75 protein-coding genes and 1 tRNA gene are annotated in these 115343 nt (G+C 71.0%); 33 read left to right on the forward strand and 43 right to left on the reverse strand.

Annotated elements, in window-relative coordinates:
• The first annotated feature begins 1058 nt into the window (after nucleotides 1–1058).
• The gene (locus ABT170_RS08755; protein WP_351865268.1) at nucleotides 1059–4274 is read left to right on the forward strand and encodes an AfsR/SARP family transcriptional regulator; all 3216 of its coding nucleotides are present in this window, start codon (nucleotides 1059–1061) and stop codon (nucleotides 4272–4274) included.
• Between the two features lie 88 nt (nucleotides 4275–4362).
• Nucleotides 4363–5640, forward strand: coding sequence for a DUF1015 family protein (locus tag ABT170_RS08760; RefSeq protein WP_329942949.1), 1278 nt, complete (start codon nucleotides 4363–4365; stop codon nucleotides 5638–5640).
• A gap of 68 nt (nucleotides 5641–5708) precedes the next feature.
• On the opposite strand, the gene ABT170_RS08765 is transcribed toward ABT170_RS08760, so the two are convergent.
• From ABT170_RS08765 to ABT170_RS08785, 5 genes are all read right to left on the reverse strand, one after another.
• On the reverse strand, nucleotides 5709–7511 hold the full coding sequence (locus ABT170_RS08765; protein WP_351865271.1) for a fatty acyl-AMP ligase: 1803 nt from the start codon (nucleotides 7509–7511) through the stop codon (nucleotides 5709–5711).
• 65 nt (nucleotides 7512–7576) lie between these two features.
• Complete coding sequence (locus tag ABT170_RS08770) at nucleotides 7577–8983, reverse strand: condensation domain-containing protein (RefSeq protein ID WP_329942947.1); 1407 nt, start codon at nucleotides 8981–8983, stop codon at nucleotides 7577–7579.
• A complete protein-coding gene (locus ABT170_RS08775; protein WP_329942946.1) occupies nucleotides 8983–9285 on the reverse strand; it encodes an acyl carrier protein in 303 nt (100 codons plus the stop codon). The genes ABT170_RS08770 and ABT170_RS08775 overlap by 1 nt, the downstream gene beginning before the upstream one ends.
• A 91-nt stretch (nucleotides 9286–9376) precedes the next feature.
• Complete coding sequence (locus ABT170_RS08780) at nucleotides 9377–11086, reverse strand: acyl-CoA dehydrogenase family protein (RefSeq protein WP_329942945.1); 1710 nt, start codon at nucleotides 11084–11086, stop codon at nucleotides 9377–9379.
• Nucleotides 11083–12924, reverse strand: a complete 1842-nt coding sequence (locus ABT170_RS08785) for an acyl-CoA dehydrogenase family protein (protein WP_351865276.1) — start codon at nucleotides 12922–12924, stop codon at nucleotides 11083–11085. Before ABT170_RS08785 ends, ABT170_RS08780 begins: the two co-directional genes overlap by 4 nt.
• Before the next feature lie 188 nt (nucleotides 12925–13112).
• Here ABT170_RS08785 and sbnA point away from each other — a divergent pair, with 188 nt between their 5' ends.
• The 10 genes from sbnA to ABT170_RS08835 all read left to right on the forward strand — a co-directional run bounded on the left by sbnA (nucleotide 13113) and on the right by ABT170_RS08835 (nucleotide 36628).
• Complete coding sequence (gene sbnA / locus ABT170_RS08790; RefSeq protein WP_266922587.1) at nucleotides 13113–14096, forward strand: 2,3-diaminopropionate biosynthesis protein SbnA; 984 nt, start codon at nucleotides 13113–13115, stop codon at nucleotides 14094–14096.
• An 8-nt stretch (nucleotides 14097–14104) separates the two neighbouring features.
• Nucleotides 14105–15094 carry a 2,3-diaminopropionate biosynthesis protein SbnB gene (gene sbnB / locus ABT170_RS08795; RefSeq protein ID WP_329942943.1) on the forward strand — a complete coding sequence of 330 codons (990 nt, stop codon included), beginning with the start codon at nucleotides 14105–14107 and terminating at the stop codon, nucleotides 15092–15094.
• Nucleotides 15095–15160: 66 nt separating this feature from the next.
• Nucleotides 15161–15382, forward strand: a complete 222-nt coding sequence (locus ABT170_RS08800) for an MbtH family protein (RefSeq protein ID WP_329942942.1) — start codon at nucleotides 15161–15163, stop codon at nucleotides 15380–15382.
• A gap of 102 nt (nucleotides 15383–15484) precedes the next feature.
• Nucleotides 15485–20515, forward strand: coding sequence for a non-ribosomal peptide synthetase (locus ABT170_RS08805; protein ID WP_351865281.1), 5031 nt, complete (start codon nucleotides 15485–15487; stop codon nucleotides 20513–20515).
• Nucleotides 20512–31479 (forward strand): non-ribosomal peptide synthetase, encoded by a 10968-nt coding sequence (locus ABT170_RS08810; protein WP_351865284.1) that lies wholly within the window; start codon nucleotides 20512–20514, stop codon nucleotides 31477–31479. The genes ABT170_RS08805 and ABT170_RS08810 overlap by 4 nt, the downstream gene beginning before the upstream one ends.
• Nucleotides 31480–31529: 50 nt before the next feature.
• Complete coding sequence (locus ABT170_RS08815; protein ID WP_351865725.1) at nucleotides 31530–32519, forward strand: ornithine carbamoyltransferase; 990 nt, start codon at nucleotides 31530–31532, stop codon at nucleotides 32517–32519.
• Entirely contained in the window at nucleotides 32516–33901 is a 1386-nt protein-coding gene (locus tag ABT170_RS08820; RefSeq protein WP_351865287.1) for an MFS transporter, read from the forward strand. The genes ABT170_RS08815 and ABT170_RS08820 overlap by 4 nt, the downstream gene beginning before the upstream one ends.
• On the forward strand, nucleotides 33898–34839 hold the full coding sequence (locus ABT170_RS08825) for a TauD/TfdA family dioxygenase (protein ID WP_329942938.1): 942 nt from the start codon (nucleotides 33898–33900) through the stop codon (nucleotides 34837–34839). Before ABT170_RS08820 ends, ABT170_RS08825 begins: the two co-directional genes overlap by 4 nt.
• Nucleotides 34840–34845: 6 nt before the next feature.
• Nucleotides 34846–35643 carry a 4'-phosphopantetheinyl transferase family protein gene (locus tag ABT170_RS08830; RefSeq protein WP_329942937.1) on the forward strand — a complete coding sequence of 266 codons (798 nt, stop codon included), beginning with the start codon at nucleotides 34846–34848 and terminating at the stop codon, nucleotides 35641–35643.
• A gap of 16 nt (nucleotides 35644–35659) precedes the next feature.
• The gene (locus ABT170_RS08835) at nucleotides 35660–36628 is read left to right on the forward strand and encodes a TauD/TfdA family dioxygenase (protein WP_329942936.1); all 969 of its coding nucleotides are present in this window, start codon (nucleotides 35660–35662) and stop codon (nucleotides 36626–36628) included.
• Between the two features lie 93 nt (nucleotides 36629–36721).
• On the opposite strand, the gene ABT170_RS08840 is transcribed toward ABT170_RS08835, so the two are convergent.
• The 3 genes from ABT170_RS08840 to ABT170_RS08850 form a co-directional block, all read right to left on the reverse strand.
• Complete coding sequence (locus ABT170_RS08840; RefSeq protein ID WP_351865291.1) at nucleotides 36722–37390, reverse strand: class I SAM-dependent methyltransferase; 669 nt, start codon at nucleotides 37388–37390, stop codon at nucleotides 36722–36724.
• A 95-nt stretch (nucleotides 37391–37485) separates the two neighbouring features.
• On the reverse strand, nucleotides 37486–39981 hold the full coding sequence (locus ABT170_RS08845; protein ID WP_329942934.1) for an FtsX-like permease family protein: 2496 nt from the start codon (nucleotides 39979–39981) through the stop codon (nucleotides 37486–37488).
• Nucleotides 39975–40709 (reverse strand): ABC transporter ATP-binding protein, encoded by a 735-nt coding sequence (locus ABT170_RS08850; protein ID WP_266922575.1) that lies wholly within the window; start codon nucleotides 40707–40709, stop codon nucleotides 39975–39977. The genes ABT170_RS08845 and ABT170_RS08850 overlap by 7 nt, the downstream gene beginning before the upstream one ends.
• Before the next feature lie 243 nt (nucleotides 40710–40952).
• Here ABT170_RS08850 and ABT170_RS08855 point away from each other — a divergent pair, with 243 nt between their 5' ends.
• Nucleotides 40953–41717 carry a thioesterase II family protein gene (locus tag ABT170_RS08855; protein ID WP_329942933.1) on the forward strand — a complete coding sequence of 255 codons (765 nt, stop codon included), beginning with the start codon at nucleotides 40953–40955 and terminating at the stop codon, nucleotides 41715–41717.
• Here ABT170_RS08855 and ABT170_RS08860 read toward each other — a convergent pair.
• Nucleotides 41663–42355 carry a DedA family protein gene (locus ABT170_RS08860; RefSeq protein ID WP_329942932.1) on the reverse strand — a complete coding sequence of 231 codons (693 nt, stop codon included), beginning with the start codon at nucleotides 42353–42355 and terminating at the stop codon, nucleotides 41663–41665. The genes ABT170_RS08855 and ABT170_RS08860 overlap by 55 nt on opposite strands.
• Before the next feature lie 194 nt (nucleotides 42356–42549).
• On the opposite strand from ABT170_RS08860, the gene ABT170_RS08865 reads away from it, so the two are divergent.
• The 3 genes from ABT170_RS08865 (at nucleotide 42550) to ABT170_RS08875 (ending at nucleotide 48436) form a co-directional block, all read left to right on the forward strand.
• Entirely contained in the window at nucleotides 42550–43836 is a 1287-nt protein-coding gene (locus ABT170_RS08865; RefSeq protein ID WP_329942931.1) for a sensor histidine kinase, read from the forward strand.
• A complete protein-coding gene (locus ABT170_RS08870; RefSeq protein ID WP_329942930.1) occupies nucleotides 43836–44480 on the forward strand; it encodes a response regulator transcription factor in 645 nt (214 codons plus the stop codon). The genes ABT170_RS08865 and ABT170_RS08870 overlap by 1 nt, the downstream gene beginning before the upstream one ends.
• Nucleotides 44481–44929: 449 nt before the next feature.
• A complete protein-coding gene (locus ABT170_RS08875; protein ID WP_351865297.1) occupies nucleotides 44930–48436 on the forward strand; it encodes a M28 family peptidase in 3507 nt (1168 codons plus the stop codon).
• A gap of 232 nt (nucleotides 48437–48668) precedes the next feature.
• Here the strand turns inward: ABT170_RS08875 and ABT170_RS08880 are convergent, their stop codons facing one another.
• Nucleotides 48669–49673, reverse strand: coding sequence for a LuxR C-terminal-related transcriptional regulator (locus ABT170_RS08880; RefSeq protein ID WP_351865299.1), 1005 nt, complete (start codon nucleotides 49671–49673; stop codon nucleotides 48669–48671).
• Nucleotides 49674–49942: 269 nt separating this feature from the next.
• Between ABT170_RS08880 and ABT170_RS08885 the strand changes: the two genes are divergently transcribed.
• From ABT170_RS08885 to ABT170_RS08905, 5 genes are all read left to right on the forward strand, one after another.
• A complete protein-coding gene (locus ABT170_RS08885) occupies nucleotides 49943–50278 on the forward strand; it encodes a hypothetical protein (RefSeq protein ID WP_329942927.1) in 336 nt (111 codons plus the stop codon).
• Nucleotides 50279–50428: 150 nt separating this feature from the next.
• On the forward strand, nucleotides 50429–51373 hold the full coding sequence (locus ABT170_RS08890; RefSeq protein WP_329942926.1) for an ABC transporter ATP-binding protein: 945 nt from the start codon (nucleotides 50429–50431) through the stop codon (nucleotides 51371–51373).
• The gene (locus ABT170_RS08895) at nucleotides 51370–52338 is read left to right on the forward strand and encodes an ABC-2 membrane transporter-related protein (protein ID WP_351865303.1); all 969 of its coding nucleotides are present in this window, start codon (nucleotides 51370–51372) and stop codon (nucleotides 52336–52338) included. Before ABT170_RS08890 ends, ABT170_RS08895 begins: the two co-directional genes overlap by 4 nt.
• A gap of 46 nt (nucleotides 52339–52384) precedes the next feature.
• Nucleotides 52385–52789 carry a GntR family transcriptional regulator gene (locus tag ABT170_RS08900; protein WP_329943027.1) on the forward strand — a complete coding sequence of 135 codons (405 nt, stop codon included), beginning with the start codon at nucleotides 52385–52387 and terminating at the stop codon, nucleotides 52787–52789.
• 126 nt (nucleotides 52790–52915) lie between these two features.
• Complete coding sequence (locus ABT170_RS08905; protein WP_351865306.1) at nucleotides 52916–54286, forward strand: cryptochrome/photolyase family protein; 1371 nt, start codon at nucleotides 52916–52918, stop codon at nucleotides 54284–54286.
• 75 nt (nucleotides 54287–54361) lie between these two features.
• Here the strand turns inward: ABT170_RS08905 and ABT170_RS08910 are convergent, their stop codons facing one another.
• The 8 genes from ABT170_RS08910 to ABT170_RS08945 form a co-directional block, all read right to left on the reverse strand.
• The gene (locus ABT170_RS08910) at nucleotides 54362–57298 is read right to left on the reverse strand and encodes a tetratricopeptide repeat protein (RefSeq protein WP_351865309.1); all 2937 of its coding nucleotides are present in this window, start codon (nucleotides 57296–57298) and stop codon (nucleotides 54362–54364) included.
• Between the two features lie 2 nt (nucleotides 57299–57300).
• The gene (locus ABT170_RS08915) at nucleotides 57301–59148 is read right to left on the reverse strand and encodes an HSP90 family protein (RefSeq protein WP_329942922.1); all 1848 of its coding nucleotides are present in this window, start codon (nucleotides 59146–59148) and stop codon (nucleotides 57301–57303) included.
• Nucleotides 59149–59208: 60 nt separating this feature from the next.
• A complete protein-coding gene (locus tag ABT170_RS08920) occupies nucleotides 59209–60195 on the reverse strand; it encodes a hypothetical protein (RefSeq protein ID WP_351865312.1) in 987 nt (328 codons plus the stop codon).
• A 623-nt stretch (nucleotides 60196–60818) separates the two neighbouring features.
• Entirely contained in the window at nucleotides 60819–64280 is a 3462-nt protein-coding gene (locus ABT170_RS08925; RefSeq protein WP_351865315.1) for a DEAD/DEAH box helicase family protein, read from the reverse strand.
• Nucleotides 64281–64380: 100 nt separating this feature from the next.
• Nucleotides 64381–65583 carry a restriction endonuclease subunit S gene (locus ABT170_RS08930; RefSeq protein WP_351865318.1) on the reverse strand — a complete coding sequence of 401 codons (1203 nt, stop codon included), beginning with the start codon at nucleotides 65581–65583 and terminating at the stop codon, nucleotides 64381–64383.
• Nucleotides 65564–67099 carry a type I restriction-modification system subunit M gene (locus tag ABT170_RS08935; protein ID WP_351865321.1) on the reverse strand — a complete coding sequence of 512 codons (1536 nt, stop codon included), beginning with the start codon at nucleotides 67097–67099 and terminating at the stop codon, nucleotides 65564–65566. The genes ABT170_RS08930 and ABT170_RS08935 overlap by 20 nt, the downstream gene beginning before the upstream one ends.
• Nucleotides 67100–67221: 122 nt before the next feature.
• A complete protein-coding gene (locus tag ABT170_RS08940) occupies nucleotides 67222–67704 on the reverse strand; it encodes an NUDIX domain-containing protein (protein ID WP_351865324.1) in 483 nt (160 codons plus the stop codon).
• Nucleotides 67705–67714: 10 nt separating this feature from the next.
• On the reverse strand, nucleotides 67715–68935 hold the full coding sequence (locus tag ABT170_RS08945) for a helix-turn-helix domain-containing protein (RefSeq protein ID WP_351865326.1): 1221 nt from the start codon (nucleotides 68933–68935) through the stop codon (nucleotides 67715–67717).
• A gap of 191 nt (nucleotides 68936–69126) precedes the next feature.
• On the opposite strand from ABT170_RS08945, the gene ABT170_RS08950 reads away from it, so the two are divergent.
• From ABT170_RS08950 to ABT170_RS08980, 7 genes are all read left to right on the forward strand, one after another.
• Nucleotides 69127–70020 carry an aminoglycoside phosphotransferase family protein gene (locus ABT170_RS08950; protein WP_351865329.1) on the forward strand — a complete coding sequence of 298 codons (894 nt, stop codon included), beginning with the start codon at nucleotides 69127–69129 and terminating at the stop codon, nucleotides 70018–70020.
• 80 nt (nucleotides 70021–70100) lie between these two features.
• On the forward strand, nucleotides 70101–71351 hold the full coding sequence (locus tag ABT170_RS08955) for a methionine adenosyltransferase (protein ID WP_351865331.1): 1251 nt from the start codon (nucleotides 70101–70103) through the stop codon (nucleotides 71349–71351).
• Nucleotides 71351–72283: an aminoglycoside phosphotransferase family protein gene (locus tag ABT170_RS08960; RefSeq protein ID WP_351865334.1), complete on the forward strand. Its 933-nt coding sequence runs from the start codon at nucleotides 71351–71353 to the stop codon at nucleotides 72281–72283. The genes ABT170_RS08955 and ABT170_RS08960 overlap by 1 nt, the downstream gene beginning before the upstream one ends.
• On the forward strand, nucleotides 72280–72996 hold the full coding sequence (locus ABT170_RS08965) for a histidine phosphatase family protein (RefSeq protein WP_351865337.1): 717 nt from the start codon (nucleotides 72280–72282) through the stop codon (nucleotides 72994–72996). Before ABT170_RS08960 ends, ABT170_RS08965 begins: the two co-directional genes overlap by 4 nt.
• The gene (gene serS / locus ABT170_RS08970; RefSeq protein WP_351865339.1) at nucleotides 72989–74281 is read left to right on the forward strand and encodes a serine--tRNA ligase; all 1293 of its coding nucleotides are present in this window, start codon (nucleotides 72989–72991) and stop codon (nucleotides 74279–74281) included. Before ABT170_RS08965 ends, serS begins: the two co-directional genes overlap by 8 nt.
• The gene (locus ABT170_RS08975; RefSeq protein WP_351865342.1) at nucleotides 74282–75301 is read left to right on the forward strand and encodes a glycosyltransferase; all 1020 of its coding nucleotides are present in this window, start codon (nucleotides 74282–74284) and stop codon (nucleotides 75299–75301) included.
• A 329-nt stretch (nucleotides 75302–75630) separates the two neighbouring features.
• Nucleotides 75631–76305, forward strand: coding sequence for a hypothetical protein (locus ABT170_RS08980; protein WP_351865345.1), 675 nt, complete (start codon nucleotides 75631–75633; stop codon nucleotides 76303–76305).
• Between the two features lie 46 nt (nucleotides 76306–76351).
• On the opposite strand, the gene ABT170_RS08985 is transcribed toward ABT170_RS08980, so the two are convergent.
• From ABT170_RS08985 to ABT170_RS09005, 5 genes are all read right to left on the reverse strand, one after another.
• Nucleotides 76352–78061: a relaxase/mobilization nuclease domain-containing protein gene (locus ABT170_RS08985; protein WP_351865348.1), complete on the reverse strand. Its 1710-nt coding sequence runs from the start codon at nucleotides 78059–78061 to the stop codon at nucleotides 76352–76354.
• Nucleotides 78058–78618, reverse strand: a complete 561-nt coding sequence (locus ABT170_RS08990) for a MobC family plasmid mobilization relaxosome protein (RefSeq protein WP_266073187.1) — start codon at nucleotides 78616–78618, stop codon at nucleotides 78058–78060. The genes ABT170_RS08985 and ABT170_RS08990 overlap by 4 nt, the downstream gene beginning before the upstream one ends.
• 321 nt (nucleotides 78619–78939) lie before the next feature.
• Nucleotides 78940–79794, reverse strand: a complete 855-nt coding sequence (locus tag ABT170_RS08995; protein ID WP_266073185.1) for a DUF2637 domain-containing protein — start codon at nucleotides 79792–79794, stop codon at nucleotides 78940–78942.
• A 421-nt stretch (nucleotides 79795–80215) separates the two neighbouring features.
• Nucleotides 80216–81517: a DUF3631 domain-containing protein gene (locus ABT170_RS09000; RefSeq protein WP_351865352.1), complete on the reverse strand. Its 1302-nt coding sequence runs from the start codon at nucleotides 81515–81517 to the stop codon at nucleotides 80216–80218.
• A gap of 233 nt (nucleotides 81518–81750) precedes the next feature.
• On the reverse strand, nucleotides 81751–81981 hold the full coding sequence (locus ABT170_RS09005) for a hypothetical protein (protein WP_351865355.1): 231 nt from the start codon (nucleotides 81979–81981) through the stop codon (nucleotides 81751–81753).
• A gap of 94 nt (nucleotides 81982–82075) precedes the next feature.
• On the opposite strand from ABT170_RS09005, the gene ABT170_RS09010 reads away from it, so the two are divergent.
• Together ABT170_RS09010 and ABT170_RS09015 are read left to right on the forward strand one after the other, a co-directional pair.
• On the forward strand, nucleotides 82076–82777 hold the full coding sequence (locus tag ABT170_RS09010; protein ID WP_351865358.1) for a helix-turn-helix domain-containing protein: 702 nt from the start codon (nucleotides 82076–82078) through the stop codon (nucleotides 82775–82777).
• On the forward strand, nucleotides 82774–84417 hold the full coding sequence (locus ABT170_RS09015; protein WP_351865361.1) for a tyrosine-type recombinase/integrase: 1644 nt from the start codon (nucleotides 82774–82776) through the stop codon (nucleotides 84415–84417). Before ABT170_RS09010 ends, ABT170_RS09015 begins: the two co-directional genes overlap by 4 nt.
• Before the next feature lie 128 nt (nucleotides 84418–84545).
• Here ABT170_RS09015 and ABT170_RS09020 read toward each other — a convergent pair.
• The 11 genes from ABT170_RS09020 to ABT170_RS09070 form a co-directional block, all read right to left on the reverse strand.
• A tRNA-Thr gene (locus tag ABT170_RS09020) sits at nucleotides 84546–84619 on the reverse strand.
• Between the two features lie 119 nt (nucleotides 84620–84738).
• A complete protein-coding gene (locus ABT170_RS09025; RefSeq protein ID WP_351865364.1) occupies nucleotides 84739–86268 on the reverse strand; it encodes an alpha/beta hydrolase in 1530 nt (509 codons plus the stop codon).
• Nucleotides 86269–86429: 161 nt separating this feature from the next.
• Nucleotides 86430–87635 (reverse strand): DNA polymerase III subunit delta', encoded by a 1206-nt coding sequence (locus ABT170_RS09030; protein WP_329942919.1) that lies wholly within the window; start codon nucleotides 87633–87635, stop codon nucleotides 86430–86432.
• A 120-nt stretch (nucleotides 87636–87755) separates the two neighbouring features.
• Nucleotides 87756–91028: a dTMP kinase gene (tmk, locus tag ABT170_RS09035; RefSeq protein WP_351865367.1), complete on the reverse strand. Its 3273-nt coding sequence runs from the start codon at nucleotides 91026–91028 to the stop codon at nucleotides 87756–87758.
• 251 nt (nucleotides 91029–91279) lie between these two features.
• Complete coding sequence (gene topA, locus ABT170_RS09040; RefSeq protein WP_351865370.1) at nucleotides 91280–94189, reverse strand: type I DNA topoisomerase; 2910 nt, start codon at nucleotides 94187–94189, stop codon at nucleotides 91280–91282.
• A 281-nt stretch (nucleotides 94190–94470) separates the two neighbouring features.
• The gene (locus tag ABT170_RS09045; protein WP_329942916.1) at nucleotides 94471–94668 is read right to left on the reverse strand and encodes a hypothetical protein; all 198 of its coding nucleotides are present in this window, start codon (nucleotides 94666–94668) and stop codon (nucleotides 94471–94473) included.
• Nucleotides 94669–95306: 638 nt separating this feature from the next.
• On the reverse strand, nucleotides 95307–96833 hold the full coding sequence (locus tag ABT170_RS09050; protein ID WP_351865373.1) for a DUF7059 domain-containing protein: 1527 nt from the start codon (nucleotides 96831–96833) through the stop codon (nucleotides 95307–95309).
• Nucleotides 96834–96918: 85 nt separating this feature from the next.
• The gene (locus ABT170_RS09055; RefSeq protein WP_329942914.1) at nucleotides 96919–97539 is read right to left on the reverse strand and encodes a small secreted protein; all 621 of its coding nucleotides are present in this window, start codon (nucleotides 97537–97539) and stop codon (nucleotides 96919–96921) included.
• A gap of 477 nt (nucleotides 97540–98016) precedes the next feature.
• Nucleotides 98017–100449 (reverse strand): sodium-translocating pyrophosphatase, encoded by a 2433-nt coding sequence (locus tag ABT170_RS09060; protein WP_351865376.1) that lies wholly within the window; start codon nucleotides 100447–100449, stop codon nucleotides 98017–98019.
• A gap of 533 nt (nucleotides 100450–100982) precedes the next feature.
• Nucleotides 100983–101450, reverse strand: coding sequence for an ATP-binding protein (locus ABT170_RS09065; RefSeq protein WP_329942912.1), 468 nt, complete (start codon nucleotides 101448–101450; stop codon nucleotides 100983–100985).
• A gap of 196 nt (nucleotides 101451–101646) precedes the next feature.
• Nucleotides 101647–102000 carry an STAS domain-containing protein gene (locus tag ABT170_RS09070; RefSeq protein WP_003967428.1) on the reverse strand — a complete coding sequence of 118 codons (354 nt, stop codon included), beginning with the start codon at nucleotides 101998–102000 and terminating at the stop codon, nucleotides 101647–101649.
• Nucleotides 102001–102078: 78 nt separating this feature from the next.
• On the opposite strand from ABT170_RS09070, the gene ABT170_RS09075 reads away from it, so the two are divergent.
• Complete coding sequence (locus tag ABT170_RS09075) at nucleotides 102079–104580, forward strand: DEAD/DEAH box helicase (RefSeq protein WP_329942911.1); 2502 nt, start codon at nucleotides 102079–102081, stop codon at nucleotides 104578–104580.
• 237 nt (nucleotides 104581–104817) lie between these two features.
• Here ABT170_RS09075 and ABT170_RS09080 read toward each other — a convergent pair whose 3' ends face one another.
• From ABT170_RS09080 to ssd, 7 genes are all read right to left on the reverse strand, one after another.
• Nucleotides 104818–105480 carry an Rv3654c family TadE-like protein gene (locus ABT170_RS09080; protein WP_502970493.1) on the reverse strand — a complete coding sequence of 221 codons (663 nt, stop codon included), beginning with the start codon at nucleotides 105478–105480 and terminating at the stop codon, nucleotides 104818–104820.
• The gene (locus ABT170_RS09085) at nucleotides 105372–105776 is read right to left on the reverse strand and encodes a TadE family type IV pilus minor pilin (protein ID WP_351865381.1); all 405 of its coding nucleotides are present in this window, start codon (nucleotides 105774–105776) and stop codon (nucleotides 105372–105374) included. Before ABT170_RS09085 ends, ABT170_RS09080 begins: the two co-directional genes overlap by 109 nt.
• The gene (locus ABT170_RS09090) at nucleotides 105763–106029 is read right to left on the reverse strand and encodes a DUF4244 domain-containing protein (RefSeq protein WP_443034285.1); all 267 of its coding nucleotides are present in this window, start codon (nucleotides 106027–106029) and stop codon (nucleotides 105763–105765) included. Before ABT170_RS09090 ends, ABT170_RS09085 begins: the two co-directional genes overlap by 14 nt.
• Before the next feature lie 117 nt (nucleotides 106030–106146).
• The gene (locus ABT170_RS09095) at nucleotides 106147–106974 is read right to left on the reverse strand and encodes a type II secretion system F family protein (protein ID WP_351865384.1); all 828 of its coding nucleotides are present in this window, start codon (nucleotides 106972–106974) and stop codon (nucleotides 106147–106149) included.
• On the reverse strand, nucleotides 106971–107843 hold the full coding sequence (locus tag ABT170_RS09100) for a type II secretion system F family protein (protein ID WP_351865387.1): 873 nt from the start codon (nucleotides 107841–107843) through the stop codon (nucleotides 106971–106973). The genes ABT170_RS09095 and ABT170_RS09100 overlap by 4 nt, the downstream gene beginning before the upstream one ends.
• Nucleotides 107840–108988 carry a TadA family conjugal transfer-associated ATPase gene (locus ABT170_RS09105; RefSeq protein WP_329942906.1) on the reverse strand — a complete coding sequence of 383 codons (1149 nt, stop codon included), beginning with the start codon at nucleotides 108986–108988 and terminating at the stop codon, nucleotides 107840–107842. Before ABT170_RS09105 ends, ABT170_RS09100 begins: the two co-directional genes overlap by 4 nt.
• Nucleotides 108985–110067: a septum site-determining protein Ssd gene (gene ssd / locus ABT170_RS09110; RefSeq protein ID WP_351865390.1), complete on the reverse strand. Its 1083-nt coding sequence runs from the start codon at nucleotides 110065–110067 to the stop codon at nucleotides 108985–108987. The genes ABT170_RS09105 and ssd overlap by 4 nt, the downstream gene beginning before the upstream one ends.
• A 565-nt stretch (nucleotides 110068–110632) precedes the next feature.
• On the opposite strand from ssd, the gene ABT170_RS09115 reads away from it, so the two are divergent.
• The gene (locus ABT170_RS09115) at nucleotides 110633–111475 is read left to right on the forward strand and encodes an HAD family hydrolase (RefSeq protein ID WP_351865393.1); all 843 of its coding nucleotides are present in this window, start codon (nucleotides 110633–110635) and stop codon (nucleotides 111473–111475) included.
• A 374-nt stretch (nucleotides 111476–111849) separates the two neighbouring features.
• Here ABT170_RS09115 and ABT170_RS09120 read toward each other — a convergent pair whose 3' ends face one another.
• Nucleotides 111850–112674, reverse strand: coding sequence for a Fic family protein (locus ABT170_RS09120; protein ID WP_329942905.1), 825 nt, complete (start codon nucleotides 112672–112674; stop codon nucleotides 111850–111852).
• A 102-nt stretch (nucleotides 112675–112776) separates the two neighbouring features.
• On the opposite strand from ABT170_RS09120, the gene ABT170_RS09125 reads away from it, so the two are divergent.
• Nucleotides 112777–113772, forward strand: a complete 996-nt coding sequence (locus ABT170_RS09125; protein ID WP_329942904.1) for an ATP-binding protein — start codon at nucleotides 112777–112779, stop codon at nucleotides 113770–113772.
• Nucleotides 113773–113820: 48 nt separating this feature from the next.
• Here the strand turns inward: ABT170_RS09125 and ABT170_RS09130 are convergent, their stop codons facing one another.
• The gene (locus tag ABT170_RS09130; protein WP_351865397.1) at nucleotides 113821–115218 is read right to left on the reverse strand and encodes a polysaccharide deacetylase family protein; all 1398 of its coding nucleotides are present in this window, start codon (nucleotides 115216–115218) and stop codon (nucleotides 113821–113823) included.
• Nucleotides 115219–115343 lie beyond the last annotated feature (125 nt).

Here is a 115343-nt window from a genome sequence, read left to right on the forward strand (position 1 = left end):
GGGCCGTGTGGGGGGCGCGGGGCCGGGGGGGCGCCTCTTGCGGTGCGCGGGGGGGGGGGGCCCCCGCCCGGCTCACGGCCGACGCACCGGCCGCCGCCCCCGCCCCCAGGGCCGCGAGCCGTGCGGGCCCGCGCGTCATATACGTCCGGCAATTACCACCCGTCCCCACCGCTCCCCGGCGGACGGCCCTCGGACGGGGCGCCGGCCCGCATTGCCCTTTCCTCGGGGCTGTCCGGTAATCCCTGGCCGAAGCGGCCGGTTAATCCCATCAACGCCCTTTCATTTACGCGCCGTTGAGGACGGACAGCCGATCCGGCAAGCGCCCCGCAAGGACGCGTAAGGCCGCGATCCCTCTCGGCCGCCTCTCCACCGCTCTCCGATATCCGATCACATGAACACACTGCATCGATTCACCGGAAGATATCGGGTAAAGCAACCGAAACGGGCTGCGGATTATTGCATTCCGGGTAACGGTGCGCGACAGCCCGCCGATGTATGACCGGCCGCCCGCATAAGGGGATTCACAGGATTCCCCGCAGGATTGGCCCCCCTGACACGAAATCCGTGCGAGGCAGGTACGGTAACGATCTCGCCGGTTGTTCCCGGCGGCGGCGACGACCTCGTCGTACCTGATCAGAGCCCATGCAGACCTCGCCGGTCGACCGGTGGCGGCCGGCTGCCGCCGGAGAACCCCGGCGGCCCGCCCACCCGTCCGACACTCCCGTGCCAGAATTATGTCAAGAATCGCGACACGCATTGATCCGGGGAATCCGCATTGACTTTGTGCCCCGGGTAGTGATCATTGGAAACATGTCTACTGCTGCCCATTGTCCGCTTTCGACCAACGCCGCCCGGTCATCCGTGTGTTACCGGCCGACCGGCCATGAGGGCGGAACAACGGGATCGGCTCCCGGGCGACAGCCCGCCGACTCCCGGGCACAGCAGTGCACGAAGATCCCGGAGCCCGACCGTCCGCGTGTTCTTTTCAGCCACGTCATACAGGAACGGTTCATGGCGACCGCATGCCGTCGGGCATACGACCGGGATGGGAACATGCAGTGACGCACACGCTGTCCTTCAAACTGCTGGGGCCGCTGGAGATTTCGGCCAACGGCGAGACGATCCGGGTCAGCAGCGCACGTCAACGGGCCGTCCTGGCCACACTGCTGCTCTCGCCGGACCGCACCGTCTCGGTCGCGGCGCTGACGGAGGCGGTGTGGCAGGGCACCCCGCCGACCACCGCGCGTAACCAAATAGCCATTTGCATTACTACGCTTCGTAAAATCTTCCGGGAAAAGGCATCGGTCAAAGATCTCATCGAGACGCGGCACCCGGGCTACATTCTCCATTCGAGGAACAGCTATATCGATCTTCAGGACCTGAGCGAATCGGTCGCGCGGGCCCGTCTGACCTCGGCGCACGACGAACGCGTGGATGAGGCGACCGCGCTCTTCGAGCACTCGCTCGCCCTGTGGCGCGGCCCCGTCCTGGAAGGCCTGACGGGCGACCGGATCGACGACACGGTCACACAGTTGTCCGAATTCAGGCTGGACATCAACGAGGAGTACGCCGCGCTGCAACTGCGGCTCGGCGGGCACCACTCGGTCATCACCCGGCTCACCGCCCTCGTCAAGGAGCACCCCCTGCGCGAGCAGGCCAGGGCGCATCTCATGCACGCGCACCATCTGGCCGGGCGGCGGGCGGAGGCCCTCCAGGTGTACCGGGAGGGGCGCCGGGCCCTCGTCGACGAGCTGGGCATCGAGCCGGGGCCCGCGCTCCAGGAAGTGCACCAGCGGATCCTCCAGGACGCGAACGAACTGGAGGGGTTCACCTCCCAGCCCGCCCCGGCCGCCCGTCGCCCACCCGCCGCGTCCCACACGGCGCCGGCCTCCGCGCAGACCGCCGCGCGGACCTCCGCACCGGCCTCCGTTCCGTCCGCGCCCCTCGCCACCGCCCCGCCGCTCCGCCCGGCCCCGGGCCGGCAGTCCGCCGTGCCCGCCGCCGCCCCGCACCCCGCCGCCCCGGACCCCGTACCCGCTCCCGCCGGGCACACCCATGGGGTGGCCGTCGCCGTGCCCGCGCAACTCCCGCTCCCCGTCACCGCGTTCACCGGCCGGCTGCCGGAGATCGACGTGCTGGACGCGCTGCTGCCCGACGCGGGCGACCGCGGGCCCCTCTCGGTCGCGGTCATCTCCGGGGTGAGCGGCATCGGCAAGAGCGCGCTGGCCGCGCACTGGGCGAACCGGGTCGCCGAACGGTTCCCGGACGGCCAGCTCTTCATCGACGTACACGGCTATCACGAGTTCGACCAGCCGCTGTCGCCGATGTCCGTGCTCGACCAGTCGCTGCGCGGTCTCGGTGTGCCCAGCGCCCAGATCCCGGCCCATCTCCAGGAGCGGTCCGCGCTCTACCGCTCGCTCCTGAACAACCGCAAGCTGCTGATCATCCTGGACGACGTCCGCTCGTTCACCCAGATCCAGCCGCTGCTTCCCGGGCGCGGCCAGTGCTTCGTACTGATCACGAGCCGTGACCCGCTGGACGAACTGACCAGCGACTACGCGGCGGTACGGATCCACCTCAAGCTGATGACGCCGGACGAGGCCGACAGCATGCTCGCCACCGTCATCGGGGCCGAGCGGGTCGCCACCGATCCGGCCTCCGCGGCCCGGCTGGTCGATCTGTGCGGGCGGCTGCCGCTGGCCCTGCGCATCGCGGCGGGCCGGCTGGCCACCCGGCCCCACTGGTCGCTGCGCCAGCTGACCTCCCGGCTGGAGGACCGCTACCGCAGGCTGGACGTCCTGAGCCCGAACGACGGTGGTGTGCGGGCCGGATTCTGGCTCAGCTACCGGGAGTTGTCCCCGGACGCCGCGCGGCTCTACCGGCGGCTCGGGCTGCTGCCCGTGACCACGTTCGCCGCCTGGACGGCCGCGGCCGTCCTCGACGTGGACATCGACGAGGCCGAGGACCTGCTCGAACAACTCGTGGACGCCCAGCTGCTGGAGGTCTCCACCATCGTCCCGGGCGCGCCCGTCCGGTTCCGGTTCCAGGAGCTGCTGCGGCTGTTCGCCTGGGAGCGGGCGCACGCCGAGGACTCCGAGAGCGACCGGGAGGACACGGTCGAGCGGGCCTACGGCACCATGCTCACCCTGGCCGACGCCGCGCACAGACAGCTGTACGGCAAGGGCCATCTCGCCCCGCACCGGGCCCGGCTCGAAGTGACGCTCCCCGAGGGGACGGTCGCGGACCTGCTGGCCGACCCCCTGGAGTGGTTCGAGTCGGAGCGCACCTCCCTCGTCAGCATGGTCGCCCACGCCGCGCAGAGCGGGGCCTCCGCGCACGCCTGGGGGCTGACCGCGCGCACCATGCCGCTCTTCGAGATGCGCAACTACCTGGAGGACTGGCAGCAGACCGCGCAGACCGCCTTGGACGGCGCCCGCAGCGCGGGCGACGACCCGGGGGCCACGATCATGCTGCGCTCGCTCGGCACGCTGGCGATCTACCAGCGGCGCTACGCCGAGGCCGACTCCCTGCTCTCCTCGGCGATGGAGCTGCTGGAGCGGAGCGACGACCTCCATGAGCGGGCCATCGTGCTGCGCAACCTGGCGCTGTGCTCCCGTTTCAAGGGGGACCTCGACAACGCCGCCGGGCACTGCCGCGCGGCGCTCGACTACTTCGGCCGCACCGACGACCCGACCAGCCGCTCCCACGCGCTCGGGCTGCTCGCCCAGATCGAGCTGGAGCGCGGCGAGACGGATCTCGGCATCACGCTGTTGCGCGAGGCCATCCGGACGAGCGACGAGGCCGGTTCCGTACGCGGCAAGGCGCAGAACATCTACCGGCTGGCGGAGGCCTACCTCCGGGCGGGCGAACTGCCGCGTGTCGAGCGTGCCTGCCGTGAAGTCATCGCACTGACACGTGCACAGGGCGACCGGCTGGGCGAGGCGTACGCCCTGCGGGCCCTCGGCGAGGCGCAGTGGCGGCAGAATCGTTCCACCGAGGCGGAGGCCATTCTGCGCGAGGCGCTCACCGCCGCCGAGGACGTCGGGGACCGGTTCCTCCAGGCCCGGATCGAGACCGACCGGGCCTGTGCGGAGGCCGTCCGGGGCGAGCCCGCGGCGATCGCCCGGCTCCAGCACGCCCGGGACATCTTCCGCTTCCTGGCCGCCACCGCGTGGGAGGAACGCACCGCGCAGATCACGGACATGGTCGCCACCACCCGGCTCGGGGTCCGGGTCGACGCGGACGCCCTGGCCCAGCTGCTCGGCACCCGGTAGACGGGGCCGGCGGGCGGGCGGATTCCGGCCGCCCGCCGGTTTCCCGGCGTGAAATCGGATCGAAAAGGCGCCTTCCTACGATGCGCCAATGACATCCACGGGCCCTGCGGGCAACGGCCTGCAGCTCCATCCCTTCCGCGGTCTGCGCTACGTCCCCGAGCGGGTCGGCAGCCTCGCGGCCGTGACCTCGCCGCCGTACACGGCCGGGGCGGGCCCGGACGGGCCGCACCATCCGGACTCCGCCCATCCGCACAGCATCGTGCGGCTGATCCTGCCGCAGGGGGCCACCCCCGCCGCCCGCGCCGAGCGCGCCGCCGCCACCCTGCGCGGCTGGCTGTCGGGGGGCGTGCTCGCCCCGGACTCCGAGCCCGCGCTGTACGTGAGCGAGCAGCGCGGCGAGGACTTCGTGCAGCGCGGGCTGATCGGGGCACTGCGGCTCTCCGAGCCGGACGAGGGCATCGTCCTGCCGCACGAGGCGGTGATGCCGCACATCGTCGAGGACCGGGCCGGTCTGATGCGGGCGACGGCCGCGCATCTGGAGCCGCTGCTGCTCGCCTACCGGGGGGACGGCGGCCCGTACGGGGCCGGGGCCGTCGTCGAACGGACCGCGGCACGCCCCCCGCTGCTGACGACCGCCACCCCGGACGGGACCCGGCACCGGCTGTGGGCGGTCACGGACCCGGCCGAGCTGGCGGAGATCGACGCCGATCTCTCCGGCCGGCAGGCGCTGATCGCGGACGGGCACCACCGCTGGGCGACGTATCTGCGGCTGCGTGCCGAACGGCCCCGCCCGGACGCCTGGGACTTCGGGCTCGTCCTGCTGGTGGACACCGCCCGCCACCCCTTCCAGGTCCGTGCGATCCACCGGGTCCTGCGCCGGCTGCCGGTGGCCGAGGCGCTGGCGGCGGTCGAGGGCTCCTTCCGGGTCCGGCCGGTCGCGGCCCCCCTGCCCGCCGCCCTGGAGGTGCTGGCCGAGGCCGCCCGCTACGGCAACGCCTTCCTGCTCACCGGCGGCACGGACTTCCACCTCGTCGACCGGCCCGACCCGGACCTGCTCGCCCGTACGCTCCCCGAGGACCGGCCCCCCGCCTGGCGGGCGCTGGACGCCGCGGTCCTGCACGCCACCCTGCTCGACCATCTGTGGAGGATCCCGGACGGCCCGGCGGACATCGCCTACGTCCACGACGCCCGCGAGGCGGCCGAGCGTGCGCACCGGCTGGGCGGCACGGCGGTCCTGCTCCACCCGGTGCGCGAGGAGGTCGTCCGGCTGCTCGCCGGTGAGGGGGTCACGATGCCGCGCAAGTCGACATCGTTCGGACCGAAGCCGCCCACCGGTCTGGTGCTGCGGAGCCTCGAACAGCACTGATCGGCACGCACGCACGCGAAGGGCGGGCCCGGGTCGTCCGGGCCCGCCCTTCGCGTGGGTCAGCTCCCTCAGGCAGCCGCGCGGGCCTCCCGGGCCCCGGCGAGCAGCAGGCCGACCTGGTCGTTCACGTCCAGGTGGCGGCTCTCCAGCTCGCCGTTCAGGAAGGTGGCGCGGATCGCGGCACGCTGGATCTTGCCGCTCGTGGTGCGCAGGATGCCGCCGCGCCGGACCAGGACGACGGCCCCCGGCCGCACGCTGAACCCGCGCGCGATGTGGGCCTTGATCCGGCCGGCCAGCTCGGCGAGGCCGTCCTGGCCGATGCCGCCGCGGACCTCGTGGGCCACGACCAGCTGCTCCTCCACGCCGCCGTCGGGCTGCTGGACGGGGACGACGAAGGCCGCGCCGAACAGGCCGACCAGCTCGTCCTCCTCCACCCGGAGGAAGTGCTCGACGTCCTGCGGGTAGATGTTCCGGCCGCGCAGGATGATCAGTTCCTTGATGCGTCCGGTGACATAGATCTCGCCCTCGTGGACCGTCCCCAGGTCACCGCTCCTGACATATCCGCCGTCCCCGTCCGCGGTCTCCACCCGGAAGGTCTCGCGGGTGACGTCCTCGCGGCCCCAGTAGCCCTGGGCGACGCTCGGGCCACGCAGCCAGATCTCCCCGATCCGGCCCGGGGGCAGCACCTCGCGGGTGGCCGGGTCGACCACCCGTACGTCGTAGGCGGCGGCGGCACCGCAGCTGACGACGTCGCGGCCCGCCTCGGCGAGGCTCACCGGGTGGAACTCGTGGCGCTCCAGCCGCTCCTCGTCGATGTGGCTGACGGCCAGCTCGCGCGGGCCGGTGCCGGAGATGAACACCGTCGCCTCGGCCATGCCGTAGCACGGGGCCATGGTGTCGCTGCGGAAGCCCGCCGGGGCGAAGCGCTTGGCGAAGGCGGTCAGGGTGGAGGCCTGCACCGGTTCCGAGCCATTGGCGGCGAACCGCCAGCGCGACAGGTCCAGTTGGGACAGCTGCTCGTCGGTGACCTGGCGTACGCACAGCTCGTAGGCGAAGTTCGGCGCCGCCGACCAGGTGATGTCGTACGTGTCGATCATCCGGAGCCACCAGTGCGGCCGCTTCAGGAACGTGGTCGGGCTCATCAGCACGCAGGAGCCGCCCAGCAGCAGCGGAGGCAGCAGGATCGCGAGCAGCCCCATGTCGTGGTACTGCGGGATCCAGGAACCGAAACGGGTGGTGCGGTCCAGCCCGAACGCCTCGCTGAGGATCTGCGAATTGTGCAGCAGGTTCCCCTGGTTGACCATCACGCCCTTGGGGGTGGAGGTCGACCCGGAGGTGTACTGGAGCAGCGCAAGACTGTCGTGGTCCGCCTCCGGCATGCGCCAGGCGGACGCGTGGGCGTCGGTGAACGCGGGACCGTCCGTGACGGCGCAGTCGATGCCGGCGGCCGTGTCCGAGCCGGCCCAGTCCAGCACCGAGGGAGCCGCCGCCCCGCTGGTGAGGATGGCCGAGACGGCGGCGTTCTCGACGATGGAGTCCACCCGGCGCCGCTGGTGGCTGTACTGGCCAGGCAGCGAGGACGGGATGGCGACCATTCCGGCGTACAGGCAGCCGACGAACGCGGCGGCGAACTCCAGGCTCTCGGGGTACAGCAGCAGCACCCGGTCGCCCGGCGCGTACCGCGCCTGGAGCCAGCCGGCCACCTTGCGGGCCTCATGGTCCAGTCGCGCGTAGGACCAGGTCTCGGCGCCGTCCGGGGAGGACGGATCGCGGACGAAGATCACCGCGGGCTCGTCGGGCGTGGCCAGCGCGTTCTCGCGGATGCGTGCCGTGGCGCTCGGAGACCGCATGAGCTGGTGGTGCTGGGACATGGAACCCCCTGGATACGGAATGGGTCGGGAAGGGCGGTACGGGCGAAGGGGCGACGGGGACGCGGTCACCAGTCATCGGCCGCCCCCAGGGCCAGCAGCGCGTCCAGTTCGCCGGTGTCGACCAGGACGGGCTCCGACACGGGCCGGGCGATGTCCTCGACGGCGGCGGTGAGCAGATGGACGTAGTGGTCCAGGAGCTTTCCGACGGTGCCCTCGTCGAACAGATCCGTCGCGTACCGGAACACCGCCGTGAGGGAGGAGGCGCTCTGCCGCATCTCCACCGAGATGTCGAACTGGCCCTCCAGCTGCGGCACATCGACCAGGGAGACGCTCAGCCCGCCGTACTCCGTGCGCGTGCCCCGCGCCGCCGCCTCGGTGACCTGCTGGAGCAGTGGTTCCAGCCGGCTCGGCGCCACCATGGTGAAGGCCATGCGCACCGGCGGGTTCCGGCTGCCGTACCGGTCCTCCCCGGCGAGCAGGGCGTACGGGTAGCCGATGTGCTTCATCGCCGACATGACCTGGCGCTGCGCCTGGCGGGCCGCGTCCTCGAAGGTCGTGGTGGCCGTGAACCGGGCGGGCAGCACCAGGGTGTTGACCAGGTACCCGACGACCTGGCGCATGCCGGGGCCGCTGCGGGTGGTGGTCGGGCAGCCGATGAGGAAGTCGCTGCGGCCGGTGTAGCGGTGGACGAGGGTCTGGAAGACGCTCAGCAGCAGGGCGAATCCGGTGACGCCGGACCGTCTGGCGCTCTCGCGCAGCCGGGGCACCAGGGCGTCGGGGATGCGCAGTTCGCAGGTGGCCCCGTTGAACACACCGGGCCGGTCCTCGCCGCGCGGCCGGTCGGGCAGCAGCTCGGCGGCGGCGGCGCACGCGGTGAACTCCCGCCAGAACTCCTGGAGTCTCTCGCGGCGCGGCCCGGCCAGCAGCTCCTGTTCCTGGGTGACGTAGTCGTCGTACCCGCGCTTCAGCGGGGCCGGCGGCTCGGCGCCGTCCGCCGCGTAGGCGTCCAGCAGTTCCTGGAGCAGCAGCCACTGGGAGGTGGCGTCGGTGACGATGTGGTGGGTGGAGACCACCAGCACCGCGTCCTGCGGCGCCAGGCGCAGCAGCAGGGCCCGGCAGGTGCCCTCGCCCGTGAGGTCGAACGGGGTGTCCCCGAACTCCCGGACCGCCTTGACGATCCCGGTGTCGTCCAGGGCGGCCGGCGCGTCCCGCACCCGGAGGGTGACCGACTCCGCCGCCCCGACGAGCCGCCGGGGGCCCGCCGGGGTGTCCGCGAAGGTGGACCGCAGCACATCGTGCCGTTCCACCACGGAGCGCAGCGCCCGGCGGACCCGGTCCTCGTCGAGCGGCCCCCGGATCCGCAGGGCGGCCTGCACGTTGTACGCGGGGCTCTCGGGGGCCATCCAGTACAGGAACCAGAGCGCTTCCTGCCCGACCGACAGGGCTCGTGCCCCGCGTCCGGTCTCCGCCATCAGCGGGCGCCGAGCTGGGAGTGGATGTGGGCCGTGAGCGCGTCGATGGTGGGGTGGTCCCAGGCCAGGGTGGCCTCGACGAGGATGCCGTACTCGTCCTCGACGTCGCCGCACAGCGTGAGCGCGTAGACGGAGTCGAGGCCGATCTCGACGAGCAGGTCGTCGCGGGCGATGTCCTGCGGGGCGATGTCGAGGAAGTACGCGACCCGCTCGGTGAGCCAGGTGCGGACGGTCTCCACGGTCGCCGCGGCGCTGATGTCGTCGCTGACGCCGGTGGTGACGTCGGTGGTGAGGTCGGTCATGAGAAGGCTCCTTGAGATGTGCAGGGTGTGGAAGTTGGTCGGCAGAGGCTTTTGGTCCGGGTACGGATACGGGTTCGGGTACGCCCGGACGTCAGGCGCCTGCCAGCCGCGGACGGCCGAGGTCGAAGCCCTCATGGCTTTCCTCCCTGGAGATCAGTTCCTCGAAGAGCCGTCGCTCCGTCGAGTCGGACAGGGCGCCCACGTCGTGGCCGAGCCGGGCCGCGATCCGGTGCAGGGCACCGGTCAGCCAGTCGGTCCCGCGCAGGAACGCGTCGTCGCCGTGCTGGTTGTGCTGCCAGACGCCGAGGCAGGAAGCGGCCATGGCGAGCTGGGAGTAGCGGTCGGCCAGGGCGAATCCGGCCCGGCCGGCGACCACCGAGTGTTCGCTCGGCGGCAGGGCGAGGCAGCGCTCGCGCAGATCGGCGAGGTCCGCCGCCAGCAGGTCCACCAGGAGGACCGCCGCTTCGGGCAGCAGTGCCCGGGTGCCCGGGTGGGTGAGCATCGCGGTCAGATGGTCGGCTCCCCGGGAGGTCAGCTCCAGGGCCCCGTAGTCGATGTCGCCCAGCGGGGCGTCGAGCTCGAACAGTTCCTTGGGCGGGCGCGGGGCGCGCAGCCAGCTGGTCGCCGCCAGGCGGGGCAGCTGGGGCAGCATCGTGGCCTGGCAGACCGAGGCGTTGGCGTGCGCGAAGGTGATGGCGGGCAGGTCGCGGGCGAACTTCTGGAAGACGCCGTACGCGCCGTCGCGCAGATAGGAGTTGGCGCCGAGGACCGTGCCGAGCGCGTGCGAGGACCGGTGCAGCACCTTGGGCACGAGGTACTTGTTGGCCGCCGTCAGGACGCTGGTCTGGCCGGGCAGGACGTGCAGGGCGCGGCAGGCCACGGTGGACAGGCAGTCGCCGGCCAGCAGGTCGAGGAAGGCACCGGTCAGGGTGGCCCTGGCGTGCGGCAGATCGGCGACGCGGCGCCCGTACAGCCTGCGGTCGAGCGCGAAGCGGGTCACGGTGCGCAGCAGGGTGTCCGAGGTGCCGACCATCATGCCGGGCAGCACGGCGCGGGTGGTCTGGAACGCGCGCAGCACGGTCTCCATCGCCCCGCCGACCGGGCCGACCGGGGCGTCGGCGGGCACCGGGTAGTCGGTGAACTCGGCGCCGCCGATCAGGCATCCGCGCAGTCCCACGGTGGGGTAGCGGACATCGCGGTCGACGCGGTCGGCGGGACCGTGGGCGAGGTCCACGAAGAGGTGGGAGTGGCTGCGGTTGCCGGGGCCTTCGCCGGTGCGGGCGAGCAGCACGACGGCGTCGGCCCGGCCGAGGTTGTTGACGATCTGCTTGCGGCCGTTGATGAGGATGCGGTCGCCGCGGGTGGTGGCGGCGAGGTCGGTGCGGGTGAAGTCATTGCCGTGGGCCAGCTCGTTGTACCCGGCGGCGGTCTTGCCCCCGGCGAGCAGGATGTCGGCCATCCGGCGCTGCTGGGCCTCGCTGCCGGAGGTCCACATCGCGGAGCCCGAGATGTAGTTGGTGAAGCCGTAGCCGAGGGCCAGGGTGGGGTCGCGGCGGGAGACCGTACGCATCATGAGCATCAGGCGCTCGATGCCGACGAGGCGCCCGCCGAGGCGGCGGGGGACGAATTCGGCGTTGAACCCGAAGGCGTCCAGGGCCTTCTCGCCCTCGGGAAGGATCTCGGCGCGCTCGTCCGCTTCGAGTACGGCCCCGAATCCCAGCGGGTTGGCGGGGTCGTGGGCGTCCCCGAGGACCTTTTCGAGGTCGGCCGTGGTGCACGGGGTGGCGGGTATCGGGTTCATGACGTCTCCAGAAGGGGCTGTGCCGGGTGCGCGGGGGCGGTGGGCGCGGCCGGCCGGAAGGGCAGCAGCGAGAACATCTCCCCCGTCCGGTACTGGTCCAGGAGCGGCGGCATCAGCCGGTCGAGCACCGCCGTGGGGTCGGCCGCGCCCTCGCCCGCTCCGGGCAGCACGCCCGGGGCCAGGCGGCTCGCCAGCCGGCTCAGACAGGCCTCCAGCCACAGGCCGTCCCGCCAGAGCGCGCCGGTGGCCGCGGTGTCCCGGGCCACCGTGTCCCGGTTGCGCAGCCACACCTGGACGCAGGCCGCCGCGGCGGCGCACAGGGTGTAGCGGTGGGCCAGTGAGAAGGCCCCGGCCGGTACGTCGCGCGGGGTGGGGCGGTGGGCCGCCATCTGCCGGTGGGTCTCGTCGGTGGTCCTCAGGAGATCCTCGGCCAGCGCCAGGAGCGCCGGGGTGACCTCGCCGCCGACGGCCAGTTCCCGCAGTTCGGCGACGCCCGCGGGCAGGGAGGCGGCGATGCTGTTGCCGGTACGTGAGGTCAGGTCGAGCCGGGCCGGGTCGAAGTCGGGGACCGGGGTGGTCAGGGTCGCCGCGGTGGCCAGGCCCTCGGGGTCCGTGCGCTCGGCGCGGTAGCCCCGGGCGAGGGAGCCGAACTGGTTGATCAGGGCGTTCAGGTTGACCAGGGTGTTGCCGTCGAAGATGCCGACGATGCGGTGGTCGCGCTCCAGCTTCGCGAAGGCGCCGTGCGCGAACTCCTCGCTCAGGAAGGACCGGGCGCCCAGGAACTGGCCCATGGAGGAGATGAGTTCGTCCACGGTGCTCGGCACCAGGTACTTCACCGCACTCGATGTCACGCTCATCTCCTCGGTGAGCGCGTGGACCCCGCGCCCGGCGACGAGGGTGACCGCTTCCATGGCGAGCAGATCGGCGTAGGCCTCGGTGAGACTCCGGTGCGCCTGCGGGAGGTCGATGAGCCGCTTCCCGTACAGCTGGTGCTCCAGGCCGAACTCCGCCGCGATGCGCAGGGCCCGGTCGGCCGCGCCGAGGGACAGCGCGGCGCAGATGGTGCGGGTGATCTGGAGGCTGCGCAGGACGATCTCGATGCCCTGTCCCTCGGCGCCGATCAGTGCCCCGGCGGGGACCTCGGCGCCGTGGAAGGCGATACCGCTGATGTCCGCGCCCCGGATGCCGTGGGTCCTCGCGGCGGGCAGGGTGCTGTACGTGCCGGGGGCGAGCTCCGCCTTGTCGGCCAGCAGCAGGCTGTAGCCGCGGGTGCCGCCCCCGTCCGCGGTACGGGCGAGGACACAGACCAGCTGGGAGCGGGTGGCGTTGTTGATCAGCCACTTCTCCCCGTCGAGCCGGTAGCCGTCCGCCGTGGGCCGGGCGCTGAGACCGCCGGACAGCAGATCACTGCCGTGGTCGCGCTCGGTGAGGCCCCAGGAGACCACCGCGCCGTCCGACACCCGCCGTCCGAGCGCCCGCGCCTGGTCCGCGGTGCCTCCCACCCAGGTGCTGACCGAGCCCAGATAGGTCTTGGTGTGGGCGATCGCCACGGTCAGGTCGCGGCGGGCCACCACCCGGACGAGCTGGAGCAGGTCCTCGTAGCTCCGCAGCCGCCCGCCGTGCGCGGCCGGGACGTAGTACGCGGGCAGCCCCTGCTCGTCGAGCCGGCGCACCGCGTCCTCGGGGAAGCCCTCCACCGCGTCGAGTTCACGGAGCCGGCCCGCGAAGAAGGGGAGATCCCGGCGGTGCGGGTCGCCGAGGTCCCGGTCGAATCGGCCGGCCAGTTCGTACGGCGCATAGGGCGCCGGCCGGTCCGGTACAAGCTGAGGTTTCGTCACAACTCCACCTGAGTCAGAGAACGCGTGAATTCCGGAACGAGCCCAGTCTTGGGCACGTGGCGGAGCGCTGTCCCGGCCCCGGGCTGACAGGACCTTGCGGTGGCACTTCCCTGCCAGTGCAGAACCCGTAACCCCGTTTGAGCGGCGGCTACTGTCTCCCTTGCACGCCTACAGGTGAGAGGGAATCCATGCCGAAAAGATCGAATTCGGGGATTCTGGGTACGATCGGCAAGACACCCCTCGTGAAGCTGGAACGGATGTTTCCCGAGGGACAGTCAGAGGTCTTCGCCAAGATCGAGCGTTTCAACCCAGGTGGCAGTATAAAAGACCGAAGCGGCCTCAATATGATCGCCGAGGCGCTGCGCAGCGGCGAACTGACGCCGGGGCGTTCGGTCGTCGTGGAGTCGAGTTCGGGAAATCTGGCGGTCGGACTCGCCCAGATATGCAGGTACTACGGCCTGCGCTTCATCTGCGTGGTCGACGCCAAGACCACCGAACAGAATCTGGCCATCCTCAAGGCCTACCGGGCCGAGGTCGAGGTGGTCGACGAAAGGGACGCCGCTACCGGGGAGTTCCTGCCCGTCAGACTGCGCCGGGTACGCGAACTGCTGGACACCGTCCCGCACGCGTACTCGCCCAATCAGTATGCGAACCTGTTCAATCCGAAGGCCCACCAGAGCACGATGCACGAGATAGTCGAGGCCCTCGACGGGCGGCTCGACTACCTCTTCTGCTCGGTCAGCACCTTCGGCACCCTGCGCGGCTGCGCCGACTACATCCACCGGGCCGGGCTGCCGACCACGGTCGTCGCGGTGGACGCCGACGGCAGCGCGATCTTCGGCCGGACCCCGACCAGGCGGCTGATCCCGGGGCACGGCGCCTCCGTACGTCCGGCGCTGATGGACCCGGGAGCGGCCGACGAGGTGGTGCACGTCTCGGACCTCGACTGCGTCGTCCACTGCCGCCGGCTGGTGGCGCGGGAGGCGATCCTGGCCGGCGGATCGTCCGGGGCCGTGCTGGCCGCGATGGACCGGATGCTGCCGCGCATCCCGCCCGGCTCCGTTTCCGCGCTGATCTTCCCCGACGGGGGGGACCGCTATCTCAAGACCATCTATTCCGACGACTGGGTGCGGGAGAACTTCGGTGAAGTCTCGCATCTGTGGAAGGGTTGATCTGCCCCATGCTGGTAATCCGTCAATCCGATGTGGAAAAGCTCCTCAGCGGAAAGGAGCGGGAACACATCGAGACGGTCCGGGCGACCTATGAACTGCATGAGCAGGGCGCCACGGCAGTCCCGCACTCCATTTTCCTCCGCTTCCCCGACCAGCCCGCCAACCGGATCATCGGCCTCCCTTCGTACCGGGGCGGCGAGAATCCCGCGGCCGGAATGAAGTGGATTTCATCGTTCCCCGGGAACATCCATTCCGGCATCGCCCGCGCCAGTGCGGCGATGCTCCTCAACTCCCTGCGCACCGGTCACCCGGAGGCCCTTCTCGAAGGCTCTCTGATATCGGCCGCGCGCACGGCGGCCAGTGCCGCGCTCGCCGCCGAGATGCTGACCCGTGACCGGCGTCCGGGCGGGGTCTCGCTCATCGGCTGCGGTGTCATCAACCGGGAGATCCTGCGCTATCTCAAGGCCGCCATCGGCAGCCTTGAGGAAGTGACGGTCCACGACAGTTCCACGGCCCGCGCCGAGGAATTCGCCCGCGCCTGTGCGGAAATTCTCCCCGACGCCCGCATTTCTCTCGCCTCCAGCATCGACGAGGCACTGGCCGCCCATTCGCTGATCTCCTTCGCCACCTCGGCGGGCGAGCCCCACACCGATCTGACGGCCGCGGCGCCCGGCACGGTGGTCCTGCACATCTCGCTGCGCGACATCGACCCCGAGACGCTCGTCCAGGCGCACAACATCGTGGACGACGCGGACCATGTGTGCCGCGAGCGCACCTCGCTGCACCTCGCCGAGCGGATGACCGGGGGCCGCGCCTTCATCGACGCGTCCATCGGCCAGCTCATCGCGGGGACACGGACCTTCACCCCGTCGCCGAAGAAGGTCACCATCTATTCGCCGTTCGGGCTCGGGGTCCTCGACCTCGCCCTGGCCGTCGATGTGTACGAGAGCGCCCGCGCGCTCGGCCTGGGTGTGGAGATCACGGACTTCCTGTCCTGAACCCCGCCCGTACGGCCCGCGGTTGTCCGCACCAGCACCCACCCCACCACCTCACCGAGGAGAACCATGTCCAGCGAGCTGACCGACACCACCGTCTACCGCGTCGTCCTCAACACCGAGGAGCAGTACTCGATCTGGCGCGCCGGGCGCGAACTGCCCGCCGGCTGGAGCGCGGAGGGCACCGAGGGCACCCGCGAGGAGTGCCTCGCCCGCATCAACGACGTGTGGACCGACATGCGCCCGGCGAGCCTTCGCCGCCGTATGGAGAGCGGTAGCGCGGCCGCCTGATCAGCCGGCCCCCCGGGGCTGTCCCTCAAGCCCCGAGCGGGCCCCTCACCACCACCGAGTTCTGAGTCGCATTTGGCGCCAGGTCATTCGAAGGAGCACCTGTTGAACGCCGCACAGTTGCCGGGGACTTCCCTGAGCGGAACTGTCTCGCCCACCCTGCCCGTGCTCGTCGCACAGCAGGCTGCCCGTACGCCCGACGCGGCCGCCGTCCTCGACGGGGCCCGCACGCTGACCTACCGGGAGCTGGATCTCGCCGCCGACCGCACGGCGCGCTTTCTGCGCTCGGCGGGCGCGGGCCCCGGTTCGCTGGTCGGCGTGTGCCTGGGCCGGGGCATCGACCTGGTCGTCACCCTCCTGGGGGTGTGGCGGACAGGGGCCGGATATGTGCCCCTGGACCCCGGCCACCCCCAGGAGCGGCTGAGGTCCCTCCTCGTGCGGTGCGGCACCGAACTGGTGGTCACCGAGCCGGAACTGACCGGCCCGCTGTCCGCCGCGGGCGCCCGCGCGCTCACCCCGCAGGACATCCGCGACGGGGCCGGGAGCCCCGCGACGGCCGCCACCGGCACGGACGCCGATCCGCTCGGCGTGGCGTACACGATCTTCACCTCGGGGTCGACCGGGGAGCCCAAGGGCGTGCAGATCACCCATGCGGGCATCGCCAACCGGGTCACCTGGGCCGCCCGGACGCACCGGCTGTCCGCCGCCGACCGCGTCCTGTTCAAGACCTCCGTCGGCTTCGACGCGGCGGGCTGGGAGATCTTCGCCCCGCTGATCAGCGGCGGAAGCGTCGTGATCGCCCCGGACGGCACCGAGCGCGACGCCTCGGCGCTGCTGGCGGCGGTCGCCGACGGCGGCGTCACCGTCCTCCAGGTGGTGCCCTCCGTCCTGCGGCTCCTGGTCGAGGAGGACGGCTGGGCCGGCTGCTACGCGCTGCGCCTGCTCTTCTCGGCCGGTGAGCCGCTGCACGCCGAACTCGTCGAGCGGGTCCGCGGCCGGGCCGGACGCCGGCTCGCCGTCTGGAACACCTACGGGCCCACCGAGTGCTCCATCGACATCACCGCCCACCGCGTGGACCCGGAGCTGACCTCCGGCCCGGTGCCGATCGGCCGCGCCCTGAGCAATACCCGGGTCCTGGTCATGGGCCCCGACGGCACCCCGGTCCCCAAGGGCGTCACCGGAGAGCTGTACGCGGACGGCGTCGGCCTCGCCCAGGGCTACCTGGGCCGCCCCGACCTCACCGCGGAGCGGTTCGTCCCCAACCCGTACGGTGCACCCGGCTCGCGGCTCTACCGCACCGGGGACCTGGTCCGCTGGAACGCCGAGGGCTACCTGGAGTACCAGGGCCGCGCGGACGCCCAGCTCAAGGTGAACGGCGTACGCATCGAGCCCGGCGAGATCGAGGCCGCCCTCACCTCCCACCCGGACATCAGCGGCGCGGCCGTCGTGGCCTTCACCGCCGACGACGGCGGGAAGCGGCTCGGCGCGGCGCTCACCACCCGCACCCCGCTCGGCCCCTCCGAGCTGCGCGGGTTCCTGCGCGAGCGGCTGCCCGACAGCCATGTCCCCGCGCTCTTCCGCACCGTCGATGTCCTCCCGCTCACCCCCAACGGCAAGGTGGACCGCGCCGCGCTGGCCACCGCCATGGACGAGCAGGGCGCCGCGGCCGGGCAGGGCGGCTACATCGCCCCGCGCGACGCCGCCGAGGAGCGGGTCGCCGAGGTCTGGGCCGCGCTGCTGGGCCGGGAGAAGGTCGGCGCGCACGACGACTTCTTCGCGCTCGGCGGTACGTCGCTCCAGCTCACCCGGCTCGCGGCCAGGCTCCGCGCCTCCGGTGTCGCCATCTCGATGCGCGGCCTGTTCAGCGCCACCACCGTCGAGGCCCAGGCCAGACTGATCGGTGCCCCGTCCGACACCGCGGGACCGATTCCGTCCGTGTCGCGCTCCGGGGCCCTGCCGCTCTCCTCCGGGCAGCGCCGGCTCTGGTTCCTGGACCGGCTGAACCCCGGGAGCCGCGAGTGGGTCGCCCCGCTGATCCTGCGGCTGCCCGCCGACACCTCGGTGGACACGCTCCAGTCCGCGCTGACCGCGCTCGGCGCCCGCCACGAGGCGCTGCGCACCCGCTACCCGGACGAGGGCGGCGAGCCCCGCCAGGTGATCGGTGCGGCCGGGCCGGTGGAGCTCCGGGTCGTCGACACCACCCGGGACGGACTCGCGGCACGCTTCGAGGAGCAGTTCGCACGCGGTTTCGACCTGGCCACGGGCCCGCTGTGGCGGGTCCTGCTGGCCCGGGTGCCGGGCGAGGAGCACGTCCTGCTCGTCACCATGCACCACATCGCCTGCGACGGCTGGTCCACCGTCGTCCTGGAGCGCGAGCTGCGCGAGCTGTGCGACGCCCGGCTCTCGGGCCGGGAGGCCGTGCTGCCCGCGCCGGGTGTCCAGTACGCCGACTACGCGTCCTGGCAGAGCGCCCGGCAGACCGAGGAGTTCACCGCCGGGGAGCTGGCGCACTGGCGCACCGCGCTGGCGGGCATCGCCCCGCTGGAGCTGCCCACCGACCGGCCCCGGCCGGCCGAGCGCGACCCGCGCGGCGCGGTCGTCCCGGTCCGGGTGGAGCCGGAGCTGGCGGCCCGGGTGGAGGAGCTGGGCCGCAGGCACGGCGCCACCCCGTTCATGACGCTGCTCACGGCGTTCGCCTCGGTGCTGGCCCGGCAGAGCGGCCAGTGGGACGTGCCGGTCGGCACCCCGGTCGCGGGCCGGACCCGGTCCGAGCTGGCGAACACGGTCGGCTTCTTCCTCAACTCCCTCGTCGTGCGCTGCGAGCTGGCGGGCGACCTGTCCTTCGGCGAGGCGCTGGGCCGGGTCCGGACCGCGTCCGTGGCCGCGTTCGCCCACCAGGAGCTGCCCTTCGACCGGCTGGTCGAGGAGATGCAGCCCGAGCGCGACCTGTCCCGCACGCCGCTCTACCAGGTGGCCTTCGACATGCACAGCGAGGGCGTCACCAGCGTCGCCACCGACGCGGCGGACCTGCGGGCCTTCGCCGAGGCGTGGACGGTCGCCAAGACGGATCTCTCGGTCTTCATCGGGCGCTCGGCGGACGGCTCGCTGGAAGGGGTCTTCGAGTACGCCACCTCGCTCTTCGACGCGGCGACCGTCGTCCGTATCAAGGAGCAGTTCATCCGCTTCCTCACCGAGGTCACGGCCGACCCGGCCGCGAAGCTCTCCGCGGTGCCCCTGCTGACCGCCCCGGAGCGCGAGCGGCTGCTCGCCGAGGGGACCGGCGAGCGGGCCGACTTCGGATCCGCCACGGTGCTGCGGCGCTTCGAGGAGCAGGCCCGGCGCACCCCGGACGCGCCCGCCGTCGCGTTCGACGGCGGGACGGTGACGTACAGCCAGCTCGACGTCCGTGCCAACCAGATGGCGCACCATCTGCTCGCCTCGGGCGCCGGTCCGGAGTCGGTCGTCGGGGTCCTGCTGGACCGGGGACCGAACCTGCTCGCGGGGCTGCTCGGGGTGTGGAAGGCCGGTGCGGCCTATGTGCCGGCCGACCCCTCGTACCCGGCGGAGCGGATCGCCGCCATGCTGGACTCGGCGGGCGCCGCACTCGCGGTCACCGAGGAGGCGTACGCGGACCGCTTCGGCGCCGTCACCACCGTGCTGGTGGACCGCGACCGCCCCGCCCTGGACGAGCGTCCCCGGACCGCGCCGGAGCGCCGGGACGACGCCGACTCACTGGCGTACACCATCTTCACCTCGGGTTCGACCGGGCGCCCCAAGGGTGTCGGCGTCACCCACCGGGGACTCGCCAACCACGTCGGCTGGGCGGCCCGCGAGCTGGCCCCGCAGGGCGGGCGGGGGGCGCCGCTGTTCTCCTCGGTCGCCTTCGACCTGGTCGTCCCCAACCTGTGGGCACCGCTGGTCACCGGACAGCGCGTCCACACCGTTCCGCAGGACACCGACATCGCCGACCTCGGCGGTGTGCTCGCGGAGGCGGGACCGTACAGCTTCATCAAGCTGACCCCGGGACACCTCGACATCCTGGCCGAGCAGTTGACCGCCGAGCAGGCGAGCGCCCTGGCGCCCGTGCTGGTGGTCGCCGGTGAGGCGTTCACCCGCGCGACCCTGGACCGCTGGCGCGCCCTGGCACCGGCGACCCGGCTCATCAACGAGTACGGGCCCACCGAAGCCTCCGTGGGCACCTGCGTCCACCCGGTCCCGGAGAACGAGACCTCCGAGGTGCTGCCCATCGGCCACCCGCTGCCGAACATGACCATGTACGTCCTGGACGAGCACCTCGAACCCGTTCCGGTCGGGGTCCCCGGTGAACTGTACGTCGGTGGCACGGGCGTGGCCCGCGGCTATGCCGGCCGCCCCGACCTCACCGCCGAACGCTTCGTCCCCGACCCCTTCGGACCGGCCGGTGCCCGGCTCTACCGCACCGGCGACCTCACCCGTACGCGGGCCGACGGCGCCGTGGAGTTCCTGGGCCGACTCGACGATCAGGTAAAGATCCGTGGCTACCGCATCGAACCCGGCGAGATCCAGACCGTCGTGGCAGAGCACCCCTCGGTCCGTGACGCGGTCGTGGTGGCGCGTGAAACGCCGGCTGGTGAGCACCAGCTCCTCGCGTACTACGTCCCGGCCGACAGCTCCGAGGACCCCGCGGTGACCGCGGGGGACCTGGCCGCGCACTGCGCGGCCCGGCTGCCCGACTACATGCTCCCGCAGGCCTATCTGCCGCTGGCCGAGATCCCCCTCAACGCCAACGGCAAGACCGACCGCAAGCGGCTCCCGTCGCCCGAGGACACCGGGGCCGAGGGCGCCGCGGGGCGCGTCGAGCCGCGCACCGCCACCGAACAGCGGATCGCGGACATCTGGGCCGAACTCCTCGGGGTGCGGGTCGGCGTGGAGGACAGCTTCTTCCACTCCGGCGGCAACTCGATCCTGGCCATCCGGCTGATCTCACGCATCCAGGAGGAGTTCGACATCGACTTCAAGGTGCGCACGGTCTTCGAGGGCCCCACCGTGGCCCGGCTGGCCGCCGCCACCGAGAGCGCCATCCGTGCGGAGATCGCCGCACTTTCCCCAGCAGAGCTGACGAACGGCCAGGAACTGGCTAAGGAGTTCACCGCATGAGTACCGCCGCGATCACCCCCGCCGGTTTCGACGCGGACGGAGCGAGAGAGGAGCTGATACGTCAGCGGCTCGCCGGCCGCCGGAGCGGGCGCCGGAACACCATCCCCCGCACCGACCGGTCCGCCCCGCTGCGCCTGTCCCACGGCCAGGAGCAGATGTGGTTCCTCAGCCGCCTCGACCCGGACAGCACCCAGTACCTCGTCCCGCTGATCGTCCGCCTCACCGGTGAGCTGAACACCGCCGCGCTGGCGGAGGCCTGGCAGCGGCTGACCGACCGGCACGAGATCCTGCGCACCCGGTACGGCCTGGACGGCGAGGACCCCGTCCAGCTGATCTCGCCCGCCGAGCGGGTGACCCTGCCGCTGGACGACCTCTCCGCGCTCCCGGCCGATGAGCGCGAGGCCCGGGTCCAGTCGGTCATCACCGACGACCTGTTCGTCCCGATCGACCTCGCCCGGGACCTCCCGGTGCGCGCCCGGCTGATCCGCCTCGCGGACGACGAGCACGTGCTGGCCATCGTCTTCCACCACATCGCCTGCGACGCCTGGTCCACCGAGGTCATCGGCCGGGAACTGAGCACCCTGTACACCGCCCTGGCCGCCGGCACCGAGCCGGACCTGCCCCCCGTGGCCGTGCAGTACGCCGACTTCGCGGCCTGGCAGCGCACCGAGCTGTCCGGCGCCGCCCTTCAGGCGCAGCTCGACTACTGGAAGACCACCCTGGCCGGGCTCACCCCGATCGAGCTGCCCACCGACCGGCCGCGCCGGGCGGTCCGGGACGCGACGGGCGCCACGGTCGCCTTCACGGTGCCGGACTCCCTCGCGGACCGGCTGCGGGAGTTCGCCCAGCACCACGACGCCACCCCGTTCATGGTGGTGCTCACCGCCTTCCAGAGCCTGCTGGCCCGCTACACCGGCACCACCGACATCGCGGTCGGCACCGTGGTCTCCGGCCGCGGCCGGCCCGAGCTCCAGGGCATGGTGGGCTTCGGCATCAACAGCCTGGTCCTGCGCGGCAACTGGAGCGGCGACCCGTCGTTCCGGGAGCTGCTGGGCCGGACCAGGGACACGGTCCTGGGCGCCTTCGACCACCAGAGCACCCCGTTCGCCCAGCTGATCGACGTGATCCAGCCGGAACGCGATCTGTCGCGCACCCCGCTGTTCGACGTCGCCCTGACCATGCACGGCGAGCGCACCAGCGCGTTCACCCTGCCGGGGCTGCGGGCCGAGCCGTTCCGGGGCGAGGGCAACGCCGCCAAGTACGACCTCGATCTCCAGCTGCGGGAGGCCGCGGACGGCACCCTGCACGGTCATCTGGAGTACGCCGTCGAGCTGTTCGACCGCGAGAGTGCCGAGCGGCTGACCGCGCACCTGGTGCGCCTGCTGGACGCCGCCGTCACCTCGCCCGACACGGGCGTCGCCGAGCTGGGCTTCCTCGGGGAGAGCGAACTGGCCCTGCTCACCGCGGGCGCGGCCGTCTCCGGTGAGGTCACCGGCACCGTGCACCAGGTCTTCGAGGCACAGGCGCGCCGCACCCCGGACGCCGTCGCCGTCCACGTCGACGGCCATGACATGACGTACGCCGAACTGAACGCGCGGGCCAACCGTGTCGCCCACCACCTGCGGGGAATCGGTGTCGGCCCGGAGACGCTCGTCGGGGTCTGCCTGGAGCGCGGGCCCGACCTGCTGCCCGCGCTGCTCGGCGTGCTGAAGGCGGGCGGCGCGTATCTGCCGCTCGACCCCTCGGTGCCCGCCGACCGGATCGGCTTCATGCTGGAGGACGCCGCCGTCCCGGTCGTGGTGACCGAGAGCGCCCACCAGGAGATGCTGTCCGGCGTCCACACCGGTTCCCTGCTGGTGCTCGACCGCGACCGCGAGGCGCTGGCCGGGCAGCCGGACACCGACCCGGCACCGGCCGGCGACGCCGACGGCCTGATCTACGTCATCTACACCTCCGGGTCGACGGGCCGCCCCAAGGGCGTCTGCCTCACCCACGCCAATGTGCTGCGGCTGTTCACCGTGACGGCCGGGCGGACGCGCTTCCACGACACCGATGTGTGGACGCTGTTCCACTCGTACGCGTTCGACTTCTCCGTCTGGGAGATGTGGGGTGCGCTGCTGCACGGCGGCGCCGTGGTCGTCGTACCGAAGGACGTGGCACGCGATCCCGACAGGTTCCTCGACCTGCTGGTCGACCAGCGGGTGACGGTGCTCAACCAGACGCCCTCCGCGTTCCGTTCGCTGGTCGGCGCCGCCCGTGAGGGCGACCCGCGCATCGACCGGCTCGCCCTGCGCACCGTGGTGTTCGGCGGCGAGAAGCTGGAGGTCGCCGACCTGCGGCCGTGGGCGGACCGGCTGGGCCTGGCCGCCCCGACGCTCGTCAACATGTACGGGATCACCGAGACGACCGTGCACGTCACCCACCACGAGCTGGGCGCGGCGGACCTCGCGGGCGCCGGCAGCCCCGTCGGCGTCCCGCTGGACGACCTGTCGATCCGGATCCTGGACCGGCACGGCAACCCGGCACCGATCGGGGTCCCGGGCGAGATCCATGTCGCGGGACGCGGCATCGCCCGCGGCTACCTCGGCCGCCCCGGGCTGACGGCGGAGCGCTTCGTGCCCGACGAGTTCGGGGCGCCCGGCGACCGTCTGTACCGCAGCGGCGACGTGGCCCGCCGGCTCGCCGACGGCAGCCTGGAGTTCCTGGGCCGCAACGACGAGCAGGTCAAGATCCGCGGCTTCCGCATCGAACTGGGCGAGATCAACGCGGCGCTGGCCGCCCAGGACGGGGTCCTCGACGCCGTCGTCCTGGTCCGCGAGACCTCACCGGGCGACAAGCAGCTCGTCGCCTATGTCGTCCCGGCCGACCCGGCCGGCGCCGAACCCGCCGCCGGCCCCGACACCGACACCCTGCGCACCGCGCTCGCCCGTGACCTGCCCGACTACATGGTCCCGGCCGCCTTCGTCGTCCTGGAGCGCCTGCCGCTGACGGTCAACGGCAAGCTCGACACCAAGGCGCTGCCCGCGCCCGGCCCGGTGCGCGCGGCGGGCAAGGTCCACGCCGCCCCGCGCACCGCGCTGGAACACCGTGTCGCCGCCATCTGGCGGGACGTGCTCGGCGTGGACCCGATCGGCGTCCACGACAGCTTCTTCGACCTGGGCGGCCACTCGCTGCGCGCCATCAACCTCGCGGGGCACCTGCGCGAGGCGGGTCTCGACGTCTCCGTGCGGGACATCTTCGAGCACCGCACCGTGGCCCTGCTCGCCGAGCGGCTCACCGGCCGCCCCGAGGTGCGTACGGCCCGCGGTGTGCGGCCCTTCGCCCTGGTCACGGCCGAGGACCGGGAGCGGCTGCCCGAGGGCCTGGACGACGCGTACCCGATGTCCCAGGTGCAGATCGGCATGGTCGTCGAGATGCTGAGCGACACCGGCTGGCACCCGTACCACAACGTCACCTCGTTCCGGATCCGTGACGAGCGGCCCTTCGACGTCGCGGCGCTGCGGGCCTCGGTCCGCTCCGTGATCGACCGGCACGACGTCCTGCGCACCTCCTTCGACCTGAACTCCTACGCGGTGCCGATGCAGTTGGTGCACAGCGAGGTCGCGGTACCGGTGGCCGAGCGCGATCTGCGCGGGCTCACCGACGACGAAGTGCGTTCCTCGCTGCGCGAGTTCACCCGCCGGGAGCGGGCCGAGCTGATCGGGCTGGACACCCCGCCGCTGCTGCGCCTGATCGGCCACTCCCGCGACGACGGGAGCTGGTGGCTGACGATCACCGAGAACCACGCGATCCTGGACGGCTGGAGCCACCACTCGCTGCTCATGGAGATCGTCGAGGGCTACCGCACGGCCCGCGACGGCCGCGCCATCGAGACCCCGGCCGCCCCCGACGTACGGTTCGCGGACTTCATCGCGGCCGAGGTCGCCTCCCGCGAGGCCGGGGAGGACCGGGCGTACTGGAGCGGCATCGTCCAGAACTACCCGGCCTTCGCGCTTCCCGACGCCTGGTCCGGCGACGGCGAGGCCGGTGCCCCGTACCGCGTCAAGGTGCCCTTCCACGACCTGGAGGACCGGCTGCGGGCGCTGGCCTCGGCGGCGGGCGCGTCGCTGAAGAGCGTGCTGCACGCGGCACATCTGAAGGTGATGAGCTCGGTCACCGGGGACGAGCGGTTCTTCACCGGTCTGGTCTGCAACGCCCGGCCCGAGGCGCTCGGCGCCGACGGGGTCTACGGCATGCACCTGAACACGCTGCCGTTCGCGTTCGACGGCGCCACCGGCACCTGGCGCGAGCTGGTGGAGCGGGTCTTCGGCCGTGAGGTCGACCTGTGGCCGCACCGCGGCTTCCCGATGCCGGACATCCAGCGGGAGGCGGAGGACGGGCAGCGGCTGGTCTCCGTGCGCTTCAGCTACCACGACTTCGACCAGGTCGACCGCGAACAGGTCGACTACCTGGCGAGCATCGACGACAGCCCGACCGAATTCCCGCTGGGCGTCTCCGCGCGGCTGGGCCACCTCTTCCTGACCGGCGGCCGCAAGCACCTGAGCGAGGTCGCTCTCCACCGCCTGGCGGGCACGCTGCGCCAGGTCCTGGAAGCGATGGCCGCCGACCCGGAGGGCGACGCCACGGCCTCGTACCTGCCGGCGGCGGAGCGCGAGCGGCTGCTCGCCGAAGGGACCGGCGAGCGGGCCGACTTCGGATCCGCCACGGTGCTGCGGCGCTTCGAGGAGCAGGCGCTGCGCACCCCGGACGCCCCGGCCGTGGGCTTCGGCGGGGTGTCGCTGAGCTACGCGGAGCTGGACGCGCGGGCCAACCAGATGGCGCACCATCTGCTCGCCTCGGGCGCCGGTCCGGAGTCGGTCGTCGGGGTTCTGCTGGACCGGGGGCCGGAGCTGCTCGCGGGGCTGCTCGGGGTGTGGAAGGCCGGCGCGGCCTATGTGCCGGTCGACCCCTCGTACCCGGCGGAGCGGATCGCCGCGATGCTGGACTCGGCGGGCTCGGTGCTCGCGGTCACCGAGGAGGCGTACGCGGACCGCTTCGGCGCCGTCACCACCGTGCTGGTGGACCGCGACCGCCCCGCCCTGGACGCGCTGCCGTCCACCGCCCCGGAGCGTCACGAGGACGCCGACGCGCTCGCGTACACCATCTTCACCTCGGGTTCGACCGGGCGCCCCAAGGGTGTCGGCGTTCCCCACCGGGGACTCGCCAACCATGTCGGCTGGGCCGTGCGCGATCTGGCCTCGCGGGGCACGACGGGCGCGCCGCTGTTCTCCTCGGTCGCCTTCGACCTGGTCGTCCCCAACCTGTGGGCACCGCTGGTCACCGGGCAGCAGGTCCACACCGTTCCGCAGGACACCGACATCGCCGATCTGGGCGCGGTGCTCGCGGAGGCGGGGCCGTACAGCTTCATCAAGCTGACCCCCGGCCATCTGGACGTCCTGGCGGAGCAGTTGACCGCCGAGCAGGCGAGCGCCCTGGCGCCCGTGCTGGTGGTCGCCGGTGAGGCGTTCACCCGCGCGACCCTGGACCGCTGGCGCGCCCTGGCACCGGCGACCCGGCTCATCAACGAGTACGGGCCCACCGAGGCCTCCGTGGGCACCTGCGTCCACCCGGTCCCGGAGAACGAGACGGCCGAGGTGCTGCCCATCGGCCACCCGCTGCCGAACATGACCATGTACGTCCTGGACGCGGGGCTCTCCCCGGTGTCGGTCGGTGTGCCGGGTGAGCTGTACGTCGGTGGCACGGGTGTGGCCCGCGGCTATGCCGGCCGCCCCGACCTCACCGCCGAACGCTTCGTCCCCGACCCCTTCGGACCGGCCGGTGCCCGGCTCTACCGCACCGGCGACCTGGCCCGGACCCGGGCGGACGGCGCCGTGGAGTTCCTGGGACGGCTGGACGACCAGGTCAAGATCCGCGGCTACCGCATCGAACCCGGCGAGATCCAGACCGTCGTGGCCGAGCACCCCTCGGTCCGTGACGCGGTCGTCGTACCGCTGGCCTCGGACACGGGCGATCTGCGCCTGGTCGCCTACTACGTGCCGGTGGACGGTACGGAGGTGACCGCGGCGGACCTGGGCGCGCACTGCGAGGCCCGGCTGCCCGACTACATGCTCCCGCAGGCCTATGTGCCGCTGGCCGAGATCCCCCTCAACGCCAACGGCAAGACCGACAGGCGCGCGCTGCCGGCCCCCGGGGCGGACGAGCTCGACGGCGACTCCACCTATGTCGCCCCGCGCACCCTCACCGAGGCCCAGGTCGCCGCCATCTGGTGCACGGTCCTCGAACGGGACCGGGTCGGCGTCGAGGACGGCTTCTTCGACCTCGGCGGCCACTCGATCCGCGCGGTCGCGCTGGTCGGCGCGCTGCGGGCGGCCGGCTTCGACGTCGGCGTACGGGAGGTCTTCGAGTACCGCACGGTGGCACAGCTCAGCGAGTTCCTCACCGGGCGCCCGGCACCCGCCGAGGCGGCCCCGCCCGTGGAGCCCTTCGCGCTGCTGGCCGACGAGGACCGGGCCCGGCTGCCCGAGGGCGTCGTCGACGCGTACCCGATGTCCCAGGTGCAGCTCGGCATGCTCGTCGAGATGCTGGCCGACCAGGAGAAGCGCGCCTATCTCAATGTCGCCTCCTTCCGCATCACGGACGGCACGCCGTTCGACGGGGCCGCGCTGCGCCGGGCCCTGGACGTGGTGACCGGGCGGCACGAGATGCTGCGCACCTCCTTCCACCTCGACTCCTTCACCACCCCGCTCCAGCTGGTCGCCGCGCGCACCGTGGTCCCGCTGGCCGTCGAGGACCTGCGCGGCGCCGAGGACCGCGGGCAGCGGGTGGCGGACATCATGGCCGAGGAGCGCTCCATCCCCTTCGACCTGGCCACGGCCCCGCTGCTGCGGATGACCGCCCAGGTGGAGGACGAGGGCTCCTGGCGCCTCGTGGTCACCGTCTGCCACGCCATCACCGAGGGGTGGAGCCACCGGGCCCTGCTGATGGAGCTGCTCGACGTCTACCGCGAGCTGCGCGACGGGCTGGCCCCGGCCGCGTTCACCGCTCCCCCGGTGCGGTACGCCGACTTCATCGCGGCGGAGCTCGCCTCGCTGGAGTCCGCGGCGGACCGGGACTACTGGAAGCAGGTCATCGGCGGCTACGCGCCGTTCGCGCTGCCGCCCGTGTGGCAGGGCGACGCCTCGGCACCGCGCGAGAAGTACCGGGCCGCCGTGCCCGTGCACGACCTGGAGCCGCGACTGCGGGCCCTGGCCACCTCGGCCCAGGTCTCGTTCAAGAGCGTGCTGCTGGCCGCGCACCTGAAGGTGATGAGCATGGTCACCGAGGAGGACGCCTTCTTCAGCGGCCTGGTGTGCAGCGCGCGCCCCGAGTCGCCGGGCGCCGAGCGCGTCTACGGCATGTACCTCAACACCCTGCCCTTCGCCTTCGACCGGGCGAGCGGAAGCTGGAGCGACCTGGTGCGCCAGGTCTTCGCCCGGGAGGCGGAGGTCTGGGACCACCGCAGGTTCCCGATGCCGGTCATCCAGCGCGACGCCGACCTCGGCCGGCTGCTCCATGTGCGCTTCAGCTACCAGGACTTCGACCACGTCGACACCTCGCTCGTCGACGCGGAGGCGAGCAGCGGCGAGGGCGGCACCGAGTTCGCGCTCGCGGTCTCGGCGGTCTCCGGCCATCTGCTGCTGACCACGCACACCCACGCCCTGGGCCGTGAGCACGCCGACCGGCTCACGGGGCTGTACCGGCAGGTCCTGGAGGCGATGGCCGCCGATCCGCGCGGCAGCGCCGAGCAGACGTTCCTCCCGGCGGGCGAGCGGGAGTGGCTGGCCGAACAGAACGCCACCGGGCGGGAGTTCGGCGAGCTGACCGTGCTCCGGCGCTTCGAGGAGCAGGCGGCCCGGACCCCGGACGCCGTCGCCGTGCGCCACCGGGGCGAGGAGACCGGCTACGCGGAGCTGGACGCCCGCGCGAACCGCATCGCGCACCGGCTGCGCGCGGCGGGGATCGGCGCGGAGAGCACCGTCGGGGTGCTGCTGGACCGGAGCCCCGGACTGATCGCGACGCTGCTGGGCGTGTGGAAGGCGGGCGGCGCCTATGTGCCGATCGACCCGTCGTACCCGGCCGAGCGCATCGCGAGCATGTGCGAGAGCGCGGGAGCGGTCGCCGCGGTGACGGAGCCCTCGTACGCGGACGGTTTCCCCGCCGGTGTTCCGGTGCTGCTGCTCGACGAGCTGGAGCGGACGGACACCGACGTCCCGGCGGGCGCGCCGCCCGGCCGGGGCGAGGACCCGGACCGGCTGGCGTACGTCATCTTCACCTCCGGCTCCACGGGCCGGCCCAAGGGGGTCCAGATCCCGCACTGCGGGCTGGCCAACCATGTGGCCTGGGCGGCCGAGGACCTGGCCTCCCGGGGCACGGGCGGTGCGCCGCTGTTCTCCTCGGTCGCCTTCGACCTGGTCGTCCCCAACCTGTGGGGACCGCTGGTGACCGGGCAGGCCGTGCATGTGGTGGCGCAGGACACGGCTCCGGCCGAGCTGTCCGCGGCGCTGCTCGGCTCGGGCCCGTACAGCTTCATCAAGCTGACCCCCGGCCATCTGGACATCCTGACCGAGCAGCTCACCACCGAGCAGGTGGACCGGCTCAGCCAGGTGTACGTGGTGGCGGGCGAGGCCCTGCCCGGCGAGACGGCCAACCGTTCGCTGGAGGTGCTCGGCGAGGGCCGGATGATCAATGAGTACGGGCCGACGGAGGCGTCGGTCGGCTCCACGGTCCTCCCGGTGACGAGCCATGTCGCCCTCGACGTGGTGCCGATCGGCCGCCCGCTGCCGAACATGACGGTGCACGTGCTGGACGCGTCGATGCGGCCGGTGCCGGTGGGTGTGCTGGGCGAGCTGTATGTCGGCGGTACGGGTGTGGCGCGCGGTTACGCGGGCCGCCCGGACCTGACGGCGGAGCGCTTCGTGCCCGACCCCTTCGGGCCCGCCGGGGCGCGGCTGTACCGCACGGGCGACCGGGCGCGGCTGCTGGCCGACGGGAACGTGGAGTTCCTGGGCCGGCTGGACGACCAGGTCAAGATCCGCGGCTACCGGATCGAGCTGGGCGAGGTGCAGGCGGTCGTCACCGCGCACCCGGCCGTGCGCGACGCGGTGGTCACGGTGCACGAGCCCACCCCGGGCGACAAGCGCCTGGTGGCGTACTGCGTGCCGGTCGCGGGCCAGGAGCTGCCGAGCGCCTCGGTGCTGGCCGACGACTGCGCGCGGCACCTGCCGGAGTACATGGTCCCCGCGGCCTTCGTGGCGCTGGAGAGCATCCCGCTCAACGCCAACGGCAAGGTGGACCGGCGGGCGCTGGCCGCGCCGGACCGCTCCTCGATGCGCTCCGAGGACGCCTATGTGGCACCGCGGACCGCGACGGAACGGCTGCTCGCCAAGATCTGGTCCGAGGTGCTGGGCGTCGACCAGATCGGGGTGCACGACAAGTTCTTCGAACTGGGCGGGCACTCGATCCTGATGATCCAGGTGCTGGCCGCCGCCCGCCGCGAGGGGCTGGCCGTCTCGGTCTGGCGCATGTACCAGCACGGGACGCTGATCGACCTCGCCGCGGCGATCGACGAGGACACGGAGGCGGCCCGCCGCGCGGCGGAGCCGGAGCCGGAGCCCGTCGTCGCGGCGGAGGCGGCCCCCGCCGAGGTGGTGATGTCGGCGGAACTGCTCGCCACCCTGCTGGAGCAGGCCTCCGGCGGTGACCGGAGCCGGCTGGCCGAGGGCCCGCTCGCCCAGGTCGCGGCACTGCTGGAGGGGGCCGGGACGACGGGTCCGGACACGGCCGCCGCCCCCGCGGCCTTCCCGCTGGACGAGCTGCGCGCGCTGATGGCCGAGCACCAGGTGCCCGGCGTGAGCATCGCCGTACTCGGCGCCGACGGCTCCACCGAGCTGCACGGGGCCGGGGTGCTGTCCAACGGCGGCTCCGAACCGGTCACCCCGCACACACTGTTCCAGGTCGGTTCGATCAGCAAGCACGTCACGGCACTGGCCGCCCTGCGGCTGGTGGCCGAGGGCCGCATCGCCCTGGACGACCCGATCGAGAGGCACCTGACCTCCTGGCGGCTCCCGGACCTCGCCACCGCCCCCGGTGAGGTGACCATCCGTCATCTGCTGGGCCACACGGCGGGGCTGGCCAGGCACCGCAGCGTCGGGTTCCCGCCCGGCGAGGAGGTCCCCACGCTGCTGGACCTGCTGTCGGGCACCGGCCCGGTCACCACCCCGCAGGTCGGGCGGCAGCTCGTCCCCGGCTCCACGTTCCGCAAGAGCAGCACCCACTACTGGGTCCTCCAGCAGCTGCTGGAGGACGTCACGGGCGAGTCGTTCCAGCGGCTGATGGAGCGGCTGGTGTTCGGCCCGCTGGAGATGACGGGCAGCAGCTTCGACCAGGCGTTCCCGCTCACCGCCGGCCGGCCGGTGGCGCTCGGGCACCACGCCAGGGGCGTCGCGCTCGACGGCGGCTGGCGCAACCGCGCCCACCTCGCCGCCGCCGGGCTGTGGACGACCGCCGGGGACATCGCCGCGGTGGCCCGCCAGATGCGTGCCTCGCTGCTCGGCCTGCCGGGCGCGCTGCTGCCCGCGGAGGTCGCCGGTGAACTGCTCACCGGACACCCGGGGAGCTTCTACGGCCTCGGCACCATCGTCGACGACACCGGCGACGACGCCGAGTTCGGGCACGGCGGCGAACCCGCCGGCTACTGGAACCTCTCGCTCAGCCACCTCGGCAGCGGCGTCGGCCTGGTCGCCCTGACCAACTCCGACAGCGGCAAGGGCGTCGTCAAGCATCTGACCGCCACCCTCAGCCGACGCGAACAGCGCTTCGGCCGGGGCACGTTGATGGCCGACTGGGCCGCGGCCGGCACCGGCGACCAGGCACCCGGGAATCACCCGCTGCTGAGCCCGGTGATCACCGAGGAGGACCGCGCATGACCCGGCAGGCACACCCGACCCCGCGCCGGCAGACCGATCCGGAGGACACCGTGCAGGAATCGTCCGTACGCCACCTGATATCCATCAACGACCTCACCGACGAGGACCTGAACACCCTCGTCGAGGACGGCTGCGCGTTCGCCTCCGAGGGCGTCCGCGGCGAACGGCCGCTGGCCGACGAGGTGGTGGGCGTCTACTTCAGCAAGACGTCCACCCGGACCCGTACGGCGTTCTCCAGCGGAGCGCTGCGGCTGGGTGCCTCGCTGCTCACCTACGGGCCCGGCGACCTCCAGCTCAACACCGGGGAGACCAGCGAGGACACCGGGGCCGTGCTGTCCCGCATGCTCGATGTGCTGGTCGCCCGGACCGCGGGCGACCCGGCGGAGATGCGGGCCTGGGCCCGGCAGGACCGGATGTCCGTCATCAACGCGATGAGCGCCGACGAACACCCCACGCAGGCGCTCACCGACCTCACCACGCTGCGGATGACGTTCGGCGCCCTGACCGGGCTGCGCGTCCTGTACGTCGGCGAGGGCAACAACTCCGCCTCCGCCCTGGCCCTCGCGCTCACCCGCTTCGAGGGCACCGAGCTGGAGCTGCGCACCCCGCCCGGCTACGGGCTGGACCCGGCGATGCTCGCCCAGGCGGAGCGGAACGCCGCCGCCCGCGGCGCGAGCGTCCGCGAGCGCCACGACATGGCGGACCTGCCCGAGGGCTTCGACGCCATCTACACCACGCGCTGGCAGACCACGGGAACGGCGAAGGCCGATCCGGACTGGCGCAAGGTCTTCGCCCCCTTCCAGGTGACCGAGGACCTGTGGGAGACCAGCCCCAAGGCGGTCTTCCTGCACGACCTGCCCGCGCACCGGGGCGACGAGGTCACCGGAGCGGTGCTCGACGGGCCCCGGAGCATCGCCTTCGAACAGGCCGAGAACAAGATGCACAGCGCGATGGCGGTACTGAAGTGGTGCCGGGCGGGAGCCGCCGCGGCCGGCACGGGCACCTCCGCGGCCTCCACGGGCGCCGCGCGGCGCGGATGAGCATCACCGGCGAGGCGGCGCCGCCGGTGGCGGACGCGGCGGGAGACACCCCGGTCCCGCTGCGCCGCAACCGCGACTTCCTGCTGCTGTGGGGCGGCGCGGGGCTCACGCTCCTCGGTTCCCGCGCCTCCTCCGTGGCCTACCCGCTGCTGCTGCTCTGGTCGACCGGATCGGCGTCGGCGGCGGCCGTGGCGGGGTTCGCCGCGCAACTGCCGCAGCTGCTGATCCAGTTGCCGGCCGGCGCGCTGGTGGACCGCTGGGACCGCAAGCGGCTGATGGTCCTGTGCAGCGCGGGCTGCGCGCTGAGCGCGGCGAGCGTGGTCGCGGCGGTGGCCTGCGGGCGGGTGTGGCTGCCGCATCTGGCGGGCGCCGCGTTCGTCGAGGGCACCCTGATGGTCTGCTACCGGCTGGCCGAACGGGCCGGGGTGCGCCATGTGGTGCCGGCCTCGCAGCTGACGGCGGCACTCGCCGGGAACGAGGCGCGGGGGCGGGCCGCCGGACTCGTCGGGCAGCCCGCCGGAAGCGTGGCGTTCGCGGCGGTGCGGTGGTCGCCGTTCCTGCTCGCGGGGGTGGCGCACCTGCTCTCGCTGGCCGCCGTCCTGCTGATCAGGAAGCCGTTCCAGCGGAAGGCGGAGCCCGCCCGGCGGCGCAGGCTCGGCCCGGAGATCGCCGAAGGGGTGCGGTGGCTGTGGCAGCGCCGCTTCCTGCGGCGGATCACGCTGCTGATCTCCGGCAGCAATGTGGTCTTCCAGGCGCTCGCGCTGCTGCCCGCCTTCGTCCTGTACGAGGACGGTCTCTCGGCCGGGACGGTCGGTGTGATCGCCTCCATCAGCGGGGTCGGCGGGGCCTGCGGGGCGCTCGCCGGGGGCCGGGCCTCACGTCGGCTCGGGCTGCCCGTGCTGGTCTGCTCGGCTCTGGCCGCCTGGGCCGTCCTGGTCCCGGCCCTGGCCCTGACCAGGTCCCCCGTTCTGCTCGGCGCGCTGTTCGCCGGGATGAGCTTCGTCGGCGGCGTGGTCAATGTCGCCGGGGGGATCTACCAGGTCGAGATCACGCCCGACGCGCTCCAGGGGCGGGTCAACAGCGTGCTCCAGCTGTTCGGTTCGGGGGCCAACTCGCTGGGCGTCCTGGCCGGCGGGCTGCTCCTGGACGCCATGGGCGCGGCGGTCACGGCCGCGGTCCTCGGCGCGGTGATGGCCGTACTGGCGCTCACCGCCGCCCTGTCCAAGCTCTCCCGGCTCCACCGGCTCACTCATCACTCGTCCGACGCACCGTCCGAAGACCGAACCGACGCACGACCCGACGCACCGTCCGAAGACCGAACCGACGCACCGTCCGAAGACCGAACCGACGCACCGTCCGATGCACAAGGAGAAACCGCATGAACGCGTCCAACAGCTGGGTTCCACTCGTCATCACCCCCGAGAACTCCGGGGTGGAGGCGTCCAGCGCGGGTCTGTTCGAGGTGGTCAGTGACACCTCGGCCATCTCCGACCAGCTCGTCAAGGAGAAGGCCCTGATCTTCCGCGGCTTCGGGGTCACCGAGGACACGCTCGAAAAGATCATGAACGAGCTGCTGCCCAACCGGCTGGCCTATGTGCACGGCAACTCGCCCCGCACGAAGGTCGGCAAGAACGTCTACACCTCCACGGAGTACCCGCAGGAGTTCACCATCTCGATGCACAACGAGATGTCGTACGCCCACCAGTGGCCGGCCCGGCTGCTGTTCTTCTGCCAGAAGGCCGCCGAGACGGGCGGGGCGACCCCGGTCACCGACTCCGCGCTGTGGCTGGAGTCCCTGGACCCCGAGGTCCGCGAGGCGTTCCGGGGCGGGGTCTGCTACCAGCAGAACCTCCACGACGGCTACGGGCTCGGCAAGAGCTGGCAGGACACCTTCGAGACGAAGGACCGGGCCGAGGTCGAGACGTTCCTCGGCAACACCGGCGCCACCTGGGAGTGGAAGGCGGACGGCTCGCTGCGCGTCAGCCAGGTGCGCCCCTCCACCGCGATCCACCCGGTGACCGGCGCGGAGGTCTGGTTCAACCAGTCCGACCAGTGGCACCCGGCGGGCCTCGGTGACGACACCGCGGCGGCGCTGGCGGCGATCCTCCCGGCCGACGAACTGCCCCAGTCGGTGACGTTCGCCGACGGTTCACCGATCCCGGACGAGTACGTCATCCAGGTCCGCGACCGGGGCCTGGAGGCGGCCCGGAACTGCGACTGGCGCACCGGGGACCTGATGCTCATCGACAACATGCTCGTGTCGCACGGCCGCCGCCCGTTCACGGGTACGCGCCGCGTGCTCGTCGCGATGTCCGACTGAGCCCGGGTGAACACCACTGAGCGCGAGTACCGCGCACTGTGGGACAGCGGCGGCACGCACGTCTGGCAGGGCACCACTCCCGGTGCCCCGCCGGCCGCGGATCTGCGGCTGCTCTCGGCCGCCGAGCGCGCGGTGATGCGCCGCAGACCGCCCGCCGAGGGACTGCGGTACGCGGGCGCGCACATCGCCGTACGCCGGGTCCTGGCCCGGTACCTGGGGGTACCGCCGGCCGGGATCCGGTTCGGTACGAAGCCCTGTCCCTGGTGCGCGGACCCCGATCACGGCAGACCGGTCGTGATCGGGCCGCCCACCGCCCTCGACTTCAACCTCTCCCACGCGGGGCCGCACTGGGCCCTCGCGGTGACCACCTCGGGACAGGTCGGCGTCGATGTGGAGGACGGCAGGTCGGGAAGCCCGGCCGGAGCCGCCTCCCTGGTCATGTCCCCATCCGAACTGGCCCATCTGGACAGCCTGCCGGACGACGGCGCACGCCAGGCCGCCTTCCTGAGGTGCTGGACCCGCAAGGAGGCGGTAGTGAAGGCGATCGGTACCGGTATCACCGCGGACCTCAAGGCCCTGGAGGTCCGGCCCGAGCACCCCGGCCCCCTCGTCGTGCACGGCGGCGAGTCGTCGGGCGGCGACGACTGGCTGGTCCAGGACCTGCCCGGCGAACGGGGTCTGTTCGTGGCGCTCGCCCGGCCGGCCGGCTCCACCGGACCGGTCCTCCTGCGCGATCCGCACGCCCCGGACGCCGGGGCCCGGCACCCCGGCTCCCAATCCGTCCTCGAACCCTTCCGCTCCTGAAGGAGCTCTGCGCATCATGACGACATCGGCTTTCACCCTGCCCACCGGCACCGACCTGCCCGGATACCTGCCGCGCGTCTTCCTGGCCCCGGGCCCGGACACCGAGGTGAGCGCGTTCATCGCCCGCAACCGGCCCGAGCTGCGTGCCGCCCTCACCGAGCGGGGGGCCGTGCTGCTGCGCGGCTTCCGGGTCGAGGGGGTGGACGGCTTCAACGGTTCGGTGCACGCGCTGTCCGGGATGCCGCCCCTGACGTACGCGGAGCGCTCCTCGCCGCGCAGCACCATCAAGGGGCAGGTGTACACCTCGACCGACTATCCGGCGGACGAGGAGATCTTCCTGCACAACGAGAACTCCTACCAGGCCGTCTGGCCGCACACGCTGTACTTCTTCTGCATCGAGCCGGCGATCACCCTGGGCGCCACCCCGCTCGCGGACATCCGCAAGGTGTACGCGGCCATCGACCCGGACGTGCGGGAGGAGTTCACCCGGCGGCGCTGGCGGGTGGTGCGCAACTTCCACCAGGACTTCGGGGTCCCGTGGCAGCAGGCGTTCAACACCGAGAACCGGGACGCGGTCGCCGCGTACTGCCGCGACAAGGGCATCGGCGTGGAGTTCACCGAGGGCGGGATGCGGACCACCGCGATCCGCGACGCGGTGCACGCCCACCCGGTGACGGGCGAGCCGGTGTGGTTCAACCACATCACGTTCTTCCACGTCAGCACGCTGGGCGCGGATGTGCGCGAGGGCCTGGAGGAGATCTTCGCGCCCGAGGACCTGCCGACCAACTCGTACTACGGGGACGGGGCGCCGATCCCGGACGACGTGGTGGCGCATCTGCGCCAGTGCTACCGGGAGGCCAGTACCCGGTTCGACTGGGAGCGCCACGACATCCTGGTCGTCGACAACATGCTCGCCGCGCACGCCCGGGAGCCGTTCACCGGCCCGCGCAGGATCGCGGTGGCGATGGCCGAGCCGTCCGCCTGACGCACCCCCGGCACCACCGAGTCCGCCGCCGCACCTGTGAGGTGCGGCGGCGGACTCGGTTCCGGGGCCCGGGGCCGGCGCGGGCCGCGGGGTTCAGCCGTCGGCCGGCCCGTCCGGCGTCGCGCAGACGCAGTCCGCGCGGCCGTGCCCGGACAGCCGGCGCATCGGCTCCAGGTCGCGCGGGCGCCTGCTGTGGTAGACGAAGGCCGGCGGCAGGTTGCCCCACACGGTGCGGCCCGCCACGACCTCCTCGAAGTTCACGCCGAGCATGCGGCGGAACCGCCTGGCCGGCGCGAGCCGCATCGCGTGGACATAGCCGAACGTGGTGAACGCCCCGTCGACCGGCAGCACCTCACGCACCGCGCACAGCGTCTCGTGCTGCGTCCGTTCCGGCAGGGAGGCCCAGGGCAGACCGCTGATGACGACGTCCGCCGCCCCGTGCCCGCACGCGGCGAGCAGCCGGGGCAGTTCGGCGGCCTCGGCGGTGAGCACCTCGACCCGCGGGAAGCGTCTGCGCAGGGAACCGGCCAGCCGGGGGTTGATCTCCACGGCCACATGGTGGCCGCGGCCACCCAGCAGCTCCTGGATCATTCCGGTGAACGCGCCCGTTCCCGGGCCGAGTTCGACGACCACGGGGTCACCGGCCTCGGGTACGGGCGCCGTCACCGCCGCAGCGAGCCTGCGCGAGCTCGGCGCCACCGCGCCGACCTGCATGGGGGACCGCAGAAACTCATGGAGCATCACCCCGGTGTCGCTCGTCAACGTGCTCTGCCTCTCAGGATCGTTGATGATGTCCGCTCACGGCCCCGGGGCCCGGACGGCCCCGGGGCCGCCGCGGGCCCTTCCGTCGGCCCGGACTACTCGCGCATTCCGGCCAGTTCGACCGGCCGGGTGCGCAGGGCGAAGGAGGCGGGCAGGACGGCGGAGACGGTGGCGAGGACGGCGCTGGCCGCGACGACCGCGCCGACGGTTCCCCAGGGCACGACGACCGCCGACCACACGTCCAGCAGTCCCAGCGCGCCCCACACCCCGAGCAGGTTCAGCGCGGCCACCGCGCCGCCGATCACGGCTCCCACCGCGACCACCACCAGCGCCTCCACCGCGACCAGGCGCAGGACCTGCGCCTTGGTGGCGCCGGAGAGACGGAGCACCGCGAGGTCGCGGACCCGGTCGGAGGTGGCCATCACCAGGGTGTTGGCGAGGGCGATGCCCGTGTAGACGAGGGCGATGCCCAGGATCATCAGCAGGCCGAGCCGGGTGTTCTCGCTGGAGCGCGGGTAGTGCTTCTCCACCCACTCGCCCCTGGTCAGCACCTCGGTGCCGGTGGCCGCGCCCGCCTCGCGCAGGGCGGCGGCGACGGCGGCGCGGTCGGCGCCGTCCTTCACCTTGACGTCGATCCGGTCGATCCCGGCGCCGGCGGCGTTGCGCGGGGTCAGATAGACCCCGTTGCTGCCGGTGCCCGTGCCGAGGACGGCGGCGACCTTGAGCGAGACCTTGCGGCCGTCGCCGAGCCAGACGGACACCGTCCGCCCCACGGTCGTGGTCAGCCACTCCTCGTTGACGACGATGCTCCCGTCGTCGAGGTCGGTGAGCCGGCCCGCCACCACGGGCAGGTCGGAGACGGCGGCGAGCTCGGCCGGAGTGACCGCCTTCGCCTCGGACCTGACCAGGGCCGTGCCCTCTTCGAGGACCGTCACCCCGGTGGAGCGCGAGGCGCTGACGGTGGCCCCGTCGATGGCACGGGCGCGTTCGACGAACCGGGCGGACAGGGCCCGGCCCTCGTCGCCCGAGGCGATCACGAAGTCGGCGACCGTGTGGTTGCGCGCCTCGGTGGCCTTGGCCTCGTTGATGGTGGCCGTCGTCCCCATGAGGGAGGCGGCGAGGGCGACGGTGATGATGACGGGGGCGGCCACGGCGGCGGTCCTGCGCACCCCGGCGGCAGCGTTCTCCCTGGCCAGTACGCCGGTGGCGCCGGGCAGCTGGGCGGGGAGCCAGGTCAGCAGCCGGGTCAGCGGCCGGACCAGGACCGGTGCGAACAGGGCGAACCCGACGATCAGCAGCATCGGCTGGGTGATGTAGGTCTTGCGCTTGAGTACGTCCCCGGGGTCGGAGACCAGCGCCATGCCCAGCAGCCCGAGTCCGGTGAGCAGCACGAGCACGGCCATCAGCCAGCGGCTCAGCGGCATCGCCCGGCTGTCGACGGCCGATTCGCGCAGCGCCTCGGTGGGGCCGACCTTCCCGGCCCGGTAGGAGGAGACCAGCACTCCGGCCATGGCCACGAACAGCCCGGTCCAGAAGGCGGTGTGCAGCGGCCAGGTCTGGTCGCCGATGGCGAACCAGTGGGGCGCGATCTCCACGTCCACCATCCAGGCGGCGAGGCGCGGCGCTCCGGCGGCGCCCAGCCAGCAGCCGGCGGCCGAGGCCAGGATGCCGATGACGACGGCTTCCGCGTACACCATCCGCCGTACCTGGTTGGGGGTGGCGCCCGCCGTGCGCAGCAGGCCGAACTCGCGCCTGCGCTGGGCCACGGCGAAGGAGAACGTGGAGGCGACGACGAAGACGGAGACGAATCCGGTGATGGCGGCGGCGGTGCCCAGCAGCGCGTTGACGGAGACCATCGCCTCGTCGTCGCGGTCCGGGTCGGGGTCGGCGCGACGCCGGTCGTCGCCGGTGAGGACGACCATGCCGGTCCCCTCCCCGGCCAGCGCCCGCACCCGCTCCGCGTCCGCGTGCACCACCACGGCGTCGATGGCCGGGGAGATCCTGGCGGCCTCCGCGTCGGTGAAGAACACGGCGGTCTCGAAGCCCGCGGTCGCCACGGTGCCGACGACGGTCCTGGTCCGGGTGCCGGCCGAGGTGGCGACCTCGATCCGGTCCCCCGTGCGTACACCGGCGCCGGGCCCGGCCGTGACGACGACCTCGCCGGGCGCTGAGGGGGCGCGTCCGCCGGAGATCCGGTACGGGGTGGAGCCCGCGACCGACCAGGGGTGGCCGACCGTTCCCTCGCCGTCGCCGTCGAGGTCCGCGTCCCGGACGGTGACCGGGAAGGTCCGGTCCTCGACCGTGCGGCCGAGACCGGCCAGCCGGGCGGCGAGTTCCTCGGGCACCGGGCGGGGGTTGTCCAGCGGCTGGGTCCGGACGCCGATCGGGGTGTCGACCCGCAGCCGGTCGGAGGCCTGGACGACGACGGGGGCCTTCGCGAACCGCTCGGGACCGCGGTCCGGGGCGCTGAAGGTGGCCGCGAGGGCGAGCCCGGTGGTCGCGATCAGCCCGACGCCCAGGGCCAGGGCGATGAAGGAGCCGACGAAGGTGACCCAGCGGGTCTTCATGCCCTGCAGTGCGAGGCTCAGCACGGGACCGCCGCCAGCTTCGTCATGCGCGCGGCGACCTGCTCGGCGGACGGCGCGTACAGCTCGTCCTGCACCCGGCCGTCGGCCAGGAACAGCACCCGGTCCGCGTAGGAGGCGGCGACCGGGTCGTGCGTCACCATGATCACGGTCTGGCCGCGGTCCACCATCGAGCGGAGCATGGACAGCACCTCCCGGCTGGTGGTGGAGTCCAGGGCGCCGGTCGGCTCGTCCCCGAACAGCACCTCGGGGCGGGTCACCAGGGCGCGGGCCAGGGCCACCCGCTGCTGCTGGCCGCCGGACATCTCGCTGGGCCGGTGCCCGGCGCGCTCGCGCAGGCCCACCTGCTCCAGCACGTCCAGTACCTGGGCCCGCTTGGGGCGGCGCCCGGCGAGCCGCAGCGGGAGCGCCACGTTCTGTTCGGCGGTCAGCGAGGGGAGCAGGTTGAAGGCCTGGAAGACGAACCCGATGCGCTTGCGCCGCAGCAGCGTCAGCTTCGTCTCGCTGAGCCGGGTGAGGTCCGTGTCGCCCAGGAACACCTGGCCGCTGGTGGGCCGGTCCAGCCCCGCGGTGCACTGGAGCAGAGTCGACTTGCCGGAGCCCGACGGGCCCATGATGGCGGTGAAGGTGCCCTGGGGAATGTCCAGGCTGACCCGGTCCAGCGCGGTGACCGCGCTGGCGTCCTTGCCGTAGGACCGGGTGACCGAACTGAGCCGGACGGCTGCTTGATTCATGGTGTCCACTCAATAGGGCCCGCGCTTCCGAGACATCGGAGCGGAGCGGAATCTTGGTGGTGGAGATAGCTCCACCCTCCTGTGCACGATGGCTGCACCCGTGCCGAAAAGGCAGGGAACCGGAAGGCAGGAACCTGCCCGGACAGGACCCTGCACGCGCGAGGATGTCCGTCGGCCACATGAAGGCCGGATCATGACGTGCACGAGGGCGGGCCGGACGGGCCCGGAGAGGTGGAAATTCGCGTGACGGTCATCGACGCCGAAAAAGGGAACCCCTGGTTCCGGACATATCGACGAGCGGGGAGGGTCAGGGCCCGGCTGGTCTGCTTCCCGCACGCCGGCGGCACAGCGACTCTCTTCCACCACTGGCCGGGGCGCATCCCCGGCGATGTGGAACTGCTCGCCACCCAGTACCCGGCCCGCCAGGAACGGTTCGACGAGCCCTGCATCGAGGACATGACCGAGCTGGCCGACCGGATCACCGACGCGCTGGAGCCGGTGGTCACCCGTGAACCGCGGCTGCCGCTCTTCCTGTTCGGGCACAGCCTGGGCTCCGCCGTCGCCTACGAGGTGGCGCGCCGCCTGGAGGACCGGCACGGCATCGCCCCCGCCCGCGTCATCGTGTCGGGGCGCGGCGCGCCCCACACCGAGCGCGGCGGCGGCACCCTGCACACCCTGGACGACGACCGGCTCATCGCCTCGGCCCGGCGCCTGGGCCACATGGCCTCGGCGGTGTACGACGACCCCGACCTCCGGCCGCTGCTGATGCCGTCCCTGCGGGGCGACTACCGGCTGATCGAGTCCTACCGGCCCACGGACACGACCCCGCTGCGGTCACCGGTCACCGCGGTGGGCGGCGACCGCGACCCGGGCTGCGACGTGGCCGAACTGGCCTCCTGGGAGGCGCTCACCACGGCCGGCTTCGAGAGCCGGGTCTTCCCCGGCGACCACTTCTACTTGGTGCCGGCGGAGGCGGAACTGCTGGCGTTCATCAGCGGACGCCTCTGAACCTGAGCCCCGGAGCCGTCCGTACCGGCCCCCCGCGCCGCACCGCGCCGCAGCGATACGAGCGCGGGGAGCGAGGTGGTGACGAGCAGCAGCACCGAGGCACCCGCCAGCACACCGGAGCCGCCCCACTCCTGCCACGAACTGCCCGCCAGCAGCCCCAGCACCACACACGCCGGGGCCCACAGCAGGCTGCCCACGACCGACCAGAGCAGATACCGCCGCCAGGGCACCCGTACGGTGCCGCTCATCACCGGGACCATCGTGCGCAGCGCCACGTTGAACCGCCCGAGCAGCACCGCGCGCCCGCTGTAGGTGCTGACCGCGCTCAACGCGGCCCGGTACTTGCGCGACTGCGTGACCCGGTCGGGCAGCCCTGCGGCGATCCTGGCCCCCCACACCCGTCCGACGAGATGACCGAGCACATTGCCCGCCACCGCGCCGAGCACCGCGACCGTGAGCGCGCCCGCCAGCGGAAGCGTGCCGTGGTGCGCGAGCACCCCGCTCACCACCAGAGCGGTCTGGGAAGGAAGCAGCATGCCCAACACCGGCAGCACCGGCTCCATCGTGGGCAGCAGGAACACGATGACCAGCGTCAGCCAGACAGGCACAGCGGACAACTGGGTCTGGAGCCAGTCCATGGGGGTCCCCTCGATGTGGCGCGGCCCCGAAACGCGGGGCGGGAGCAGTCGGCTGCCCACTGCCTCAAGGAGACCCGGCCGACCGGGTCCGGCACATTGCAACTGGGAGGACACTTGCGGGGGAGACAGTGCCCACCCCGAGGGTGGAGCCAGCTGGGTGGTCCGCGGGCACGAGGTCTCATAGCGTGCCCCCCATGCACTCCCCCAGCCTCTGGCAGGCACTCCAGCAGCGCCGCTACGTCCTCAGCAGTTGGCCGTGGCGCTCGGCGCTCTATCTGCTGACCAGCGTGCCGCTCGGTATCGCCACGCTGGCCACGCTGCTTCTGCTGGCCATCGCGGGCAGCGTGCTCACGGTGGTCCTGATCGGCGTGCCCCTGCTCCTGACGCTCGTCCTCACCGGCATCCCGCTGGCCGCCCTGGAGCGCCGCAGGCTCCGGCTCCTGGACCGCGATCCGATCCCCGGCCCGCACCGCGAACCGCAGAGCACCGGGCTGTACTCCTGGCTGCGTACGCGGCTCCAGGAGCGGGCCACCTGGCGGGAGCTGGGCTACGCGCTGCTGTTCGCCTGTCTGCTGTGGCCCCTTGAGGGCCTCGCCGTCGGCACGGTCCTCACCGTCTGCGGCGGGCTGATCGCCACACCCGTGATGATGGCCGCGGGGGGCGACGAGGAGGCCCGCGTACTCAAGCTCTGGATCGCCGACTCCTACCCGGAGGCCTTCGCCGCCCTGCTCGCCGGGGTGCTGCTCCTTCCGCTGCTCGCCTATCCGCTGGGGGTGCTGGCCGCCGGCCGCGCCGTACTGACCAGGCAGCTGCTCTCCATCCCGGAGTCGGGGCTCGACTCCCGCATCCAGGAGCTGGGCCGCTCCCGGATGCGCCTGGTGGACGCCTTCGAGGCGGAACGCCGCCGGATCGAACGGGATCTGCACGACGGGGCGCAGCAGCGGCTCGTCGCGCTGTCCATGACGCTGGGCCTGGCCAGGCTGGAGAACCCCGCCGAACCTCTCGGCAGCCTGCTCACCAAGGCGCACGAGGAGGCGGGGGTCGCGCTGGTGGAGATCCGGGAGCTGATCCGGGGAATCCATCCCCAGGTCCTCACCGACCGGGGCCTGGAGGCCGCGGTGGAGGACATCGCCGACCGTTCCGCGGTCCCGGTGGACGTGAGCTTCGATCTGCCCGGCCGGATGCTCGAAGCCATCGAGACCGCCGTCTACTTCGCGATCTGCGAAGCACTGGCGAACGTGGCGAAACACAGCCGCGCGACCCGGGCGAAGGTGACCGGACGGGCGGAGAAGGGCCGGCTCACCGTGGAGGTCGAGGACAACGGGATCGGCGGTGCCGACACGGTCGACGGCACGGGCCTCCAGGGTGTCGCCGATCGCATCTCGGTGCTCGGCGGTCACCTGCTAGTGTCCAGTCCGCCCGGGGGTCCTACCGTGTTCCGCCTTCAAGTCCCCTGCTCACCCGCCCGATCGAGGACTTGATGTTGCGCATCGTATTGGCCGAGGACAGCGTGCTCCTTCGCGAGGGCCTGGTCGGCCTGCTGGAGCGGTTCGGCCATCAGGTGGTCGCCGGAGCGGGCACCGCCGAGGAGCTGACGGCGGCGGTCCTCGAACACGGCCCGGACATCGTGGTGACGGACGTGCGGATGCCGCCCGGCTTCTCCGACGAGGGCCTGCGGGCCGCGGTCGAGCTGCGCAGGCAGCGGCCGGGACTGCCCGTCCTGGTGCTCAGCCAGTATGTGCAGCGCACCTACGCCGAGGATCTGCTCGACTCGTCGGACGGGACGGGCGTCGGCTATCTGCTGAAGGAACGCATCGGCAACGTCGAGGAGTTCATCGACGCCCTGCACCGCGTGGCCGAGGGCGCCACGGTGGTCGACCCGGAGGTCGTCAGGCAGCTGATCCGGCACCGCCGCGACCCCATGTCACGGCTGACGGCCCGTGAGCAGGAGGTGCTGGCGCTGATGGCCGAGGGCAAGTCCAACGCCTCCATCGCGGCGGCCCTGACGGTCAGCGAAGGCACCGTCAGCAAGCACTTCGGCTCGATCCTCACCAAGCTCGACCTCAGCCTCTCCGACTCCACGAACCGCCGGGTACTCGCGGTCCTGGCCTATCTGCGCGGCTGATCCCGCGGGGGCCCGCCCGCCGGGACCGGGACCCACGGGCGGTGCCCGCACCGCCCTCATCACCCTTGCCGCATACGGGAGTTGCCCACCCTGAACCGGCTGAGCACAGCCGGGACGCGGCGGGCAGCCGCCTGACCCCGGGCCGCCGTGCGCCTCGCCGCACCACCGGGCCCCGAAGCCTGCCGCGCGCCTCGCCGCACCACCGTGCGCCTCGCCGCACCACCGTGCCCGCGCACCGCCCCACGCCCGCGCACCGCCATGCCCGCGCGCCGAGGGATGCCGCGGGATGCCGCCTGCGTACCGACGGGTTCGGCCGGGCGCCGGCGCGTTCGGACCGCCCCATACACGCGCCTTATGGCCGGGAGAGATGGGCCACTTTGCCATGTTCACGCTCATACTCAGCAGCGCACATCTGCCCCGCCCGTCCTCCTCCCCCTTGGAGTGAACCCGTGCGATCCATCAGACTCACGGCCGTCGCGGCCACGCTGTCACTGACGGCCGGCCTCGCCGGCGTCGTGACGCAGACGGCCGCCGCGGCCGCCCCCCAGGCCAGGACCGCCACAGCCGCCGATCCCGCCGCGCGGGCCGTCGCGGCCGCCGACCGGGCCGTCGGCAGCGGCCTCGACTCGCTGGTCAACGCGCCGCAGGAACAGTACGAACGGCGCCGGGTCACCCCCTGGCTGAAGGGCCTCTACTCGGTCGCCTACGAGCGCAGCTACCGCGGCCTGCCGGTCGTGGGCGGTGACGCGGTGGTACTGGCCGACGGCGACGGCGACGTCCGCGCGGTGCGGTCCGCCAGCGACCGGCAGGTGGACGTGGCCACCGATCCGGGGATCAGCGCCGAACGCGCCGAGACGGTCGCCCGCACCAGGCTGGCCCGGGTCGACAAGGTCGTGGACAGCCGGCTGGTGGTGAAGATCACCGACGGGCGTCAGGCACTGGCCTGGGAGACCGTGCTGGCCGGCCGTACCAGGAACGCCCCCAGCAAGCTGCACGTCTATGTGGACGCGCGCACCGGCAAGGTCCTGGACACCCATGACGAGGTGGTGGCCGGCACCGGGAACAGCAAGTGGAACGGTCCCGCCCCGCTCGCCATCGACACCACCGCGTCGGGCGGCTCCTACTCGCTGCGGGATCCGAACCGTCCCGGGCTGAGCTGCGCCGACTACAGCACCGGCCAGGTCTTCTCGAAGTCCTCCGACTCCTGGGGCACCGGCAACCCCACCTCCAAGGAAACCGGCTGCGTGGACCTGATGTTCGCCGCGCAGAAGCAGTGGGACATGCTCAAGGACTGGCTGGGGCGCAACGGCGTCAACGGCAACGGCCGCTCCTTCCCCGGCAAGGTCGGCCTGAACGAGCTGAACGCCTACTGGGACGGCAGCCAGGTCACCATCGGCCGCAACAGCGCGAACCAGTGGATAGCCGGCATGGACGTGGTCGCCCACGAGTACGGGCACGCCATCGACACCAACACCCCCGGCGGCACCAGCGGCCAGGAGTCCGGTCTCGGCGAGGCCACCGGCGACATCTTCGGCGCGCTCACCGAGTCGTACGCCGGCCAGCCCGCGCCCTACGACGTCCCCGACTACACCGTCGGCGAGATGGTCGACCTCCAGGGCCGCGGCCCGATACGCAACATGTACAACCCGCCGGCCGTCAACAACGACCCCGCCTGCTACAGCTCCTCCATCCCCGGCACCGAGACGCACGCGGCGGCGGGACCGCTCAACCACTGGTTCTACCTGCTCGCCGAGGGCACCAGCCCCGGCGGCGGAAAGCCCAACAGCAGCACCTGCAACGGCACCACGCTGACCGGTGTGGGCATCACCACGGCCGGCAAGATCTTCTACGGGGGCATGCTGCTCAAGACCAGCAGCATGTCGTACAAGAAGTACCGGACGGCGACGCTGAGTTCGGCCAAGGCGCTCGATGCCACCTGCGGTCTGCACACGAAGACCAAGGCCGCCTGGGACGCGATCAGCGTGCCCGCCCAGACCGCTGACCCGGCCTGTACGCCCTCGGGCCAGAACAACGACTTCTCGATGGCCCTCAACCCGGCCTCCGGCAGCGTCCAGCAGGGCGCCTCGGTCAGCACCTCGGTGACCACCGGCACCACCACCGGGCAGGCCCAGCAGGTCACGCTGAGCGCCACCGGGCTGCCGTCCGGGGTCACCGCCGCGTTCTCCCCCGCCACCGTGCAGTCCGGCCAGTCCTCGACACTGACGCTGACCGCCTCGGCCAACGCCGCGCCCGGCTCCGCCACCGTCGTCGTGAAGGGCCAGGGCACGAGCCTGTCGCACACCGTCGACTACACGCTCAACGTCGGCGGCACCCAGCCGGGCACCGACCCGCCGAACATCGACGTGGCCGCCGTCCGGGCGCACCTCGGCCAACTGGGCTCCATCGCCTCGGCGAACGGCGGCAACCGCCGGGCCGGAAGCGCCGGGTACACCCAGTCGCTGGCCTATGTGAAGTCCAAGCTCCAGGCGGCCGGCTACACGGTCAGCGAGCAGACCTGCACCAGCTGCACCTACCCGTCGAACAACCTGATCGCCGACTGGCCGGGCGGCCCCGCGGACCAGACGGTCATGTTCGGCTCGCACCTGGACGGCGTCTCGGCCGGGCCCGGCATCAACGACAACGGCTCCGGCTCGGCGACCCTGCTGGAGAACGCGCTCGTGCTGGCGCAGAAGAACCCCACCATGACCAAGCACGTCCGCTTCGCCTGGTGGACCGACGAGGAGCAGGGGCTCAACGGCTCGAAGTTCTACGTCAACCGGCTCTCCAGCTCCGAGCGCACGGCCATCAAGACGTACTACAACTTCGACATGGTCGGCTCGACCAACGGCGGCTACTTCATCAACAACCTCAACTCGGCCGCCGCCGCCCCGATGAAGGCGTACTGGACCTCGCTCGGCCTGGCACCCGAGGAGAACACCGAGGGCCAGGGCCGCAGCGACGACTACTCCTTCCAGCAGGCCGGAATAGCGACCTCCGGGTACGCGGCAGGGGCCAACGCCCGCAAGACCGCCGCACAGGCGGCCAAGTGGGGCGGCTCGGCGAACGCCGCGTACGACTCCTGCTACCACAGCGCCTGCGACACGACGAACAACATCAACGCCACGGTGCTCGACCGCAGCGCCGACGGCGTGGCCTACACGATCTGGAAGCAGGCCGTCGGCGGCGACACCCCGGCGCAGGACTTCTCGGTCGCCGTCAGCCCGGCCGCCGGCAAGGCCGAGCCGGGCGGCAGCGCCACCGCGACGGTGAACACCACGACGGTCAGCGGCGCCGCCCAGACCGTGAACCTCTCGGTCGGCGGCGCACCCGCCGGGGTGAGCGCCTCGGTGAGCCCGGCCTCGGTGCGCACCGGCGATACGGCCACCCTCTCCGTCCAGGTCGGCGCCTCGGTGACGCCGGGCACGTACACCCTGACGGTCACCGCCGCCGGAAACGTCAGCCACAGCACCTCGTACACCCTGACCGTCGGCAGCGGCGGCGGCTGCACCCCGGCGCAGGTGGTCGTCAACGGCGGCTTCGAGAACGGCGGTTCGCCGTGGACCACCACCTCCGGTGTGATCACCGACCAGCCGGGCCAGACACCGCACAGCGGCTCGTTCTCGGCCTGGCTGAACGGCTGGGGCTCACCGCGCACCGACAGCGCCGCCCAGAGTGTGACCATCCCGGCCGGCTGCACCTCGGCCCGGCTCTCGTACTACGTGCACATCGACACCGCCGAGACGGAGGCCACCGCCTACGACACCCTCACCGTGACGGCGGGCGGCAGGACGCTGGCCGCCCTGTCGAACACCGACAGCGCCGCCGGGTACGCGCACAAGACCCACGACCTCGGGGAGTTCGCGGGACAGACGGTCGTCCTGAAGTTCACGGGTGTGGAGGACCAGTCGCTCCAGACCTCCTTCGTCGTGGACGACGTCACCCTGGACGTGGGCTGACCAGGTTCCACTGACCGGCCGGCCCGCTCATCCCGAACGGTGAGCATGCCTCCTGCCCGGTTCCGGCCCCCCGGCGCATTCGCCGCGGGGCCGGAGCCGGGCCTCGGCGGTTACGGGCGGTGCCCCGGACCCACACCCTCGTCCCCGGGCCCTCACCCGCGTCCCGGGGGCTCTCACCCTCGTCCCCGGGCCGACACCCTCGACCCCGGACCCTCACTCGCGTTCTCGGGCCTCACACCGTCAGCCAGCCGCGCTGCGCCGCCAGCGCGCCCAGTTGGAACCGGCTCCGGGCACCCAGCCTGCTCATCAGCTCGGCGGTGATCCGGCGGCTGGTACGGACGGACACCCCGAGCTTCCGGGCGATGACCTCGTCGGTGAGCCCGGCGGCGAGCAGCCCCAGGACGGCGGCCTCCTGATCGGCCGGAGCGCCGTCGGAATTCCGGCAGCGGTCGCGCTCGCGCTCCTCGCCGAAGCGTGACCCCATCTGCCAGACCTGCTCGAACAGCGCCTGGAGCGCGGCGACCGGCCCCGGGCTCGACAGCAGGAACGCGCCCCGGTCCTGGTCGAGGGGGTCCACCGGGACGAGCGCCACCCGGCGGTCCCAGATGATCATCCGCAGCGGCAGCTGGGGGACGGTCCTGACCTGCCCGCCCTGCTCACCGAGCCACTGGGCGTACTCACTGGTCGGCCGGTCGTTGCGGATGCTGTCCAGATAGACGCACCTGACCCGCACCGAGCGCTCCAGCAGCATCAGGTCCAGCGGACGGGACTCCTGGAGGCTCACCGCCGGCTGGGCGCCGCCCGGGAGAAACACCTCGACCTCGTCGTGGCATTCATGGCTGACCCTCTCGATACAGGCCTGGACCGCGTCCGGGCCGCTCGCCAGCTTGACCGTGCTGGGGGCGAACCGGTCCTCCTCGTCCCGGTAGTCCGCGATCAGCCGGGCCACCGCGAGCTTGCTCTCCGAAAGCGTCTGCTGGAGTTTCAGGAGTTCCATCTCCTGGGACTGGATCAGCATTTTGAGTCCGAGTTCGGGATCCACCGGACGCGAACTTCCACGATTCTCCCAGGACGGCCGTACGAGCGAAAGCTCGGAAAGCTCGGCGAGTGCGGTGGAAACCCGGTCGACGGACCAGCCGAACTGTTCCGCCAGCACCTGTACCTCTGCGGTCGGTTCCTTCAGCAGAGTGCGATAGGCGTATTCCGCATCCTGACCGAGCCCGATCTCCTTGAGCATGCCATTCCCCCTCCGCGCCACGGCGTTCCCCCACACCACGCATGGACCGAACCGTTCCCTTGATTCTCACATCACTGCCGAAGCAGGCGGCACTGGAGGAAAGTGCTTCGCATTCCACCGGCTTCTCGGGGGGAGCTTAGCCCTCCCCTCTTTCGCCACATTTTCGCGAGGGTTCCCCCGCAGGAAATCGCAGAGAAATGTAGTCAAAAATTGGGTGGGGTACGGTTTGACCAGAACGAACGAAGCAGCAATCGAGGGGGATCTCAAGAATGCGTGAGAACAGAACTTTCTTCGCGGCGGTCATCGGTGCGGCCTGCCTGAACGTCCTGCTCTTCGCCGGTACGGCGAACGCCGGAACGGACGACGACCTGCCCTGGACGAAGGCGGCCCCGACGGCCGGCGCGACGCTCACCGCGACGAACGGCACGGACGACGACCTGCCCTGGACCGGCCCCGGCCCCAACCCGTCCCCCTCCCCGTCCCCGTCCTCGCTCACCGTCACCGCCGCGGTCGCCCCCGACGCGGTGTCCGGCGACACCGAGCCGGACCCCGGCACCGGTACGGACACGGACGAGCCGGACCCGGACCTGCCCTGGACCCGCTAGCACAAGCACCACCGCGCGAGGCGTCGGCCGAGAAGGTACCCAGGGGGGTCCTCGGCCGGCGCCTCGCGCGTTCTCCGCCCGCCGCTTGACACGCCCTCACCCAAAACTCCATGATTCCATTAGTTGACTAGTGGAATCGAGGCGAGGCGCGTGGCAGACACGAGCACCCCGAACGGGACTTCGGGCACATGGGCCCTGGAGGCCCGCGGCCTGGGCAAGCGGTACCGGCGCGGCTGGGCGCTGCGCGACTGCTCCTTCCGGCTGCCGGCCGGACGGATCTGCGGTCTCGTCGGCCCCAACGGCGCGGGCAAGAGCACCCTGCTGGGCATGGCCACCAGGCAGGTGCAGCCGACCGACGGTGAACTCCGGGTCTTCGGCATCCCCGTGCGGGACCCCGCCGTGCTGCCCAGATTCGCCTTCCTCGGACAGGACAAGCCCCTGTTCAAGCGGTTCACCGTGGCCGAGACACTGCGTATGGGCAGCGAGCTCAACCCCGGCTGGGACCAGGCGGCGGCCGAACGGATCGTCCGCTCGGGCCAGGTCCCGATGGACGCCCGGGTCGGCACGCTCTCCGGCGGCCAGCGCACCCGCGTCGCCTTCGCGCTCGCCTTCGGCAAGCGGCCCGATCTGCTGCTGCTGGACGAGCCGATGTCGGACCTGGACCCGCTGGCCCGCGACGAGATGAGCACGCTGCTGATGGCGGAGGCCGTCGAGCGCGGCACCACCGTGGTGATGTCCTCCCACATGCTGACGGAGCTGGAGGACATGTGCGACTACCTGCTGGTCCTCGCCGACGGCAGGATCAGGATGGCCGGTGACGCCGACGCGCTGGTCCCGGCCCACTGTCTGGTCACGGGTGTCACCGAGGACGGGGCGCTGCCCTCCGCGCTCGCCCCGCACACCGTGGTCGAAGCGAAGATCCAGGGACGGCAGTTCCACGCCCTGGTCCGGCCGAAGGGCCCCCTCTCCGGCGACTGGCAGATCTCCGAACCCAGTCTGGAAGAAGTACTGCTCGCCCATCTCCGCTCACCGGACGCGCCCTCGCTGTACACGCCCGGCGCCCGTATCGAGGCCGAAGGGACCAGGACCGCATGAGCACCACCCTGACCGACTCCCGTACCGAACGGGCCGACCGGCCGCGGATGCTGCGCGGGCTGAGCTGGCTCGTGGTACGCCAGCACCGTGCCGCGCTGGCCTCCGTCCTCGCGCTGGTGCTTCTCTGCTCAGCACTGATCGTGTACCAGCGCGCCGAGCTGATCCAGCTGCTGGACGACGCGGGCTGGCCCGCGAAGCCCGCCCCCGAACAGCCCCTGGGGGACCAGTACAACTACCTCTCCACCCTGCTGGGCGCGCTGCCGGTGATCCTCGCCGTGTTCTTCGGCGCCCCCCTGATCGCCGCCGACCAGGAGCAGGGCACCGCCCAGCTGGCCACCACCCAGTCCGTGACCCGCCTGCGCTGGCTGACCGTCAAGATCGCCTGGTGCCTGGCCGTGGCCGTGGCGGCCGGCGCGGTGCTCTCCGCGCTCTTCACCTGGTGGTGGGAGCCCTACCGCTCGGTCTTCCCCAGTACCTGGGTGGAGGGCTCGATCTTCGACAACACCGGACCCGTGCTCCCGGCGCTCTGTCTCTTCCTCACCGCCGCCGGCATCACCATCGGCGTGCTGCTGCGCCGCGTCCTGGCCTCGATGGTGGTCACCTTCGTCTTCTCCGCGGCCGTGCAGATCCTCTGGGGCGAGCTCCGGCTGCACCTGGCTCCGACCCATCTGTTCACCTACCCGCTGGACAGTGAGCTCCCGGCCCGCTTCGCCGAGTCGTACGAGGTGGACCGATGGGTCGCGAGCGCCGACGGGACCCTCTACGGCTGGGGCTCCTGCGCCGAGACGACCGAGAAGGCCACCGCCGCGTGCCTCAAGGGGAAGGGCATCGTCAACAGCGTCATCGAATACCTCGACTACGACCAGATGGCGGCCATGCAGTGGACCGGCGCGGGCATCCTGATCGCCGGTACGGCACTGCTGACGGCCTTCACCCTGCGGCGGGTCTCGCGGCGCCCCCTGTAGGGCACCCCGCACCCGTATACGTAAAGTGTCGGCAATCGAGCGGAAGGTGAAGTCCGTGGTCGTATTCCGCATCGACCGGCGAAGCGGAGTGGCAACGTATCTCCAGATCGTCCGGCAGGTCGAACAGGCCCTGCGCATGGGCGCTCTGAAGGAGGGCGACCGGCTGCCCACCGCCGCGCAGGTCGCGGCGACCACCAAGGTCAATCCGAACACCACCCTCAAGGCCTACCGCGAGCTGGAACGGGCGGGCCTGGCCGAGGTGCGCCAGGGAGCGGGCACCTTCATCACCCGCTCCCTCGCCCAGCCCCTGACGGGCCCCGGCTCCCCGCTGCACGGCGCGCTGTCCGAATGGATGCGCCAGGCGCGGGCCGAGGGACTCAGCGGCCAGGACGTCGACGCCCTCTTCCGGGCCGCGTTCGAAGCCGCGTACCCGTCCGGGTCGGACACCTGATCCCACCGGCACGGCTCCGTACGGCTCCCCCGGCCGTCCGATACGTTCCCTCTCGCATCCCGGACCCGCGAGAAAGGCCGGTCACATGACCGAGAGGGACACCTACCGGACGGCCGGAGCGCACAAGTGAGCGTCTCCGTCTGCCTGTTCACCGCCGATCTCCGGCTGCACGACAATCCGGTACTGCGTGCCGCGCTGCGGAGCGCCGAGCGGGTGGTCCCGCTGTTCGTGCTCGACGAGGGCGTGCACGCGGCCGGATTCGACGCACCCAACCGACGGGCCTTCCTCGCCGACTGCCTGGCCGGCCTCGACGCCGGCCTGCGGGAACGCGGCGGCCGGCTGGTGCTCCGGTCCGGCGAGGCGGTGGCGGAGGTCTGCGCGGTGGCCGACCGCTACGGGGCCCGCGAGGTGCACGTGGCCGCAGGCTCCAGCGCCTACGCACAGCGGCGCGAGGAGCGGCTGGGCGCGGCCCTCGCCCGGCGGGGCCGCACGCTGCGGGTCCACGACGCGGTGGTCACGGTGGTTCCGCCGGGGGCCCAAGTGCCCCAGGGCAAGGACCACTTCGCGGTGTTCACCCCGTACTTCCGGCGGTGGCGGGGAACGGCCGCCCGCAAGCCCCTGGCCGCCCCCCGGTCCGTTCCGGTCCCCGCGGACATCGGCCCGCCCGACCTGCCCGGACGCGCCGGGATCGCCGGAGTGTCCCCGGGGCTCGCGACGGGCGGCGAGGACGAGGCCCGCCGCCGTGTCACCTCCTGGCTGCGCACCTCCCTGGACGCCTACGCCGACCGGAACTCCGACCTCGCGGCCGACGCCACCTCACGGCTCTCCCCGCACCTGCACTTCGGCACCCTGTCCGCCACCGAGCTGGTCCACCGGGCCGGACTCGGGCACCCCGCGAACCCCGGCGCCGAGGCCTTCGTACGCCAGCTGGCCTGGCGCGACTTCCACCAGCAGGTCCTGGCGGCCCGGCCGCAGGCCGCGCACACCGACTACCGACCCCGGCACGACCGCTGGCGGCACGACGACGCCGAGGCGCAGGCCTGGCGCGACGGCCGCACCGGCTATCCGGTGATCGACGCGGCGATGCGCCAGCTGCGCCACGAGGGCTGGATGCCGGGCCGGGCCCGCATGCTGACGGCGAGCTTCCTCACCAAGACGCTCTACCTGGACTGGCGCGTCGGCGCCCGGCACTTCCTGGACCTGCTGGTCGACGGGGACGTGGCCAACAACCAGCTCAACTGGCAGTGGACGGCCGGCACCGGCACCGACACCCGTCCCAACCGGGTCCTCAACCCCACCGCCCAGGCCCGCCGCCACGACCCGCGGGGCGACTACGTACGCCGCTGGGTGCCCGAACTGGCCGGCCTGGAGGGCGCGGCGGTCCATGAGCCCTGGAAGCTCCCGCCCCGGGAACGGGCCCGCTACGACTATCCGGCCCCGCTCGTCGAACTCCCCGCCGCCCTGGCCCGGTTCACCGACGCGCGCGGGCTCGGGTAGCCGCGGCGGGACGAGGGGCGGTGCGCCGGAGCCCACGCCCCGGCGCACCGCCCTCGTGCGTCCACCGCCTGCGTGTCACTCCTCGTCGCGCAGCCGGGCGGCCAGGGAGCCCAGTTCCCCGGCCTCCTCGGTGTGGCCCAGGGCGGTCAGACGGGAGACCGCGGAGTCGAGGCGGGCGAGGGCGGGAGCGGGACGCTCCAGGTAGAGGCCCTCCACGGCACCGGCGAGACGGACGCACTCGGCCCACTCCTCGGCGCTGCCCTCCTCCGGTCCCGGCTCCCCGATCAGGACGAGCGCCTCGTCCAGGGCGGACACGGCGGCCTCGTACTCACCGGCATGGGCGTGGACCCGCCCGTACTCGTAGGCCAGGGCGGTGTCCAGGGACCGCCCGCGGGCCTCGTACCCGGCGGCACGGGCCTCGTCGGCGACCCTGCCCGCGTCGGCGAGCCGCGCCAGGGCGTCGGGCAGGCCGTCGGGGCCCTGCTGCTGGGCCTGGAGACGGGCGAGTTCGCGCAGGCAGTTGCTGAGCTGCTCATAGCGCGGGGCGCGGGCATGGGCGGCGAGTGCCTGCTCCGCGACCTCACGGGCCCGGCCGAACTCGCCGGACTCGCCGAGGAGTACGGCGGTCTCGGCGGCGATCATGGCGTGGCTCCCCGGGTCGTCCTCCCAGTCGGCCGACTCGGCGGCGAGGACGAGCAGTTCCGCCGTGGCGGCCTTGAGGTCCTCCCCCGCGTGCAGCGCGCGGGCGCGGGTCAGCCGGAGCTGGGCGACGAGCCGGTCGTCCAGCTCGCCGCCGGTGACGTCCGGTCCGGCCAGCAGGGAGTCGAGCAGCGCGATGCAGTCCTCGACCCGGCCCAGGTCGAGGCAGAGCTGGGCCGCGTTGCTGTATGTGCAGAACGCGTCCGTCCGGCTGCCGCCGCGCAGGTCCAGCTCCGCCGAACGCGTCAGGTGCCGCAGTGCCTCGTCGGGACGGCCGAGGTGCATGCAGGCCTCGGCCAGATCGCTGTGGATGCGGCTGGTGTCGACCGTGCCGGCCGGCCAGTCGGCGGCCAGTCGCAGCCCTTCGGCCAGGTCCGCGTGGGCGGCCGGCGCGTCCCGGAGGCCGAGCTGGAGCCGGCCGCGCAGTCCGAGCGTACGGGGCAGGTGCCAGGCGGGTCCGGACGCCTTCAGCCGGTCGAGCAGGCCGTCGGTCTCGGTGACCGCGGCGGGCAGGTCGCCGGAGAGCGCGTGGGTGCTGGCGCGCAGCAGCAGGGCGCCGGAGATCTGGCTGCCGACGTCGTGCCGGGTGGCGAACGCGTGCAGCAGGTCCGCCTCGGCGAAGACCGGTGCGACGTGCTCCTCGCTCCCCGAGGTCTGCAACCGCATTCCGAGCGCGGTCGCCCGCAGCCGCAGCAGGCGGGCCTCCTGGTGCGGGGCGAGGCCGGGCGTCTCCTCGTGCAGGCGGACCATGGCCGCGTGGGCGGCGGTCAGCGCGGCGGCCTTCGCCCCGGCGTCCTCGCCGTCGCCCTCCGCGGGGATCTCGGCGGTGGCCAGCAGCGCGCACGCGCGGGCGAACGCCGCGTCACCCGGTGCTCCGGCGTCGTCGTACAGGCCCGCCGCCTCCTCGTGCAGAGCGGCGGAATCGGCGAACTCGTCCTTCTCGCCCGCCCGGCCCGCCTCGTCGGCCAGCAGGTCGGCGCGCAGCCGTACGAGCGGGCCCACCGCCGGGTCCTCGGGGTGGGTGTAGTCGCGGGCGGCGGCGCGCGTGCGCAGCCGCTCCCAGCAGGCCCGCGCGTCCGGGTGCCCCTCCTTCTCCAGCGCCCGTGCCCGGAGGATGAGTTCGGGCAGCGACTCCGGTGCGCCGGCGTCCGTGCGGGCGGCGGGCGCGGCCACCGGGGCGGCCGGGGTCACATCGTCGAGGCGGCGGGTGCGCAGGGTCAGTTCCAGCGCGTCCAGGAGCGGGGCACGCTCCAGGCGGGCGCGGCGGCGGTCGGTGTGGGCCGTGGTTCCGTTGCGGGCGTCGAAGCGGGCGGCGAGGTCCTCGCCGCGTCCCCGCACCTCGGCGCGCAGGGCGGCCACCGTCCAGGTGCGGCCCGCGTATCCCGCGGCGGGCAGCTCGCCGTGGCCGAGGAGTTCGACGCGCTGGAGGAGGACCTCCACGCCGGTGAGGAAGCCGGACATCTCCAGCGGCGACTCCACCTCGTCGAACAGGTTCCGGTTCTCGGCGAGCAGTTCCAGGCCGCGGGCCTCGTTGCCCGTCAGCGCGCAGAACTCCAGGTGCCGGCCGATCTCGGCGGACATCGAGGGGTTGCGGCGGCAGCCGCGGTAGCCGGCGAGGTGCAGTTCGCGGGCCCGGTCGGTTCGGCCGGTGCGCAGCAGGGGCAGCAGCGCGTACGAGACGGAGCGGGCCGGTTCCTCCTGGCAGGACTCCTTCCCGGCCAGGACGGGCTCCCAGACGCCCAGCGCCCGCTCGTCGTCGCCCGCCGCGAGATGGTGCCGGGCCAGCTCGCAGATCTCGCAGGCCTCGCAGTCGCTGAGCGGGGTACGGGGGCGGCCCGCCCACAGCTCGTGGGCGAGGGTGGTGCCCTCACCGATGTGGGCGGCGAGCTGATACGCCTGTCCGTAGTAGGGCTGGAGGCCCAGGCCGGCCCTCTCGTACCGGTCGCGCATCTCCGTCAGCCACTGGCGCAGCGCGGCCAGTGGTATCTCGGGCAGGGCGAGCAGGGCGTTGGCCACCCACTTGAACCGCCAGAACAGCAGATGGCGCCGGCGCTCGTCGAAGACCTCGGGCTGCTCGTCGAACAGGGTGAGCAGACGGGCGAAGACGACGGGCGACTTCCGGGGTTCGGAGCCGTAGGTGTACGCCTCCTGGAGTTCGAAGAGCGCGTGAACGAGCGGGACCGGCTCCGCGAACTGCTCGGCGGCGTCGACGAGTTCCTCGGCGGTCACCGTGCGGGTCCGGCCGTAGGGGCGCCGGTCGTTCTCCTGGAGCGCCTCGTACAGCTCGTCGGTGGTCTGGGGTGCGGTCGGCATCGTCAGCTGTCCTTGCGCAGGGCGTGGGCGAGAAGGTCGAGGAAGGAGCGGTTGATGAGGCTCGATTCGGCGGGCCGGAGCGGGCGCCGCGACAGCAGCGCGGCCTGCCCGTAGAGGGCTTCGGCGCTGGTGCGGGCCAGCTCGGGCTCGTCGATGGCGACGGCGGTGCGGACCAGCGGGTTGAGCTGGTTGAGGATCAGCTGGGCCCGCGGGGCCTCCTGGCGCAGCGCGCCGAGGATGTCGCCCCACAGGCCGCCCTCCTGCTCACGGGCGAGCTGGGAGCGGGTGCGCTCGTGCCGGGCCTCGCGGCTGTCGACGAGCAGGGCGGGGGCGGAGGCGGGGTGGAAGGTGCGCAGCGCGACATCGCAGTCGAAGACGGCGAGGGCGTCGCGGGCCAGGCCGAGGTAGGCCGCGGCGGCCAGTTCCGTCTCACGGTCGACGGGGTCCAGGTGGGCGGTGAGGGTCGCCGGGTCGAGGTCGGCGACGCTGACCTCGGACCTGACCTCGGGCAGCCGGTGGACCAGTTCGCGGTCGAAGGTGTAGCCACCGTTGACGACGCCGAGCCCGGCGGCCGAGGCGATCGCCGCGACCTGCCGGAACTCCTCCACGCTCGATGTGACGAGCACGGTGCGGTGGGTCCGCGCGAACTCGTCGAGGGTGGTGTGCCCGTCGGTGGTCTCGAACGGCAGCCAGGGCAGCAGCATCCGCAGGATCTCGTCGTCGTGCACCGCGAGCGACTTCACGGCCAGGTGATGGGCCTGGAGGAAGCGGGCGAGCAGGTCCGGGTCGCTGGCGGCGGCACGGGCGATCCACGCGCGCAGCCGCTCGGTGAGGGCGTCGCGGACCGCGGCGAGCGTGTCGTCCTCGTACAGGGACTCGCGGGACGCCGTCGGACGCAGGCTCTCGGCATCGACGACGCAGCGGACGAAGAACGCCCACTCGGGCAGGATCTCCTCGGCCTTCTCGGACAGCAGCATGCCCTTGACGTGCACGCGGTGGCCGTGGCGGCGCCCGGCCGGCACCGCCTCGGGCAGCACGCACGCGATGCCCTTCAGACCCACGGCCGGCAGGTCCAGCTCGATGACGTCCAGCGGCGTGAACCCGAAGACCTCCTCGCCGTACGCGGCCAGCGCCCGGGACCGGGTGCCCGGGGTGGGGTACGTACGCGCCCAGGGCGCGGGCTCGGGGTTGACGGACGCCCCCGGACCGCCCGTGCCGTCGTCGAAGGTCACCGGGTGGCGCAGCAGGGAGCCGAAGTGCCGGGCCAGCGCGTGCACCTGGGCCGGCCGGGTCCACTCGCCCGCGTCGGCGCGCGGTGTCAGCGTGACGGTCGTACCGGGCCGGGGGCGGGCGGACGCGGGCAGGGTACGGACGGTGTAGCTGCCGTCGCCGCGCCCCCGCCACTCCACGGCGGGTGCGTCGGGGGTGCGGGCGGAGCGGCTCAGGACGTGGATCTCGTCCGCGACCAGGAAGCAGGACAGCAGCCCGATCCCGAACTGGCCGATGAAGTCGCCGCGTTGCTCGGCGATCCGTTCGGCGCGCTTGCTGCTGCGGCCGATCGTGGCGAGGAAGGTGTGCACATCGGCCTCGGTGAGACCGACCCCGTCGTCCTCGACGCGTACGGCCGAACCGTCGGCGTACAGCCGGATGCCGAAGGCGTCGGCGGGGGCGTCCGGTTCGAGGCCGCGCCGGGCGGTCAGCGCGTCCACCGCGTTCTGCAGGAGTTCGCGCAGATAGACACGGGGGCTGGAGTAGAGGTGGTGGGAGAGGAGATCGACCAGGCCGCGCAGATCCACCTGGAAGGTGCGATCGGCGCCGGGCGGGTTCGCGGCGGTGTCGGGCAGAGTCATCGGGCAGTCCGGGGCAGTAGGAACGGCGAGTGGCGGGGAGGTACCGGGACCGGCGTGCGCTCAGCCGCGGCGGTGGCGGCGCGCGAACTGCTTCTCGGGCTCCGCGAAATAGACCCAGGGCCAGCTGGTGTAGGCGCCGTCGAGCGCCTGGAAGACGCGCCTGACCGTATGGCGCTCACCGGCCAGCGACAGGGCCATGGCGAACGTGTTGAAGTCGTGCTGCCAGCCCGGGGCACGCACATAGGCGGGGTGGAGGATGCTGTGGTCGGCCACGGCCCTCAACTCCGCCTGGATCTCGGGAGTGCGGAGGCGGTCCTCGCCGTCCGACTCGACCCATTCCTCGATGTGCGCCATGGCGACCACACAGCCGAGCCGGTGCCCCTGCGGAGCGCGGGCGAGCGCGTCACGGGCGAACGCCAGGGCCTCGCCCGGCTCGCCGCCCCAGCGGGGCTGCAACTGCGACAGCCATTCGAGGTGGGTCTCCAGATCCAGCGGGTCACGGCGCAGCGCGGCGTCGAACCGGGTCCGGTTGACGGCGGGCCCCAGCGACATGCCCCGGCCGGACGTGAGGAGACGGCGCCACGGCGTGACCCACTCCGGCCGCAGCTCGGCGGCTTCGAGGAGCTGTTCCTCGGCGATACGGAGCCGCTCGTGGAAGACCCGCCACTGCTCCTGACTGACGTTGACGGCACGCTCGTCGGTACGCGCCTCCCAACCCCAGTCGATGTAGCGCGCCCCGGATATCAGCAGTGCCTCCGCCCGGTGCTCCTTGTCCTCCTCGACGGCCCGGCCGATCCAGTCCTGCACCCCGTCCAGCTCGGCGATCTCCCCCAGGACCTGATGATCGCGGCCGAGATCGAAGGGGGCCAGCGCCGCCTTCACCGCCTCCCAGTCCCCCGCGTCCGCCGCCTCCACCAACGCGAGCACCCGCCGGTCCCCGAGCGCGCGCAGCGTGTACATCCCGTTCTTCTGCCTGCGCGGAACAGGAAGGGCGTGCGGATCCGTCTCCGGTCTCTCCTCACGCCCACCGAACAGCTTGCCGAACATACTGCGCCCTCCCCTGGTCCCGCATGATCGTCGGGTGCAGCATAAGCGGCCCTACCGACATCGCTTCCACAGGGTTTTCACCGGCACTTCACGACTCGGCACGGCGGATTCCGGCGGCCACGTACCCCCGTCCGTCACCCCACCGCCAGCCCGCACCCCAGAGCCCGCAGGCGCCCGACCGCCCCGATCACCGGAAACAGAAAACCCCAGGTCACGGTGAGTGAATCCTGGGGTTTCTCTGAGCCGCCTTCGGGATTCGAACCCGAGACCTACGCATTACGAGGGCCTGCAAGATCGTGACGGGTGGTGACCCGTGATCACGCTAGATCCGGTTTTGCCTGGTCAGAGACTTATCGGGCTCGGCGGCATGACGCCTAATCCGGTGGGCGCTGCGCCGTCCGCTCACGCATCGCTCACGCACCAACTACTGAATCTCAGCGTGTCCGCCAGTCCTTGTGGGGAGAGACGGTGAGGCTGCCCCCTGCCCACTTCATCCCGCAGACAGGGCAGATCACGTACCAGTCATCGCCTGGTGCACTTTCGTCCATATGCCCCTGCTGTCCAGTTCCGGGGCAAGCCTCAGTGACTTCTTCGCGCATTGCTTCTCCTCCATACAGTGCGGGCTACGCCACGCCCTCGTCAGCGACAGCGGTCGAGCGGATCGAGTGGATGACAGACACCATGATGTCCACTTCGGCCTCGCGGAAGATCGCCTCGGGTCCGGTCGGGGCGAGCGCGGTGAACGGTGACTCGTAGAGTGCGTCAACGTCTATCGTGCCGTTGCGCGCCAGGTAGTCGATCAGCTCGTTGACGAACCGGAGTTGGTTGGCCGTGAGCGTCTTGCCCTGTTGGAAGGAGTCGAAGGCCAGGGCCGCCGCCTCCCGCTCCAGACCAGTCAGTGACCGGAGGAACAGGCCGAGGCCGCCCTTGGCCTCCTTGATGTAGTCGATGTCCGTCGAGGTGCCGAGGCCGGCCTCAACGAAGATCTTCTCCAGCTCCGACAGGTCCAGAGCCGTGATCTGCTTGTTGCGGCGGATCTTCTGGACGGCAAGCTGGTCCTGGTGCGTGTTGAGGTAGATACGGATCTTCTGCTCGAAGCGGGTGAGGTCGGTACCGATCTCCATGCCGGTGAGCGTGGCAGCAGTCAGCTCGCCCAGCTCGTCCTCGAAGTCGGTGTACACGATGCCGCGCTTGGTCTTCTCGATCAGCCGGACCAGGCCACGCAGGCGGCGGCGCATGGTCTCCAGCAGGGGCAGCGTCACGTCCTGCCACCACTCGTCGCCTGCGACCTCGTCGAGCAGAACCTGCTGTGCCTTGATCGCGGGAATGGTCAGCTGGTCGAGCAGGGTGGACGCAATCTCCTGGACCTGATCCCGTAGCCGGGTGAAGCCTGGGTCTCCGTTCGCGACGGCGAGCTGGAGACGAAGCGCGAGCAGGTCGAAGCGCTTGGCCTCCTCGCCGGCGTCGTCCTTGTCGCGAAAGGCGGTCGGGAGTCCGGCCAGGTGGTCGATGACCTCGCCATGCGCGTCGGGCGTGAACTCCAGCCAGGCGTCGAAGTCGGCGAAGTTCTCGACCTGTTCGCGGTGCGGGCGGACCAGGAAGTTCTCCGGGTTCATCGCCGTGACCTCGTCATGCAGTCGAGTGGCGAGATCCCATCGCAGACCGGAGTCGCTGACGGTGCCGTCGGACTCAGGCCGCGTAGCGATCACTGCGGCTGCTTGGTGGTCGCGGGCGGAGCTGTCATCAAGGGCGAGAAGCAGGTCGGCTCTGCGCTCGAAGATCCGCTGGCTCAGCGAGGGGGCGACCTTGCCTTCGGCGCGCATCAGGTTCTGGTTGAAGAACTCGATGTTCTGGCACAGGTCGAAGACCAGGAAGCCGTCCTTGCTGCGGTTCGGGCCGAAGAGGTCGGGCGCGAGGCGGGTACCGCGGCCGATCATCTGCCAGAACTTGGTCTTGGAGCGCACCAGCTTGAAGAAGACGAGATTGACGACTTCGGGGACGTCGATGCCGGTGTCCAGCATGTCCACAGAGATCGCGATCTGCGGAAGCTCGGCCGCGTCGGAAAACTTATCGATCAGGCTCTGGGCGTACTCCTTGCGGTAGGTGATGACCTGCGCGAAGGCACCCTTGAGGTGCGGATAGTTCTTGTCGAACCGCTCGGCAATGAACTCCGCGTGGTTGTTGTTGGCAGCGAAGACAATGGTCTTGCCCAGCTTATCGCCGCCATCGACCTTCAGGCCGTGCGTCATCAGGGTCTGCAGGACCTTGTCGACGGTATCGGCGTTGAAGAGGTACTTGTTCAGTTCCTCCGTGGTGATCTCGTCCGGGACGTCACCGTCCTCGTTCCACTCCGTCTCGTCCCACTTCTCCTTGTCCTCTTCGGACAAGTCGTCGTACTTGATGCCGCCACGCTGGAACTTCAGCGGGACATCGACGGCCCGCGGCGCCACGAGGTACCCCTCGGCCACGGCCTCGTCCAGGCTGTAGACGTCGGTGGGCACGCCGTCTTCGAGTTCGAAGCGGCGGTAGGTGTTGCGGTCGACCTCGTCCTTGGGCGTCGCCGTCAAACCGACGAGGAGCGAGTCGAAATAGTCGAAGATCGCGCCGTACCGCTGGTAGATCGAACGATGCGCCTCGTCGATGACGATCAGGTCGAAGAAGCCGGGGCCGAAGATGCGGCGGCCATCGGCGTCGGTCTGGTCGATCAGGTTCATCATGGTCGGGTAGGTGGAGACGAACACGCGCGAATGCGGGTCCTTCTCCTCCAGCAGGTTCACGGGGTTGGCACCGGGCAGGTGCTTCTTGAACTCGTTGGTGGCCTGCTTGACCAGGGCCTTGCGGTCGGCGAGGAAGAGGATGCGCTTGGCCCAGTTGGCGCGCATCATCAGGTCGCTGAGCGCGATCACGGTCCGGGTCTTACCGGAACCGGTCGCCATCACGAGCAGGGCGTGGCGCAGCGAGTCCTGCTCGAAGGAGCCAGCGATCCGCCGTATCGCGCGGGACTGGTAGTGGCGGCTGGCGATCTGCTCATTGATCGGCAGCTTGGCGAGGTTTCGGCGGCTGGCCCTGCGCTGGATCAGGAGGCGCAGCTCGTCCTTGGTGTAGAAGCCCTGGACCTCGCGGGGCGGGTAGTTGAGGTCGTCGAACAGGTACGTGCGGTAGCCGTTGGTGTAGAAGATCACCGGCCGCTGCTTGAACTGCGCTTCCAGGGCATCGGCGTAGAGCGTCGCCTGGTACTTGCCCTGCTTCGGGTCGCGGGTGGTCCGCTTGGCCTCGACGACGGCCAGGGGCTTGCCGTCGTCGTCCCACAGGACGTAGTCGACCTTGCCCTTGCCGGAAGGCGCGGCCGAGGTCGGCAGCCCGGTGACCGGATACTCACGGTCTCTCGGCTGGTCCAGCGCCCAGCCGGCTTCCTTGAGGAGGAGGTCGATGATGAGCGAGCGAGTCTCGGCCTCGTTGTAGTCGTGGGTGTCCGGCTGAGCCTCGTTCGCGGCTTTAGCTGCCTTGACCTGCGCGCGCAGCTCAGCGATCTCGGCGTCGAGGTCCTGATTCTTCTTCCGCTCGGCGGCCAGCGCGGCATCCTGCTCGGCGTACTTCTCGGCCTGGGCCTTCAGCTCGGCCTGCTTGGCGATCCGCCCCTCAGCCGGGACGGGCCGAGGTATCAGCGCCGTGTCGAACGCGAGTGTAGACACGGGCAGTCGGGCTTGGTCACGGGTATAGGTGCGGGCCATCCAGTACAGGACGTGGAACAACTCAGCGACCGTGCGCACAGCGTCCTTGGGAGCGATGGGCGTCTTCCGATGAACGGCAGCATTGCCCTGCCGCCGAATCACGTCCATCTTCGCCCGGATAGCAGGACCTGCAACCTTCACCAACGTCGGCTCGGCAATCAGCGCCGCCAGGTCATTCTGATACGGCAGCTTGAGCGTGTCGTCCACCTCGAACATCCACGTCACTGCAAGCTCGAGCACCCGCCGCGCGTAGAACGCGGACGCCCGCGGGTCCGCGTATGCCAGTCGCTCGGCGTGCACAGCCTCGCGGTGCAGCTCATGCCACTCGGCGTGGAGAAACCCAAAGTTACTCACGGACTTGGTGACCTTTCACTTAGGCTGGCGACACCAGCACGAGGCAATCAGTTGCAACCAGCTGGCGCTGTTCGTTTCGGATGAGCCCCAAACATTTCGGCTACAAATCGCCCCGAAACGCACGGTGCTGAAGGGACGCAAAGAGGGCATCGAGCTCGACGAGATACCCTCGCTGCTGATCTGCGATCTTCTCTACAGACTCAATCCGCTTCCCGTACTGATGCTGAAGCGCCAGGGGTGGGATTCCGCAGGCGATGGAGAGTACCTTTGGCTGTGAGATGTTCTTCATCGATCCGCTGGTCCCAGAGGATCGCCTACTGATCTCCCGCCTAATCTCGGGCTGAAGAAACAGCTGCCTCACGAAGAGCGGATGCGTCGGTCGATCGGCATGCCAGACGAACCGCCACAGCTTATCCGGCAGCAGAAGATTATGGGGTGGGGATACCGCCAATGCCGTGGCCCCAATCAAAGCTTCCGTATTGGCGCGGCTGAAGATGAGGTCACCATCATTGACGATGTGCGAAAGCGGCGGGAGATAATCGCTAGGCACCGGCTTGCTTTCCGATGCGTCAAATCGCCCGGAAGTCACGGAACTCACCTTGAGGACGCGGTATCGCACATCCGGACCGTCGCTCTCGGCTGCAGCGAAACTCTTTCCGCTGGTGAACTTGGCCACAAGGTCAGCAACTTTCCCTGCAGGCCATTGCCGATCGTTCGACGCCACAGTGCCAAACATGTCGAGAAAGATGGACTGCGCGAGGTCGTCAAAAATAGAAATGGCCTTGCGGGACTTCACTCGCAGTGTGTCCACATGGTCCAAAATCCCCGCGATGCGACGCTGTTCCGGTAGGGGCAGCACTGGGACTTGCAAGTCAGCCAGATACCTCTCGGGGACTCGCCGCTGACCTGCACTTCCAGTCATTCGCCGCTCGCCATCAATACGAACGGACGGCTGACGTAGAAAATGGAGCAGAAATCGATCGTCGAGCTTACTTCGATCGGGTCGAATCACATGGAACTCGGTTGATCCGGAGCCGTGAGAATGCGAAAGATCCGCCTGGGCAATCTTCCCATTTTCGAAACAGGGCGTGATTTTAGCTACAAGCAAGTCCTGATTGGTGAATTGGGTGTACCCTTTCGCGACCTCATCGAAAATCCGCTCCTCGCCGGATGAAGTCGCTCCAGTGTCAGCGTTCAAATCGGCCATGCCAACGAAAGAGACAAGCGTATTCGGCTCAGGGCGGTTCACCAGGCGGGGGTTAATGTCTGCCATTTCGCTGAGCTTAACCATTGAGATCGTCACCCAGCATCCGCTTCAGCTCAAACATTCCCTGACCGATCTCTGCCTCGATTCGAGCAAGCTCGTCCATGATCTCTCCAGGCGATCGATGCTTGATCTCCTCGTGGACTACTTCCTTGTAGAGATTCAAATTAAGGTCGTAACCCTGCGCGGCAATGTCATCTTTCGGGATGCAGAAACTCTGCTCGGTCCGCGCCCGATCATGCTCACTGCCGTTGCGCCGAGCCCAACGCGCAAGTACGTCCGGCAGATTGTTCTTGGTGTGATCCGCTTGGTCCAGTGGACCGTCTACCGGCGCGGGGCCGAGCTTTTCTTCGTTTAGAAGGGGGTTACGTTTGTCGTCAAGGCTCCACCCATCCGCCGTGACCTCGTAGAACCAGACCTTATCCGTACCACCGCTGTTGGTCTTGGTGAAGAACAGAATCGCTGTTGATACCCCGGAGTACGGCCTGAATACGCCACTTGGTAGTTTCACTACGGCATCGAGTTTGTGCCCTTCAACAAGGAGTTTCCGAAGCTCTTTGTGGGCCTTGCTCGCGCCAGTCAGGACGCCATCCGGCACAATGACCGCCGCCCGGCCACCGGGCCTGAGTAGCCTCAAGAACAAGGCGAGGAACAGCAGTTCGGTTTTCTTGGTCTTGACGACCTTCTGCAGGTCGGCTGCAGTCGCCTCGTAGTCGAGGCTGCCCGCGAAGGGCGGGTTGGCGAGGATGAGCGAGTAGCGGTCGGCTTCAGCCGCCGCGCTCTGGGCGAGCGAGTCGCGATAGCGGATGTCAGGGTTCTCGATTGAGTGCAGCAGCATGTTCATGCTGCCGATGCGGAGCATCGTGCTGTCGAAGTCGAACCCGTGGAACATGCTCTCGTTGAAGTGCTGGCGCTGGGCCGGCTCGAAGAGCGCCTCGCGGTGGGTACGCTCCACGTACTCCGCAGATGCCACGAGAAAACCCGCCGTGCCGCACGCCGGGTCGCAGATCTCGTCGCCCGGCTGCGGGGCCATCATCTCCACCATCAGCTGGATGATGTGCCGGGGCGTGCGGAACTGGCCGTTCTGCCCTGCCGTGGCGATCTTGCCGAGCATGTACTCGTACAGGTCGCCCTTGGTGTCCTTGTCGCCCATGTCGATGCCGTTGATCAGGTCGGCAGCCTTGGACAGCAGGTTCGAGGTCGTGATGGTGAAGCGGGCATCCTTCATGTGGTGCGCATAGGTGGAGTCCTCGCCACCCAGCGTGCGCAGCCAGGGGAAGACTCCGTCACGCACCCGCACTAGCATGTTCTCGGGGGACTCGTTGATGAACACCGACCAGCGCAGGACCTGGGTGTCGTCCGCGTAGATCGGGTTCTCGACCGGACGGCCGGTGCGGTTGGCCTTGTTCTCCTTGGCCTGTTCCAGGATGTCCAGGCGCCGGATGAACATCAGGTAGGTGATCTGCTCGATGACCTCCAGTGGGTTGGAGATCCCGCCAGACCAGAAGGCGTCCCAGAGTCGGTCGATCTTGCTCTTCAGCTCACCTGTAATCACGCAAGCAGGCTAGCGTGTCCCACTGACACACGCGGTCGCGTCGGCCAAGGAACACCAGGCACCGATGGGCGAGCGGCGTGTCAGGCAGACCTGCCTGACGAGGCAGCCCGGACGCTCCCTCGCTACGCGGCCGCCTCCGGCGCCGCTCCACGCTCCAGGTAGGCAGTCGCCCCGTCGGCACGGGCCTCAATGCCCGCAATGATGCGGCGCACGAGGCGAGGGATCGTGAGATTCGGCAGCTCTCGGGCGTCGTGGAAGGCGTAACCGCGAAGCTCGTCGGCCTGAAGTTCGATGTGCTGGCACTCATCCGCGGTAAGGCGGCCTCCGTCGAAGAGGTAGAGCACCTTGTCGCCCTCCCCCGGGTTCGGCGCCCAGTCCACAACGAGTAGGCGGCCAATCGCAGGCTTGACGCCAAGTTCCTCCTGGACCTCGCGCACGCAGGCTTGCAAGGGCGACTCCCCCGTCTCGACGTACCCGCCGGGGATATCCCGATAGTCCTTGTACGAGGGCTCGACGAGCAGGACCCGGTCGGCGTAGTCGAAGAAGAGCGCGCCGGCGGCCATGCGCGGGTGGGCCATCTTCGCTTCGTGCTCGTTCTCGGTCACGGAACGGACTCTAACTGCCGACCACGCCGAGCCTGCGGGCCAGGTCGGCCACTGGCTGGGAGGGGCGGCCTCGGGTGCCGCGGATCCAGCCGATGACCAGTTCGCGGCTCAGGTAGTGGTGGCGCACCTGCTCGGGTGCGGCTCGCTCGGCGTCCAGCAGCGTGGCCAGGGCCTCGTCGGTCCGGTTCCAGGCGCTGAGGGCTCGGGCGACTTCCAGGCTGTGCCTCACGCGCCGTTCTACAGGCAAGCCGCTGGTGTCGATGCGCTGCCCGAGATCGGCCGCGATCTGGATGTCTCCGAGTTCTCCGGCGGTGGCGACGCAGTGGATGACCACGTTGGTCGGGCCGAAGGCCGTCCAGAGGTGGTTCGCGTCGGCACCCAGTCGTTGTGCGACCTCATCCGCTTCGCGGAGGAAGGACTGGGTGGTCGCACGGTCCTCCGCTCGGGCGGCCGCCATGGCGCCGGCGAGGAAGAGCGTGCCGTAGACCGAGAGGTACTCGTCGTTCGCGGTGCCCAGGCCGGGCTGCATGACGGCCGCCGCGTCGTTCACCAGCTGGATCGCCGCGGTGAAGCGGCCAGTGGCCATCAGGCAGTGCGTGACCGCCCGGAAGAGCGAGCCCGTCACCGTGCTCTGGCCGCTCTGTTGCGCTGCCGCCAGGCCACGGTCGGCGGCGATCCATGCCAGTTCCGACTCCCCGACCTTGCCCAGCACCATGGCCGCACCGTGATAGGCCAAGGCGAGTTCGGCATGGGCCTCCTCCCCGTCACGCCCTGAATACGAGCGGGAGGCTGCGAGGGCGTCGGCGAGGACGAGGGGAAGCCGTCGGGTCGCGAAGCCGTACTGAGACACCTGGTAGGCGTCGAGGACTTCCTTCACTGCGTCCCGCAAGCCCGCCAGGGGCGGCGGTTCGTCGTCGGGTGGGAGCCCCAGAAGGGGCGTGAGCTGCTTGTAGTCCATGAGCGCGTCACGCAGAGCAGGCACCGTACGGCGGCCGCTGTCACTCGACCACTCCAGGAGCGTCGGCTCGGCGAGGAGATCCCCGAGCGAGACGTCGAGAGCCTCGGCGAGTGAGGTGATCACCGAGAGGCGGTCGAGCTCGATCCGGTTGTTCTCCGCTTTGCTCAGCCAGTCCGTGGTGCGGCCGACGAGGCCGGCAAGGACCTCTTGGGAAAGTCCGCGTCGGCGCCGGTACCAGGCAACGCGTTCGCCGATGGTCAGGTTCTCTGTCATCCCTCGCATGTTCTGAGCATCACCTCGTGGCCGGAATCGACCCCGGAAGGTTTTTCCGGGGTGCTGCGGGGCGCCGCGCCTACTGTCGCAGCAGACCGAGAAGGCCGCAGGGCGATGGAGTTAACTCCCTTCATTCCAGCGGGCCTTGGCGATCGGTTCTGCTTCTCGAACGGGACGGAGGTGCGTGGAGGATGCGCAGCACGAAGATGGCGGAGCCGTGGGTCGGACGAGGGCTGGGGCCGTTCGGCGTGGCTGTCCTCAAGCCGTACTCCAGAACGCGGTTCGCCACGGACGGCAGTGCCGTGCTGAAGGTCTACGTCGGCATCGACCCCGAGGGCCGACGCCGACGGGAGGCCACCACGGTCCAGCGCGCTGCACTGCGCGGCATCTCGGTTCCGACCATCCTCGCGACGGGATGCGACGAGGCCGGGTCCTGGACAGTGTTCCGGGCGGTGCACGGGACGCCATGCTCGGTGGCTACCCGCAAGACGACGGAGGACTACATCGGTCACGTCGTGGCGGTGAGCGGCATGCTTCACCGGCCCACTGCTGGCGCTACTCCTGGCCCCGGCTGGGCGACACGGGCTGGCAGCTCTGTTTCCGCGAGCCAGTTCCTGCTGGATCAGTTCTCGGCCCGCTGCCGGCGGATGCCCTGGTGGGCTGCGTTGCGGGAGGCCCTCCCAATGATCGACGCCCACCCAACCGTGCACCTACATGGCGATCTCAAGCCCGAGCACCTCCTCGTCGACGGAGAACACCTGCACGTCGTCGACTGGGAGGCGAGCGCCTGTGGCCCGGCCGTTCTCGACTACACCGACGTCGTCTTCCATCTCGTACGGGATCTGCTGTACGAGGACGTAGCGCCGACGCGCATTCCAGTCGATCTCGCGGACCGCTTGCCGTTCTGCGGGCCGGTGCTCGCCTGGCGTCTGCTCCTCTGGCTCGATCGCCGCCGGACCCAGGACATCGACCTCGTCACGACCCACGACATCGTCCGACTCACCGCTGAAGAACAAGCCGTTTCCGCATACCAGTCACTCGCAGCGATCGTGGCGCATCTCCGCGCTGCCGGAGTGCCTCGCTGAGATCTCGACCGCACCGCTCGTCCAGGCGTGCTGACGCCTGCGCTCATCCCCTTCTTCCCACCCCTGAAAGGGAGTTCGTGATGCCTCGTACGAGCACGATCATCGGCAACAGCCACCTCGTCATCGACACCGCCATGGCCAGACCGGACGCGACGACCATCGTCGAGCGGAAGGGCCTCGGCCACCCGGACACCCTCGCCGATCACCTCGCCGAGCGACTGTCCCGCGCCTACAGCCACCACACCGTCGCGCGCTTCGGCGCCGTGCTGCACCACAACTTCGACAAGCTCGCTCTCCTCGGCGGCGCCAGCGAAGTCCGTTACGGAGCAGGCGCGATGACCGCCCCGGTGCGTGTCCTGGTCAACGGGCGTGCGGCGCCGATGTGCGGGGGCGAGACGATCCCGGTCGAGGAGATCGTCGAGGCCGAGGTGCGGGCGTTCTTCGCCGAGCGGCTTCCCGAGGTGTCGGACCACCTCGACATCGTCTTCAACATCACCAGCAACTCCAGCCCCGGGGCGGTCCTCACCGGCGACGGGACTCCCGACCGCACGCGCTGGTTCAATCCCCGCTCCGTCGACGACCTCCGTGAGCGCCGGGTGCGGCTCTCGAACGACACGTCGCTGGGGACTGGCTGGGCCCCCGAGAACGCCTTCGAGTCGTTCGTCCGCGACCTGGTGAACCACTTCTCCGGCGAGAGCGAGTTCCCCCTCTCCCACGCGTGGTGCGGCTCCGACGTCAAGCTCATGGGCTTCTGGGACGGCGACGAAGCCGACATCGTCCTGTGCGTCCCGCAGAAGTCGCGCCACGTCGCCAGCCGGGCCGAGTACATCCGCAACAAGGAGACCGTCCTCGCCGAGTGCCACCGGCTGGCCGGCCTCCGACTGCCAGGCGCCCAGGCGCGCTTCCGGCTCAACGCCCGCGACGTCCCGGAGAAGGACGAGCTGTACCTGACCTATACCGGGAGCTCGATCGAGTCGGGGGACGAGGGCGTCGTCGGGCGCGGCAACCGGGTCAACGGGCTGATCACGCCGCTGCGGCCGATGAACCTGGAGGGCGCCAACGGCAAGAACCCCGTCTACCACGTCGGCAAGCTCTACAACATCGCCGCGCAGCGCCTGGCCCACCGCCTGCACGAGACCACCGACGGGCACGCGGAAGTGCATCTGGTCAGCACCACCGGCCAGCGTCTGGACGAACCCTGGCGCATCCTCGTCCGCCTCTCCGCCCCGGACGCCGAGGTCGACAAGGTGCAGGCCCTCGTCGCGGAGGTACTGGGCGAGTTCCCCGCCCTGACGGACGAGCTCGTCTCGGACGGGATCGAACTGAGCTGATGACGAAGCGGACGCTCGGAGAGATCCCCGCAGGGTGCAGGCAACGGCTGCTCGCGCACTACGGGCCTGCGGTCAAGCCGTGGCTCGACGCAGTCCCGGGGCTACTGGCACGTGCGGCAGGGAGGTGGAAGCTGACGCTCGTGGCGTACCACGACGCCGGCCACGCCTCGGTGATCGTGACCGCGGCCCGTCCCGACGGGCGTCCGCTGCTCCTCAAAGCATGGGTTGATCCATCTCGTTTTCGCCACGAGGTTGAAGCGTTACGGCTCTGGGCCCTTGGCCCGACGGCGGAGGTCATGGATGCCGCGGACGATCTGGCCGTGGCCGCGCTCGAACTCATCGGAGGGCAACCCGGCGGCGCGGATCGGCCGCGGCGGGAGCTCCAAATGGTGGCGGCGGCCGTCCACGGGCTCCACACCTTGGGGCGTCACAGACTCCGGTCGGAGCAGCTTCCACTCCTCACCGACTACCTCGCCCACGAAGTGCGTCCGCAGATCGAGCGGCGGATGCGCGAACTCGACCTTGGTGGCTGGCGTTCCCTCGTCGAAGCAGGGTTCGTTGCCGTCGCCGATCTGGAGGAGGGCTCCCGCCGAGCGACGGTGCTGCACGCCGACCTGTACCGGGAGAACGTCTTGTTCGACTGGCGGGGACACCCCCGGCTGATCGATCCGCTCCCCATGGTGGGCGATCCCGCGTTCGACTGGGCGTTCTGGACCGTCTACTACGAGCTCGGACGCGGGACGACCGCACGGCTGGCCGTCGCCTCACGTACGTCTCGGATCCCCGTCCCCGTGCTCGCACCCTGGTGCCGACTCCTGGCGGTCCACGGCCTCCTCTTCTACGTGGAGTCCGGCGACCCACGCGCCACGTTCATGGCCACCGTGCTCAGCGATCTTCTGGCGACAGCGACAACCCCTCGGAGTGGATCGTGACGACGTACATCCTTCGCCATGGCCAGACCGACTACAGCAAGCGGTACCTCGTCAACGGCGACCCGACCAAGCAGATTCTTCTGACCGACGAGGGCCGACAGTCGCTCGGCCGTGCGTGGAACGTCCTCCCACTCCATTCCGTGGCCAGCTGTCTGACCAGCGAATTTCCACGGGCTCGGCAGACCGCCTCGCTACTCATGGGCGTCCCCTCGCCCGAGCTGGTTGTAGACGCCCGGCTGAACGAACTCGACTACGGGGAGTTCGAGGGCAAGCCCTTCCTCGACTACGCGGCCTGGCTCGACGAGCACGGTCCTCGTCAACGCCCACCGGGCGCCGCGGAGTCGCAGCATGAGGGCATACGCAGGCTGCTCACCGGCGTCCTCACCGCTCTGGAGCACCCAGCGCCCCGCGTCCTGGTCGGGCACGGCCTGCTGGTTTCCGTCCTCCACTGGCATGGAGATCGCGCGGCCGGCGAGGCCATGCCGCTGTTCTTCCCCGAGGCTCCCTACATCGAGCCGCTCGCCATCGGCGACGACGATCTTTCCCTCTTGGTCACGGAGCTCTTGGATGATCTTGAATCGGCCACTCTGCGCGAGATCACCGCCGATGGTGACGCGTCGATATTGCGGATCGGTGAGGGGTCGGCGGTTGCTACCGTCGATGCGGTATCCCCATCCCACTCGCCGGATAAGAAGGATCTTCCTCATGCATGATGCCCGCGCCCTGATTGAAATGGGTGCCGAAGCGGTACGTCGGCTCGCTCGTCGCGGTTACTCCCTGGATCTGTCCCGGCTGGAAGACCTCCAGTCCCGGCGCAACCAGAGCATCCGCTCGGCCGACGAGCTGCGGGCGGAGTCCAAGCGGGTGGCGAGCGAGGTCCAGCAGACGGCCAAGCAGGGTGGGGACATCTCCAAGCTGAAGGAGCGCGCCCGCGAGCTGAAGGACCAGATCCGCGACATCGAGGCCGCGCAGGAGAAGGTCCAGGAGGAGCTCACCGAGCTCCTGCTGACCATCCCGAATCTCCCCGACGACGAGGCCCCGGACGGCGACTCCGAGGAGTTCGCGGTCGAGATCCGGCGCGTCGGCAACCCGCCGGCGTTCTCGTTCGAGCCGAAGGACCATGTCGACCTGGGCGAGGCCACCGGCGTCCTCGACTTTGCCCGCGCCACGAAGCTGTCCGGCTCGCGCTTCGCGGTCTCCCGCGGCGCCGGCGCCGCCCTGGAGCGCGCGCTGGCCACGCTCTTCCTCGACATCCACACGCGCCGCCACGGCTACGTCGAGCACGGTGTCCCGTACCTGGTGACCCGCAAGACGATGACCGGCACCGGTCAGCTGCCCAAGTTCGAGGAGGACCTGTTCAAGACCGGCGCCGCCGATCGCGACCTGTTCCTCATCCCGACGGCCGAGGTCCCGCTGACCAATCTCTACTCCGACGAGATCATCCCGCCCGCCGAGCTGCCCCTAGCCCTCACGGCGCACACCCCGTGCTTCCGCTCCGAGGCGGGCTCATACGGGCGCGACACCCGCGGCCTGATCCGCCAGCACCAGTTCTCCAAGGTCGAGATGGTCAAGATCGTCGACCCGGAGACCGCGGACGCCGAGCTGGAGACGATGGTCGGCCACGCCGAGGCATGCCTGAAGGAGCTCGGCCTCGCCTACCGCGTGGTCAAGCTGGCAGCCGGCGACACCGGCTTCTCCGCCCAGCTCACGTACGACATCGAGGTCTGGATCCCGAGCCAGAACACCTACCGGGAGATCTCCTCGATCTCCAACTTCGGCACCTTCCAGGCCCGCCGCGCCAACATCCGCACCCGCGGCAAGGACGGCAAGCCCAAGCTCGTCGCCACCCTCAACGGCTCCGGCCTGCCCGTCGGCCGCACCCTGGCCGCGCTCCTCGAACAGTGCCAGCAGCAGGACGGCTCGCTCGTCCTCCCCGAATCTCTCTTCCCGTACCTCGGCTTCCGCCGGATCTCGGCGGACGGAACACCGGAGGCATAAGTGCTCGTCGGCGTCTGCGACTTCCCCGGTAGCTACGCCTTTCCACCCGCCGGTTACGGCGGAATCGAACGATGGCTGTGGGCGGTCGCCGTAGGCGCCCGAACCGCAGGCGCCGACGTACACCTCCTCGGGCCGGGCTGGCTCGCGGACCTGGAACACGACTGGGTCCGCAAGCCGGTCCGCCTGGAGGACCTCACTCCCGGATCACTCGCCGAGCGCGAGCTCCGCAGCGCCGGATACGACCTCCTGGTCGTCGGGCACGAATACCCGTCGCTGCCGGCCTGGACGCGTACCTGGAACAAGCTGGACTGCGACATGGCCACGTTCCAGCATTCGCCCGTCTTCCAGCACGCGGACACGGCCTTCGACGGCAAGCGGTCACGGCTCTACTGCTACTCGCCCGAGATGATCGAGCGGTACGCAGCCCACCGACCGATCCCCGAACTCGCTGTCCACCTCGGCCTGAACGAGGAAGAGCCGCCCGCCGTCGCCGGTAGCGACCTCGTATGGCTCGGCCGAATAGACGAGGAGAAGGCGCCGCACATCGCTGTCCGAGCCGCCCAGATCCTCGGCCGCCGGATACAGATCGTCGGCCCTGTCTTCGACGAGGCGTACGTGCGCCGCCACGAACACCTCTTCAGCGCGGACCACGTGAAGTGGGTCGGTGAACTCGGCGGCCCCGCCAAGACGGCTGCTATCCGCGACGCCTCCGTCTTCGTCTACACCTACGCCCGTGCATACGTGGAGGCCGGCGCCGCGGTCTTCGGCGAGTCTCTCCGCGCCGGCACCCCCATGGCCGCGCTCACCTGGCGTGAGGGCACATGCGCCCAAGCCGCTCTGTGCGATCAGACCGGCGTGGTGGCGGTGGCCGACCCTGTCGTGGACGACGAGACGGCAGCGGAACTCCTCGCGCGGGCGATCGAGAAAGCTGGGGACCTGAAGTACGCGGAGGTCCAGGAGATCGGGATGGACCGCTTCGATCCGGCCCGCCACTTCAGGGCGATGGCGAGTCGGCCGTGATGTCGAGTCATCCCAGAGAACGCCCGTTCGTGCCATCACCTCCTTCAGGCGTCCTCATACCTGAGGTCCTTCAGCGCATCCTCGGGGCCCACTGGGAGTTCACCGTCTCCGACAGACAGGTCAAGATCGAGCACGCACACAGAGGCTCCCCATACCGTCCGCCTCGTCAGGCGCCGTCGTGGGAGGAACTACTGGCGGGGCTCACGACGGGTTTCGCGGCGCTAGGCGTCCCGCAGGACACCTGCCTGCCGCTTCAGTGGGGCCGCGAGACCGAGCTGACGATCTCGGCAGTCCAAGCCCTCGATCCCTACCTCAAGGACGGGCGTCCGGTGACCTACCGCAGCGGCTTCCTGCCTCAGCCTGTTGTCCGCTTCACCGGGCAGCGCGACGCATCGGGTGATCTTCGGCCAGGGTTCCTGACCTCGTTCGTCAACGTCTCCCGTGTCCAGCCGATCCAGCACGTGGACGAGTACGGAGGAATCTTGGACGGCTGGTTCAGCGTGCTGTCACGACTCGGTTTCCACGCGCGCCACATCAGCGTCCACGGCACACTGACCACTTGGAAGCGCCGCCAAGTCGAGGGCATCACACTTCGCTTCAAGCACTTGGACCTGCCTGTCGGTGACATCGTCCTCCTGTGGAACGCCGACAACCCTGCCCGTCTGGCCGTGGACCTCGGTACCGGTCTTGAGCGACTGGCCTGGGCACGGACTCGGTTGGGGTGGAGGGATCTCATATTCGGCAGGTTCGCATCCCTGGCCCCACCACCGACCCTGGATGCCGTCCGCACCGCCACTCTCCTCCTCGCGCACGGCATCCGTCCCGCCTCGCGAGGAGCAGGCGGAATCACTCGCCGAGTGATCGCAACGGTCGATCCTGGTGCGGCGAGGTTGGGCGTCAGTTCCCTGGTTCGCGCGTCGTACCGCTACTGGCGGCTGTTCGGCGAGCTGAAGGCACCTTGGCCAGCCGTGGCCGTGGCGATGGAGGAGGAGCTGGGTGCCTGAAGGGCTGGCTGTTCGTGTCGCCGTCGGTCAGACCGACCGACTGGGACTATCGGCGCCGTCCGAACTGTCGTTCGGCGGGTGCCGTGGGTACCGCTGCAGGTTGTGGATTGAGGTGAGCCGACACCGAAGACGTCATGGTCGAGCGTCGGCGAGCAGCCTCTGCCCGGCGGTTGGGCACAGGGTTTCGGCTGGTGTGCTGGATGCGAGTGATCAGGACGCGGGCGGGCTGACGGGCGGTGTGTAGTTCGCGTTGGGCGGCTGCTTCCTTGAGGAGCTGGTGGGGTGTGTGGCCGCCGGCTTCGGCATCGGCGAGAACGGTGGCGAGGGCCGGCCAGGCAGGGTCAGTGAGGATGCGGTCGGCGTAGTCGGGGATGGCTGCGCGGACATCGCGGACGAGGGAGCGACGGGCCTGGTCGTTCGGATGGCGAGTGGCGAGGCTTTCGATGACGGGCGTGAGGGCTCGGTCGGCGCCGGTCTGGAGGTGGTGGAGAGTCTGGCGGACGGCCTCGGCTTGGTGAGCGTGGTTCTTCGCTTCATGCCAGCGGGCGGCGACGACGGTGGCCCAGACGAGGGCGCCGAGCAGGGTCGCCAGGGCGCTGCCGTCGGGGCCGGTGGCGGTGTGTGCGATGTCGCGGGCCGCCGTGCGCAGGGTGTGGGCGACCTGGTTCTCGGCTCGGATCTGGGAGCGCTGAGCACGGACGAACGCCCGTGAAGCGGCTCGCAGTTCGGCGTGGAAGTGGGCGGGGGCATTCTGGGCGGTGGCTTCGATGAGTTCGCCGAGCGCGGTGATGTGGGCCTGAGCGTGGGAGTCGTCGGCCATGCCGGCATGGAGGGTGTCGAGGGCGTCAGTGGCCTGGTGCCAGGGGGTAGTGCGGCGCTCTCGGCGGGCGGTGGGGTGTTCCTCTGGCGCGGTGGTTCCCAAGCGGGCCTTGAGCCTGGGGAGGGTGAGGTCGGGAGCGATCTTGCCGCCAGGGTGGAAGATCTGTTCGCCGTCTTTGTTGAGGTCGCCGGGGCGGCCGACGGCGTAGCCGAGGAGGTCTCCGGACGGTCCGCGGTGCGGCTTGACCGCGATGCCGTCGGCTTCGAGGTAGGCGAGGAGTTCATCAGCGCTGCCGGCGTGGGGGATGGCGGCGCGGATGCGGTCCTGGAGCCAGTGGCGGCTGGTCTGCTCCCAGCCGAGGCGTTCGGCCTTGTGCATCTCGGCCTGGGTGGGGCGGCGTCCGGCGGTGCGGTCGCCCTTCTTCAGTTGGCGTAGGCCGTAGTCCTTTTCGACCTGGCGGCAGGCGTCGCCTACGCGGATGCCGCTGTCGTGGAGTTTGGGACGGCGGCCATCTTCGCGGACGGTGGTTGCGAGGATGTGGATGTGGTCGTCCGCGTGACGTACTGCGGTCCACCGGCAGGCCAGGTCGTCTCCGGGTGGGGCGATGCCTGCGGCTTCGACGATCCGCTGTGCGATGTCGGCCCACTCCGTGTCGGAGAGGCGCCGGTCCTCGGGGGCTGCTCGGACGGGGCAGTGCCAGACGTGGTCGGTGACCTTCTTTCCGAACTCGCTGTTGCGGAGCCGTACGGGCTCGTCGAGGTGGCGGGCGAGCTGGGTGAGGGTGGCGTCGGGGTTCCGGCCGGGATCGGGCATGCCGAGCATGGCGAAGCCAGCGACGATGTGCGGATCGAGATGTTCATCGTGCCGACCGGGGCCGTAGAGATAGGCGAGCAGGCCACGGGTGTTGGACCCGGTCGGCTTGATGGCGGCTATCACGCGGCTTGGTCCTTCCTGGGGTCGGCGGGTTCGCGCAGGGCCTCGGCGATCAGCTCCAGCAGGCGGTGCAGCTCGTCGAGGCGGTGACGTACGTCGGGTGGGGTGAGGTCGCTGTTGAGGGCGCGGGCGATCTGGTTGACGTTGACGCCGATCCGGTTGAGCTCGCGCAGCGCCTGGGCGCGGAACATGTGGGTGCGGCGGCGGTCCTCGGACAGCGGTAGGTTCGCCGTGAACCGACCGGAGACGAACGCGAGGACGATGTCGGCAGCGAAGCCGGATTCCCCCTTGTAGCCGTGCTCGGCGGCGGCCTCCTGGAGCACGTTGTGCTCGTCGCCAGTGAACCGCAGTGGGCCGACACGGACGGTCCGCTTGATGCCGGTGAAACGACGGATCGCCGGTTGGACGCTCTGCGCTTCTCGCTCGCCTGTTGGCGGCTCGGTGGTGGGTGTGGGGTGGAGGATCTGCTGCTGGACGGTATGGAGCTCGTTTTGGTCGGGGCCGTCCTCGGCTCGGACCTCCCGGTCCGGCGCCCCCTGGCGCTGGGCTGTCTCCGCCACCCCTGGGGCGGAAACCCCCGAAGACCGGACTTGAGTCGGACTCGGGGTACTACTGGCTCCGCCAGGGGCCGTCCGCCCGAACGCCCGCCGCAGACGTGGCAGCAGCGTAGGGGACTGCGGCGCCGCAGGTGGCTCAGAGTGGGTGTCGTCAGGCAGGTGCTGGTTGTGTGTCAAGGAAGATGCTCCATGTACGACTGGGCGTGCGGGGCGGCGATGTTTGCGCGGCGCGGCCGTCGCGTTGTCCACAGGTGTGGAAATCTGCGGCGGGTTGGCCGATGCTCGGGTGACCGGAAGGGTTCCGGTCACCCGAGCAGGCCGGGGTCAGCGCCTGGAGACCTCGATGCCGGCTGCTTCGAGTTCCGGCCGAAGTAGTTCCATCACCTCGGTCTGCCGCTCACTGCCGATCGTCAGGTCTCGGTCCTTCACTGCCGCTCGAAGCAGGCCGCGCGTGAGTTTGCCGTGCTGATGACCTGTCGTCCGTCCGATGTCCGCCAGCTCCGCGATGGTCGCTTTCGGCGGACGGCCACCGCTCGACTTGCTCTCCGGCACCTGGGCCGCAGGTTCCGTCCGCTCATCACCGGAGGCTGGCGAACCATCGGGAGCGGCGTCTGGCCGGTGGCTGTGGCCGATGTCGCCGACCGATCGTTTCTGTGCCTGTACGGAACCCCTGTCCGAGGAGTCGCCGGGCGATGCGACGAGCTGGTGGATCTGTCGCATCAGGACGCCGAAGGCGACCATCGCGGCGGCCGGAGGAACGGCTGCGACCACGTAGTCGAGGAGCGGGACGCTGCGCGCGTTGTCCGTTCCGCTGACCCCGGCGACGTTCAACGCGATGGACCCGACTGATCCGGCAGCGGTGACGGCGATTGCCCAGGGGTCGGTTATGCGGCGCAGCGCTGCGCGCAGCATGAGCAGTTCGCCCGCGACGATGAACGCGTCCAGGGTGGCAGGCCAGGCCCAGCGGCGGATGGGGGTCGCTCCGAGCCCGTGTTGGCCGGCGACGTCGGCGAGGTGCGCGTAGGAGAGCCAGAACGCTCCGGCTGTCAGGGCGACGATGACGAGGCCGGCCGCGCCGAGCACGAGTTGCTCGGCGTCAGCCCGCTTCTTCGGCTGCCTCTCGCTGCGGGCGTCGGCTCGTGGCTGTGGTGCTTGCGTGGTGAGGTGCGGGGCGGTCAAGCGGAAGCTCCTGGGGGTGGTGGTGCGGGGCGTCTTTGCCGTCTCGGCCGTTGCACGTGCAGGTCAGCGCGGGACGGCAGCGCTCCGGACGTGCCGTCCTGGCGGGCAGCGCCAGCGTCTTGTCCCGATTCGGGACAGGGAGGCGGCGGCTTCGGTTCGGGCTCCGCCTTGGGACGGCTTGTCCCCTGCCGGGACGGCTGCGTTATGGCAGCCGTCCCGGCAAGCAGGACTGTGACCTGCGGCGATACGGCGAGGACGCCTGGGACGGAGCAAGACGGATCAGGACGCCATCCCTCTGCTGGCTGCACGTGCTCAGGCGCGTTCGTTGCCGTCTTGCCCTCGACTGCCGTCTTGCTGGTGTGTGCCCTGACCTGCACGATCACGGCAGGGACGGCAAGTACGGCAACCAGGGAGGTGGGGATCAGTCTTCGCCGCGACGGGCGTTGACCGGGTGGACGGTCGGGCAGTAGCGCCGCCAGGCGTCCAGGAACTTGTTGCGCGTGTAGCCCTTGCGCTGCGTCCGGTCGGCCATGCGTACATTGCCGGGCCGGATGTCGTAGTCGCGCAGCATCCCGCTGAGTTCCCGGGAGGTCAGGCCGTAGCGTCCACGCTCTCCCCACGGGGCTTCGGCGTCCGCGTTCAGGTGGTGCAGGAGGTCTTCGGTGGAGAGGCTGTCCGCCTCCCGCTGCGCGAAGAAGACCCGTCGGATGTCAGCGAGGATCCGCGCCCCGCTCGGGTGGTCCTCCTCGGCCGCCACCTCGGCGGCGACCATTCGTGCGCACGCGATCCGCGCGAGCCGGGGCCAGCGACCGCCGGCCAGGTCGGCGACGATCACCAGGGGCTCCCAGGTGTCGGCGGCTCGATCCTCGACCGGCATCTCCGGCTCCAGGCTCGCAGCGTCCTCCAGCAGCGGGAGGGCCCAGGCACGGATGCGGTCGCGTAGTTCGTGCAGAGCGGGGATGTCGCGTCGCGAGCGGAAGGGTTTAACCTTCTCGCCCTCGGCCCTGCGGCGCATGCGGATGACGACCGATCGATCCATGACGGTGTCCGGAAGGTCACCGATGCCCGCGATGGCCGCCATCGCGAAGGTGGCGAACTTGTGCGGGGTGTGGTCGTTGCCGACGACCCGGGTGACGTACCGGCCGCGCTGGTGGCCAGCGTTGAGGAGGCCGCGTGTCTCCTCGTTCTTCTCCGCGACCTTGGGGCCGAAGATGGTGTCGGCCTCGTCCACCAGCAGCGTCGGCGGCTCCTCTTCGTTGATCGAGCGGAAGATGGCCGCTGGTGTGGTGTTGATGGTGAGCATCGGCTCGTGGACCGTCTCGGTCAGCACATCCAGGAGCCGCGACTTCCCGCACCGCTTCGCAGGACCCACCACTGCCAGCCGTGGGGCGTGCTGCCACGCGGGCTGGAGCTGCGTCGCCGCCACCCACAGGGTGATCGCCTCCAGCGCCTCGGAAGAGGGTGGGATCACGAACTGAGCTATCTGGGAACGCAGTTCATCTAGTAGCTCCGAGCCCGGCGTCGGCTCCGCGTCGGGGATGGTCTCCAGGCCCCTCGCCGGGTCCGCCTCGCTGCTGCCGTCGGCCGGACCGTCGCACGCGTCCGCTGTGGCACCGTCGGCCTGGGCGGGGCGCAGGTGGGCGCCGGGCTGGCCGGGGATGGCTGTGGCGGGCCAGGCCGCTCGGGCGGAGGCGGAATAGGAGTCGGGGTTCTCGGGTTGCACTGGGCGGCTCCTCGTCTGGCGGTGTCGGGCTTGCACGCCCCTGCCGCCGGGTCGGATCTCACGGGATTGCTGGGGAGTCTCGGGGCCTCCGGCGTTGCACCGCCGGAGGCTCTCCCCTTGCTCGCGGGGGTTTCGGTACCGCGAGCGACCACGGACAGTACGTCCACGCCATGCCACAGTCCAGCGTTTCTGTGTCAGCTCAGCGCAGAATGGCCTATGGCGCATCAGGCGCCTCACGCGGCCAGCCCCAGCAAGACCAACAGGTCTGCGGTCACCACCCGGTAGGCGTTCCCGAGCCTGAGCACCTTGCACGGGTACTGGCCGCGCTTGGCCAGCTCGTAGCCCTTGCTCCGGCCGAGCCCCAACGCCCGGTTACCTGTCTCCAGGTCAACGGCCGCCGGAAGCCCCAGAAGCTCCTCACGACTCATCCCCTTCGCCCATCCGGCGTCTTCGTTCTCGCGCATGCGCACTCCATCCATGACTGAGCCCACGGCGAACGCGGCCTCTGCGTCCGTCTCCAGGTCTTGGAATCAACGCTAAGCGAGCTAATGTGTCTCCATGACACAACACCGTAGCCATCCTAGAGAGAACAAGGCCGATGACGGGGACGACGTCCCGGAGTGGGTGGACCAGGTCATGGCCACCGTGGCCGCCGAGGTCCGCAGACGACGGAAGGAACTGGGTTGGAGCGCACAGGACTTGGCCGACACGTGCGAGGAGATCGGTCATCCGATCCCTCGCAACGTCATCGCCAACATGGAGTCCGGGCGCCGCTCCAACCTGCCCTTGGTCGACGTCATGGTGCTGGCCGAGGCGCTGAACACCCCGCCCATCTGCCTGCTCTATCCCGTTGGCTACGTCGAGGACGTACAACGCCTTCCTCTCCAACACCCGACCACGTCGCTGGACGCGCTGCGCTGGTTCACCGGGGAGGAGACCGACCTCGGCGCGGACGACGACATGCTCCGCTACTTCCGCGCCCACCACGCCGCGCAGGAGCAGATGCGCCGGGCACAGCAAGACGAGGAGCACGCCCGCTACCAGGCCAAGACCGCCCACAACGCGGATCGAAAGGCCAAGGCCCTGCGAGCCCAGGCGCAGGCCGCCGTAGCCGCCGAGAAGGCCAAGACACGCCTGTACCGGGTCCGCGCCTTTATCGAGGAAGAGGGCGTCACACCCCCACACCTGTGGCCCGACGTCATCAGCGCCATCGAATCGACCGGCACCAACCCCGACACCACCGAGGAGAATGATCTTTGAAGGGCTCCACCTACCGCCGCTGCTCCTGCCGCGACCCAAAGACCGGCAAGGAATTCGGCACCTCCTGCCCCAAGCGCAACAGCAGGAACCACTGCACCTATTCCGTACGCCAGGAGCTCTCACCCCGCGAGGAAGGCAGCCGACGCTCCTTCGCCCGTGGCGGGTATGGCAGCCTCAAGGCAGCCCAAGCCGCCCTCGACCACGTACGCGCCCTGCTCGGGCTCGCCGACTCGGACGATCCGGAGGGCACCGAACTCATCGCCGAGATGCTGGCCGAGGTCAGCCGCGAGCGCTCGCCCCTGCCCGAGGTAGAGGAGACGCGGCGGCGTCTCAACTCCGGCCAAGACCTCATCGGCAGCCTGACCGTCGCCGAATGGCTCGACCGCTGGCTGACCGGCAAGCGCATACGCAAGTCCGGCCTCAATCGCTACGAGACAGACATCCGCGTCCACCTGAAGCCGCGCATCGGCAACCGGCGTCTGGACCGGCTACGCGTCAACCATCTGAGCGAGATGTTCACGGACATCCGCGACGCCAACGCTCAGATCCTGGAGGACAACGCCCAGCGGCGAGCCGCGATCGACGAGTTGGCGACCGTGCCGTGGAAGGGCACCGAGAACCGAGCCCGACGCAAGGCGATGAAGGCCGCAATCGACGAGATGCCGCCCTTCCGCCGCATCACCGGCCCCTCCACTCGTCAGCACGTCAAGGCAACCCTCCGCGCGGCGCTGAACGACGCGATCGGCCAGCAGATCATCACGTTCAACCCCGCCGCCCACGTGGAGATCGACCCCGTGCGCAAGCCGAAGGCGCTCGTGTGGACGGACGAGCGGGTCGCCAAGTGGGAGCAGACGGGCGAGAAGCCGTCGCCTGTGATGGTCTGGACGCCCCAACAGACCGGCTCCTTCCTCGACTTCGTAGCCGAGGACCGGTTGTACGCGATGTGGCACCTGATCGCCTTCCGCGGCCTACGCCGAGGCGAGGCATGCGGGCAGCCCTGGTCGGAGACGAACCTCGACACACACTCCCTCACTGTCTCCTCCCAACTCGTGCAGGACGGCTGGGAGATCGAGGCGTCCGACCCCAAGACGGACAGCGGCTATCGCGTGGTCGCACTCGACGACGACACCGTCGACGTCCTGAAGGGCCACCGCGAGCGGCAGGACAAGGCCCGCGAGAAGTGGGGCACGGCCTGGGTCGACACCGGCCACGTCTTCACCCAGGAAGACGGCTCCTGGCTCCATCCCGGCAAGGTGACCGACCTCTTCGAGCGCCTCGTCGCCGCCTCCGGTCTCCCGCCGATCCGGCTACACGACCTTCGCCACGGCGCGGCCACCCTCATGCTCGCCGCCGACATCGACATCAAGATCGTGTCGGACACTCTCGGGCACAGCGACACCCGCATCACGCGGGACATCTACCAGAGCGTCCTGCCCCAGGTCGGCAGGAGCGCCGCCGAGGCGACCGCGAAGCTCGTCCCTCTCCAGCGCAAGGCCGTGGCCGAGAAAGCGGCACGCAAGGCCGCGAAGAAGGAGAAGGCCAAGAACGCCGGCAAGGCAAAGTGCGGCAAGCCGAAGGACAAGGCGAAAGCCCAGGCCAAGGCGGGCAAGAAGGCCAAGCGCCGGAAGCCCAAGAAGTAGGTCCCTGAGCCGCTCCGCTCACGCATCGCTCACGCAAGCACTTTCGCGACCTCCCCGTCGCGCGGCTCGGCATGCCCCAGGCATGAAAAAACCCCAGGTCACGGCGAGTGAGTCCTGGGGTAATTCCGAGCCGCCTTCGGGATTCGAACCCGAGACCTACGCATTACGAGTGCGTTGCTCTGGCCAACTGAGCTAAGGCGGCACGCCCTGTCGCACTATGGTGCGATCAGCAGCGACGCCAAGTCTACACAGTTTCCGGGGGTGCTCCGTACCGGGCACCCCCGGGAGCATGTGCGCAGGTCAGGCTGTGAGTGGGCGGGGTCAGGCGCACTTCTTGCCGTCGGTGGGCGGGGTGCCCTCCAGGAGGTAGGTGTTGATCGCCGTGTCGACGCAGTCGCTGCCCCGGCCGTACGCCGTGTGTCCGTCGCCCTGGTAGGTGAGGAGGGTGCCGGAGGAGAGCTGGTCCGCGAGCGACTCCGCCCATGTGTAGGGGGTGGCCGGGTCGCGGGTGGTGCCGACCACCACGATCGGGGCCGCGCCCTTCGCCTCGGTGCGGTGAGGGGTTCCCGTGGCCTTTGCCGGCCAGTAGGCGCAGTTCAGGGAGGCCCAGGCGAAGCCGCGGCCGAAGACCGGGGAGGCCTTCTCGAAGTCGGGGAGCGCCTTCTCCACCGCGTCGGGGCCGTCGAAGGCGGGCGGCAGGTCGAGGCAGTTCACGGCGGCGTTGGCGTACATCAGGTTGGCGTACGTGCCGTTCGGCTCACGCTCGTAGTAGCTGTCGGCGAGGGCGAGGAGCCCGGCTCCCTCACCGCGCTGGGCATCGGCGAGGGCCTCGCGGAGCTGGGGCCAGGCCCCCTCGTCGTACATGGCGGCGATCACACCGGTGGTGGCCAGGGACTCGCCCAGTTCACGGGTCTCCCCGGTGGGGACGGGCTCGGCGTCCAGGTCCGTGAAGAGCTTCTTCAGCGCGGTGGCGGCGTCCGCGGTGGACGTGGTGCCCAGCGGGCAGTCCGCCTTCTTGACGCAGTCGGCCGCGAAGGACTGGAAGGCCCCCTCGAAACCGGCCGTCTGGTCCCGGTTCATGTCGATGGCCTTGAGGGACGGGTCCATGGCGCCGTCCAGGACCAGACGCCCCGCGCGGCCGGGGAACAGGTCCGCGTAGGTCGCGCCCAGGAACGTGCCGTACGAGGCCCCGACGTAGTGCAGCTTCTCGTCGCCGAGCAGGGAGCGCAGGACGTCCATGTCCCGGGCCGTCTCGACCGTGGAGACATGCGGAAGGATCGTGCCCGCGCGCTTCTCGCAGCCGCCCGCGAACTTCTCGAAGGCGCTGCTCAGCGCGGTGATCTCGCCCTCGTCGTCGGGGGTCTGGTCGACCTGGGTGAAGGCGTCCATCTCCTTGCCGGTGAGGCACTCGACGGGCTCGCTGCGGGCCACCCCGCGCGGGTCGATGGCCACCATGTCGTACCGGGCGCGCACCGGGGCGGGATAGCCGATCCCCGCGTACCCCTGGAGATAGCCGACCGCCGAACCGCCGGGGCCGCCGGGGTTCACCAGGAGGGAGCCGATCCGCTCGCCCGGACCGGTGGCCTTCTTGCGGGAGACGGCCAGCTTGATGTCCCCGTCGTCCGGCCTGTCGTAGTCCAGCGGCGCCTTCATCGTCGTGCACTCGAAGCCCTCGACACCGCAGTCGCGCCAGCTCAGGTGTTGCGCGTAGTACGACGTGAGGCCCTTGGGGACCCCGGTGCCGGTGGCCGACGCACTGGAGGTCGAACTGCCGCTGCTACAGCCTGAGACAAGCAGGCCGGCAGTGCCGAGACCGGTGGCGAGGGTGCGGAGCAGGCGGCTGGTGTTCATCCTGGGAGCGTAGTCGCCGGGTGACGACTCGTCCGATTCCCTGCGCAAACGGGTGAACGGCGAGGAAGAGACCGGCGCTGACCGCCCGGCGTGCTCCGCTCCTCCGCGCCCGGACAGCGCCCCGTGCCGGAGCGGCACAGGGCCACGTGCCGGAGCGGACCTCAGCCCGCCCGCAGCGACATCGTCATCGCCTCCACCGCCAGCAGCGGCGCCACATTGCGGTCCAGCGCCTTGCGGCAGGCGATCACCGCCTCGATCCTGCGCAGGGTGTGCGCCGGGGCCGACGACTCCGCGATCCGGTCGAGGCTGTCCCGTACGTCGACATTGGCGATGGCGATCTGCGAGCCGAGCTGGAGCGCAAGCACATCGCGGTAGAAGCCGGTGAGTTCGGTGAGCGCCAGATCGAGGCTGTCGCGCTGCGTACGCGTCTTGCGGCGCTTCTGCTTGTCCTCCAGCTCCTTCATCGCCCCCGCGGTGCCGCGCGGCATCCGGCCCCCGGCGACCGCGCCGAGCGCCTGCTTCATGTCCTCGGTCTCCTTGCCGTCGACCTCCTCCGCCATCTGCTTGGCGTCGTCGGTGGCCGTGTCGATCAGCTCCTGCGCCGCCTTGAGGCAGCCGCCGACATCGGCCACCCGGAGCGGCACCTTGAGCACGGCGGCGCGCCGGGCGCGGGCCCGCTCGTCCGTGGCCAGGCGGCGCGCCCGGCCGATGTGGCCCTGGGTGGCGCGGGCAGCGGCATGGGCCCGCTCCGGGTCGATGCCGTCCCGCCGGATCAGCACGTCGGCGACGGCCTCGACCGGCGGCGTCCGCAGGGTGAGGTGGCGGCAGCGGGACCGGATCGTGGGCAGTACGTCCTCCAGGGAGGGCGCGCAGAGCATCCAGACCGTGCGGGGCGCGGGCTCCTCGACCGCCTTCAGCAGTACGTTGCCCGCTCCCTCGGTGAGGCGGTCGGCGTCCTCCAGGACGATGACCTGCCAGCGGCCCACGGCCGGGGAGAGCTGGGCCCGGCGGACCAGCTCCCGGGTCTCCTTCACACCGATGGAGAGCAGGTCCGTGCGGATCACCTCGACGTCGGCGTGCGTACCGATCAGGCTGGTGTGGCAGCCGTCGCAGAAACCGCAGCCCGGTGCCGCGCCCATGGAACGGTCCGGGCTGGTGCACTGGAGGGCGGCGGCGAAGGCGCGGGCGGCGGTGGACCGCCCGGAGCCCGGCGGGCCGGTGAACAGCCAGGCGTGCGTCATCTTCGAGCCCGTGGGCACGGGCTCACCTGCGGAGTGGGCGGTGACCAGCGCATCGGCGTCCCTGGCGGCGGCACCGAGCTGTTCCTGCACTCGGTCCTGTCCGACCAGGTCGTCCCATACGGTCATGGGTCACCGCCCTTCCGGTGGTGTCGTGCGGTGGCGCCGTGCGATGGCATCGAGCGGCGGGCCGGGTGTCCCGTCCGTTCCCATTGTGGGGGAACGGTCCGACAGTCCGGCCCGCCCGCGTCAGCCGCGCGGCCTGCGGCCCCGGCGCGAGTCGCCCGGGTCCTCGTCGTGCCCGCCGAGCAGTTCGTCGGCGAGCGTGGGCAGATCGTCCAGCGGGGTCTCCTCGGCCCAGTCCGGGCGGGGACGGCTGCGCCGCGCCGGTCCCCGCTGGTCGTGGGCGGCCCGGGGATCCTGCGTGCCGTCGCTGATCTGCGGCAGTTCGCGGGTGCGCTCGTTCTCGCTCTCCGCCGCGGACGGGGCCGGACGCTCGTCCCGGAAGATGCCCGGCGGCACCCGGTCGGCGGGACCCTCCCCGCGTACGGGCGGGAGGACGGCGGTCTCCTCCGCGTCGTACACCGGCCGGTCGCCGGAGCGGCCCGCCCCCGGGTCGGTGACCCGGGGCAGCATCGCCGTCTCGTCGCTGTCCGAGGACGAGCGGTCGGAACGGGTGCGGTCGGACGGGGTGCGGTCCGTCGGCTCCGCCTTCGGAACCGGCTGCGTCACCTCGTTCGGGTTCACGATCGGCGTCGGCACCGTGAGCTCGTTGTCCGGGACGGACGGAGCGGCAGCCGACTCCCCACGAGAAGCCGCCTCCCTGCGCGAAGCGGCCTCGGCACGCGAAGCGGCCTCCGCGCGGGAAGCGGCCTCGGCACGTGCGGCCTCCGCGCGCTCCGCCTCCAGCCGTTCGGCCTCCGCACGCGCGGCCTCCGTACGGGCCGCCGCGGCGGCCTCCGCCAGGCGTCGCGCCTCCTCGGCCCGCAGCAGCGCCTCTTCGGCCTTGCGCTGCTTCTCCAGGCGCCGCTCCTCAGCCTCCTTGCGCAGCCGGGCCTCTTCCTCGGCCTGCTTGCGCAGGCGTTCCTGCTCGGCCTCGCGCGCCTTCTCCTCGGCTTCGAGCCGGAGGCGCTCCTCCTCGGCGCGGCGGCGGGCGTCCTCGGCACGCTGCCGGGCCTCCTCCGCCTGGCGCTCGGCCTCGCGCTGCCTGGCCTCCTCCAGTTCGCGGCGCTTGCGCTCCTCCTCCTCGGCACGGAGCTTGGCGAGCTGCGCCTGGCGCTCACGCTCCAGCCGCTCCTCCTCCGCCTTGCGGGCCGCTTCCTCCTCGGCCTTGCGCCGGGCCTCCTCCTCGGCCTCGCGGCGCGCCTTGGCCTGCGCCTCGATCTCGGCCTCGGAGAGCGGAAGGAGCTGGTCGAGCCGGTGGCGTACGACGGTGGTGATCGCCTCCGGCTCCTGGCCGGCGTCCACCACCAGATAGCGGGTCGGGTCGGCCGCCGCGAGGGTGAGGAAGCCGGACCGCACCCGGGCGTGGAACTCCGGCGGCTCGGACTCCAGCCGGTCCGGGGCCTCGGTGAAACGCTCCCGCGCGGTCTCGGGGTCGACGTCCAGCAGCACCGTCAGATGCGGTACGAGGCCACCCGTCGCCCACCGCGAGATCCGGGCGATCTCGGTCGGGGCCAGGTCGCGGCCCGCGCCCTGATAGGCGACGGACGAGTCGATGTAGCGGTCGGACAGGACGATCGCGCCGCGTTCCAGGGCCGGACGGACGACGGAGTCGACGTGCTCGGCGCGGTCGGCCGCGTACAGCAGTGCCTCGGCCCGGTTGGAGAGCCCGGCGGAGGACACGTCGAGCAGGATCGAGCGCAGCCGCTTGCCGACCGGGGTGGCCCCCGGCTCGCGCGTCACGACGACCTCGTGGCCCTTGGCCCGGATCCACTGGGCGAGCGCCTCGACCTGGGTGGACTTGCCGGCCCCGTCGCCGCCCTCCAGGGCGATGAAGAAACCGGTGGCCGAGGGCGCGACGGCCGGGTCGCCGCCGCGCAGCGCCTCCCGCAGATCACGGCGCAGCGGCACGCCGGCCCGGTCGTCCGTCCTGGCGAGGACGAGCGCGGCGACGGGCAGCAGCAGCGCGCCGGTCAGCATCAGGACGAAGGCCGCTCCGCCGTGGGCGAAGACGAAGTCGCCGGAGACCAGGCGGTGCCGGCCGATGGCGGCGGCGAGCAGCGGGCCCCCGGCCGCGCCGAGGGCGACGAGCACCCGCACGACGGCCTGGAGGTGCTCGGTGGTCCTGGCCCGCCGGGACTCCTCGGTCTCCTGGTCCAGGAGCGCGTGCCCGGTGTGCGCGGCGACTCCGGCCGTGTAGCCGGCGAGCAGCGCGATCATCAGCCCGGTCGCCGTGTCGGGCACCAGGCCGAGCGCGAGGAGCGCGATGCCGGTGGCGGCGGTGGCCAGCGCCAGCAGCCTGCGCCGCGACAGGGCGGGCAGCACCTTCTGCGCGGTGCGGATGCCGAGGCCGGTGCCTCCGGTCAGCGCGAGGACCAGCAGCGCGAACGTGGCGGGGCCACCGCCGAGGTCGGCGGCGTGCAGCACGGAGACGGCCGCCGCGGCGGCGATCGCCCCGGCGACGGCGGCGCACGCACCGACGATCAGCGGGGCGGTCCCGGTGCGGCCCTTGTCGGGGCCGCTGCCGGTGGTGGGCCGGCGCAGTCCCTCCAGCGGGGAGCGCGGGCGGGGAGTGGGGGTGGCGGGCAGTTCGAGGAAGTACAGGGTGGAGATGGAGGCCGAGAAGAGCCCGGCCGCGACGTACGAGGCGAGGGCCGCCTGGTGGAAGGAGAACCATTCGAGGCCCGAGCCGAGCAGGTTGCCGATGAGCGTGGCGACCAGCAGGACCACCGCGGCGGCGGGTACGGCCAGGAAGTTCGTCCGCAGGGAGAGCCTGCGCAGCGCGTCGAGGCGGTCGGGCAGCGGACGTACGGCGGCGCCTTCGAGGGGCGGGGCGGGCAGCAGTGCGGGGGCGGCGCTCTCCTTGGCCACCGTCCACAGGCGCTCGGCGACACCGGTCACGAAGACGGTGATCAGGATCATCATGAGCGCCTTGTCGGGCGTCCAGTCGATCCACAGCGGCGCGACGACCAGCAGTGCGAGCCGCAGCCCGTCCGCCCCGATCATCAGCCAGCGCCGGTCCACCGGCCCGCCGGGTTCCGTGAGCGTCGTCAACGGCCCCAGGAGTACGGCTCCGAAGAGCAGGGTGGAAATAATCCGGGCACCGAACACCGCCGCGACGGCGAACGCCGCCCCTCGGTATCCGGCTCCGAATGAGCCCTCCAGTACCGCCGCTTGCAGCGACAACAGCACAAGCACGAGAAGGGCGAGTGCATCGCCGATACTGCCGACGAGCTGGGCGCTCCACAACCGCTTCAGCGGGGGAATACGCAACAGGGCTCGTACGGCGCGCTCGCGTGAGTCTGCGGCAAGTGTGTCGGAGGTGGGGCTCACGACCGTTGGCTGCTCGGCTCGCGTCATCCGCCCAGCCTATCGGCAGCGGCGCGGTCGCTGTCGGCCCGTCCGAACATATGGCCGCCGGCACCGGGCGGCGACCGGCCCCGAGCCGGACCCGCCCCCTGCCCCCTGCCCCGGCCCTGGCCCGGACACCGCGACAGCACGACCTCGCGACACTGACGGGTTGGGGGCTTCGGCGGACACAGCACCGCCCGGCACCTGGAGAGGCGCCGGGCGGTGCTGGAACGCTGTACGCGGTGCGAGGAGCGCCGGTCTCATTCCTCCGAGGCGGAGGCGGACGAGGAGGAGGCGGACGAAGAGGCGGAGGCGGTCTTCTTCGCAGCCGTCTTCTTGGCCGTGGTCTTCTTCGCCGGGCTGGCCTTCTTCGCCGTCGTCGTCTTCTTCGCGGCGGTCTTCTTCGCGGCGGTCTTGGTCGCCGTGGTCTTGGCGGCGGTCTTCTTGGCCGTCGCCTTCTTCGCCGGGGCCTTCTTCGCCGTCTTCTTCTTGGCGGGTCCCTTGGCACGCTTCTCGGCGAGCAGCTCGTAGCCGCGCTCCGGCGTGATGGCCTCGACGCTGTCGTCGGTCCGCAGGGTCGCGTTGGTCTCGCCATCGGTGACGTACGCGCCGAAGCGGCCGTCCTTCACGACGACCGGAGCCCCGCTCACCGGGTCCGTACCCAGCTCCTTGAGCGGCGGCTTGGCCGCGGCCCGGCCGCGCTGCTTGGGCTGGGCGTAGATCGCGAGGGCCTCGTCGAGCGTGATGTCGAAGAGCTGGTCCTCCGAGGTCAGCGAACGCGAGTCCGTGCCCTTCTTCAGATACGGTCCGTAGCGGCCGTTCTGCGCGGTGATCTCGACACCCTCGGCGTCCTCACCGACGACGCGCGGCAGCGACATCAGCTTGAGCGCGTCGGCCAGCGTCACCGTGTCCAGGGACATGGACTTGAAGAGCGAGGCGGTCCGCGGCTTCACCGCGTTCTTCCCGGTCTTCGGCGTGCCCTCGGGCAGCACCTCGGTGACGTACGGGCCGTAGCGCCCGTCCTTGGCGATGATCTGGTTCCCGCTGACCGGGTCCGCGCCGAGCTCGAAGTCACCGCTGGGCTTGGCCAGCAGTTCCTCCGCGAGGTCCACGGTGAGCTCGTCGGGCGCCAGGTCCTCGGGCACGTCGGCGCGCTGGTGGCCCTCGGAGTCCTTCTCGCCGCGCTCGATGTACGGGCCGTACCGGCCGACGCGGAGCTTGATGTCGTTGCCGACGGGGAACGAGGAGATCTCCCGGGCGTCGATGGCGCCGAGATCGGTGACCAGTTCCTTCAGGCCGCCGAGGTGGTCGCCGTCGCCGTTGCCCGCGTCGGAGGCCGCACCGGCACCGGCCGTGTCCTCACCGGAACCCGCGCCGAAGTAGAAGCGCTTCAGCCACGGCACGGACTGCGCCTCGCCCCGCGCGATGCGGTCGAGGTCGTCCTCCATACGGGCGGTGAAGTCGTAGTCGACGAGCCGGCCGAAGTGCTTCTCCAGCAGGTTGACCACGGCGAAGGAGAGGAAGGACGGGACGAGTGCCGTGCCCTTCTTGAAGACGTAGCCGCGGTCGAGGATCGTCCCGATGATCGAGGCGTACGTCGACGGGCGGCCGATCTCGCGCTCTTCGAGCTCCTTGACCAGGGAGGCCTCGGTGTAGCGGGCCGGGGGCTTGGTGGCGTGGCCGTCGACCGAGATCTCCTCGGCGGACAGCGCGTCGCCCTCGGCGACCTGCGGCAGGCGCCGCTCACGGTCGTCGAGCTCGGCGTTCGGGTCGTCGGCGCCTTCCACGTACGCCTTCATGAAGCCGTGGAAGGTGATCGTCTTGCCGGACGCGGAGAACTCGGCGTCCCGGCCGTCGCTCGCCCGGCCGCCGATCTTGACGGTGACGGAGTTGCCGACCGCGTCCTTCATCTGGGAGGCGACGGTCCGCTTCCAGATCAGCTCGTAGAGCCGGAACTGGTCGCCGCTGAGTCCGGTCTCGGCAGGCGTACGGAAGCGGTCGCCGGAGGGGCGGATCGCCTCGTGCGCCTCCTGGGCGTTCTTGACCTTGCCGGCGTACGTACGCGGCTTGTCGGGCAGATAGCTCGCCCCGTACAGCTGCGTGACCTGCGCGCGGGCGGCCGAGACCGCCGTGTCCGAGAGGGTCGTGGAGTCGGTACGCATGTAGGTGATGAAGCCGTTCTCGTACAGCTTCTGCGCGACCTGCATGGTGGCCTTGGCCCCGAAGCCCAGCTTGCGGCTCGCCTCCTGCTGGAGGGTCGTCGTACGGAACGGGGCGTACGGGGAGCGGCGGTACGGCTTCGACTCGACGGACCGGACCGAGAACGAGGAGTCGGCGAGCGCGGCGGCCAGGGCGCGGGCGTTCGCCTCGTCCAGGTGCAGTGTCTGGCCGGAGGAGGCCTTGAGCTGCCCGTCCGGACCGAAGTCGCGGCCCTGGGCGATCCGGCGGCCGTCCACCGCGCTGAGGCGGGCGGTGAGGGTCGACGGGTCGGAGGCGTCACCGGCACGGCCGGTGGCGAAGGTGCCCGTGAGGTCCCAGTACTCGGCGGAGCGGAAGGCGATGCGCTCGCGCTCCCGCTCGACGACGAGGCGGGTGGCGACGGACTGGACGCGGCCCGCCGAGAGCCTCGGCATGACCTTCTTCCACAGGACCGGCGAGACCTCGTAGCCGTAGAGGCGGTCGAGGATACGGCGGGTCTCCTGGGCGTCGACCATGCGCTGGTTCAGCTCGCGCGGGTTGGCGACGGCGGCCCGGATCGCGTCCTTGGTGATCTCGTGGAAGACCATGCGGTGGACGGGGACCTTGGGCTTGAGAACTTCTTGCAGGTGCCACGCGATGGCTTCGCCCTCGCGGTCCTCATCGGTGGCGAGGAAGAGTTCGTCGGACTCGGCCAGAAGCTGCTTGAGCTTCCTGACCTGGGCCTTCTTGTCCGCGTTGACGACATAGACGGGCTGGAAGTCGTTCTCGACGTCCACGCCGAGACGGCGTACCTCACCGGTGTACTCGTCCGGCACCTCGGCGGCGCCGTTCGGCAGGTCGCGGATGTGCCCGACGCTCGCCTCGACGACGTATCCGGGGCCGAGATAGCCCTTGATCGTCTTCGCCTTGGCAGGCGACTCGACGATGACGAGTCGGCGGCCGCCCTGTGCGGTCTCGCTGGTCGGGGACAACTTCGCTCTTCTCTCCGGTCGACACTCGGTGGGCATCCAGGGCAGCGCCGTGACGCTGCCCGCGGTGCTGTCGCTGCGGAGTGTGACGGTACAACCCGCCCCCGTGTCAAACGGCAAAAGCCCGCAACGGCCACTCGAACGGTAACCCGACTTCCGCCATTCCTGCCGCCCGGACTGCCCGGCCCGTGCTGTCCCGGCCCGCCGCCGCGGATTTCGGGGAGCGGTGACGGCGCCCGTGGAGAGCCGGGCCGCCCGGTGCGCGGCCCGGCCGGAAGGGAGGATCAGACGAGCGTGAAGCACCAGACGCCGAGGGCGAGGAAAACCACGCCGAAGAGTGTGGCAAGCGTGGTGGAAGCGACCGGACTCACACCATGGGCCACCGGCGCGCGGTGCATGGCACGCGCCCCCGTCCAGACCAGGAGGGCGGCGCCGAAGAGTGCGAAGGCCGCACCGGCGAAGACTGCTGAGACGCTCTCCATGTCGTACCCCTCGCCCCGTCGTGAACCCTCGTGCCGCACACGTTCGGCTCGTCGCCGCCCGGCAGAGGGGAGGCTGCCACGTCCGGATATCCCCGACACGAACCCCGGGTGAACAGCACTCCCCCGGCCGCACCGCGGCAGGCCACCGACCACGGGACCGGAATCCCTGGAACGAGTCCGAACGAGTCGGAGCGGGGTCGACGGCGCGGACGAAGGCGCTGATGAGAAGGGGTGTCGAGTACGTGGTTCAGGGCCCGGCCGATCCGGAGCGGAGCGCGGGGACGGTACGGGGGAGGGGTGCGGGACGGCACGGGGGCAGGTGCGGTGCGGCACGGGGCAGGCGCGGCAGGGCGACATGTGCGGGACCGGGGCAGGTGCGGCACCGGGGCAGGTGCGGGGGACGGCACGGCGGCAGGTGCGGCACCGGGGCAGGTGCGGTGCGGCACGGGCAGGCGCGGCACGGCGACCGGCGCGGCGCGGCGACCGGCGCGGCGCGGCGACCGGCGCGGCGCGGCGACCGGCGCGGGACGGGAGGAGGAACACTCCACGTCCCAGTTGTCCGGCCCTCCCGCCCGGCCTGTCCGGGGCCGCCCGATCCCGCCGGACCGGGCTGGCCGGCTTCCCGTCCGGCGTCCGGGCTATCCGTTCCCCTGTCCGGCTGCGGGCACCGGCTCCAGGAAGCCCTCCTCGACCAGCAACCGGATCGCCTGCGGGGTGCGGTCGCGCAGCAGCACCGGGTCCTCGGACATCAGCTGGGCGATGGCGTCCAGGATCCGGCCGGCGGGCAGCGAACCGTCGCACACGCCCGCGAACCCCGCGGCGACCGCGTCGACCTTCGTGGCCCGCATCATCCCCCGGTGCTGGCGCAGCACCACATGCTCGGGGTCCTCCGCGCCGGGCAGCCCGACCTGCTCCTGCACGACCTCGGCCGACAGGGTGAAGTGCCCGGCCAGGAGGGCCGCGTCGTCCTGCTCCCGGAGGTAGTCCTGGCGGGCGAAGTGGTCCAGGATCACGGGTCCGAGCGGCTGCTCGACCGCGTGCGGCCATTCCTCGACCACGACCGACGGATTCCCGGACGCCGCCTCGGCGGACTTGCGCAGGGTGATCCAGCCGAAGCCGACGGCCTTCGTCCCGAGGGCCTCGAACTCGTCCAGCCAGGCCTCGTAACGGGCGGCGTACTCGGCGGGGTCCGTGCGGTGATCGCCGCTGTCGCGCAGCCACAGCTCCGCGTACTGCGTGATGTCCTGCACCTCGCGCTGCACGATCCAGGCGTCACAGCCGCGCGGCACCCAGGAACGCAGCCGGTCCTGCCACTCCTGGCCCTCCACGTGCTGCCAGTTGGCCAGGAACTGGGCGTATCCCCCCTCGTTCAGCCGGTCGCCGGACTGTTGCACCAGGGTCCGGCACAGGTCGTCGCCGCCCATGCCTCCGTCGCGGTAGGTGAGACGGGCTCCGGGCGAGATGACGAACGGGGGGTTGGAGACGATCAGGTCGAAGGTCTCGGCGCCGACCGGCTCGAACAGCGAGCCCTCGCGCAGATCCGCGGGGGCGGCGCCGGACAGCGCGAGGGTGAGCCGGGTGAAGTCCAGGGCACGCGGATTGAGGTCGGTGGCGGTGACCCGCGTGGCGTGCTGGTCGGCGTGCAGCGCCTGGATGCCGGAGCCCGTACCGAGGTCGAGTGCGGAGGTGACGGGCTTGCGGACCGTGATCCCGGCGAGTGTGGTGGACGCTCCTCCGACACCGAGGACGACCCCCTCCTCGCGCGAGCCGATGCCGCCCGCACCGCCGACCGCGCAGCCGAGATCGGAGACGATGAACCAGTCCTGGCCCTCGGGACCGCTGTACGGCCGGATGTCGACATGCGCCGTCACCAGGCCGTCCTGGTGACTCACCCAGCCGTCCTCGACGCACTGCTCCAGAGGGAGCGCGGCGTGGGCCCGCTCGTACGGGACGGGGTGCTGAAGAAGGAAGAGCCGCACCAGCGTGTCGAGCGGCGTTTCGCCCCGGGTGGCCCGCAGGGCGGGGACCGTCTCGCTGCGGGCCAGCGCGGCGTAGGCGGGCGCGCCGAGCAGTTCGAGGAGCCCGTCAGCGGTGAAGGCCGCCGCGAGCAGGGCCTCGCGGAGGCTGGGGATACGGTCGGACGAGGGAAGGCTGGTCGTACTCACCCACCCATTGTGTCCGCTCCCACTGACAACGGCAGCGGCCCGGCCACCCGCGCGGGGTGTCCGGGCCTCGCCGCGCGGTGCGCGGTTACGACTTGTCGTCCGCCGAGGCGGAGGGCGACGCGGGTGCGGACGCCGTGGGCGCGGCGGCCGGCGGGGCCGAAGCCGTCGGCTTCTGGCAGCCCTTCTGCTTGGACATCGCGGTGCCGACCTCGCCGGACTGAAGCTTCTTCAGCGCCTGGTCACCACTGGTGCTGATCTTGTTGAGCTCGTCGGCGATGCCCTTGAGACCGTCGGCGAACTTCGCCTGGTCCTCGGTGTCGAGGGCGTCGACCTTCGTCTTCAGACCGGCGTAGGCCACGGAGGAGGCGTTCAGCTCCTTCACGGCCTCCTTCTGCGTGGTCTCGCCGTCGTCGACCGGCGGCGGGCCCGCCGAGTCCACGGCCGCGCCCAGCGCCTTGTACGCCTGCGAGATCTGCTGGAAGGCGGCCGAGTCGGTCTTCTGGACGTCCACGGGCTTGCTGTTGTCCGCGGTCTGCTGCTGGATGGCCGCGTTGGCGTTCGCGATCTTCTGCAACTGGGGCTGCACCTGGTCGCAGACCGTCTTGGCCCAGTCGTTCACCTTGTCGTCGCTGTCGTCGCTGCAGCCCGACAGCGTCAGTACGAGTACCGCACCGCCGGACAGTGCGGCTGCAAGCTTCTTGTTCACCGGATTGGTCCCTTCCAAGGCTCTCGGCCCCGGAACTTACACGCCAAGTGGGCGACATCCGGGTGCCGGGCATCCGATGTACGTGCTTTTGAAGCCATTTGCACCAAGGGAAATGAGGGAGATACAACTCACCCACACGCTCGGGCACTCATGCGAATGCCCATCCGATCGGGCGATCTTTCCGTCCCGGTCGAGCGCACCCCGGACGGATCATCAGACCCGGTGTCCGGACGGGATGCCGGCAGCGCGACAGGGGCGTCGGACAACGCGGTTGGGGCGTCGGGCACTGCGGTGGGAGCGCCGGACACCGCTGCCGGACGGAGCGTCAGGCACTACGTCCGACCGGAACGCGGCAGCACAGCGGGCGGACCGCTCCCGGCACCGCAGCGGGGCGGACCGCACATCGTGAGGTGCCGTCCGCCCGCCTCCGATCGGTCAGAGGCCGGGGTCAGGCCTCTCCCTGCCCGACCGGCCCGTTCACGAAGCCACCGTAGGCTCCGGCGACTTGCCCGGCCGACCGCCCTCTCCCCCGGAGCCGTCGTCGTCGCCCACGGCGATCCCGCGCCGCTTGGAGACGTAGACGGCGCCGACGATGACCAGGATGGCGAAGGCCGCGACCACGGCCCGCACCCCGGCGCTCGCGTCCTGTCCGTAGCTGAACTGCACCACGGCCGGGGCGATGAGCAGCGCCACGAGGTTCATCACCTTGAGCAGGGGGTTGATCGCCGGGCCGGCCGTGTCCTTGAACGGATCGCCCACCGTGTCGCCGATGACCGTGGCCGCATGGGCGTCACTGCCCTTGCCGCCGTAATGCCCGTCCTCGACGAGCTTCTTGGCGTTGTCCCACGCTCCGCCGGAGTTGGCCAGGAAGACCGCCATCAGGGTGCCCGTGGCGATGGCGCCGGCGAGGTAGGAGCCGAGCGCACCGACTCCGAGGGTGAAGCCGACCGCGATCGGCGCCAGGACGGCGAGCAGCCCGGGAGTGGCCAGTTCGCGCAGGGCGTCCTTGGTGCAGATGTCGACGACGCGCCCGTACTCCGGCTTCTCCGTGTAGTCCATGATCCCGGGATGCTCACGGAACTGCCGCCGCACCTCGTGGACCACGGCCCCGGCGGACCGGGAGACCGCGTTGATGGCGAGCCCGGAGAAGAGGAAGACGACGGCCGCACCGAGGATCAGGCCGACGAGGTTGTTGGGCTGCGAGATGTCCAGACTCAGCCCCAGCTCACCGGTCCTGGCCCCCACGTCGTCGACCGCCGTGGCGATGGCATCGCGGTACGAGCCGAAGAGCGCCGCCGCCGCCAGTACGGCGGTGGCGATGGCGATGCCCTTGGTGATGGCCTTGGTGGTGTTGCCGACGGCGTCCAGGTCGGTCAGGACCTGGGCACCGGCGCCGGTGACATCGCCGGACATCTCCGCGATGCCCTGCGCGTTGTCGGAGACCGGACCGAATGTGTCCATGGCCACGATCACACCCACGGTGGTCAGCAGCCCGGTCCCCGCGAGGGCCACCGCGAAGAGCGCCAGCATGATCGACGTCCCGCCGAGCAGGAAGGCCCCGTAGACACCGAGGCCGATCAGCAGCGCGGTGTACACGGCCGACTCCAGGCCGATCGAGATGCCCGCGAGCACCACCGTCGCCGGGCCCGTCAGCGAGGACTTCCCGATGTCCTGGACGGGGCGGCGGTTGGTTTCGGTGAAGTAGCCGGTGAGTTGCTGGATCAGCGCTGCCAGGACGATACCGATGGCGACGGCGACCAGGGCGAAGATCCGCGGATCACCGCCGTGCGAGGTGATGGCGGCATCGGTGACGCCGTCCAGTCCGGCGTACGAGGAGGGGAGGTAGACGAACACCGCGACCGCCACCAGGACGAGTGAGATCAGCGCGGAGACGAAGAAGCCCCGGTTGATCGCGGTCATCCCGCTGCGGTCGGTGCGCCGCGGGGCGACCGCGAAGATCCCGATCATCGCGGTGACCACGCCGATGGCCGGAACGATCAGCGGAAACGCCAGTCCGGAGTCCCCGAAGGCGGCCTTGCCGAGGATGAGCGCGGCCACGAGCGTCACGGCGTACGACTCGAAGAGGTCGGCGGCCATGCCCGCGCAGTCACCGACGTTGTCGCCCACGTTGTCGGCGATGGTGGCGGCGTTGCGCGGGTCGTCCTCCGGGATGCCCTGCTCCACCTTGCCGACGAGGTCGGCGCCCACATCGGCGGCTTTCGTGAAGATGCCGCCCCCGACCCTCATGAACATGGCGATGAGCGCGGCCCCGAGGCCGAATCCCTCCAGCACCTTGGGCGCGTCGGCGGCATAGACGAGGACCACACAGGAGGCACCGAGCAGCCCGAGACCCACCGTGATCATTCCGACCACGCCACCGGTACGAAAAGCGATCTTCATCGCTTTGTGCGAAACAGTGGTGAGATCTTTCTCCGGTTCGCCTTCCGCCGGAGTCGCCTCACGCGCAGCAGCGGCCACGCGCACATTACTGCGCACCGCGAGTCGCATCCCGATGTATCCGGTGGCCGCCGAGAAAAGCGCACCCACGAGGAAGAACAGCGAACGCCCCGCACGTTGCGACCAGTTGTCGGCGGGCAGCAACAGAAGCAGGAAGAACACCACCACGGCAAAGATTCCGACCGTACGCAGTTGTCTGGCCAGATAGGCGTTGGCGCCTTCCTGCACGGCGGCCGCGATCTCCTTCATCCGCTCGGTGCCCTCACCGGCCGCCAGGACCTGGCGTACCAGCAGGCGGGCGACGACCAGTGCGGCGACGGCGACGACGACGGTGGCGATGACGATCAGCCGGTTCCCGTCGGTGAGTACCGCCGCCGCGAGTGCGGCCGGACGGTCGGAAAGTGCGGATTCTTGCGTCGGTACTGCCATGGGTGTGGTGAAGAACTCCGCCATACGTCCTCCTTGACGCTCAGCGCTCAAGACGTGGACGGATTGTAGGGAGCGAAACCTGATCAAAACAGTGGGCGGGGAACGGAATTGACTTCTCTCCCCCCAACGCCAAAAGATCAGGCCACCGAATCTTCCCGAATGCAGTAATGGGGCAGGCTCATTGCCGGGAGATCACTGTTCACACACAAAGGAAAAGGGCCCTGCTCAGCAGGGCCCGGAAAATCGAAACATCGGGAACGCATACGACCGCGGAGGCGCACCCGGGCGGACAGCGAGGTGCCGGAAACAACCGGGCGCAGAACCGGCCGGACACCGGATGGCCGGGCCTCCGAGCGGACTGGACGCCCGTACGCGACATCGGTCGGCGCTCGCGGCACCGTACGCCTACCGGCCCAGGACGCGTACGCGCCCAGGACACGCCTGGTTGTACCCGGGCCGCGTCACGGAAGCGCGGAGAGCACGGGACCGCTCGTGGAGCACAAAAGCTCAGGGAACCAGGGAGCTCAGGAAGCCAGGGAGCCAGGGAGCCAGGGAGCTCAGGAAAGCGCCGTCGTGTGGGCGGTCGGCCAGCTCATCCGGATCACTCCGCCATCCGCGCCCGAGCGGACTTCCACGTCGTCGACCAGCCCGCTGATGACCGCGAGTCCCATTTCGTCCTCGCCCTCACCCTCGGTTTCGGGGTCGGGTTCGTCGAGGCCCACCTCGCGGGCGGCACCACGTCCTCCCGCCCCTGCGGCGGCGGCGCTCCCGGGACCGGGAACCTCGTCACCGACCTCGATCGAGAACGTCTTGTCCTCATCCGTCAGCACGACGCTGACCGGAGCGGTGATGCCATGGCTGCGATGCAGCCCGACGGCGCGGCTGCACGCCTCGCCGACAGCGAGTCTGACCTCGTCGAGCACCGCCTCGTCCACTCCGGCCCGGCGCGCCACGGCGGCTGCCACGAGGCGAGCCGTCCTGACATGTTCAGGCTGAGCGCTGAAGCGGAGTTCAACGGTGGCCATGTGATCCCCCTCGAACGTTCGGGCGTGCGTCTCAGGGGTCCGGGCGTGTCGCCCGGTACCCCTGCTCTCCTCCTCCGGAAGCCGACAAAGCCGACAGCCGACCGAAGGTCGACCGCCTGCCCCGCCACGGCCTGCCTGCTGCCGCTGCCGGTCTGTCCACTGCCTGCCTGCCGGCCGAGGCCGGCCTGCGCCGACGTCAGTCGGTGGCCGCGACAGCCTCGTCGACCGTGGTGTGAATCGGGAACACCTTGGTCAGACCTGTGATCCGGAAGATCTTGAGAATGCGCTCCTGGTTGCAGACCAGGCGCAGCGAGCCCTCATGGGCCCGGACACGCTTCAAGCCACCCACGAGCACGCCGAGGCCGGTGGAGTCGAGGAAGTCGACACCTTCCATGTCGACAACCAGGTGGTAGCTGCCGTCATTCACCAACTCGACCAACTGCTCGCGCAGCTTGGGCGCGGTATACACATCAATCTCGCCACCGACCTCGACGACCGTACGGTCGCCACCAGGGCCGGACACATTGCGAGTCGACAGGGACAGGTCCACGGATCCTCCAGCACCTTGCTATCGAGCGGTCGCCCCTCGGTCTCCCCGACGGAGCCAGGGGACGGATCGCCAGCCGCGATGGCATTCAATCACTTACCAGCAGCCATGCACGACGCCTTGGGACCATTGTCCGTCACGCCAGTGACACACTCGGTGCCGATGGCCAGGAATCACCGCCCCAGTCGACCACCCGAGAGCGGGGACTACCGCCCCCCTCCCGCCATGATCCTCGACCGGCTCGCCGCAGGGGCGGGCCGGGCCGCGCGCATCACTCATACGGAGCACTTGCCCCCGCGTGCGGGAACCCATGCCATCTGGCCGGATCGCATCCGGCCAGAAGTGATCGCGGCGATTCGCCACGCCGGAATCGACCATCCGTGGGCGCACCAGGCCGCCGCCGCCGAGCACGCCCTGGACGGCGAATCGGTCGTGATCGCCACCGGCACGGCGTCCGGCAAGTCGCTCGCCTACCTGGCCCCGGTCCTGAGCACCCTCCTCGACGGCTCAGAGGCGCCGAACGGCCGGGGCGCGACCGGCCTCTACCTCGCCCCCACCAAGGCCCTCGCCGCCGACCAGCGCCGCTCGGTGAAGGCACTCGCGGCGCCGCTCGGCAACGCGATCAGGCCCGCTGTCTACGACGGGGACACCCCCGTCGAGGAACGCGAGTGGGTACGCCAGTACGCCAACTACGTCCTGACCAATCCGGACATGCTGCACCGCGGAATCCTCCCGTCCCACCCGCGCTGGTCCTCCTTCCTGCGCGCCCTGCGCTTCGTCGTCATCGACGAGTGCCACACCTACCGCGGGGTCTTCGGCTCCCATGTCGCCCAGGTCCTGCGCCGCCTGCGGCGCCTGTGCGCCCGCTACGGCGCGGACCCCGTCTTCCTCCTCGCCTCCGCCACCGCGGCGGAGCCCTCGGTCGCCGCCGGACGTCTCACCGGCCTGCCGGTCAAGGAGGTCTCCGACGACGCCTCGCCGCGCGGCGAACTGGTCTTCGCCCTCTGGGAACCCCCGCTGACCGAGCTGCACGGCGAGAAGGGCGCTCCCGTCCGCCGCACCGCCACCGCCGAGACGGCCGACCTCCTCACCGACCTGACTCTTCAGGGCGTCCGCTCGGTCGCCTTCGTACGCTCCCGGCGCGGCGCCGAGCTCATCTCGGTGATCGCCAAGGAACGCCTCGCCGAGGTGGACGGCTCCCTGCCGAAACGGGTCGCCGCCTACCGGGGCGGCTACCTGCCCGAGGAACGCCGCGCCCTGGAGCGCGCCCTGCACTCCGGCGAACTGCTCGGCCTGGCCGCCACCACCGCTCTCGAACTCGGCATCGACGTCTCCGGTCTCGACGCGGTCGTCATCGCCGGATATCCGGGCACCCGGGCCTCCCTCTGGCAGCAGGCGGGCCGCGCCGGGCGCTCCGGCGAGGGCGCCCTGGCTGTCCTGGTCGCCCGGGACGACCCGCTGGACACCTTCCTGGTCCACCACCCCGAAGCCCTGTTCCAGCAACCCGTGGAATCGACCGTCCTGGACCCCGACAATCCCTACGTCCTCGCCCCCCACCTGTGCGCCGCGGCGGCCGAGCTCCCGCTCACCGAACCCGACATCGCGCTCTTCGGGCCCGCCGTCCCCGATCTGCTGCCGCAGCTGGAGGCCGCGAAGCTGCTGCGCAGACGGACGTCGGGCTGGCACTGGACCCGCCGCGAGCGGGCCGTCGACCTCACCGACATCCGGGGCGAGGGCGGCCGGCCCGTCCAGATCGTCGAGGAGGGCACCGGCCGTCTCCTGGGCACCGTCGACGCGTCGGCCGCGCACACCACCGTCCACGAAGGCGCTGTCCACCTCCACCAGGGCCGCACCTATCTGGTCCGGAAGCTGGACCTGGAGGACTCCGTCGCACTCGTCGAGGAAGCCGGTCCGCCGTACTCCACCACCGCCCGCGACACCACCGCCATCGCCGTTCTGGAGACCGACACCGAGATCCCCTGGGGGGACGGACGGCTCTGCTTCGGCTCCGTGGAGGTCACCAACCAGGTCGTCTCCTTCCTGCGCCGCAAACTGATCACCGGGGAGGTCCTGGGCGAGACCAAGCTCGACCTGCCACCGCGCACCCTGCGCACCCGCGCCGTCTGGTGGACGGTCACCGAGGACCAGCTCGACGCCGCCCGGATCAATCCGGAGATCCTCGGGGGCGCGCTGCATGCCGCCGAGCACGCGTCCATCGGCATGCTGCCGCTCTTCGCCACCTGCGACCGCTGGGACATCGGCGGTGTCTCCGTCCCGCTCCACCCGGACACCCTGCTGCCGACGGTCTTCGTGTACGACGGGCATCCCGGCGGCGCCGGATTCGCCGAGCGGGCCTTCCACACGGCCCGTACGTGGCTGACCGCGACCCGCCAGGCCATCGCGTCCTGCGAGTGCGAGGCCGGCTGCCCTTCCTGCATCCAGTCCCCCAAGTGCGGCAACGGCAACGAACCGCTCCACAAGCGTGGCGCCGTACGTCTCCTCACCGAGCTCCTGAGATGCGCACCACCCGCCCCGGAAGCGTCGAAGGACACCGGCGAGCCGACGGACCGGGACCAGACGTAGGAACGGGTCGGGCTCGGCCGCGGGGCCGGCGCAGAGCCGGAGCGCACTGCGGGACCCTGTCCACGCGTCCCCGGACGAGCCCGCCGTCGCCCCCGAGTGGACCATCGCCGATCGGCACGACCTGCCGGCCCGACCAGCCGGCACGACCTGCGCAGAGGCCACGGAGGCCGCAGGAAGCCACAGGGCGCCCTCTCAGCCGTTTCCGGCCCAGGAGTGCCCCTGGAGCCAGACCGGCAGCTACGGGGGCGTCTGAGAGGCGACAGGCGGCTCCCTGGCCGTCGTCCCAGCACCCGTGGAGCCTCCGGGGCCCAGAGAACCCCGAGGACCGTCCCCAGTCCGCTCCGGCCGCCCCCCAGTCCCCGCAAAGGCTCCCTCCGGGGCCGGTGGGAGCCCCGTCGGCCCAGGAGGTCCCGCGCGGGACCTGACCGCGGGTCGGTACGGGCCGAAGCCCGCCCGCACCGTCACATCCGCGATCTCCCCCCGCACCACGCACCGGACCACCTCCGTGTCCTGCGCCCCGGCCACCCGGCGCGCGGTTCCGCACGCCGCGGCGGTCCCCCGAAGTGCCTGATCGGCCGCCGCGAGGGCCGCCAGGTCCGCCGCCCCGCCCGCCCTGTGCCGAGCGGCGACGGCCTGCCCCAGGGCCAGCACAGCCGCGAACACCGAGCACAGGGTGACCGTGGTGACCGCCACCCACACCGTCGCCACCCCCCGGTCCCCGCGCGCCTCCCCGCTTCGGTATCTCCGGCTTCGTCCCTCCCTCCGACAGGCGCGCCGCTCCCCCGGCCTCGTCACGGCGCGACCCCCACGGTGTCCTCGGCCAGCGCCGCCGCCTCGGCGGTCAGGGTCAGGGCCAGCACACCCGGCCCCGGAGTCGGCGCCTCCACCCGTACCCGCCACAACTCCCCGGCCCTCTCCACTCCGACCCGGGCCCCGTCCGGTGCCGAGTCACGGGCGGCCGCCAGCACCGCCGCCTCCGGCTCCGAACGGGCGGCGGCCCTCGCCCCCGCCCGCGCCGCGTCCACGCACCGGATCTGCGCGGAGGCCGCCACCAACGCCCAGACCAGCGCCATGGCGAACGCCACCAGCACCGGAATGGCCACGGCCGCCTCCGCTGTCACCGCGCCCCGGTCCCGGTGCGGCGGACGCTCCCGCCCGCCGCACCGTCCGGCCGGCCCGGCCTCAGAACTTCGCATCGAGCGCGTCCTTGATCAACGACTGCATCGCCGACAGCACCGGTCCGCTGTTGACCACCTTGTAGAGCACCGCCGCGAAGGCACAGGCCGCGATGGTCCCCACCGCGTACTCGGACGTCGTCATCCCGCGGTCGGACCGGCCGAGCCTGCCCGACCACCTTGCCTGCCACCCCGCGGGCCACTCCGGTGGCCACGTCGCCGAACGTGTGCGGCACAGTGCGGTCCGGGCCCATTTCCTGACTTGATTGCTCATTTCAACCCCCGGTTGACATCGCTGCGGAGCGGGTGCCGAACACAACACCCGCGAAGAAAAGAGAAGTTCGCTCTTGTTTCCCCCTTCCTGATCACGGAAGGGAAACCCCGGGACGGCTCAGCCGGCGCCCATCAGTCCGGTCGCCAGCCCGATCACCACCGGTGCCACCCCGACCGCCAGAAAGGCGGGAAGAAAGCAGAGTCCGACCGGGGCAGTGATCAGCACACCCGCCCGTTGGGCCCGCGCCACGGCCGCACCGGCTCTCTCGGCGCGCATCGCCTCGGCCAGCCTGGCGACCGGTTCCGCCGCCGGAGCCCCGGTCGCCCCGGCCCGGTACAGACAGCGGGCAAGCGGACCGGCACCCGGTATCTCCCCGAACCGACCCCATGCCAGGGACGGTTCACCGCCCAGCCGGATCTCCACCGCCGTGCGGATCAGGCGGTCGCCGACCGGGCCGCCCAGGGACTCCCCCACGGCTTCCGCGGCCTCACGCGGCCCCGCTCCCGCCGCGATGCAGGCCGCCAACAGATCAGCCGCGAGCGGAAGTTGAAGAGCCATCCGCGCCTTCTCCTCCTCCGTCGCATCCGGTCGGCGTGCCTCACGGGTCCGCTGGCGACGCCACATTCCGTACGCCGCGACCGAACCGACCGCGCACCCGATGAGCCCGCCGGCCAGAATCCACCCGACCGCGAAGGCCCCGACCGGCGCCGCCCACCGCTTCAGCCGGCCGCCATCGCCCCTCACCCCCTTCCGTCCCCTCCACCCCGCGCGGCTCCGCCGGTGCACCGGCCGGGCGACCCCGGCCGCGAGCAGCACCGTTCCCCGTCCACGCGCCGCCCGTTCCCGTCGCCACCCGGCCCAGGCCAGGACCAGATGCGCGACCGCGGCCACCAGTGCTCCCCACAGACCCAGGTCGCGCGGCATCTCTCCGGCCGTCACGTTCATGCCGCCTCCCCTCCCCGTACGATCCGGTTCGCCCAGAACAACCCGGCCGCTTCCAGGGCTCCACCCACCGCCAGGCAGACCAGCCCGCCCGCGCTGTGCAGCAGAACCCCCAGCGGGTCCGCCCCGAGCGCCGCGCCCAGACCCAGGCCGGCGACTGGCAAGAGCGCCAGCACCACGACCGTCGACCAGGCGCCCGCCAACTGGGCCCGCAACTCCTCCCGTCGGCGCCGCTCGGCCCGTAACGCCCCCTCCAGGCGGTCCAGACCGGCGGCAAGACCGGCCCCGCCGTCCACCGCCACCCGCCAGCACGCCGCCATTCCGGCGAGCCCGCCCAGGCCCGGCCCGTCCGCCGCCTGCCGCAACGCACCCGCCACATCTCCGCCGAACCGCGCCGCCGCCAGGACCGCGGCCTCCGCGCCGCCCATCGCCCCGGCCGACCCCTCCGTCTCCCGCACGGCGGCCAGCAACGCCTGCCCCGGCTCCCGTCCGGCGCGCAGCTCCCCCACCACCACACCGCACAGGGCGGCCACCGCCTCCGCCGACCGCTCCCGGTCCCGCCGCCCGGAGCGCGCCCGCAGCCACCTCCGTACCAGCGGCACCGCCACCGCCCCCGCCAACAACGGCAGCACCGATTCCCCCAGCGCGGCGAGCACCACCGCCACCGGCACGGACCACCACTCCCGCCGCCCCAGGACAAACGCCCGCACGGCGTCGAGGCCCTCCCGCGGCAACCGGGGCGTCGCCGCCCCACCCATGAACAGCGCACTCGCCCGTCGGGCACCCGGGTCCCGCACCGCGGCCAGCCAGGCCGCCGAACCCGCACAGACCGCCATCGCCTGCACCGTGTACGCCGATGCCCCGCCTGTCATGAGGCACCGCCGATCAGGGACCCCAGCCGCTCCCAGCCCCGGTCCCGCACAAAGCCGTCGGCACCCCAGCGCAGTGCGGGCGCCGTCACCACCAGCCCCGCCGCGTCCCGTTCGAGGACGTGCACCTCGGCGATCCGCCGCCGGCCCGACCGGTCCCGGACGAGATGCACCACCACCGAGAGGGCGGCGGCCAGTTGGCTGTGCAGCGCCACCCGGTCGAGGCCCGCCGCCGTGCCCAAGGCCTCCAGCCGGGCCGGTACATGCCCTGCGGCGTTCGCGTGCACGGTGCCGCACCCGCCTTCGTGCCCCGTGTTCAACGCGGCCAGCAGGTCGGTCACTTCGGCGCCGCGCACCTCCCCGACCACCAGCCGGTCGGGGCGCATCCGCAGCGCCTGCCGCACCAGGTCCCGCAGACTCACCTGCCCCGCGCCCTCCTGGTTGGCGGGCCGGGACTCCAGGCGCACCACATGCGGGTGGTCCGGCCGGAGCTCCGCGGAGTCCTCGGCGAGCACGATCCGTTCATGCGCGCCGACCGCTCCGAGCAGACTGGCCAGCAGCGTTGTCTTCCCGGCTCCCGTCCCCCCGCTGATCAGATAGGAGATCCTGGCCTCCACCAGCGCCCGGAGAATTCCGTCGCCGCCCGGCGGCACCGTCCCCGCCGCGACCAGCTCCGTCAGGGAGAAGGCCCGGGGCCGCACGACGCGCAGGGACAGGCAGGTCGAACCGACGGAGACCGGGGGCAGCACCGCATGCATCCGGGTCCCGTCGGGCAGTCGCGCGTCCACCCACGGCCGGGCGTCGTCCAGCCGCCGCCCGGCCACCGCCGCGAGCCTCTGCGCAAGCCGCCGCACCGCCGCCGCGTCCGGGAAGACGGTCCCCGTCAGTTCGAGCCCGCGGCCTCGGTCGACCCACACCCGGTCCGGTGCGGACACCAGCACATCGGTCACCGCCGGATCGGCCAGCAACGGCTCCAGCACCCCGGCTCCGACCAGCTCACCGCGCAGCTGCTCTGCCGTGCCCAGCACTTCCGCATCGCCCAGCAGGCGCCCCTGGGCCCGCAGCGCGGCCGCCACTCCGGCGGGCGTGGGTGGCGCACCGCTGCGCGCCAGCCGCTGCCGCACGGCGTCGAGCAAGGCCTCCGTCATGACCGGCCTCCCCCGGCCGGACCGGTCGTCGTGCCGACGGTCAGACCACTGCCGTACCGGACGTCCGCCCGGTCCCAGAAGGCTTCACAGAACCGCGCCAGCGGCCCGCGGGCACCGCCACCCGGTGGCACACCGCCGTCCTGGGCTGCCAGCAGCCCCGATTCCAGCGGAAGCTCACCCACGAGAGGCAGACCGAGCGCCTGCGCGACCCACTGTCCGTCCAGACCCGCCGCATAGGGCCCCCGCGCCACCACTCGGATGTCGTCCAGCACCATTCCGGCCATCGCCGCCACCCGCTTCGCCGCCGCGACCGCCCGCAGCTCGCCGGGGACCACGAGCAGGCCGAGGTCCAGTTGCGCCAGTGCCTCCGCGACGCCCCCGTCGACCCTTCTGGGCAGATCCACGACGACCGCCCCGCCGAGACGGCGCGCGGCGGCGAGCACGGCCTGCATCGCCTGCGCCGGGATGACGACCTCATCGTCCCGGCCCCAGCTGAGCACCCGCAGTCCGTGCAGTGCGGGTAGCGAGTCCTCCAGAGCCCCACCGCCGAGACGCCCCTTGGAATGGACGAAATCCGGCCACCGCATTCCTTCCGCCCGCTCACCTCCGAGCAGCACATCGATGCCACCGCCGAGCGGGTCACCGTCGATCAGCATGGTCCGGCGGCCCGACCGCGCCGCGGTGACCGCGAGGGCGCAGGCCAGCGTGGACGCGCCGGAGCCGCCCCGCCCGCCGATCACCCCGACGGTGAGCGCGGGCCTGCCCACCCCCTCGGAAGCATTGGCGATCTGGTCGACGAGCCAGTTCTCGGAATCGGGCAGCCGCAACACGTATTCGGCCCCGATCTCCACCGCCTTCCGCCAGACGTCAGGGTCGTCCTGGTCCCGTCCGACCAGCAGCACACCTCGTCTGCGCGCGGCACCGCGGCATCGCGCGGCCGCGTCGTCGCCCACCAGGACCATCGGAGCCTGCTCCCAGCCGCCCCTTCGTTCCGGTGGCCCGTGATGAACTTCGGGTTCCGCCCCGGCCGCCGCGCACAGCCGCAGCAGATCATCGAGCAACTCCACGTCTTCGGTCACGATCAACGGTCCGCCCCGCCGCCCTTCGGCGATCGGCAGACCTTCTCGTGCGAGGGATCCAGCCACGGTCTCCGCCCCTTCTCACTGCCCTTCAGTGCGGTTCGCGGCGATCTCGGAGCGTTCCGAGATGCGCGATTCCGGAACCCGCGGACTTCACGGGTGGAATCAACGTGCAACACCTCGGAAAAACATGTGGATCTTGCTGAAAAACTGTGGACAACTTCGGCTCTGTGAATAACTCCGTAGCTCATACCGGTGACTTCCGGAGCGCAGCCCTTCCGTTACACACGGTGACGAGAGAGAGTGTGCAGAGCGCGGCAAGAGCCAGGGCGGCGCAGACCCAGGAAGGAGGGGAATCATGAATCCGAGCGCCAGAAACGCATCCGGACATGCGACGACCCCCGCCGGGGGGGAGAGCGGGGGTCGTCCCCACGGCCGACTCGGGGGGGGGGAGGAGTCGGACCGGGTTAGCACGGTCGCGAACGATCCGTGACTTCCATGGTGTACCCGAGGGCCTTCTCAGGCAAACCCACGCGCCGGAGTTTACGCCGAATGGTGGGCCCCTATGCTCAGCCTTGTGGAAAACTGCTTCTCGCCGCGTACAGCAGCCTTCTTTGACCTGGACAAGACGGTCATTGCGAAGTCTTCGACTCTGACCTTCAGCAAGTCCTTCTACCAAGGCGGACTGATCAACCGCCGTGCCGTACTGCGCACCGCGTACGCACAGTTCGTGTTCCTTGCCGGGGGCGCAGATCACGATCAGATGGAGCGGATGCGCGAATATCTCTCCGCGCTCTGCAAGGGATGGAACGTCCAGCAGGTCAAGGAGATCGTCGCCGAGACCCTGCACGACTTGATCGACCCGATCATCTACGACGAGGCGGCCACCCTCATCGAGGAGCATCACACCGCGGGGCGCGATGTGGTCATCGTCTCGACCTCGGGCGCCGAGGTCGTCGAACCGATCGGCGAGCTGCTCGGCGCCGACCGGGTCGTCGCCACCCGGATGGTCGTCGGCGACGACGGCTGCTTCACGGGCGAGGTCGAGTACTACGCGTACGGCCCCACCAAGGCAGAGGCGGTCAAGGCGCTCGCGGTGTCGGAGGGGTACGACCTTTCGCGCTGCTACGCCTACAGCGACTCCGCCACCGACGTACCGATGCTGGAGTCGGTGGGACACCCCCACGCGGTCAACCCGGACCGGGCGCTGCGGCGCGAAGCGACCCTGCGGGACTGGCCGATTCTCGTCTTCGACCGGCCGGTTCGACTCAAGCAGCGCCTGCCCGCCTTCTCGATGCCGCCACGCCCGGCGCTCGTGGCCGCAGCAGCGGTCGGGGCGGCGGCCGTCGCCGCCGGGCTGGTCTGGTACGCCAATCGCCGGCGCACCGCCGGCGCACTCTCCGCGTGATGCGCGGGTCCGTAAAGCCGCCCGCCAGACCCGCCCGATTCACCCTTATTTGAACCTAAAAGTAAAGAAGTGGAGCCAGGGCTTTCCCTTCCCCTGGTACTGGAGTACAAAGGACTCAACGGCCCGCGAGACCAGGGACATCCGAGAGGATCACCTTCACGCAGCAAGGCCCCACGGACCGCGCACGAAAACCGAGCACCCACGCGACGTCGACCCGTCGATTACGGGCCAGCCGCACCAGGTGACGGGCAAGGTTCCCGACCTGATGGGCATATTCCGAGGACGCTTGGTAACTGGGTGGACGTGCCAGCGGCGGTACCGGAGACGGTACCGCCGCAACCCGTTCACCACCCCGACCGCCATGCGCGCAGACCCTACGCGGCACCTCGCTGAAGCGCCTCACACACCGCGGTCGACTCCCGCACTCCCAGCTCCACCGCGCGTCCGCAGTGGGTGATCCAGGCGGCCATGCCCTCGGGCGTCCCGGCCGTATAGCCCTCGAACGCCGCGACATAGGCCGCGCGCCCCTGCTCCGCGTGGCCCACCTCCGCCGGGCAGATGGACTTGGGGTCCAGCCCGCTGCCGATCAGGACGATCCGTTCCGCCGTCCGCGCGACCAGGCCGTTGCGGGAGCCGAAGGGACGCAGGGCGAGGAGTTCCCCGTGCACGACCGCGGCGGTGACCAACGCCGGGGCGGTACCGCCCTCGATGATCAGCCGCGAGAGACCTTCGAGCCGCCCGGCCACCTCGTCGGCACTCGGCAGCGGCGCCTCGATCAGCGGTTCGTCGACGGGCTCACCGGCCAGGCGCGGCCGTCCGACCGTGTCGTCGGGAGACGCGCCACCGGCCGCCACCAGGTGCAGTCGCGCAAGGACGCGCAGCGGCGACTGCCGCCAGATGGAGAGCAGTTGGCCGGCTTCCGCGGTCAGCCGCAGCGCCGCCCCGACCGTGCGCGCCTCGTCCTCACCACGGAAGTCGGTGCGCCGGCGCACCTCCTCCAGATTCCAGTCGGCACCGGCCAGCGCGGCGGAACCGCGCGAGCCGCGCAGCGCCGCTTCGGCGGTGACCTCGTTGCTGCGACGGCGCATCACGCGATGGCCGTAGACCCGGTCCACAGCCTTGCGTACGGAGTCCACGGCGTCGGTGACCCCGGGCAGGGCACCGAGGGCGGCGAGCGGGTCTGAGGCAGTCGTACTCATAAGTAGCGAGGCTACGCGCCCCTTGCACCCGTACCGCCTTGGAGTGGTCTTCTTCACGAACCATGGCAGCGGTGCGCGTTCATGCGGCTACCCTAGGTGAACATGAAGATCGCTTTCGTGGGGAAGGGCGGCAGCGGCAAGACCACGCTGTCCTCGCTCTTCATCCGCCACCTCGCTGCCAATGAAGCCCACGTCCTCGCCGTGGACGCCGACATCAACCAGCACCTCGGGGCCGCGCTGGGCCTGGACGAGGAAGAGGCCTCCGCGCTGCCCGCGATGGGTGCGCAACTGCCTCTGATCAAGGACTATCTGCGGGGCAGCAATCCCCGTATCGCCTCCGCCGAGACGATGATCAAGACAACGCCGCCCGGCGAGGGGTCGCGGCTGCTGCGCGTGTGCGAGGACAACCCCGTCTACGACGCGTGCGCGCGCACGGTCCGGCTCGACGACGGGGAGATCCGGCTCATGGCCACCGGCCCGTTCACCGAGTCCGACCTCGGTGTGGCCTGCTACCACTCCAAGGTCGGGGCGGTCGAGCTCTGCCTCAACCACCTGGTCGACGGCCCGGACGAATATGTGGTGGTCGACATGACCGCGGGGTCGGACTCGTTCGCCTCCGGGATGTTCACCCGCTTCGACATGACGTTCCTGATCGCGGAACCGACCCGGAAGGGGGTGTCGGTGTACCGCCAGTACAAGGAGTACGCCCGGGACTTCGGCATCGCGCTGAAGGTCGTCGGCAACAAGGTGCAGGGACAGGACGACCTCAACTTCCTGCGCGCGGAGGTCGGCGACGACCTGCTCGTCGGGGTGGGGCAGTCCGACTGGGTCCGGGCAATGGAGAAGGGCCGCCCGTCCCGGTTCGATCTGCTGGAGGCGGACAACCGGATGGCGTTGCAGGCCCTCCAGGACGCCGCGGAGGACTCGTACGAACTGCGGGACTGGGAGCGTTACACGCGCCAGATGGTGCACTTCCATCTGAAGAACGCGGAGAGCTGGGGCAACGAGAAGACGGGCGCCGACCTGGCTGCCCAGGTCGACCCCGCCTTCGTGCTCGACGAGCGGTGCGCACAGGCGGGTGTCAGCGCACCCGCGTAGCCGCGCGGCCGGCCGGCCGGGGCGACCCGACCGGTCCGGCGTCCCGGGCTATTCGACGGCGTGGCCCTCCGCCTTCGCGGGGGCGGCCTTCACTTCGCCGCCCTTCTCCGCGGGCTCATCGCCCTCGCTCTTACCGGCACCCTTCTCGGCACTCTTTTCCGTGCCCTTCTCGGCGGGCTTCGCGGACGCTGCCGCCGCCGGGGCGGTGAGGTAGGAGGTCCAGCCACCCTTCGGCGCCTCGCCCACGCCGAGGGTGGACAGCTTGGCCAGCGTCGCCGGGTCCTGCGCGTCGAGCCAGTCGGCGAGCTGCCGGAAGGACACGCAGCGCACGCCTTCCTTGGTGCAGACGGTCTTCACCGTCTCCTCGATGGCACGCATGTACGTGCCGCCGTTCCAGGACTCGAAGTGGTTGCCGATGATCAGCGGCGCACGGTTGCCGTTGTACGAGCGGTCGAAGGCCTGGAGCAGGCCGTCGCGCATCTGGTTGCCCCAGTACTCGTGCTGGTCGGGGTCGCCCTGCGTCGTGCCGGACTGGTTGAACATGAAGTTGTAGTCCATCGAGAGGGTCTCGAAGGCACGGCCGGGCACCGGGACGAGCTGGAGCGGCAGGTCCCAGATGCCGTCCTTCTTCTCGGGCCAGACCTGATTGCCGATCCCGCTGGAGTCGTAACGGAAGCCCATAGTCCGGGCTGCGGCGACCATGTTCTTCTGCCCTTCGAGGCAGGGGGTGCGTCCGCCGACGAGTTCCTTGTCGTAGTCGAAGGGCAGCGGGGCCTCGGCCTTGAGCTCCGGGGTATTGGTCTTCCACTCCTTGACGAAGGACTTGGCCTGGGCGATCTCGCTCTTCCACTCCTCGACGGACCAGGTCCCGACCCCGCCGTCCTTGCCGCAGAAGTGACCGTTGAAGTGGGTGCCGATCTCATTGCCGTCCTGCCACGCGGCGCGCAGTTCGGTGAGGGTGTCGCGGATGCCCTCGGTGTCGTTGAAACCGATGTCCGAGCGGCCCGCCGAGTGCTTGGGCGGGTCGTAGAGGGCCTTCTTCTCCTCGGGCAGCAGGTACACGCCGCTGAGGAAGTAGGTCATGTTGGCGTTGTACTTCTTGGCGACACCGCGGAAGTGCGAGAAGAGCTTCTGGCTGTCCTCCCCCGCTCCGTCCCAGGAGAACACCACGAACTGCGGAGGCTTCTGGCCGGGCGCGAGGCGCTTGGCCACCGGCAGCTTCGGCTGGACACCGGTGAAGGCGGTCGAGCCGTCCCCGATGAGTTCCACCGCGTTCCTGGGAGCGGCCGGGCCGTTCTGCTTGGCCTCCTGCGCCTTCTTCTCGGCGCCCGCACCGGACGCCCGGGAGCCGCTGTCACCGGACTCCGCGCCGGAACATCCCGCCAGACCCGTGATCAGTGCCATGGCCATGACGCCAAAGGCCATCCTCTTCGTGGCGGCCATCATCCGCCCACCCTCTTCCTTGCAGGTTGTTTGCGTTGAAGTGCCGACGGCGCCGCCAAATTCGCACGCAGCCCTGCAATCACTGCGCGACAGGCCGTATGAAAAGACGCTTATTCACTTGAATGGGT

The sequence above is a fragment of the Streptomyces sp. NPDC001787 genome (assembly GCF_040297465.1).
Lineage (GTDB): Bacteria > Actinomycetota > Actinomycetes > Streptomycetales > Streptomycetaceae > Streptomyces.

What these genes read in the sequence shown, in the direction of transcription:
- ABT170_RS08760 (WP_329942949.1), top strand. Translation starts at nt 4,363, where the DNA reads ATGACATCCACGGGCCCTGCGGGCAACGGCCTGCAGCTCCATCCCTTC.
- ABT170_RS08765 (WP_351865271.1), bottom strand. Translation starts at nt 7,511, where the DNA reads ATGTCCCAGCACCACCAGCTCATGCGGTCTCCGAGCGCCACGGCACGC.
- ABT170_RS08770 (WP_329942947.1), bottom strand. Translation starts at nt 8,983, where the DNA reads ATGGCGGAGACCGGACGCGGGGCACGAGCCCTGTCGGTCGGGCAGGAA.
- ABT170_RS08775 (WP_329942946.1), bottom strand. Translation starts at nt 9,285, where the DNA reads ATGACCGACCTCACCACCGACGTCACCACCGGCGTCAGCGACGACATC.
- ABT170_RS08780 (WP_329942945.1), bottom strand. Translation starts at nt 11,086, where the DNA reads ATGAACCCGATACCCGCCACCCCGTGCACCACGGCCGACCTCGAAAAG.
- sbnA (WP_266922587.1), top strand. Translation starts at nt 13,113, where the DNA reads ATGCCGAAAAGATCGAATTCGGGGATTCTGGGTACGATCGGCAAGACA.
- sbnB (WP_329942943.1), top strand. Translation starts at nt 14,105, where the DNA reads ATGCTGGTAATCCGTCAATCCGATGTGGAAAAGCTCCTCAGCGGAAAG.
- ABT170_RS08800 (WP_329942942.1), top strand. Translation starts at nt 15,161, where the DNA reads ATGTCCAGCGAGCTGACCGACACCACCGTCTACCGCGTCGTCCTCAAC.
- ABT170_RS08810 (WP_351865284.1), top strand. Translation starts at nt 20,512, where the DNA reads ATGAGTACCGCCGCGATCACCCCCGCCGGTTTCGACGCGGACGGAGCG.
- ABT170_RS08820 (WP_351865287.1), top strand. Translation starts at nt 32,516, where the DNA reads ATGAGCATCACCGGCGAGGCGGCGCCGCCGGTGGCGGACGCGGCGGGA.
- ABT170_RS08825 (WP_329942938.1), top strand. Translation starts at nt 33,898, where the DNA reads ATGAACGCGTCCAACAGCTGGGTTCCACTCGTCATCACCCCCGAGAAC.
- ABT170_RS08835 (WP_329942936.1), top strand. Translation starts at nt 35,660, where the DNA reads ATGACGACATCGGCTTTCACCCTGCCCACCGGCACCGACCTGCCCGGA.
- ABT170_RS08850 (WP_266922575.1), bottom strand. Translation starts at nt 40,709, where the DNA reads ATGAATCAAGCAGCCGTCCGGCTCAGTTCGGTCACCCGGTCCTACGGC.
- ABT170_RS08860 (WP_329942932.1), bottom strand. Translation starts at nt 42,355, where the DNA reads ATGGACTGGCTCCAGACCCAGTTGTCCGCTGTGCCTGTCTGGCTGACG.
- ABT170_RS08865 (WP_329942931.1), top strand. Translation starts at nt 42,550, where the DNA reads ATGCACTCCCCCAGCCTCTGGCAGGCACTCCAGCAGCGCCGCTACGTC.
- ABT170_RS08870 (WP_329942930.1), top strand. Translation starts at nt 43,836, where the DNA reads ATGTTGCGCATCGTATTGGCCGAGGACAGCGTGCTCCTTCGCGAGGGC.
- ABT170_RS08880 (WP_351865299.1), bottom strand. Translation starts at nt 49,673, where the DNA reads ATGCTCAAGGAGATCGGGCTCGGTCAGGATGCGGAATACGCCTATCGC.
- ABT170_RS08885 (WP_329942927.1), top strand. Translation starts at nt 49,943, where the DNA reads ATGCGTGAGAACAGAACTTTCTTCGCGGCGGTCATCGGTGCGGCCTGC.
- ABT170_RS08895 (WP_351865303.1), top strand. Translation starts at nt 51,370, where the DNA reads ATGAGCACCACCCTGACCGACTCCCGTACCGAACGGGCCGACCGGCCG.
- ABT170_RS08910 (WP_351865309.1), bottom strand. Translation starts at nt 57,298, where the DNA reads ATGCCGACCGCACCCCAGACCACCGACGAGCTGTACGAGGCGCTCCAG.
- ABT170_RS08915 (WP_329942922.1), bottom strand. Translation starts at nt 59,148, where the DNA reads ATGACTCTGCCCGACACCGCCGCGAACCCGCCCGGCGCCGATCGCACC.
- ABT170_RS08920 (WP_351865312.1), bottom strand. Translation starts at nt 60,195, where the DNA reads ATGTTCGGCAAGCTGTTCGGTGGGCGTGAGGAGAGACCGGAGACGGAT.
- ABT170_RS08945 (WP_351865326.1), bottom strand. Translation starts at nt 68,935, where the DNA reads ATGACAGAGAACCTGACCATCGGCGAACGCGTTGCCTGGTACCGGCGC.
- ABT170_RS08950 (WP_351865329.1), top strand. Translation starts at nt 69,127, where the DNA reads ATGCGCAGCACGAAGATGGCGGAGCCGTGGGTCGGACGAGGGCTGGGG.
- ABT170_RS08955 (WP_351865331.1), top strand. Translation starts at nt 70,101, where the DNA reads ATGCCTCGTACGAGCACGATCATCGGCAACAGCCACCTCGTCATCGAC.
- ABT170_RS08960 (WP_351865334.1), top strand. Translation starts at nt 71,351, where the DNA reads ATGACGAAGCGGACGCTCGGAGAGATCCCCGCAGGGTGCAGGCAACGG.
- serS (WP_351865339.1), top strand. Translation starts at nt 72,989, where the DNA reads ATGCATGATGCCCGCGCCCTGATTGAAATGGGTGCCGAAGCGGTACGT.
- ABT170_RS09005 (WP_351865355.1), bottom strand. Translation starts at nt 81,981, where the DNA reads ATGCGCGAGAACGAAGACGCCGGATGGGCGAAGGGGATGAGTCGTGAG.
- ABT170_RS09010 (WP_351865358.1), top strand. Translation starts at nt 82,076, where the DNA reads ATGACACAACACCGTAGCCATCCTAGAGAGAACAAGGCCGATGACGGG.
- ABT170_RS09025 (WP_351865364.1), bottom strand. Translation starts at nt 86,268, where the DNA reads ATGAACACCAGCCGCCTGCTCCGCACCCTCGCCACCGGTCTCGGCACT.
- ABT170_RS09030 (WP_329942919.1), bottom strand. Translation starts at nt 87,635, where the DNA reads ATGACCGTATGGGACGACCTGGTCGGACAGGACCGAGTGCAGGAACAG.
- tmk (WP_351865367.1), bottom strand. Translation starts at nt 91,028, where the DNA reads ATGACGCGAGCCGAGCAGCCAACGGTCGTGAGCCCCACCTCCGACACA.
- ABT170_RS09045 (WP_329942916.1), bottom strand. Translation starts at nt 94,668, where the DNA reads ATGGAGAGCGTCTCAGCAGTCTTCGCCGGTGCGGCCTTCGCACTCTTC.
- ABT170_RS09060 (WP_351865376.1), bottom strand. Translation starts at nt 100,449, where the DNA reads ATGGCGGAGTTCTTCACCACACCCATGGCAGTACCGACGCAAGAATCC.
- ABT170_RS09065 (WP_329942912.1), bottom strand. Translation starts at nt 101,450, where the DNA reads ATGGCCACCGTTGAACTCCGCTTCAGCGCTCAGCCTGAACATGTCAGG.
- ABT170_RS09075 (WP_329942911.1), top strand. Translation starts at nt 102,079, where the DNA reads ATGGCATTCAATCACTTACCAGCAGCCATGCACGACGCCTTGGGACCA.
- ABT170_RS09085 (WP_351865381.1), bottom strand. Translation starts at nt 105,776, where the DNA reads ATGCGAAGTTCTGAGGCCGGGCCGGCCGGACGGTGCGGCGGGCGGGAG.
- ABT170_RS09090 (WP_443034285.1), bottom strand. Translation starts at nt 106,029, where the DNA reads ATGAGCAATCAAGTCAGGAAATGGGCCCGGACCGCACTGTGCCGCACA.
- ABT170_RS09095 (WP_351865384.1), bottom strand. Translation starts at nt 106,974, where the DNA reads ATGAACGTGACGGCCGGAGAGATGCCGCGCGACCTGGGTCTGTGGGGA.
- ABT170_RS09100 (WP_351865387.1), bottom strand. Translation starts at nt 107,843, where the DNA reads ATGACAGGCGGGGCATCGGCGTACACGGTGCAGGCGATGGCGGTCTGT.
- ABT170_RS09105 (WP_329942906.1), bottom strand. Translation starts at nt 108,988, where the DNA reads ATGACGGAGGCCTTGCTCGACGCCGTGCGGCAGCGGCTGGCGCGCAGC.
- ABT170_RS09115 (WP_351865393.1), top strand. Translation starts at nt 110,633, where the DNA reads ATGCTCAGCCTTGTGGAAAACTGCTTCTCGCCGCGTACAGCAGCCTTC.
- ABT170_RS09120 (WP_329942905.1), bottom strand. Translation starts at nt 112,674, where the DNA reads ATGAGTACGACTGCCTCAGACCCGCTCGCCGCCCTCGGTGCCCTGCCC.
- ABT170_RS09125 (WP_329942904.1), top strand. Translation starts at nt 112,777, where the DNA reads ATGAAGATCGCTTTCGTGGGGAAGGGCGGCAGCGGCAAGACCACGCTG.
- ABT170_RS09130 (WP_351865397.1), bottom strand. Translation starts at nt 115,218, where the DNA reads ATGATGGCCGCCACGAAGAGGATGGCCTTTGGCGTCATGGCCATGGCA.